Genomic DNA, 82978 nt, shown 5'->3' on the forward strand with positions numbered 1-82978 from the left:
GGTGGCATTTATGCCAAACTTTGGTCCCACCAAACAGGCGGCTTTATTGGCGTTGAGTAACACCGTTACAAAATAATGCCACCGCCTTTTCAACTAATATGTCAAGCTCTGCTTCAGGAAGTGGAGCTTGCCATTTAATCGCCCGCTCCCAGTACCCAAGCTTTTTGAGCGCTCCCCAGAAGTACGCGGCCGCAAGATCTGCATCAAAATCCCCTAAACAGCCTGCATTTGCTGCATCCTCAAACCACTGGATCATTTCAGCTTCACAATGGCTAAATTTGCCATTCAAATTCTGAGCTTGTTCAAAGCTGCGCATAGATTCAATCATCACTATCCGAGATAAGCGCATGTAATCTTCATCATTTAACAACGTCATCGCGCTTTTTGCGAGGTGCTGTAGTTGCACAGAAAAATCATAATTCGGAATAAACTGTATTGCCGTTATAGGTTTTATCCGTTCAATCAACAATTCGACAACAGCATCAAACAATTCATCTTTTGTTGAATAATGTTTATACAGTGTTCGTTTGGATACTTCAGCTGATTGGCTGATCGACTCCATCGTGGTTGCTTGTAAACCTTTTTGCGCAAATTCTTCAATCGCTGCGCATAAAATTGAATGCTGTTTTGGTGAAAGTTGCGTCATCTACTTATTCTGTCTTTAATTAATAGTGGGAAAAGCGAGCCATCTACATAACCTAACGTTTGGATAAGCAAAAGGTCATCACTTAGGATGCCAGTATCTCATGGTTTATTTTGTTAGCCTGTGCATTTTTGACTACTGAATTTTACGAATTATCAATACCAGATAAAACGTAAATGGTAACAGTTGACCTAAAAACTCGCTCAAGCACCGCCCACACCAATGGGCAAAGGTTATTTAGCTGCTAAATCACATGGTAAGTTGTATACCAAGTAAGGCTGATATGGAGATAAGCCCTCTTTGTAATAAATCAACATTCCCTTTATTTTAATCAAAAAATTCGTTAATAAAAAGTACACATGATCGTATACCTAAACAAAAGAAAAGTACACGGAGTCGTTTACCTTTTATTTCTTTAAGTATACACTAGCGTTTACTTGCTTAATTGTCGTTCAAAGTGCCTTAACTTTGGTGTGGTTGAGACATGGAATTGCGTCAGTTGCCTATGTGATTATAGGCAACTGTTTGTTATTAAAGGCAAATTGCAAGATATTCCCAGTAAACCCGCTGGGCAGCATAAAATGATAATATAGGAATTGGAGTGTTCATGTATCCAACATCAATACGTAGTCGTGCAAAACACCTATCTTTTTTAATGCTCACGCTTGGCGCTTTGTCCGCGTGTTCAGAAGCACCAAAACAAGGAGGTGGCCATGCAATGCCTCCTGCAAAAGTGAGCGTGCAGCAAGTTACCACCCAATCGGTTCCATTTGATATCGAGTTACCTGCAACGCTTGCCGGTGATAAGGAAGTAGAGATCCGTTCTCGTGTTTCAGGGATCATCGAGTCGAGAAATTTTGAAGAAGGCCAGTTTGTAAAATCTGGGCAATCGCTATTTACCATAGAGCTTAAGCCTTTTGAGTTAGCCGTAGAAAAATCAAAAGCAGCACTGCAAGCAGCAAAAGCAAACGTAGAGCAAACTAAACGCGAACGTGACAGACTTGAGCGACTAAAAAACGAGCGTTCAGTATCCAAACGCGATTTTGATAACTCTGTTTCAGCATATGATGTTGCGATTGCAAACCTTGAGTCTGCCAAAGTGGCATTAAGAGAAGCTGAGCTGGACTTAGAATACGCAAAAGTTGAGGCTCCGGTTTCGGGTATTGTTGGACGAGAGCTGATGTCTGAGGGCAGTTATGTTTCAGGACCTAGCGTATTGTTAACAGAGCTAACTGATACTAGCACTATCCGCGCTCGTTTTGGCTTTTCAGAGCGCGAGCAATTAGCGATACGAAAAGACGTGGAAAGTGGCTTATTGTCTTTACCAGAACACAATGAGTTTGATACCACAATTATTCTTCAAGATGGGTCGTTATACGCTCAAGTGGGTAAAGTAAACTTTAGCGATGTTCGCGTAAATCGTTTTACTGGCACCAGTGAACTGCAAGCTCGCATCCCAAACGAAAACGGTGAACTAAGACCGGGGCAATTTGTACGAGTCAAGTTATCTGGAGCCGTACGAAACAATGCGATTGTGTTGCCACAACGTGCTGTATTGGATAACGGCACAGGTAAGTTTGTATACATTGCAACTAAGAACGAACAAGGTACGACCGTTGCCCTACCCGCACCAGTTAAAGTTGGTGAATGGGTTAAACTTAACAACGAAAATATGTGGGTGATCCGTGAGGGCCTGCAAACAGGTCAACCTGTGATTGTCGAGGGAATGGCTAGAATTTTCTTCCCCGGTATGCCGGTATCTGTGAGCGAGCAAGGAGAATAACCTGATGTTCTCCAAATATTTCATAAATAGGCCTATTTTTGCCTTTGTTATTTCAATTGTGATAGTACTAGCAGGTCTGGCAGCAATGCGCAGCTTACCAGTCGCTCAGTACCCTGAAATTGCCCCACCTCAAGTCGAGGTTCGAGCAGTGTACCCTGGAGCCTCCGCTGATGTGTTAGAGCAAACTGTCGCGACCCCTATCGAAAATGCCATAACGGGTGTCGAGGGCATGATGTATATGACATCGACAAGCACCAACTCTGGCGTCACAACAATTGCGGTGACATTCGAGATTGGCACAGATGTCGACCAGGCTGCGGTAGACGTAAACAATCGTGTAAAGCAGGTTGAAGCTCGACTACCTGAAGAAACGAGACGTCAAGGCGTGGTTGTTCAGAAAACCTCTTCTAACTTCTTACAAGTTCATGCGTTTTATTCGCCAGATGGAACTCGAGATAGTCTTTGGACGTCAAACTACGTCACGATGAATATCCTCGACCGTGTTAAGCGAATTCCTGGAACGACCAACGTACAGATCTTTGGTGCTAAAGATTATGCCATGCGTATTTGGTTGCGCCCAGATATTATGAGTCAGCTTGAAGTTACAGCGGATGAAGTTGCCAGTGCAATTAGAGAGCAAAACTCTCAGTACGCGGCAGGTAGTATTGGTGCAACTCCAACCTCTCAAGACGCGCAGTCTTTGGTATACAGTGTTACCGCAAAAGGTCGATTATCTACCGCAGAAGAGTTCGAGAATATCATTGTTCGTGCAAATCCTGACGGCTCAACACTTCGCCTTAAAGATGTTGCACGCGTGGCACTAGGCTCAAAAGACTATAACTTCCAAGGTACTATCAACGCTAAAGAGGCTGTATTACTCGGTGTGTTCTTACAACCAGGTGCAAACGCACTAGATGTAGCAAAGGCTGTAGAAGCGGAAATTGAACAGATCAAACCTCAATTCCCTACCGGTCTTGCTCACGTTAACTCTTATGACACCACAAGATTTGTAGAAGTTTCAATTCGAGAGGTGTTAAAAACATTAGGTGAAGCAATGATCTTGGTATTCTTAGTGGTCTACCTATTCTTGCAAAACTGGCGTGCAACGCTAATTCCAACACTTGCGGTACCAGTATCTTTACTTGGCACATTTGCAGGGCTCTATATGCTCGGTTATTCAATTAACACATTAACCCTGTTTGGCATGGTACTGTCTATTGGTATCGTGGTAGACGATGCCATCGTAGTACTTGAAAACGTTGAGCGTATTATGCACGAGCAGGGCTTACAGGCTAAAGAGGCTGCGGTTAAAGCCATGCAGGAAGTAAGTGGCCCTGTCGTTGCGATTGTGCTGGTGCTATGTTCAGTGTTTGTACCTATCGCCTTTTTAGGTGGCTTAACAGGTGAACTATTCCGCCAATTTGCGATCACTATTTCGATCTCGGTTAGCTTGTCTGGTGTGGTTGCACTGACGATGACGCCTGCGCTTTGTGTGTTGCTGCTTAAGCACGAGCACAAACAAGATGCCAAGTTCTTCCTGTGGTTCAATGACTGGTTCCATCGTGTAACCGGACGCTATGTTGGTGCGGTTAGCTTTATGGTTCGCCGTGGTTTTGTTGGCCTAACATTGATGGCAGCCATGATTGGTGCAACGGTATTTTTGTGGCAAAAAACACCAAGCTCTTTAGTACCTGACGAAGATCAAGGTTACTACATGATTGCTGTATTTTTACCTGATGGCTCTTCACTAGAGCGCACCGCTAAAGTAGCCAATGAAGTCATCGCAGCTGCGAAATCAAACCCAGCTAACGAAAACGTTGTGGCGTTTACGGGAATGGACTTCATCGGCGGAGGTTTCAAAAATAGCGCCGCGACGATGTTTGTGACACAAACACATTGGGATGAGCGAGACGTGTCAGCGAAAGAACTTGTTGGTGAGCTATTTATGAAGACCGCACACATCAACGAAGCATTGGTACTTGCTTTTAATCCACCTCCTATCTTTGGATTGGGTACTACAGGTGGGTTTGAAGTCTTCTTGCAAAATAAAGGCGGCTCTGATCCTGCTAAATTAAAGCAAGGCATGCAGATGATCATGGCTGAAGCCCAGAAGAGTCCAATCCTTACAGGTATTCAAACGCTATGGCGTCCTGATGCGCCGCAGTTGAAAGTGCATATGGATCGTGAACAAGCCCGTGCCATGGGAGTTAATATCAATTCAGCGTTTAACGCTCTGGCAGCTAATTTGGGTAATTACTACGTTAACGATTTCAATAAATTTGGTCGTGCATGGCAAGTTATTATGTCTGCAGAAGCCGAGTTTAGAATGACACCGGAAGATGTTGGACGCATATATGTGAAAAACAATCGTGGCGAAATGGTTCCTATCTCTGCCTTTACAGATATTGAATACAGCCGAGGTCCTGAAACCATGAACCGTTATAATAATTTATCAGCGGTGAAGTTAATGGGTGAAGCCGCGCCAGGTTACAGTTCAGGACAAGCTATTGCTGAATTTGAGCGTATCGCTAATGCAGTACTCCCCCCAGATATGACTTACGAATGGACAGGCTCTGCGTTCCAAGAGAAGCAAAACTCTGGTACCACTGGTATTGCCCTAGGTATGGCTGTGATCATGGTATTTTTGATCCTCGCGGCACTTTATGAGCGTTGGTCATTACCGGTCTCTGTGATGCTAGCACTACCATTTGGCACCTTTGGCGCACTAGTATCGATTTGGATTGCAGGACTCACCAACGATGTCTACTTCCAAATTGGTTTAGTGACGCTACTTGGCCTTGCCAGTAAAAATGCTATCTTGATCGTTGAATACGCATTGATGAAATACCAAGAAGGATGGAGTCCTGCCACTGCAGCACTAGAAGCCGCTAGACTACGCTTTAGACCCATCATTATGACTTCACTTGCTTTCATCCTTGGTGTTGTTCCTTTGGTGATGAGCTCAGGCGCAGGTGCAGGAGCAAGACACAGTGTTGGTACAGGGGTTATGGGTGGGATGCTCTCTGCGACTTTCCTCGCGGTATTTTTCTTACCATTATTCTTCTATTGGCTAATGGCAAGGCGACTATCAGAAAAACGCTCCAAACAAGCGCTTTCAGATGAGATTGCCAAACACCACAAAGAAGAGCATGTAGAAACAGATGAAGGGCTGGTGTAACCCGCCTTAATCGCAAGCCAAAGTAAAACGCCTGAATTTCTCAGGCGTTTTTTATCCTAAGCAATCTGAGCTTCGGATAATTATACCAATCTGCTTAATTAAATGGTCTATTTTGGGGCGAGAAAATCTTGTCGATAACTCCGCTAACGCGTCCTGCTATCGCTAAGGTACCTACATCCATATAGGCAAGGCAAAAATTTTGCTATTTAGTTGTTCTAAATGAGAAATTTTTAACGCTGTTAGCGTCAGATTTACTCCTTCAAATTGAGCAAGCATTAAGTCAAATTGGTATTAATACCAATTATCTTAATCAAGTGGTCTATTTTGAGGCGAGAAAATCTTGTCGATAACCCCGCTACCGCGTGCTGCTATCCCCAAATCTCTCGGACTAGACAAGGAAAACTAAGTTGCGCTTTAGCAACAATGAGTTGGAATATTCCTTATCCAAACCTCTGGTTAAATAACAAGCTTATTATTATTCTACTCCCATGCTTTATTACTATCCATTAGTCTTAAATTCATGCTTTTCATCCAATTAAACTTGATTTTGTCGACAATTACGTTATCACTGAATGTACATAACGATAATAATACCAATTTGCTTAGCTAAGCGGTCTATTTTGAGTCGAGAAAATCTTGTCGATAACTCCGCTACCGCGTCCTGCTATCGCCAAGGTACCTACATCCGTGTAGGCAAGGCAAAAATTTTGCTATTTAGTTGTTCTAAATGAGAAATTTTTAACGCTGTTAGCGTCAGATTTATTCCTTCAAATTGAGCAAGTATTAAGTCAAATTGGTATAATTACCGATCAACAGCAAGGACATGTCATGACTACAGAGAGCAAAGAATTAAATAACTACAAGCTTACAAAAAGTTACTTTACAGGATCTCAAACAACACCATTAACTAATCTGACAATAGGAGAGTACTTCGACAACATTGTCGACAATCATTCACAAAGAGAAGCGATTGTTGTTTCTCATCAATCAATTCGTCTGACTTATCGGCAGTATCTCGATAAGATCAATCAACTGGCCGCTAGCCTATTGGCAGTTGGCATACAACCTGGGGATAGAGTTGGTATTTGGTCTCCCAATAACCTTGAATGGAGCTTGGTACAATTTGCAACAGCCAAAATTGGTGCCATTATGGTTTGCATAAACCCCGCCTATCGACCAAGCGAGCTTGAGTATGTACTCAATAATGTAGAATGCAAGATGCTAGTGATGGCAAAATCGTTTAAGCATAGCCATTATGTAGATATGATAAGAGAGCTAGCACCAGAATCTTATGACTGTATGTTTGGTGAGCTAACCTCCAAACGTCTTCCATCTTTGAAACAAATTGTACTGATTGATGAGGATAGTGAACCTGGGTTCATGAATTTCTCAGCTCTGCTAGAGATGGCAAATGACGCCCACTATTTAGAAGCAAGCGCAATCGCAGCTAACTTAAATGCAGATCAGGCAATCAATATTCAGTTTACTTCTGGCACCACAGGAAACCCAAAAGGCGCCACACTGACACATCGAAACATTCTCAATAATGGACTACTGGTTGCCAATGCCATGAAACTCACAGAGCAAGATAAGCTTTGCATTCCTGTCCCACTTTATCATTGCTTTGGCATGGTACTTGGCAACTTAGTATGTTTAAGTAAAGGCGCTTGCGCTGTATTTCCAAACGATAGCTTCGACCCGTTAAAAACACTTCAGGTTGTCGAGCAGGAGCAGTGTACTGCGCTTCATGGTGTACCAACGATGTTTATTGCTCAATTAGAGCATCCTAATTTTAGCGAATTCAATTTGTCCTCCCTGCGCACAGGCGTGATGGCAGGCTCAACTTGCCCTGAAAAAGTAATGCGCCAAGTACAAATACAAATGCACATGACTGATGTGCTAATTGGCTATGGCCAAACTGAGTGCAGCCCCATTAATAACATTACCGAGATTGACTCTCCCATCGACAAGCGCGTCCAAACTGTCGGTCGGGCCATGCCGCACACCGAAGTTAAAATTATTGATGAACTTGGACATATCGCCCCCATTGGGACGCCCGGAGAAGTATGTGCGAGAGGTTACTGTGTAATGCAAGAATATTGGCAAGACCCTGAAAAAACAGCTGCGACCATTGATGCTGATGGCTGGCTACATTCCGGCGATTTAGCGGTAATGGATGAGCAAGGGTTTGTGAGTATTGTCGGCCGTATTAAAGATATGATTATTCGCGGCGGCGAAAATATCTACCCTCGCGAAATTGAAGAGGTAATGTATCACCACCCAGACATTCAGGATGCCGCAGTATTTGGTATTCAAGATGACAGGTATGGTGAAGAGGTATGCGCCTGGGTGCAACTCAAGCCCGGCCACTACATTTCTGAAGATAATATTCGTGAATTTTTAAAAGAAAAGCTCGCTTACTTTAAAATACCAAAACATATTAGATTGGTAGATGCTTATCCCATGACTGTAACAGGGAAGCTACAGAAATTTAAAATGCGAGATCAGATGGAGCAAGAGCTACACCAAACCGCATAGTCAAAGCGTGAAATAATCAACACCGCTGAGCTATCAATCCTCATGCTAACTGCGCTGTGCTTTTAAATAACCACCTTTAGCGCAGCTAGCCTTCAAATCACTGTTATACCAATAGCCGCTGTTGGAAGTGAATTCAACGCAGTTAGTGCTAAAACTGGCAGCTAGAAAGGCATTAATTATCCGTTGGCTCAGGTTACTTAATTAAGCTTTCTGTGCTGAGGCAAGACAAGCTTTTCGATAACTCCCCCTGCTATCGCCAAGATACCGATATTCGTATAGGCAACAAGGCGGAAAATTTAGCTTATCGCCACCTAGCACTTTTAGGCTGAGTAAGGAAATCATTTAGCCTAATATTTAAAACCATGGGTTAGCTAATTTCTTTTCTGTACAGCAAGTTACTTGATACGTAGCGAGCCAATCCCCCTACCAAGGAACCATTGCGTTATTGCATCAAATTTCAGCTAAAAAGCGAACAATCAGAAATAACACCTAATACCAAACAGTAAAAACCATAAATTATTATCATTTTATTTAAACTGTATCGACATTTGTACCCAAAAGATATAAAACAGTCTTGTTAATACATACAGGAAAATAACAATATGTTTAAATTATCAACAGTAGCCAGCGTTTTGGCATTGAGCTTTACATCGGGTGCAATAGCACAAATTTCTTACCTTGAAGACACGCGTAACCAGATCAGCGTTCAAGATTATAGTTATGAGCAAAAAGCATTAGTCGCTGAGCAAGCAAAACTGCTACTTGACGGTTTATACGTAAATAAATATGCCAAGAACCTGTACTATGGTCTCTCTCCAGCAGGCCACTTAGATCCTGTGGTCGCAATTGATGAGTTAATTAACAACATGGGGAACTTGAGCTCTACTCAATTCCACCAGCAGCTGCAACAAATCTTCTTGTCACAACGAGATTTTCATTTGGACTATAACTACCCAGCGCCAATGAAAAACTTTATTTCGTTTGTACCGGTTCACTTTGCCCAAACAGTCAGCGCAGAAGGTAGTAAAGAAGTACGCGTAAACCGAATTTGGCAAAATTACACCGTACTTGCGCCAGAAATTGCCTCTGTATCTTTAGGTGATAAGGTTGTCGCTTACAATGGCCAGCCGATTATTGAAGCGGTAAACAATAATTTATTTAAAGGTGGCGGTGCCAACCCTGACGGCGGATTTGTTGGGGCTGTCAATACGTTAACTATCAAATCACATAACAAACACTTCCCACCACAACAAGATGCGTTAACGATTACACTTGAGTCCTATGAAACAGGTGAAACATACTCCATTAACGTGCCTTGGTTAGTATTTAATTCAAAACCCAACGCGCCTGCCACAGCACAGGATGAAACGGCACAATTTACTCAAAGTATTAACTATGAGTTTGCGACATTTAAAGAATTGGAAGCGGCAGCGCAAGATGATACCTTTATGTTAGCTGCAAATGGTACCGCAGAGCCGACCGTGACGTGGAATAAAGTACAGGTTGACGGAGAGTCAGTAGGCTACATAAAACTCGCATCATTCTCACCTACAAACGGTGTTAACACTGCGCTCGTCGCTATTATTGATCTTTTAGATAATAAACTTAACGATACCAAAGCGCTTATCATTGATGTTCGAGGTAACCCAGGTGGTAACATTGTATACAACGACTACTTGTTGCAGTTGTTTACACCAAAACGCGTAACGCCTTCACACGTACGTTTTATTAATACAGATGAGAATCACCATATTCTGAATAACTCGCAATTTGGCACCTTTCTTAGCGACAATTGGCGTCAAGTGTTAGCTGATGTTAAAGGTACGACTGAGCAGTATTCAGCTGCCACTTCATTTATCACCAAAGATGCTGCCAACCAAATTGGCCAAGCATACTATGGTAATGTTGGCATTTGGGCCAATGCCAACACTTATTCAGCAGGTGATATGTTTACATGTGGTATGCAGGATAACGGCATCGCGACGGTATTTGGCCAACATGAACGCACAGGTGCTGGTGGCGCGAACGTGCTTGAACACAATGTATTTGTACAATACGTTGGTGCGCCATACCAAGCACTTCCTTATGAGCAAAGTATGCGCGTCTCATGGCGTCAATCTGTACGTCAAGGTCATCATATTAATGCACTCATTGAAGACTATGGCTGTGTCGCAGATGAACTCGTTAGCTATAACGTTGAAGACATCTTTGACGGCGACACGCAAGACTTCAACACTATCGCCCGCAAGTTGCTTGCAAAACCAACCGCTCAGGCAACAGTCGTATTTGAGTCCGATAGATTCGCACCAATTGCGCAGACGAATGGCCTGTATAGTTTTGACGTAACAAATACTGAATATGTAGATGTGTATATTGACGGCACAAAAGTAAAACGTATTCCTGCATTTGCTTATGGCGCACAAGCTAAAACACTGAGTTACACATTACCAGCTGATGTAACCAGCGGCACTGTGCAGTTTGTTGGATTAGATAGTGGTAAAACACGTCTATGGAATTCAACAAGGTTTTTCTAAGCTTTTATACCAATTTGCTTAACTAAGTGGTCTATTTTGAGGCAAGAAAATCTTGTCGATAACGAGGCAAAAATTTTGCTATTTAGTTGTTCTAAATGAGAAATTTTTAACGCTGTTAGCGTCAGATTTACTCCTTCAAATTGAGCAAGTATTAAGTCAAATTGGTATTAGTTAACATTCATTCCTAAACTCGCAGCGGGTAAACCGCTGCATTTCAGACAACTATACAGTATCTTACCCGTATGCAAATCCTACTTCCCTTAACTGGGAAAATAACTTTCACTATGAAAATTTTTCTCTGTAAATTCCTCCATAACGATTAAATTAGAAATATAAGCCAATGATAAGTATGAATTTTTAACCTGGCTTAGTTTTTGCTCCCTTCAGCGCTATATTTTACATACAAGGAAACGAGCAATGACGAAATGTCCATTAACGACCACCGCAGGTAATCCAATCGCCTATAATCAAAATAGTTTGACCGCAGGCCCTCAAGGTCCACTGCTGGTTGAGGATTACCAGTTGATCGAAAAACTGGCGCATCAAAATAGAGAGCGGATTCCAGAGCGTACCGTTCACGCTAAGGGATGGGGTGCATTTGGAACATTTACAGTAACAAACAACATAAGCCAGTATACCAAGGCAAAACTGTTTGCTGAGGTTGGCAAGCAAACCGATATTCTGATGCGCTTTTCAACGGTAGCTGGCGAAAAAGGGGCTGCGGATGCTGAGCGTGACGTAAGAGGTTTCTCGATAAAGTTTTACACTGAAGAAGGTAATTGGGATTTAGTTGGCAATAATACCCCCGTCTTTTTTGTCCGTGATCCGTATAAATTCCCAGATTTTATTCACACCCAAAAGCGTCACCCAAAAACTCACCTGCGCTCTAACACCGCGCAATGGGACTTTTGGTCTCTGTCACCGGAAAGCCTGCATCAAGTATTAATTTTAATGTCTGATCGTGGCTTGCCAACGGATGTGAGACACATGAATGGCTATGGCTCTCACACCTTTAGTTTGATCAATGAAGAGAACCAAAGAGTTTGGGTAAAGTTCCATATGAAAACCCAGCAAGGCCACCAGTATCATACTGATGAAGAGTCTAAAGCGGTAATTGGCGAAAGCAGGGAGAGTTTTCAAGAGGACTTGCTAGCGGCGATAGAACGCGGAAATTATCCGAAATGGGATATGAAAATTCAGGTGATGACTGAAGCGCAAGCAAAACAGTTCCAACACAATCCGTTTGATCTAACCAAAGTATGGCCACATGGCGACTTTCCCCTCATCGATGTTGGTACACTCGAATTAAATCGCATACCAGACAATTATTTTGCTGATATAGAACAAGCCGCATTTAGTCCGTCTAATGTAGTATCTGGAATTGGATTTTCTCCGGATAAAATGTTGCAAGCACGCATTTTCTCTTATGCTGATGCGCACCGCTACCGACTCGGTACCCATTATGAGGCATTGCCTGTTAATCGCCCAAAATGCCCGGTGCATCATTACCACAAAGACGGTGCAATGCGGTTCTTTAACAATGAACCCGGTGGCAACGAAGATGCTTACTACGAGCCTAACTCAATGGGAGGCCCAAAAGAGATTCCAGAGTATAAACGCCCAGCTCTTGAACTTTAGGGAATGGCAGATAGATACGACCACCGCGAAGATAATGATGACTTTTCACAGCCTCGTGCTTTATATTGCCTATTTGATGATGCCCAAAAGCAGCGCTTGTACGGCAACATCGTGCGCGCGATGGCGGGTGTACCTGAACATATCATAGAACGCCAACTTGGGTTATTTAAATCTGTTCACGAAGAACTTGAAGCCGGTGTTAGAACAGCACTGGATCAATAAGGTTAGCTCCCCAATCTGAATAAAAGCTAGCACCTGAAGTGCTGGCTTTTAAAACGGCTAAATTTTTGACCAAGCTTTTTTGGTTCCAAGCGCAAAAGCGCCGCCTATGACCAAGCAAATGGAGGAGCTCACCCACCAAAATGTCATGCTGTTATCAGGGATAGTTGGCATGATAAAAACAAAGCCAACTCCTCTTATTAAGAAAATTAAACTTATTACACACAAAGCGGTTTTCATCAAAGGTAATTGCCGGACCAATTTTGCCCCTGAAAACGCATAGCATGACCAGAGCAGTAAAATTGTAGCGATAACGGCAGTGATAAGGTGAGGATAAATAAGCCCTTCCTCGGCCATAGTAGCCATTTCTTCGCCGGCACCAAAAAATCGATACCAAGATGCACCGAAGATAATGCAGCCAATGTGCGCCACTGCGGCAATCGCTGTACACACGCCGGCAAAGAGTAAAAAGTAGTTATTGGTTTGAGTTTGCGCGTTCAAGTTTATATCCCTATATGGTCAATTTGCTTGAGTATCGCTGCTCTGCCTTTGCCTGTCGATAGATATGCGCTCAACAGGAGTTATTTGTAGGTCGTGATTTACCACGACAAAGATTTCCGCCGCTTAGGGTGCGGCATTACAACCTAAAAGATCGCGGGGTGAACCCACTCCTACCAGATATGAGCTTAACAGAAAGTAAGGCCAGCAGGCTAAACCTGTGAAGCTTGTTATTTGTAGGTCTTGATTTATCCGAGCAAAAAGATTTCCGTGGCATAGGGTGCGGTATTACAACCTAAAAGATCGCGGGGTGAACCCGCTCCTACCAGATATGGGCTTAGCAAAAAATGAAGACAACAGGATAAACCTGTGAAACTTGTTATTTATAGGTCTTGATTTATCCGAGCAAAAAGATTTCCGCCGCTTAGGGTGCGGCATTACAACCTAAAAGATCGCGGGGTGAACCCGCTCCTACCAGATATGAGCTTAACAGAAAGTGAGGCCAGCAGGCTAAACCTGTGAAGCTTGTTATTTGTAGGTCTTGATTTATCCGAGCAAAAAGATTTCCGTGGCATAGGGTGCGGTATTACAACCTAAAAGATCGCGGGGTGAACCCGCTCCTACCAGATATGGGTAAGTGTCATTACAAAGCTATGCTTTTGGTGCGACGAGTGGTAAATCAAACTGCACCATTAAGCCACCTTTTTTGCGATTAAATAGCTTAAGTTGTCCACCGTGGGCAATGGCGACTTCATTACAAATACTCAGCCCTATACCTGTACCACTTGGTTTTGTGGAGAAAAATGGCAGTACTGCATTTGCAAGCTTTTCTTCTTCCATTCCCGCCCCTCTATCCACGACTACAACAATGAGTCGTTGATAATCAACCAGCAGCTTCACGCCTATTTCATCTATCTTAGACCCTGATTCATGCGCATTTTTAACTAAATTAATCAACACCTGCTCTACCTGTATAGGATCGAAAAAGGCACTTTCTACAGGGAGTGGAGCCAGCAAAGTAAAGTCATAAAGTTTGCTAACGGTATCAAGTAAAGGCTGCAAGGGTTGCTCTGTAATATTTGGCGCAGGTAATCTTGCAAATTCGCTATATTTAGCCACAAATTCACTGAGGTTTTCCGTGCGGCGGTTAATCGTCGAGAGCATGTCGGGCAATAGTTGAATAAGGGCGTGGTTTTGCTCTTTGGCGCTGCGCTCTACAATTGTATTTGCCGAGTTGGTCAACGAAGAAATGGGCGCTAATGAATTATTAAGCTCATGACTTATCAGCCGAATGGCGTTTTTCCATAGCCCCACTTCTTGACGGCTCATTTCGCTGGATAAGTTTTGACACATTAACAATACATGTGGCTGGTGGTTGAGCGTTATGCTCTGCCTTGAAAAGTAATAGCTTTGCTTTTCATCATTGGCTTGAAAAGTCACAAATCCGGATTCTTTTTGTAGCAAAATAGTTTGCAGCTTTGGGTCTGCATTTGCAATGGCATGATGAAGCACTAGGCCGCTTAACGACTTATTGTTATTAAGTAATTTTCCGGCTTTGTCGTTAGCGTATATGACTTGGTCAAATTGGTTGAGCAACAAAATAGATACCGGGGACACTTGTAAAATCGTATCGAGTAACAACTCTCGTTGGCTTGTGGCGTGGCGCTGCTTTTTTAGTGTTGTCGATAAACGATTATATTCTAGAATTAAGTCAGCCATTTCTATGCTGTCAAAATGGGTAATTTGAATTGAGAAATCTTGATCTTTAAAGCTACGAAGCCCATTTGTCAAACAATCGATTATTCGCTGCTGGCGTCCAATACAATATTGAACGCTTAATAGTCCCACAAGCGCTGCACTAAGGAGCCCAGCTGACAGCGATAATGTGATAGGCCACAATAAAGCCGAAGCAAAGCCAACAACACTTGCAAATACTAACAATGAGATAAAAACGCATGCAGACACTGCTGCTTGAAGAGATACCGTCATTTTAAACCAAACTTCTCCATTCTGCGGTATAGTGCCTGTCTGCTTAGCCCAAGCTTTCTTGCAGCTTTACTAACAACGCCATCCGCACTGTCTAACGCTGCTTGAATATCTGCTTGTGTGTACTCAAGTACAGTTCCATGCTGCGGCGTTTGAATCGCCAAATGCGCGCATTCAATTTCTTGTCCTGAGCTCAGCAGCACTGCGCGACCTATGGTGTTTTCTAGCTCTCGGACGTTACCCGGCCAAGAATGATGCTTTAACTGCTTCATTGCCGCGTTGCTTATTGTTTTACTGCTAGGTAAAAAGTGTTCTACCAACTCGGCTATATCTTCTTTACGTTCAGACAATGGCGGCAACTTCAGCTCTATCATGTTAATTCGGTAATACAAGTCTTCTCTAAAAGCACCTGCACGGATAGCTTCTGGTAAATTACTATTGGTAGCACTTATTACCCTTACATTGACCTTTTTTGTCACCGTACTGCCAACACGTTCAAACTCACCGCTTTGCAATACTCGCAGTAATTTTTGTTGACCAGCCAAAGACAAGTTACCTATCTCATCCAAAAATAGGGTTCCGCCATCAGCCGCTTCAAAGCGCCCAGCTCTGGCTTTTTGTGCGCCTGTATACGCACCACTTTCAACCCCAAATAATTCGGCCTCAATCAGGTCAGCTGGAATAGCTCCAGCATTTACCTTAATAAAGGGCTTATGTTTATAGCTGCTATTGGCTTGCACGATTTCTGCAATTTTTTCTTTACCTGCCCCGTTTGGTCCTGTGATCAATATTGGTGCATCAGAATGGGCAACCTGAGTTGCCATTTCGAGCAAGCTCAACATGGCAGGATCGGCAACCACCACACCACACAAATCATATTGTGCCTTTAATTTTTGCACTCGCGCATTACGCTGATTTGCCGCGCTACTCACCTGCTCTTGCAATTCACGCATTTCGAGCAAATTTTTCACTGAGGTGATCAACTTATGGTCTTTCCAAGGTTTAGCTAGGTAGTCTGCCGCACCATCTTTAATAAGCTCTACCGCCATTTCTAGGTTTGTCCACGCGGTAAGTAAGATGATAGGCAAGTCAGGCTCTATATCTCGAATCGCTTTATACAGCGCTTTGCCTTCGTCGCCACTTGTGGTATCCCGCGTAAAGTTCATGTCTTGAATGACCAAGTCGAATTGCTTACTGCGCACCATCTCTAACCCTTGCTGCGGAGAAGTGACACCTTCACACTGAATATCGTTGAGCAACAGAAGGACTTTAATGGCTTGAATTACATCTGGATTATCGTCAATTACCAATACACTCATGAACGCTTTTTGATCCTAATTTATAGATTTAGCCCCATACGGGGCTTTGTTGTTTTTATTATTAACTCGATTTGGTTACTTGAGCCGGTGACACTTTAGCCGCCTCTTTGGCTGGCACGTACACCGCAAGGGTGCTTACAAGCCAAGTGAAAATAGCAACCCCGACTAATAACGGGATCTCCACCACACTTTGCACGCGAACGTTGTGCATCAAAAAATAGTAAAGCAAAATCGAGAGGCCAAAGCCTAGCACTAAACCGATAAAGACTAAAATTGTATTTTCTTTTATTAAAGACCACATTACTTGACCTTTAGAAGCTCCCAGAGCACGCAGTATGCCGTGATCTTTTTTACGTAAGCTAACAGAAAAGCTAACGAGTGCAACGATGCCAAGTGCTGTTACCACACAAGCAATCAGGCTGATCCCTGCCATGGTGAGCGCAAAGGTGCTCCGGCCATCCCATAAACGTTTTTTAGCTCTGCCTACAAACTCGACTCGGTCAACCATTCGCCCATCTGTATGATAGAGTGCGGTTTCGACGTCTTCGAGCACCCGCTCAGACACTCCAGCTTCGACTCTGACTAAGTAATTTACCCGCTGACGATTGCCCCAAATAACTTCAGGAACAATTCCGGAATGATATGGCTGTTGGCTATACGTTGCACCTTCTCCCAGCATTTTGCCTTTATATACACCAATAACTTGATGCGCGATGCGCTGCCTTGAAATGTACACGAATTGACCGAGAGCAGAGCTATCACCAAATAACGACTTAGCTAGCTCTTCACTTATCATCATAACCCCTGCATTTTTGGTTGTTTCATCTCCTTTAATATATTCACTGGCATAAAATTTACGCCCCTCAACAAGCTCAAGTCCAAGTACATCTGCGCCTTTTTCATCAAGACCAAAATAACCAAATACACGGTAGTCAGTTTCTGGTTGGGTGTCTTTAAAAATAGTCCATCCTGGGCCTAAGCTATTCAATACCAACTCTCGACCAGCATAAGACGCTGCAATAACACCAGGCACTTTTTCAATCGCTTGAATGTCCTTTTCTATTAGGGCTGGGACATCGGTTGAGGTATCAAATACCCGCGTCGTGACATTGAGTATTTGACGCTCTTCAAGCTTTGATGGGATCAACCAATTTTGTAATGTTGCGTAGCTAATAAATGCGGTATTGCTGACAATCATCACTGTGATAGCTATTTGTAAAATAATTAATAACGCAATACTTTTTTGCTTTAGAATTAAGCTTAGAATGTGTTTAATCGCCATGTTTATCCCCTTAATTCCGATGCTGGTGATACGCGGCTACTGCGGTACACCGGATATAGTCCAGACAGTCCGACTGCCAAGAAAATACCTAGCGTTGTCACAAGCGCCAATTCACTATCGAACTGATAGATTTGCCTTACTTGCTCTGCTATGGCCATATAGTCAGTTTGGTACATGCGTAAATGGAACATCAATTCAAGACCTGCGAACGCCAATATAAACCCAAGGACAATGGCAGCTAGGGTTAACATTAAAATCTCTAAAAAGTGAATGATCATGATCACGCTTTGGTTGGCACCAAGTGCCCTATATAGGGAAATAAGTTTGCGATTAGCTTGAAATTTAGCCAGCAGAATACCAACGGTATTGACTAAACAAATACCAAATAATAAGTAAGAAAAAGTCAGGTAAATAGCTTCCCATGCCATAAAGCGCTGGATCAAAATATACAACTCGCCCATGCTATAAAAGTCGGTAAGGTTTTTATGTTGAAAACGACCAAGCGCTTGCTGCTGCTTAATATAATTATTCAACCATGTTTTTAATTCGGCCAACTGCACCAATTCTACGTCATTGTGGTACTGAAACCACACCGTCAAATAACCACATTCTGCACTTTTCAGCATATCGATACTGCCACTACGAGGACTGATTGTTGTGTATAAGTCGTCGGTTCTACACGTTACCTGTCCCGTTCTCGGAAAGTTTTGCGCATAAGCATAATTTAGAGGGATAAATACGTCGTGATTATAATTATTACTAAAACTTAAATCTTGAAAGCGACGTTTATAGCGCGTTAGGTCGACTACACCAGCAACTCGTATTTGCTCTCCCTGAACCTGAATAAACTGCCCTACAGAGTCTACTCCACCAAATAAGTGATCGTTGGCATGTTTGCTGATAACAGCGATTGCTTCGCCACTTTTCTCGCTTTGCGCATTCCACGCGGTACCATAGATAAACGGCACATCAAGCACATTAAACATCCCACTATCTGTACCTGACGCCTCAACACTTATTGGCCTAACTGAATTATCTGCAAGCCCCACGATAAATTCAGTGGTATAGTTAAACGATACATATTCATACGGTAAATTCGCTTGTTGAAGGGCCTGAGCATCTTGATACGTCCAACGAGGAAACTGCCTAAAGTCGTTCACGTCTTCATCGACGTCAAAATAGTTGAGGCCAGCTGTGTATAAGCTATCCCCCTTGTAGCCAATTACCTCACTACTGCTTTGTTTCACAATAGCTGACATCGTTAACATTAATGTGATCCCAACTGCTAGGTTGATCACCATCAGAGCACTGAGCTTGGGCTTTTGTTTTAACCCTTGCCAAGCTAAAATTACTAACTCTTTCATTGCCTGCTCCTACACTGCCAGATCAGTTAGCTGAGATTTAGTGATGTCAGTGAGTTCGCCATCAAGAATTTGAATGTTACGACCTGCTCGTCTTGCCAGCTCATTGTCATGCGTTACCATAATCAATGTAGTACCCGCTTGGTTTACTTCTTGTAACAAGTCCATCACTTGCCTTGCCATTAAGCTGTCTAAATTACCTGTTGGCTCATCTGCTAATAAGAACCGAGGTTTTCCAGCTAATGCTCTGGCAATGGCAACACGCTGCTGCTGTCCACCACTTAGCTGTGCCGGGTAGTGTTTCATGCGGCTTGCAAGCCCAACGAGCTCAAGTGCTTCTTCAATGCGTTTTTTGCGCTCACTGGCTTTTATTCCTCTGAAAATAAGGGGAACTTCAACGTTGTTATATAAAGATAAGTCGCTGATAAGATTAAAACCTTGAAAGATAAAACCAATTTTTTCATTTCTTAGCTGTGACAGCTTTTTATCGTTAAGATTGGCAACGTTTTCACCATCTAAATAGTAGTCTCCACGTTCAAAGCGCTCTAATAAACCGGCAATATTCAAAAAAGTCGTTTTGCCTGAACCTGATGGACCGGTAACGGCAATAAACTCCCCCTCATCTATGCTCAAATTCACATTGCTCAGCGCATGGGTCTCAATCAGATCAGTGCGGTAAATTTTGCTTACTTCATTCATTTTTAACATTACTTATTCCTTCTCATTCTTATTTGATGCGCGGCTGACTTACTTACCGAGTAACACTCGCGCTTTGTTATTGAACGGCTCTAAACTTGAGATCACGATTTCTTGCCCCTCACTCAAGCCATCGATAACCTCAACTTCAGAAATACTTTTTACACCAAGCTGAATGGATGTTTGATCTGCCTGCTCACCGACAACTGTGTATGTAAAACGCCCAGCGCCTGTTTCAACAAATGCACCTCTTTTTACTTTGAGTACGTCTTGCTTTTGCGACAGAATAATTCTGGTTGATACCTTTTGATTTTGACGAAGACCACTTGGCTGCTCGTCAAATCGCACCCGTGCACTCACGCGGCCAGCTTCAATTTCAGGGGAAATTGCAACTAGCTTAGCGCTGTATTGATATTGATTAATGAATACCTCAGCGGCCATGCCTGCACCTAGGTTTTCTGCATAAATTTCAGGAATTTGTGCTTCCACTTCAAGCTCTGAAAGGTCAACCAATGATATGAGCGCCGCATCTTGCTGCACGAACTGTTTTTGCTGCACATGTACCGTACCAACAATCCCCGACAGAGGCGAAACAATATTAAGTGCAGCAACCTGACGCTGCACTTCTTCTAGAATATGTTGTTGTCGAGTTAGACTGAGTTCGCTACTTTTGAGCTCAAACGCGAGCCGCTCTTGCTCCAGTTTTAAAGACTCAATGGCATGCTGCTCTTGCAATTGTGCGCGCTTTAGCTCGACCATGGACTGCTCAAGCTCTAGCTTTGAGATGATTTGCTTTTCGATACTTTGTTTTGATCGCGCCATTTCCCGCTCAGCGGCTTCCAGTTCTACTTTCGCCATTTCCATGCGTTGTTTGGTATCGAGTAGCTGCTGCTTGATTGAGATCCGCTGGCGCTCAACTTCTGTTTGAAGCCGTTCAAACGTCGCTTCCTCTTGAAGTAGACGATTATCCAACTCAGGACTGTCAATGCTGAGTAAAATTTGTCCTGCAACTATGGTATCACCTGGTTTAACGTTGAGTGTTACCGTGCCTGATGCAATAGCGTATAAATCAGGGTTATTCGCAGCGAGCGTACGCCCCTCAACACGAATATCTTCGCTGATATCACCTCTTACGACTGTGGCAAGACGTATTTGCTCCCGCGACACCGCCTGCTCGGCAGATAAAATCGTGTTAATGCTTGGCCAAGCACTGGTTAATCCACCTAAGGTGATCCCAAGGGTAAGTAAAGCGATAACAGGCTTTTTTATGGTTCTTTTTTTGGCGACTTGTTTGTCTTGCGCACTTGTATCTTTAATCATGCTACCTCCATGCGGACAAGTTGGTGTCCGCTAATATGATGAGTAATTAATAACAAGTAACGTGCCAGAACTTATATTATTGTTTTATATAGATTTTATTAATTTTAACGATGTAAATTAGAGAAGTTGGACGGACACCGGACAGTTTTCGGACAGCGGTTGGTTGTGTTGGGTTGTTGTGATGATGGATTTTTGAGAGAGCTGTATTAAAGATCTCGGGATAAACCCGCTCCTACTCAACGTCGGTAACCCTTTAGCACAAAGTTCACTCTGTTAGCTCAGCAGCATAGGTAGCCATGACTTAACGTGATATTAGGTTAAAACGATAACCGTACTCAAAAGATCGCGGGGTGAACCCGCTCCTACCTGAGGTATATTTTATCGCGGGATAAACCAGCCACATTAAATATTGAATGTTTGGCATTGGAGTAACCCGCTGACATACAAAACTATTGGTACTGACCCTCACCCCACAGCTGTTTTAATTCTTCAATAATGACTGGGTCATCAATGGTAGACGGTACGATAATATCTTCTCCATCCACCAGCTGGCGTAAGTTCTTTCTAAGTATTTTACCCGAACGGGTTTTGGGTAAACGCTCAACGACTCTAATAGTTTTAAGACAGGCAATCGCGCCGATTTTTTCTCGGATCAAGACTCTTATTTCCTCTGTAATGGCCGCTTCAGTGGTGTTTACACCATCTTTTAATACCACCATAGCAATAGGCACTTGGCCTTTTAACTCATCTTTACCGGCAAATACGGCGCATTCTGCAATAGCATTATGGCCTGCAACAATTTCTTCCATTTCACCAGTTGACAGTCTATGTCCGGCTACGTTTATTACGTCATCGGTACGGCCCATAATAAACAGATAGCCGCCTTCATCAAAATAGCCGCCGTCACCAGAGAGATAATAACCGGGGTATTGAGACAAATAACTGCCTTTAAAGCGCGTCGTATTATTCCAAATAGTGGTTAAACAACCTGGGGGAAGGGGCAATTTAACTGCAACAACGCCTTGTTGATTGGCCTCACATGTACTGCCGTCGACATCGAGGATCTCAACTTGATAGCCAGGTATGGGAACCGTGGCACTGCCCGCTTTTGTGGGCATCAGCTCAATTCCAACGGGATTAGATGCGATAGCCCAACCCGTTTCTGTTTGCCACCAGTGGTCAATTACCGGCAGCTTTGTGGTGGACTGTAACCAGTCGTAGGTGGCAGGGTCAAGTCGCTCACCTGCCAAAAATAAAGTTTTTAAACTGCTGGTGTTGTAGTTAGCCAATAGCGCCGCGCTCGGATCTTCTTTTTTAATGGCACGAAATGCCGTGGGCGCACTAAAGAGCGCTGCCACTTGATATTCTTCAACCACTCGCCAAAACGCCCCAGCATCCGGGGTTTTAATCGGTTTACCTTCGTATAACACGCTGGTGCAACCATAAATCAGTGGGCCATAGACAATATAAGAATGCCCCACAACCCAGCCAATGTCGGATGCTGCCCAAAATACTTCACCGGGCTCCATGCCGTAAACGGTTTTCATACTGTAGTTTAATGCCACAGCGTGACCCCCCTGCTCTCGCACTACTCCTTTGGGTGTGCCTGTGGTGCCAGAGGTATATAAAATATAAAGCGGATGCGTGCTTGGTAAAGGCACAGCATCAAAAGATTCTGGTGTATTTGCCACCACCGTCCAATCTAGATCTCTTGGCGATGACATCTGTGCTTGGTATGCTTCACGCTGTAGCACAATGCAATGTTCCACTTGATGCTTTGCCAACGATAAAGCTTCATCCAGCATAGGTTTGTATTCAATAGTGCGACCTATTTCAATTCCACAAGAAGCACTGATCACTAGCTTTGGTTTAGCATCATCTATTCTCACCGCAAGCTCATGGGGCGCAAAACCGCCAAACACCACAGAATGAATAGCACCCACGCGCGCGCAGGCAAGCATAGCAACAACCGCCTCAGGCACCATGGGCATATAAATTACCACCCTATCACCTACGCTAACACCAAGTTGATTTAAGCCAGCCGCAAAATGGCTCACTTGAGAGAGCAATTCTCGATAGCTAATTTTGCGTTTGGTATTCGTCACCGGCGAGTCATAAATTAATGCGGTTTGCTCGCCTCGGCCTTGATGTACATGATGGTCAAGTGTCAAATAACTGGTATTCATCAAACCATCACTAAACCAATGACTTAGCCCCTCTTGGTCTTGGTTATGTCCGATTTTTGGTGGCGTATGCCAATCAAGCCGTGCCGCTTCGTTGAGCCAAAATGCCTCTGGGTCTTGGGAAAATGTGTGGTATGCCTGCTGATAGGTTGTTGTTGTCATAATAGGTTACTCAGTTTTGCTAGAACAGAGTAAAGATAGATAAAAAGCCGCCAAGTTTTGATGAGACTTTAGTCTTGCGAGGATGATGTGGATCAATGTTGGGGGCGTTAAATATGATTATGTCCGTGCAATACATGTAATCACAGCATCCTGAACAACAGTCATGGTAGTAAATATGACTACGGTTCAGAAATCCACTGAGATTTATACAACCAAATTTACCTATTGCTCGCTTTCAAGCTTTAGCAGCAGCGCTTTAATATCATCTTTTGCGCCAGTGATATGCTTTTTCAAAAAGTCACAGGCCCCTTTGGTATTTTTATCGCGGCACAGCTCTAATAGCTGGCGATGTTCCTCGGGCGCAGTTTTAATGCCACCGGCAAGAAGGATGTGCATGCGCACGTAGCGCTCAGAGTTTTTGCTGTACACATCCACCAACTCGCGAGTTTGTGGGCGCTGTGCTTTGCTGTAGAGTTTACTGTGAAATTCGGCGTTGAGTTTGCCCGTTGCCAGCTGTGTATCACCAGCGGCAGTGGCTTCTTCAAGTTCAGCTAAGATGGCTTCGGCTTCTAATAGGTCGCGCGCGGTTAACTTTTCGATTGAGTGACGTAATAGCTCGGCTTCTAACAATGCGCGTAAGTCAAATATTTCATCAATTTGTTCGGCACTTAAACGCGTGACTGTCGCACCTTTGTGCGCTTCAAAGTTAACTAAGCCTTCAGCTTCTAGTTGCAGAAGGGCTTCTCTAACTGGGATACGACTGACATTTAACTCATCCGCCAGTGCGGCTTGCCTTAGCGGCTCGCCCGCTTTGATTTCGCCAGTGAGGATTTTTTCACGAATTGCTTCAGCAACTAATTGAGTTCGAGTTTTATGTACAATCGCCATAATCTTTAGTAATTATTGTTTTATGAACCCATTATAAACGTATCTGAATGCAAATTGCATGTTTGTCTTAATTAATTACAGGGTCATGTATTGAGTTATCAGTGTCTGCGCAAAATTAGGTTTATGTTTATTGTACCGAGTTTCGCTTTATGGGTTATCTGTAAACGAACAAATATATTTGCTCTTCGTCATTAAGTCGAACCCAGCAATATCGCATTAGGAACGACCCGTATAACGATGACTTTATTAGTGAACACAAGTCTCTAGTGCGTAGTCGAAGCTTCCCCCAGCGTCTAAGCAGTTGTCAACCGCAATAAAATTACTGGTCAGGACAAAAAATACAACAGTACCGACTAGCGCTATGACCCCTAAAACCAGCGCTAGCTTGAACTTGTGCTTATTTGAGTTGATTGGTGAATTAGGCTTTTTATCTGTGTCTTTACAAACCATGGATACTATGACTGTTCCGATTATTGTTATGAAAAGCGCTAACTTATCACTCTATACATATCCACTCAAGCAAAAAACTCTTAAGTACCAACCTACAGCTCAACCTCGCTATAAGCATGAACACCGCCTTAAGTACAATACAGTAAAAAGCCCATAGCGGTACTATGGGCTTGGTTTGCTTAACTTTGTATACAAATTGGTCTTACGAATCGTTTGAGCGCTTCTAACCCTACCGATGTTGAGCGTACATCGGTTGATGACGGAAACGGCCCACCATGGTTCATGGTGGCACACACTTCAACGCCTGTTGGCATTTGCCCATAAATCAGTCGACCTACACGGTATTGTAGCGCTTCCATGATGTCTTTAGCTTGATGTAGGTCAGACTCAGTGCCGTGAATGCTGGCGGTGAGCTGTCCATCTAAGTCTGCGATTAAGTCTTCAAGCTGCGCTAAGTTGTCATAGCTCACCACTAAAGCACTTGGCCCAAAGACTTCTTCTTTAAGCCTTGCATCGGTTGCAAAGCTTTCGCTATCCGTCAGGAACAAGTGAGCGCTGGCGTGAAACGGCTGTGCTTGCTCACCAGCGCTCAACAACGTTACTTGAGGGTGTGCTTTTAGCGCCGCGATGCTGTTTTGATAAGCTTTTAAAATGCCCGGAGTCAATAAGGTATCAGAAGGCGCTCCACTAACACTTTGCTTAGCCGTCTCGATAAATGCTTGCGAACTACTACTTGGCACCAACCAAATACCGGGGCTAGTACAAAATTGACCATTACCCATAAGTAAAGACTGGACAAATTGTGCACCAAGCTCTGCGCCTTGTGCCTGAACTTTTTCAGGTAAAACAATTTGCGGGTTCACGCTGCCAAGCTCAGCGTAAAGCGGAATAGGTTCATGGCGCTTCGCGATGGTGTCTTGCAATGCTTTTGCAACACCAAAGGAGCCTGTAAACCCAACCGCTTTGATAGGCTTAGCTTCCACCAACCAATGCGCGACATCATACACTTTGGCTTGCAGCATTGAAAACACCCTGCTTGGCATATCACACTTACTTATTGCTGTGGCGATGGCCTTAGTCATTAGCTCACACGTTGCCGGATGTGCTGGGTGACCTTTATATACCACAGGGCAGCCAGCGGCTAACGCAGCTGCGGTATCGCCTCCGAGCGTAGAAAAGGCATACGGGAAGTTTGACGCACCAAACACCGCAACAGTGCCAATTGGAATATGCTTAAGCTGTGTTTTTGGCTTAGGCAGCGGAGTGCGATTTGGGTCCGCTTGCTCTTCTTTATCTAAACTGAGCTCTGCTAGGTTATCTCTCAGCGCTGCGGCAAATGCGTTTAATTGGTTGACCGTGCGGCCACGCTCGCCCTCAAGCCTTGCTCGTGGCAGGTTAGTTTCAGCCATCGTGGTAGTTATTAGTTCATCACCTAAGGCGAGAATTTCTTGTGCTATGGTCTCTAGAAACTCTGCACGAGCAGTCATCGACGTTTTACGATAAGCCTTAAAAGCCTGCTCTGCTGCATTAACGGCTTCCTCTACTTGTGCTTCACTGGCGTTAAAAAATGCTTGCGTTAACGATTCATTGGTTGCAGGACAAAACGCATAAAATGTTGTTGCATTTTGCGCAGCTTGCCACGCACCGTTAATGTAGCTCTTTCCTGATAAATTCATTGTTAGCTCCTGTTTTCTTTCAGTCTTAATGGCTAGAGCACCTGAAAACCAAATGCGTAAGGATCTTCGTCATCTACTGTAATGCAGTTACTCCCCGTTTGACGTGCCCAACCTTGAATACTTGGTTGAATAGCCACTTTTCCCGCGACCTCAGTTGTGCCTTCGACCTTACCGATAAATTGACTGCCTATGATGCTCTCGTGAACAAAGGTATCACCCTCTTTTAGCAGCCCCTTTGCATATAGCTGCGCCATTCTTGCACTTGTGCCTGTGCCACAAGGTGACCTATCAAGTGCTTTATCGCCATAAAATACCGCGTTTGCTGCATGACTATCTGAATGCTGTGGCTTGCCTGTCCATAACACATGGGAGGCACCGCACACGGTAGAGTCTTCAGGGTGGATAGGGTTTATTTGCGCATTAACTGCCGCGCGCACTTTAGGGCTCCATGCCAGTAATTCAGCGGCGCAACTTTGATCCACGCCAGCAAATAGACTTTGAGGCTCAACAATTATGTAAAAGTTACCGCCGTAAGCGATATCAACAGTAAGCTCTCCTAGCCCATCAACGTGGACAGGCACCGCTTGATACGCCAAAAATGCCGGTACATTATAGAGCCTTACCCAAGTCACTTTACCTGCATTCATTTCATAATAGGCATTCACGCGCCCCGCTGGAGTATCAAGTTTGAGTACACCCTGTTCTTTTGGAGTAATAAGGCCGCTTTCAAGGCCAAAAGTGACTGTCCCGATAGTGCCATGTCCGCACATCGGCAGACACCCAGAGGTTTCGATAAATAGGATTGCCACATCCCCATCAGCAGTGGTCGGTGGATATAAAAAGGCACCCGACATCATGTCATGGCCTCTGGGCTCAAACATCAGTGCGCGCCTTATCCAATCGTAGTCACGTAAAAAATGTTGGCGCTTTTCACTCATGCTCTCACCCAAAAGCGTTGGATGACCGCTTGTGACCAAGCGCACAGGGTTGCCACAGGTATGGCCATCAATACAATAATAGGTGCCCAAAATCATACGCTTAGTCCAAGTTAAATTGGCTTAAGTCAATTCGATTTGCCATTGCTTCATCGAACAAGCGACTTACATAGGCTTTTTCTTCTTGAGTGAGAGGTAATCTTGGCGAGCGAGTTACTTCACTACCTCGTCCAGCTAGCTGCTCGGCATATTTAATGCACTGCACCAGTGTTGGGATTGTATCTAAGCGTAACAAAGGTAAAAACCAACGCCACAGAGCGCGCGCTTCCTCAAAACGACCTTGCTCAGCAAGCCTATAAATAGCCACTGACTCGCGTGGGAATACATTAGTCAATCCCGAGATCCAACCCGTTGCACCAAGCATCAGGCTTTCCAGTGCGATGTCATCAACACCACCAAATACCACGTAGCGATCGCCAAATGCGCTAAACAGCTCGCTAATACGACGGGTATCTTCCGTTGCTTCTTTTACAGAAACAATATTGGACTCTTCAGCTAAGGTTTTCATGCCTTCGATTGACACGTCGACACCATAGGTCACTGGATTGTTGTAAATCATAATAGGTAACGCGGTGCTGCGCGCCACCTGTTGGTAATGATGAATAGCTTCACGCTCGGTTGAACGGTAGACCATTCCCGGCAATACCATCAGCCCATCTATGCCAAGCGCTTCTGCATCCTTGGCAAACTCAATAGCCAGTGCTGTTGTGGTCTCAGCCACACCACTAAGTAGTGGCACTCTATCACCTACCACTTCTGTTGCAGCTTTTAAGACTTGGCGTTTCTCGTCAGCCGTGAGTGAGCAATTTTCACCTACGGTGCCTAATACTATGATGCCATGAACCCCTTCGTTAATCAGGTTATCTATCATCGCTTTTGTGGTATCAAAGTTGATGCTTTCATCATCATGGAATTGAGTGGTTACCGCTGGATATACACCCTGCCAATTTACCTTCATGGTTCTCGCCTTTCATTAAGTTGTTTAGTTATTGTGCTTGCTATCATAGGTATATTGTATACAATAATCAATATTCAACTTGAGATTTTTTAGCCATCCACTCAAATGATTGGCTTAACTCTCTGTAGTCTTATGATTTATATGTAATAAATTTTTCTTCTTGGTATTTAAACGAGGCCTGATTGATGGCTATGTGGAAATACAATTTAAGATGGTGAGGTAAATCGTGGAAAATAATAATAACATTGCAGTAATAGGTGCTGGGATTATTGGGATCACCACAGCGCTGCAATTAACTCGACGAGGCCACGCTGTTACCTTGATCGATAAAAATCAGCCCGCAGAGGGTTGCTCTATGGGCAACGCGGGGCATTTTGCCACAGAGCAAATATTTCCCATGGCAGATGCAGATATACTCACAAAGGTGCCTAGCATGTTAGTCAATCCGCTTGGGCCTTTGCGAATTGAGACTACTTCTTTACTCAAAAATATTCCTTGGTTTGTACGATTCTTAAAGCAAATGAAAAGTAGCTGCTTCCATAAAGGTACAATCGCACTTAGAAGTTTAAATGAACGCGCACTCCCCGCATATCAACGTTTGCTTGGTGATAAGTATCATACACTTATATCTAGCAACGGCAGTTTACTGGTATTTGAAGGCGCCGAAAGCGTAGCGCGTCAAAGCTATCACAAATACGCCGAGCAGGACGTTTCAGTGAGCTTACTAACAGGTGATCAAGCCCGAGAAATGGAGCCGAGCCTATCAAATACCATTACCTCAGCACTGTATTTTGATAAAGTCGCGCATAGCACAGATCCCTACGCCCTCTGTTTGACGTTATATGAGCAGTTTATGCAGCTAGGCGGTACTTTCAAGCAAGGCTCAATCGATAATATTACCCACACAGGGCATGGCTATACACTTCACTCCAAAAGCCACATGATGGCCTTTAACAAAGTAGTTGTGGCAACAGGTGCTGCAAGTAAAACGCTCTGTACGTCTTTAGGTTACTCACTGCCCATGATTGCCGAGCGTGGTTATCACAACATGTTGGCAGTGAATAATACGCTTACCAGACCCGTCGCATCAAGTGAACGAGGGTTCATTATGACGCCAATGACAACAGGGTTAAGACTTGCCGGTACAGTAGAATTTGCCACACTGGAGAGTAAACCCAACTACAGCCGTGCTCACGCGTTATTACATCATGCACGCATGCTGTTAAACTCATCGCTGCCACAGGAAAATGATAACTTGTGGGTTGGTTGCCGCCCTTCACTCCCAGATTATTTACCCGTCATCGGACAAGCGCCTAATCATCACAACCTTTATTTTGCACTAGGTCATCAACACCTAGGACTGACCCAAGCCGCAATTTCAAGTGAATGTATCGCAGATCTTATTGACAACAAGCCCAACGACATCGATCTTACTCCTTTTAGTATTGCTCGATTTAATTAAACAAGGAGCACAAAAATGAAAGGTATTGCATACCAAAGTGCGCAGCAAGCGCTAGATAACTTAGAAGATATGACCAAAGGCGTAGCACCGATTGGCGAAAGCGAGTATTTAGCAAGAATAGAAAAAGCTCAACACTATATGCAGCAAAACAACATTGATGCACTCTATTTAAATGCAGGTACAAATTTAAAGTACTTTACCGGTTTACAATGGTACGCCAGTGAACGTTTGGTCGGCGCTATTTTACCCGCCACCGGACAGGTCCAGTTTATCGTCCCATTTTTTGAAATTGGCTCTATTAAAGATTATTGGCTGATTGAAGGCCCTATCCATACTTGGCAAGAAGAAGAATCTCCTTACGAGCTTGTCGCAAACGTAGTTAACACACTCAATATTGATAGCACAGGTACACTCGCCATTGACGAAAGCACTGCGTTTTTTGTTGCTGATGGGATCAGACTCGCGGCACCAGAGCTTTCGCTTATTAATGCAAAGGCAGTAACCGCACATTGCAGAATGCATAAATCGGCAAATGAAATTGCCCTTATTCAACGCGCAATGGACATGACACTTGCCGTACATAAAGCGACGGCATCTATGCTGTATGAAGGGATCACCACAACCGAAGTGGAAGCCTTTATTAATGAAGCGCACAAAAAAGTGGGTGCGCCGGGCAATTATTTTTGTATTGTGTTATTCGGTGTCGCGTCCTCATTCCCACATGGCGTGAAAAATCCGCAAACGTTGAAAAAAGGCGATGTGGTTCTCGTCGACACAGGCTGTAAGTTACACGGCTATCTTAGTGATATCACCCGTACTTATGTTTTTGGCGACCCCAGTGAAAAGCAAAAATCCGTTTGGCAAATCGAGAAGCAAGCGCAACTTGCAGCATTTAACGCAGCCAAAGTTGGCGCGAGTTGCGGCGCTGTTGATAAAGCCGCGAGAGAATATATTGCCAGCAATGGGCTAGGTCCTGACTATCAACTACCAGGTTGCCCACATCGCACTGGACATGGTATCGGCTTAGATATCCACGAATGGCCTTATTTAGTCAAAGACAACCCAGAGCCGCTTGCCGCTGGAATGTGCTTTTCAAATGAGCCTATGCTGGTTATTCCTGACGAATTTGGCATTCGCTTGGAAGACCATTTCTATATGACCGACGATGGCCCACGTTGGTTTACTGAACCTGCCCACAGCATAGACAACCCTTTTGGGGTCGAATAGCATTAGCAATAAATGATGAGTTGTTCTGATGAGTAACTCATTATTTATCATGATTGATTTGAGCACAGCTTAATTGGTATAAACTTCACACCTACAATTTACTGCGCCACAACTTATGATAGCAACGACTCCACCGCCACCCTATTACGCCGTAATTTTTACCAATATAAAAAATGAAGACGACGAGGGCTACGCCCAAACCGCGTCGAGAATGGTCGAGCTTGCTATGCTTCAACGCGGATTTTTAGGATTAGAATCAGCGCGTGAAGAAATTGGGATCACGGTTTCTTATTGGCGAGACCTGGAGTCAATCAAAGCATGGAAAGCGAATGCTGAGCACATTGAAGCGCAAAAAAGCGGTAATAATAAATGGTATCAAAGCTATACCACCCGTATCGCTAAAGTGGAAAGAGAATACAGCTTGTAACGGCACAGTAACGATGAGCTTGATACATGCTCAATTTTAAGGCGTGAACCTGACGCAAACAGCGTTAAAAATTGCTTATTTACAGCAACCAAATAACCTCAGCTCCGGGTAATTAATACCTTGCCTACATGGAGTTCACTTAATTGAGCGAATTAGTAATATAAGCCATCATCGAGATCAAAAAAAGGCTCCATAAGGAGCCTTTTTAAAACGATGGTATTAACTTACCAACCCGCTTTCTCTTTTAGTGCAGAACCGATTTCTGCAAGAGAGCGAACGGTCTTAACACCCGCAGCTTCAAGTGCTGCGAATTTCTCGTCAGCTGTGCCTTTACCACCTGCGATAATTGCACCAGCGTGACCCATACGCTTACCTGGAGGCGCTGTAACACCAGCAATGTAAGAAACTACTGGCTTAGTTACGTTGTGCTTGATGTACTCAGCCGCTTCTTCTTCAGCTGTACCGCCGATCTCACCGATCATTACGATAGCTTCAGTTTGCGGATCGTTTTGGAACATCTCAAGTACGTCGATGAAGTTAGTACCTGGAATTGGGTCACCACCGATACCAACACAAGTAGATTGACCGAAGCCAGCGTCAGTAGTTTGCTTAACTGCTTCATAAGTCAAAGTACCAGAACGTGACACGATACCTACTTTACCAGGCATGTGGATGTGACCAGGCATGATACCAATCTTAGTTTCACCCGGAGTGATAACACCTGGGCAGTTAGGACCAATCATGCGAACGCCAGTTTCTTCTAGCTTCACTTTAACATCAACCATATCTAGCGTAGGGATGCCTTCAGTGATACATACGATTAGCTCGATACCTGCGTCAATCGCTTCAAGGATAGCGTCTTTACAAAAAGCAGCTGGTACGTAGATAACAGATGCAGTTGCACCAGTTGACTCTACCGCCTCACGTACTGTGTTAAATACAGGTAGACCTAGGTGAGTTGTACCGCCTTTACCAGGAGAAACACCACCAACCATTTGCGTACCGTATTGGATAGCTTGCTCAGAGTGGAAAGTACCCTGACCACCAGTGAAACCTTGACAGATTACTTTAGTATCTTTGTTAATTAGTACAGACATTATTTGCCCTCCGCAGCAGCAACTACTTTCTCAGCAGCGTCAGTTAATGACTCAGCTGCAATGATGTCAAGGCCTGAGTTAGCTAGTACTTCACGACCAGCTTCAGCGTTAGTACCTTCTAGACGTACAACTACTGGTACGTTTACGCCAACTTCTTTAACCGCACCAATGATACCTTCAGCGATCATGTCACAACGTACGATACCACCGAAGATGTTTACTAGTACTGCTTTAACATTGTCATCAGAAAGGATGATCTTAAACGCTTCAGATACACGCTCTTTAGTTGCGCCGCCACCAACATCTAGGAAGTTAGCTGGCTTACCGCCGTGTAGGTTTACGATGTCCATAGTACCCATTGCAAGGCCTGCACCGTTAACCATACAACCAACGTTACCGTCTAGTGCAACGTAGTTAAGCTCAAAGCTTGCTGCGTGTGCTTCACGTGCGTCTTCTTGTGAAGGATCGTGGAACTCACGGATTTTAGGCTGGCGGAATAACGCGTTACCGTCAACACCAATTTTGCCGTCTAGGCAGTGTAGGTTACCAGCGTCTGTGATTACTAGAGGGTTGATCTCTAGAAGTGCAAAGTCGTGGTTGATAAACATTTGCGCTAGACCCATAAAGATCTTAGTGAACTGCTTAACTTGAGTTGGGTTCAAACCTAGTTTGAACGCTAGCTCACGACCTTGATAAGCTTGAGGACCTACAAGTGGGTCAATCTCAGCTTTATGAATTAGTTCAGGCGTTTCTTCTGCAACTTGTTCAATTTCTACACCACCTTCAGTTGATGCCATGAACACGATCTTACGTGAACCACGGTCAACAACAGCACCTAGGTATAGTTCATTTGCAATATCAGTGCAGCTTTCTACTAAGATTTTAGCAACTGGCTGACCTTTCTCGTCTGTTTGGTAAGTAACTAGGTTTTTACCTAACCAGTTTTCAGCGAATGCGCGGATTTCGTCTTTGCTGTCTGCAAGTTTAACACCGCCAGCTTTACCACGGCCGCCTGCGTGTACTTGACACTTAACAACCCACTTGTCTCCACCGATTTTACCAGCAGCTTCTACTGCTTCTTGAGGTGTATCACAAGCAAAGCCTTCTGATACAGGTAAACCATATTCGGCAAAAAGTTGTTTTGCCTGATACTCATGCAAATTCATGATGCTTTATCCAATTTTTTATACTAAAAAAGCTGAATATTTATGCAAATAGTCAGCTATCCCAAATTGCGCACATAGTATAGATCCCAAGGCTTCTGATGAAAACCCCACTTAGACCAAAGGCGCAAAAAAAAAGCTGTATGCGAGCATACAGCTTATTCTTTAAACAAATATTATACGTCTAGCAGTAGACGTGTTGGATCTTCAAGCAACTCTTTAATTGTCACTAGGAAGCCAACTGACTCTTTACCATCGATTTGACGGTGGTCATAAGAAAGCGCTAGGTACATCATCGGTAAGATTTCAACCTTACCATTTACTGCCATAGGACGCTCTTGGATTTTGTGCATACCCAAGATTGAAGACTGTGGTAAGTTGATGATAGGTGTAGAAAGTAGTGAACCAAACACACCACCGTTGGTGATTGTGAAGTTACCGCCAGTCATATCATCAACTGTTAGTTTACCGTCACGACCTTTGATAGCCAGTTCGCGAATGTTCTTTTCGATTTCAGCAACTGATAGCTTATCGCAGTCACGTAGCACCGGTGTAACCAGACCACGAGGCGTAGATACCGCGATACTGATATCGAAGTAGTTGTGGTAAACGATATCATCACCGTCGATAGATGCGTTCACTTCAGGGAAACGTTTAAGTGCTTCAGTTACCGCTTTCACGTAGAAAGACATGAAACCTAAACGGATACCGTGACGCTTCTCAAACACTTCTTGGTATTGTTTACGAAGATCCATGATTGGCTTCATGTTTACTTCGTTAAACGTTGTCAACATTGCTGTTGAGTTTTTCGCTTCTAGTAGACGGTTAGCAATTGTCTTACGAAGACGTGTCATCGGTACACGTTTTTGTGTACGCTCGCCAACAGGGGCAGCAGGTGCTGATGCAGCTGGCTTAGACTCTGCTTTTGCTGGCGCTTTAAGGAAGGCGTCAACGTCTTCTTTTGTGATACGACCGCCTTTGCCAGAACCTTTGATCTTAGAAGCATCAAGGCCTTTTTCTGCGATAAGGCGACGAACAGATGGTGTTAGTACATCTGAGTTTTCGTCAGAAGATGCTGCTGGTGCTTCTTCTTTTTTCTCGCTAGATGCTGCCGCTGGTGCGCCACCGGCTACAATTTTACCGATCACTTGTTCAGCAAGTACGGTATCGCCTTCAGCGTGAATATGTTCACCCATCACACCGTCTTCAGGTGCAACAACTTCAAGAACCACTTTATCTGTTTCAATATCAACTAAGTTCTGGTCGCGGCTAACCGCTTCACCTGGTTGAACGTGCCAAGTTGCGATAGTAGCATCTGCTACTGACTCAGGAAGTACAGGTACTTTAATGTCCACTTCTTTACCTTCTGATGCTGGCGCCGACTGAGGCGCTGCTGTTTTTTCATTTGATTGTGCAGGCGCTGCTGCTTCATCAGCAGCACCTAATTGTGCAATAACCTGTTCGCCAAGAACGGTTGCGCCTTCTTCTTCTGAAATTGCAACGATAACACCATCTTCAGGTGCTACGACTTCTAAAACGACTTTATCTGTTTCGATGTCAACTAAGTTTTGATCACGAGTCACTTTATCGCCAACGCTTACATGCCATGTAGCAACCGTTGCATCAGCAACAGACTCAGGAAGAACAGGAACCTTAATTTCGGTTGTCATCTCTTATTCCTTATTTCTTGATTGTTAAAGCGTCAGCAATTAACGCGTTTTGTTCTTTAGTATGTGTAGACATGTATCCACATGCTGGAGCAGCTGAGGCCTTGCGACCTGCGTAAGTTAAATTAGCGCCAGATGGAATAGCTTCCCAGAAATGATGCTGTGAACAATACCACGCACCTTGGTTTTGTGGCTCTTCTTGACACCAAACAAAATCTTTCACGTGCTGGTAGCGAGCCATGATCTCGTCCATTTCTTTGTGAGGGAACGGATATAGCTGTTCAACACGAACAATAGCAACGTTGTTCAACTCTTGCTTACGACGTTCTTGTAAAAGTTCGTAGTACACTTTACCGCTACAGAATACGACACGCTCAACATTTTCTGGATTGATATCATCAATCTCGTCGATCATGTTGTTGAACACGCCTTCTGAAAGCTCTTCTAACGTAGACACAGCTAACGGATGGCGTAGTAGTGATTTAGGTGTCATCACAATCAAAGGACGACGCAATGGACGTACCGATTGACGGCGCAACATTGCATAAACTTGTGCTGGTGTTGACGGCACACATACTTGCATATTGTGGTCAGCACATAGCTGTAAATAACGCTCTAGACGTGATGAACTGTGCTCTGGGCCTTGACCTTCATAACCATGAGGTAGAAGTAGTGTTAGACCGCATAAACGTCCCCACTTTTGCTCACCTGAGCTTAAGAACTGGTCGAATACAACTTGAGCGCCATTTGCAAAGTCACCGAACTGTGCTTCCCACAGTACCAATGACGTAGGTTCTGCTGTGGCATAACCATATTCAAATGCAAGTACCGCTTCTTCAGAAAGCACCGAGTCATAAACCTCAAATACGCCCTGACCTTCACGTACGTTTTGTAGCGGAAGATAAGTAGCGGCATCTTGTTGGTTATGCACGACAGCATGACGGTGGAAAAATGTACCACGACCAGAGTCTTGACCCGTTAAACGAACATCAGTACCTTCGTCAACTAACGTTGCATAAGCTAACGTCTCTGCCATACCCCAATCTAATAGCTTTTCGCCCTTCGCCATTAATTTACGATCGTCGTATATCTTTTTCACACGCGATTGTGCTTTATGCGTTTCTGGGTAATTGGCAATCTTTTCGCCGAGCGCTTTGAGTTTTTCTAACTCAACTTTTGGCTCATATGGCGCGTCCCAGTCATGACCGACATATTTAGACCAATCCGAAGAATGCTTAGTTTCTTTTTGAATTTCTTCTACTACACACACGCCTTTATCTAAGCCGTTACGGTAGTCTTCAGAAATTTGTTTTGCATCTTCTTCAGAGAACACACCTTCACGTACAAGCTGCTCAGCATATAGCTGGCGAGGTACTGGGTGCTTTTTGATCTTTTGATACATCAGCGGCTGTGTTGCATTTGGCTCGTCCGCTTCATTGTGACCGTGACGACGGTAACATACTAAGTCAATCACTACGTCACGCTTGAACTTGTTACGGAAATCAAGTGCCACTTGTGTAACGAATGCAACCGCTTCTGGGTCGTCAGCGTTAACATGGAAGATAGGTGCTTGAACCATCTTCGCAATGTCAGTACAGTATTCTGTTGAACGTGTATCTTCACGCTTTGACGTCGTGAAGCCAACTTGGTTGTTCACAACAATACGAATTGAACCACCAACACCGTATGCACGCGTTTGCGACAAGTTGAAAGTTTCTTGAACAACACCTTGTCCAGCGATCGCTGAATCACCATGGATCGTAATAGGTAAAGCCTTTGATCCGCTTTGGCAATTTAATCGGTCAAGACGAGCTCGTACAGACCCCATAACAACAGGGTTCACAATCTCAAGGTGAGATGGGTTAAACGCCAATGCCATGTGGACATTGCCGCCTTTTGTACCAAAGTCTGACGAGAAGCCCATGTGGTATTTAACATCACCAGAACCTGCATGTTCACCGTATTTACCAGCAAACTCATCAAATAGTTCTTGTGGGTTTTTACCCAATACGTTAACCAATACGTTAAGACGACCACGGTGTGCCATACCAATAACAGCTTCTTGCTGACCGCTCTCACCTGCTCGGTGAATTAATTCTTTCAGCATAGGTACTAAAGAATCACCACCTTCTAACGAGAAACGTTTTGCACCTGGAAATTTTGCCCCTAAGTATTTCTCTAAACCATCAGCGGCAGTAAGGCCTTTGTAGATTCTTAATTTGGTTTCTTTGTCGAATTGTGGCTTAGCGAAGGTCGATTCTAAACGCTGCTGTAACCAACGTTTTTCTTCGGTAGACGTGATGTGCATGTACTCTGCACCGACAGAGCCACAGTATGTCGCTTTTAGTGCAGCGTACAAGTCTTTTAGCTTCATCGTCTCTTTGCCACATGCAAAAGAGCCGACGTTAAATTCTTTTTCTAGATCTGCGTCAGTTAAATCATGAAAAGCGGGGTCTAAATCGCGAACGCGTTCTCGCTCCCAAATCCCAAGTGGATCTAGGTTCGCGTTTTGGTGACCCCTAAAACGAAATGCATTTATTAACTGCAGAACTTTAACTTGCTTGGCGTCAGCAGAACCCTCTGTTGATACCACGACTTCTCTGTGTTTGTTTTTTGCAAGTTCCGCAAATTGCGCTCTTACTTCGGAATGTTTTGTATCAACATCCACACCATCAACTTTAGGTAGTTGATCAAACACCTCTCGCCATTCTTCTGGCACTGAAGCTGCATCATCTAGATACGCCTCATATAGATCTTCTACGTACGCAACGTTGCCGCCGTACAAATGCGAAGATTCTAGCCATGCCTTCATCACACCTTCGTGCATCTATTAGCCCTTTTATCTAGCGCAGAAACTCAAACGAAAACAAGATGGCAAGCGATTGCTTGCCATCTTAGCTAGTAGTATGTGTTATACCGAGCGGTTTAACAACATTGATTTAATTTGTCCAATTGCCTTAGTTGGATTAAGACCTTTAGGACATACGCTAACACAGTTCATAATACTGTGACAGCGGAATACGCTGAACGCGTCATCAAGATCTGCAAGGCGCTCTTCTGTTGCTGTATCACGGCTATCAGCCAAGAAACGATAAGCATGTAAAAGACCCGCAGGACCGATGAACTTGTCTGGGTTCCACCAGAAAGAAGGACAAGACGTTGAACAACATGCACAAAGAATACATTCATACAAGCCATCTAGTTTTTCGCGGTCTTCAATAGACTGAAGACGCTCTTCACCACCAGTTGGCTTGTCGTTGATCAAGAAAGGCTTAACCTTCTCGTATTGCGTATAGAACTGACTCATATCAATTACTAGGTCACGAATTACTGGTAACCCCGGTAATGGACGAATAACGATCTTACCCTTACCGCCTTTCTGCACTGCAGAAATTGGGGTAATACAGGCGAGGCCGTTCTTACCGTTCATGTTTACACCGTCAGAGCCACAAACGCCCTCACGACATGAACGACGGAAAGATAAAGTTGGATCTTGCTCTTTTAACTGCATCAGAGCATCCAACACCATCATGTCACGACCTTCCTCTACTTCTAGAGTGTAGTCTTGCATACGTGGTGCTGAATCTTCATCAGGGTTATAACGATAAACTGATAATTCTAAAGTAGCCATCGCTGAACTCCTAGTATGTACGTGCTTTTGGTGGGAACGCTTCACGAGTCGTAGGCGCAAAGTTAACCTTACGCTTAGTCATCGAATCAGATTCCGGATGATGAACTGAGTGGCACAACCAATTTTCATCATCACGCTCTGGGAAGTCAAAGCGAGAGTGAGCACCACGACTTTCAGTACGGAAATTAGCAGCTACTGCTGTTGAGTATGCTGTTTCCATCAAGTTATCAAGCTCTAAGCATTCGATACGCTGCGTGTTGAACTCTGATGACTTATCATCAAGGCGTGCAAACTTAAGACGCTCGCGGATTTCTTTAAGCTCTTTAAGTCCTTCTGCCATTGCGTCGCCTTCTCTGAATACTGAGAAGTTAAGCTGCATACACTCTTGCAAGTCTTTCTTAATTTGTACTGGGTCTTCACCTTTACCGACCTCAGACGACTCCCAGCGATTGAAACGTGCAAACGCATTATCAACGTCATCTTTAGACGCATCACCTGTAGACTCAAAGTCATTCAAGTAAGTACCTAAGAAATTACCAGCTGCGCGACCAAATACAACAAGGTCAAGTAGTGAGTTACCACCTAGGCGGTTTGCACCATGTACAGATACACATGCAATTTCACCTACTGCGAATAAACCTTCTACAATACGCTCATCGCCATTTTCACTTACGCTAAGCACCTGACCATTAACGTTTGTCGGTACACCACCCATCATATAGTGACAAGTTGGGATAACCGGAATAGGTTCTTTCGCTGGATCAACGTGTGCAAATGTCTTAGATAAGTCACAGACACCAGGAAGACGAAGGTTAAGCATTTCCTCACCTAGGTGATCAAGCTTAAGCTTAATGTGCGTACCCCATGGGCCTTCACAGCCACGGCCTTCACGAATTTCAGTCATCATTGCACGTGCAACAACGTCACGACCAGCAAGGTCTTTGGCGTTAGGCGCGTAACGCTCCATGAAGCGCTCACCGTCTTTATTCAGAAGGTAACCACCTTCACCACGACAACCTTCAGTCACTAGTGTACCAGCGCCAGCAATACCGGTCGGGTGGAACTGCCACATTTCCATGTCTTGCATTGAAATGCCAGCACGAACAGCCATACCTACGCCGTCGCCCGTGTTGATGTGTGCGTTAGTAGTCGATGCGTAGATACGACCTGCACCGCCCGTTGCCAACACAACCGCTTTAGACTTGAAATAAACGACTTCGCCGCTCTCAATGTCAATTGCGGTAACACCGACTACGTCGCCTTTATCATTTTTAACTAAATCAAGCGCGTACCACTCTGAGAACACGTTGGTTTTGTTTTTAACGTTTTGCTGATATAAGCAATGTAGCAGTGCGTGACCAGTACGGTCGGCCGCAGCCGCTGTACGTGCAGCCTGTTCACCACCGAAATTCTTAGACTGACCACCGAAAGGACGCTGATATACGCGACCATTTTCAAAACGAGAGAAAGGTAAACCCATATTCTCTAACTCAGTGATAGCTTCAGGACCCGTTTTAGTCATGTATTCGATGGCATCTTGGTCACCAATGTAGTCTGACCCTTTCACCGTATCGTACATGTGCCATTCCCAATTGTCCTCATGCGAGTTACCTAGCGCAACAGTGATACCACCTTGTGCAGACACTGTGTGAGAACGAGTTGGGAAAACTTTTGAAATAAGAGCACAAGTTTTACCTGATTCTGAAATAGCGAGTGCCGCGCGCATACCCGCGCCACCAGCACCAACTACAACTGCGTCAAATTCGCGTACGTTATATTTCACTTAAACACCCCACAGAACAAACAGGCCAATAGCTACGTAAGCTAGCGCCATAAGGTTTAATACAAAGCTAAGGATAGAGCGGGTTGTTGAGTTCTTAACATAGTCAGTTAGAACCTGCCATAAACCAATACGTGTATGTACCATCATACATACTAGCGTGATCATGGTTGCTGCTTTCACAGCCAAGTTTGAGAACAACCCTGACCATGCTTCATAAGTAAGTTCAGGTGTGATTAACAGATAGCCTACGATGAATACCGCATAAGCTAGGATAATTAACGCAGTCGCGCGCAATGATACGTAGTCTTGTACGCCATCACGCTTCAATGTCGCTTGATTTAAGACCATATCCATACTCCAGCTAAAATTGCTACGATAACCCAAAGTGCTAATGCAATCTTCGCGCTATTGTTGCCTGATTCTAATTCTTCCCAATGTCCCATATCCTGAATCATGTGACGGATACCACCGATAATGTGGTAAGACAATACAGTTAGGGTGCCCCATGCGATGAATTTCGCAATAAAGCCAGACATCAGTTCTTTTACAAACTCGAAGCCTTCAGGAGAAGAAAGAGATTCAGACCAAGCCCAAATCACAAAGGTTAAAGCGAAGAAAAACGCAACACCGGTTACACGATGAAGGATCGACGCTTTAGCCGTTGGTGGCATAGATATAGTCGTAAGATCTAGATTTACAGGTCTTTGCTTTTTCACAGTTACTTGCCCATCTTTGCCCACAAAGGAGCTCATCTACTTGTTTTTATGAAACCCACCTACATATTGCAAATGTAGATGGCACACTCTAGATAAACCAATTAGGACACCAAAAAGTTCACTGGAGTGTAAAAAATTGATGTAAAAATAGGTTTACCCACAGACGATACGGTATAAAACCGTTGACAGTATATAAGGCTACGCGGCCTTTTACAATTCTTGTTTAGATAGAGACGCTTGCGAATTAGCGAATGGTCTAATATTTAATCGCTATAGAATATTTATTATACATTTATGCATAAATCACATAAAAATTGACTTTTAGCCTAGGTTATAAGTTAGAATGATCTGAATTTGCTTAACATTAGTATCACAACATAACAATCAGAATATTGTTATTAAATAGGAGACAAATAGATGGCAGATAAAAAAGCCACAGTCCATATTGATGGTCACGATCCGATTGAGTTACCAATTTACGAAGGTACAGCTGGTCAAGACGTAGTTGACGTTCGTTCATTAGGCGCTCACGGGCTATTTACGTATGACCCAGGATTTATGTCGACTGCCTCTTGTGACTCGTCTATCACTTACATTGACGGTGCCAAAGGAGTACTGCTTCACCGCGGCTACCCTATTGAGCAACTTGCTGAAAATTCTAACTATATTGAACTTTGCTACTTACTACTTAACGGTGAGTTACCAAGCGAAGCACAACTAGCAGAGTTCTCAGATGAGATCACTCGCAACACCATGATGCACGAGAAAATTGCTGCGTTTTTCCAAGGCTTCCGTGTAGACGCTCACCCAATGGCTATGCTGTGTGGTGTTGTTGGTGCATTATCATCGTTTTATCATTCAGACCTTGATATTTCTGATGAAGATCAACGCATGCGTTGTGCGGTTAAGTTGGTTGCAAAACTGCCAACTATCGCTGCAATGGCATACAAATACAACGTTGGCCAGCCGTTCGTGTATCCGCGCAACGACTTAAGCTACGCTGAAAACTTCCTGCACATGATGTTCTCTGTGCCAGCGGAAGATTACAACGTAAGCCCGGTACTTGCTAAAGCAATGGACCGTATTTTCATGCTTCACGCGGATCATGAACAAAACGCGTCAACGTCGACAGTACGTTTAGCAGGTTCTTCAGGTGCAAACCCATACGCATGTATTGCAGCTGGTATTGCATCACTTTGGGGCCCTGCACACGGCGGCGCAAACGAAGCTTGCTTAACGATGCTTGAAGAAATCGGCTCTGTTGACCGTATTGACGAGTATGTTGCCAAAGCAAAAGACAAGAACGATCCGTTCCGTCTAATGGGCTTTGGTCACCGCGTTTATAAAAACTTTGACCCACGTGCAACAGTAATGCGTCAAACGTGTCATGAAGTGCTTAAAGAACTTAACATTCAAGATCCATTGCTTGACGTGGCAATGAAACTTGAACAAATTGCATTGGAAGACCCGTACTTCATCGAGAAGAAACTATACCCTAACGTAGACTTCTACTCAGGTATCATTCTTAAGGCAATTGGTATTCCAACAAGTATGTTCACTGTTATCTTCGCGATGTCTCGTACTGTCGGTTGGATTTCACATTGGAACGAAATGCTTTCTCAGCCAGGTCATAAGATTGGTCGTCCACGTCAGCTTTACAAAGGCTACACAGCACGCGACTATAAATCACAAAGCGACAGATAATACTGACGTTTTATTGCAAAAGGCCGCTTAACGCGGCCTTTTTTGTTTAACTATGAACAGTTATTAGCTAAAATCCCGCTGCCAAATTAACTCAGGTACGTTATGACTGATATACATTCTCTGCGCGACGACTTCCCTATTTTAGGCAAATCACTAAATGGGCAGCCGCTTTGCTACCTCGACTCAGCTGCAACTGCACAAAAACCGAACAAAGTTGTTGATGTCATCAAAACTTTTTATCAAGCTGAGAATTCAAATGTACACAGAGGTTTACATACACTGAGTGAAAACGCGACAAATCGATATGAAGCCGCACGTGAAACTATCGCCAAATTTTTAAATGTTTCTGCAAAAGAAATTGTCTGGACCAGTGGTGCCACAGAATCACTAAACTTTTTGGCTCATGGCCTCAGCCAAGCATTAAATGAAAACAGTAAAATAGCGATCAGCCCATTTGAGCATCATGCTAACATCGTGCCTTGGCAAGAAGCATGTAAGCGTACCGGCGCACAGTTGTTAGTGTTGCCAATGCTTGAAAATGGTGTGCTTGATGAAGCGGGTGCTATTTCGCTATTGCAAACACATAAACCAGATATCTTATCGATAGGACATGCTTCTAATGCGCTTGGTAATATACACCCCATCGAATCTCTTATAAAAGCTTGTAAAACGCTTGGTACGAAGACAGTCATAGATGGCGCACAGTCTTTTATGCACTTACGGCCTGATTTGGTAGCATTGGATTGCGACTTTTATGTTTTTTCTGCTCACAAGGCGTTGGGGCCTACAGGTGTTGGAGGATTATATGGTCGATATAATTTGCTCAATACCCTGCCCGTATATAAAACGGGAGGAGAAATGATCCAAGAGGTAACGTTTGCACACTCCACTTACCGTGATGCTCCTGGTAAATTTGAACCTGGCACGCCTAATATCTCTGGCGTCATAGGATTGGCCGCTGCGGTTGATTACTTGAACAACATTAGCCCGTCGGCACTTCAGCGCTACGAACGAGCCCTCTATCAGTCCCTTTTACAACAGTTAAACCAAATTAAAGGCGTAACCGTGTATGGTGACACGCAGAACAACGTGGGAATTGTCAGTTTTAATTACAAAAATGAGCATCACTATGACCTTGCTACACTACTCAACACCTATGGTGTCGCCGTCAGAAGCGGACATCATTGTGCTCAACCGTTGATGAACATGCTTAATGTCAATGGAACAGTGCGAGCAAGTTTAGCATTTTACAATAACGAAGCTGATGTCGAGCATTTTATTAATGCCTTAAAAGCCACAATTGAATTACTAGATTAAACGATGAATATTGAAAATATCACAAAAAAGTTATCAGAAAGTCATGGCTGGCAAGCCAAGTACCGAGAAATAATGCTTTTTGGTAAACAACTTCCTGAACTTCCAGAGGCACTAAAAGTTGGATCTGCATTAGTATCGGGCTGTGACAGTAAAGTGTGGTTATACGTCGACTTAGACGAAAGTGCACAACAGCTTGTGCTTATTGCAGATTCAGATACGCGGATCGTGAAAGGATTACTTGCAATTATCATCGCAGCATATGCAGGGAAAACACCGGAACAGGCAAGCCAATTTAGTGCTTATACGCTTTTTGAGTCCTTAGGATTAATCAGCCATTTAAGCCCTTCAAGAGGCAATGGTATACGGGCGATTGTCGACCAGATCCAGATGCAAGCGAATAGGTTAGCGTAATACTAACCTGAGCTGCGGACAGTTAACAACATAAGCGTTCAAGGTGCTCATATGAGCACACTTACTTGCTACTTCTGCTTTGCTTATCTAAATACTTTCGTATCGCTTTAGAGGCCGCAAAGAAACCGAAACTCCCCGTTACCATCGTGGCTGAGCCAAACCCTGTGGCACAGTCCATATTTTTTCCACCTTCAGCTTGCTGCTTGGCTTTACATACGGTGCCATCGCTACTTGGATAAACCAGCTGCTCAGTTGAATAGACACAATCTACGCCAAACTTGCGTTTTGGATTATCGCTAAAGTTATATTGCTTTCTGAGAATATAACGAACTTTTGCTAGTAATGGGTCATGCGTAGTCTTTGCAACGTCTGAGTATTGGATCTGACTTGGATCGGTCTGTCCACCTGCACCACCTGTGGTGATCACGGGTATTTTATTGCGTTTACAATGGGCGATTAACGCCGCCTTTTCTTTAACAGCATCAATACAGTCAATAACATAATCAAAATCTTGGATGTAGCTTCTAATATTATCTAACATCAGGAAGTCATCAATAAGGATGACCTCGCAAGCTGGATTAATCGCAATACAACGATCCCGCATCGCCTCAATTTTCTGCATCCCGATACTTTCACTATGAGCATGCAGCTGGCGATTAACATTAGTGATACAAATATCATCCATATCAATAAGCGTTATCTTGCCTACCCCAGTTCGAACTAGCGCTTCAACAGCCCAACTGCCAACACCACCAATACCAATAACACAAAAGTGTGCCTTGCTTAATGCTTCTAACTCTGCGTTACCGTATAGACGAGCAATACCGCCAAACCTAAGTTCTGTATTTGAATCAGTCATGTTACCACTCTAATTGACTTGGCTTTTGCCAAATTGCAAATATTTCATGTGTTAAAAGGTGAGTAAATGCGCCTTCTTCTGGAGGACAAGCTTGGTAGCTCACCAACTTATCATGCCACTCAAACTCCAAACAAAAGGCGTGTAAATATGTTCTGTCCGCAGGTTCCCCACCATACGCAAGATCGCCTAGGATCGGTGCACCAATACTTTTCAGTGCAACGCGGATCTGATGCGTTTTACCTGAAAATGGTTTAATAATACATCCACGCAAATTAACGCCAACGGAGTGAGAATAAAAGCGAGTTATAGCTGGGTTTAGCTTGGTTTTCATTAGCTTAAATGTACCACGCCGAGACTTGGCCATATCACCCTTTATCCAACCTTGCTTTTTTTTGGGTTTGGCTTTAATCATTGCAAGATAATATTTATCTATTTTCCGCGACGTGAACATCTCTGTAAACTGCTTTGCCGCTTGGCTCGATTTAGCCAGTAAAATAAGGCCTGATGTTACCTTATCTAAGCGGTGGACTGGAAATAGTTGATAGCCTAGTTGCGTATTTAGTAACGATACAAAGCCAGGGCCTTCTTCACTGTGGAAGTTAACCCCACACGGCTTATAGGCTACGATATAATCCGCCTCATCAGCAATCAGCTTAAGCTTATCCATTTAGTATCTCTTGGACACGCTGCAAATCTTCAGGCGTATCAACGCCGCTGTGCACAGGCTTTATCGCCTTAGCTACTTTGATTTTATAGCCATGATATAACACACGTAGCTGTTCTAGCGATTCTTGTAACTCTAGTGGTGAAACACTGAGCGACAAATAGGTTTTAATAAAGCCCGCGCGGTAGGCATATATCCCTACATGGCGATTAAAATGATTTACAGGGACATTATTTTTGTCGAGCTTTAACATGCTATCACGCTGAAATGGAATGGACGCGCGTGAAAAATATAGCGCGTTTTCATGAATATCAGACACCACTTTTACTGCATTTGGATTCAGCACTTCTTCTACATCATCAATATCAACACACAATGTCGCCATTGGTGCATCGGAATGATGTAATAAAGTAGCTACTTGCGCGATATTTTCAGGCTCTAGCAGCGGTTCGTCCCCTTGAACATTCACCACTAAAGTTTGCTCATCAAGTTCAAGCAGCTCTACAACTTCAGCTAATCGCTCAGTCCCAGATTGATGATCATCTTTAGTCATAAGTACGTTATCAGTAAATCCTTTTGCTGCATCAAACACCGCGCTGTGATCAGTTGCAATATAAACTGCTGTAGCACCGGATTGACACGCTTGCTCATACACGTGCTGGATCATGGGTTTGCCTGCTATATCAGCTAGGGGTTTACCTGGTAATCGACTAGACGCATATCGAGCAGGAATAATGACTATGAATTCCACTGTTCAACCTCATCACTGCTTAGCTCTCGCGCTTCATTTTCTAGCAACACCGGAATATCTTCTTTTATTGGATAAGCAAGTTTAGCCGCGGTGCTAATGAGCTCTTGGTTTTCTTTGTCATATCTTAATTTACCTTTACACACAGGACAGGCAATTATTTCTAGTAATTTGGTATCAAAGGCCATGATGGATCCCTTTATCTTTAAGTAATTCGAGTATTGCTTTTTCAAGCGCTTGTGTTGGTTTGGCATCCACTCTCAAGTAATACCAATTATCTTTTGCAAAGGTGCGACACTTTACCGCATCTTTCTCTGTCATAAAAATAGAATCACCACTAAACGGTGAAAAGTCCGACGGTTGATAAGGGTGATGATCAGCAAAATGTAGACAATGAGTTAGATCAATGCCCTTCTCTCGTAGTGTATGCTCAAACCTTTTTGGATTGCCGATAGCACATACAGATACACCTTCAGTGTGTACTTCATTTGCCAGCGAATTGTCTGTGACATGGAAAAACCCGGTACCCTCTAAAGCATATGAAAATGCTTCTGAGCCACCGTTATAAACTGTTAAGTCGACGGTTTTCGTTCTACTAGGTAGCTCCCTAAGTGGACCTGCTGGGATCCAATAACCGTTACCAAATTTACGTTCGGCATCTACAATACAAAACTCTATATCTCGCGCCAGTTTGTAGTGTTGTAATCCGTCATCACTGACAATAATATCAATATTATGGTGTTGTAGTAATGATTCAATACTCTTTTGTCGGTCAGCGCCTATCATCACTGGACAAGCTAATCTTTGAGCAAGCAAACAAGGCTCATCACCGCCTTGCTCTGTTGGCGTGTCTTTGGTCACCAAAAATGGCGTAGTCGGAGGATTTGCACCATACCCTCTGCTGATTATCCCCACTTTCAAACCAAGCCGCTCAAGAAAAGGAACCAACCAAAGTACAAACGGTGTTTTACCATTTCCTCCGACACTAATATTACCCACAATAATAACTGGCACTGACGCTTTGTATTGTTTAGTTACACCAAGTGTATAAAGCTTTTTTCGCACAACACTTATTAGGCCAAACAATAATGCCAGCGGCAGTAGTAATAAAGTCAGTAGCCCAGGCTTTTTATACCAGCTTTGTTCGATTCTTGACGCCATTTATTGTTCACCAAATTGCATCTTACAAAGTGCGTGATACATCCCCTGCTGGGCAACGAGCTGTTGGTGTTCTCCTTGCTCAATAACTTTACCTTTATCTAATACGTATATTTGGTCGCAATGCTCGATTGTCGACAGGCGATGGGCAATAACAATACTGGTCTTGTCGTGCATTAACTCTTCTAGGGCTTGCTGAATTAAGCGCTCTGATTCGGTGTCTAATGCTGATGTAGCTTCATCCAATATTAAAATCGGCGCGTCTTTTACAATTGCACGAGCAATTGCAATACGTTGACGCTGACCACCTGAAAGCATCACTCCGTTTTCTCCAACTAGAGTGTTCAAGCCTTCTGGTAAATCCTTAACAAACTCCCAAACATGGGCTTGCTTTGCCACACGCTCTAGCGCTTCATCCGATAACGGACGTTCGAGTGAATACATAATATTATTAGCGATAGTATCGTTAAATAGTACCACTTGCTGAGATACAATTGAGAATTGTGCACGTAAATCCGCCAGCTTGTAATCACTGATATCAACCCCATCAAGTTCAATACTCCCAGAGTCAATATCATAATAACGTGGCAATAAATTTGAAATTGTAGATTTGCCAGAACCACTTCGGCCAACAAAAGCAATGCTTTGCCCTGCCTTTATATCTAAGTTTAATGCGGTAATCACTGGATCATTTTTAGACGGATAAGTGAAAGTCAGATTCTGTATTTTAATATCACCGTTTGCACGCACCAAAGGCTGCGTGCCAGTGTCCTTTTCTTGCTCTAAATCAATCACGGCAAAAACACTTTTTGCTGCCGATATACCTCGTTGTAAATCGCTGTTGACATTAGCGAGCTGCTTGAGTGGGCGAAGCATCATCATCATTGAGGTAATGAGCGTTACAAAGGTGCCTGATGAAATCTTATCCACCATAGAAGGCATGGCGATAATAGCAAGAATAACGGCCATGGCACTTGCTGCAATGAGTTGGATAACCGACACACTCAATGCCTTGGTTGCATCCATTTTTACTCGTTGTTGGCGGTTATGATTATTCACTTTGGCAAAGTGCGAAATGGTTTTATCTTGGCCACCAAAACCATGGATCACCTTGTGACCAGACATCATTTGCTCTGAGCTCTTTGTCACTTCGCCCATAGCATCCTGTATATTCTTCGATATTTTTTTAAAACGTTTTGAAACAATGGTGACAATAACAGCAACGATTGGCACAACAACTAGAAAAATTAGCGACAACTGCCAGCTAGCATAAAACATAGTGATCAGCAGAAAAAAGACAAATGCCCCCTCTCTTATCAAGACTTGCAACGCCTTAGTCACGGCCTGCTGCACCTGCTCCGTATCAAAAGTGATCTTAGAAATCAGCTCACCATTAGAATGTTGATCATGAAAAGATACCGGTAAGTACAACATATGTTCAAACAATTGCTGTCGCAAGCTGCGTACGACTTGTGAACCAACATAAGACAAGCAATAAGAAGCCATATAATTAAATATGCCACGGCCTACCACCAGAGCAATCACAACAAACGGGGCGAGTTTAAGTACTTCTCGGTTTCCAGCAGTCAACCCCTCGTCTATAAATGGATCCATCAGTGCAACGAATGAGGCATCCATGGCTGCATACCCTATCATTCCAATGACAGAAAATATGGCTGCAAGTTTAAAGTCTTTTACGTAACTAAATAATCTAGTGTAGATTTGCTTATCGGTTGGTTGCATTGCCAGCCTCAATTTTTCTATATGGCATTATTGTAACTTTCAAATCACTAAAACTGAATGGATTATCTGAGAAACCAGTAATTTTCAACCAGTCGGCCTCGTTGAATTGCTATTTTTTGGTCAAAAATCAAAATTCTAATATGTCCATCCAACGCTGTATCTAAAAGTGTTGCGCCTATTCGCTTGTATCTATTAACCACCTGCTCATTTGGGATCTTCCATGGCGAATGAAACGCTCTTGAAAATACAGCAAACTTGGGCATAACAGCCTCTACAAATGCTTCGCTTGAGGAACTGGCACTACCGTGGTGTGGCACCAATAAAATATCCGCCTTTAATGACTCGCGCGCTTCATTAATTAATTTTGCTTCTATTCGTTTTTCAATATCTCCCGGTAACAGTACTGAGAACTGCCCGTCACTCACCCGAACCACACAAGAGTTGTTATTATCATTGCCAGACAATTCGCTTGGCCAAATTATTTGTACGTCAAGTCCTGCAAACTGATGCTTACCAAGGTTACAACCAAGCAGTTGCTCATTGTTATGAAATTGCAGTAACGACCGTCCACCATCATAAGCATACAGGTCATCAAGTCCGCCATTGTGGTCGCCATCATCGTGACTGACAATCGTGGCATCCAACTGAATACGTTTGTTGCTAAGGTAAGGCTTAATTACAAATTCAAATATTGAGAAATAACCAAAATATTTTGCACCTAAATCATATAGCAAACCTTTTCGGTTTTTAGATATTAACACGGCCGTTCCATGCCCAACATCAAACACATCAAGCTGCCAGTTTGGTTGTACTTTAGTCAAACTGCTCAGTAGATAAAAGAATAACGGTAGTACACTCAAGTAATGTCTGAAAATAACAAAGAGCAAGACGCTCAGGTAAGTACAAATTAGTAACTCTGCGGATACACTTGAAAGTGCTAACCAGTCAACAGGAAGGTGCTTGAAGCCTAAAAGTGCCATTGTCAACACAGTATCCACCAAATCCAAAGGTAGTTGCCAATCAACATAATCAAATACACAAAAATGAAGTATGAGTAGAGGAAAGACGATTATTGAAATAAAGGGAATGATAATAAGATTCGCGAAGGTTGAGACCACACTAACCCCTGCAAAAAAATACAGGTTAAGTGGCAGTAGGAAGACAAATAATGCTACTTGTAGTTTAACTAAGACAAGCAGTTTCCCAACCACCCCACGCCCTGACTTGGGCAGTAAAGTAAGGATAATGGCAACTGCAAAGAAAGAGTAATATAAACCGGGGTTGAGTAATGCAAATGGGTCGATTATCAGTACCACGACCAATGCCGTCGTAAGGATCTGCACGGCACTCACCCTAAGCGTAAACAGATAGCAAGCAGTCCATGCTGAAGCCATGACCAAAGCTCTTGTCGCTGAGACGCTATAGCCGCATACAAACACATATCCGGCGCATAATAACACCGCAAAAATTAAGCATATTTGATGCAGATTGATATGTTGTGGAATAGTTATGGGACTACAATAGAGCAGCATTTTTAGTGATAAAAACGCTAAGCCAAAGACAATACCAATGTGTAAACCTGAAATTGCCAGTAAATGACTCAGCCCTAGTTGCCTGAACTGCCGTTTGTTATCAAATGTCGCTTTACTAGTGTCACCAGTCAGTAGAATATAATAAAACCAACCATATTCTGTACCTTGTAATTCACTGGCGATATGTTGGCGATACAATGTTCGCCAATCTGGACGACTCTCTATTTGCTGTATACGTAAGATATTGCCTTTAAAATAATGATGCTTTCTGAAAGCATGGAGCTCAGCATTAAAAAGTCCGATATTAATTCGACTACGAAATCGTTTAAGCTTTCCTAATACCTCAACTTTATCACCGATACTAAATACAATGTTGGAGTCATTCTGATAAAGCTTAGCGCGAACACTTCGCCAGCTGTCAATGTCTTCAGAGGCAATTTTTTGCATATCAATTACAACAGCGCCACCACTGGGCGTATTTGAGACCTCAATCACCTCTCCAACAATTATAATGGGGCCGCTGAGCCATTGTTGTGGTATATGTAATTTATAAAAAACGACATAATGACAAAGAACTACAGAAATCCCTAAAATAAATCCTGCCAATATCTGAGAAAAAGGCTTAGAATAACGCCCCATGAAGTAGAGGAATAAGCTTGTTGCGGCAACACGCCAGTTACCAAGAAAAAATACTGCGCAGAAGCTCCCTAGGATTATTCCAAAACATATCAGAATCCAAGTAGACGGCAGCTGCAAATGGCGAAAAAAACGATCCAACGCTTTTTACCTGATCATAATAAAATCAAACAACAGAAATCATTAAAAATCTTCGGTAAATTATTACATGATGCTAACTTGTGGCACCTCAACCGGCGCTCGGCAAGAGGGGCTTTTTCAGTGGGGTTATTTTTCGCTTTCATCCCTGTTCCTTTTCAAATGGTGCTTGCTGCAGCCCTCGCGATCCCTTTTCGCGTTAACTTACCCTTATCTATTGCGTTAGTATGGATCACCAATCCATTAACCATGCCACCCATTTTTTACTGCTCATATCTGGTTGGTGTATTCGCACTCGGGCAAGAGCAGCAACCGTTTCATTTTGAAGCAAGTTGGGAGTGGCTTGCACAAAGCCTAACGACCATCGGCCCTGCTTTTATCGTTGGCTCGTTAATTTGTGCGAGTATCGCTGCAGTTATTGGCTTTTTTGGTATTGATTATTTATGGCGACGCTCAGTCAATAAAGCTTGGCAAAACCGTGGACAAGATTGATTAATCTCATACCACCAGATCTTAATACTAGCTGCGTTAAAAGTTTCTTATTTAGAATAACTACATAGAGTATAGACAAGATCTTCGCTACATTAGTGTTAAATATAAAAAAAAGCCCTTCAGGGCTTTTTTTTATTGGCTAGTACCAGCTTTATTTACGTCTTCTTCTCAGCGCAACCAAAGGTAGAGCTAGCAAACTAAGCCAAGACCAACTTGCTGACTGACGCTCATACGTTTCAGCTTCAGGTGGAGTACAAGTTTCAGGCTCACCAGAGATAGGAGTTAATACAACCGGTAAGGTGACTGACTCATATTCTATTTCACCCTTACTGTCTTTTTCTATCTCGCCTAATGTGTTACGTCTTTCAACGGTTTTCGTTGCAACAGCGTAGATTTTATTATCATCGGTGATTTTGACCGCTTCCGCTATAGTGTAAGGAAAATCATCGCTCTTACATGGAAGAAGAGAGTTTATATTCACCAACTTATCTGCACCAATTTCATATAAGAATGCTTCACGTCGTCGGCTAGAGCCTGACTTTTCAACAACCCCCTGACCAACAACAAAACCATTGTTATTAATATCATTAACTACGGTTACTGAGTTTTCAAAATATGCCGGCATTTCTTTAAATTCGGAGGTATTAGTATCGAAATAAAAACCCGTTGAGTCATTCTCTTTGGAGCCATTCGCTGTCCGACCAAAAGCACCAATAATGATGCCATTGTCATTTACATCAATCGCTTGGCTATATTCATAAAAGCTTTCAACTTCTTTAATACGCTTAATTTCGCCCTCTTTAAAATAAACCGCTTGATCATTCGGAAGCAAATCATCATTGCTTTGTCTTCGTGCACGTGAATCACCTACAGTCAGTCCATTTGCATTGGTCGCAATTGCAATACTTGAATAAGCAATCTCACTGTCTTCATCCGGTGTAAAAGCCAGTCCTAAATCAGTTGCACTGGTTAAATTAAAGTCATTATCGAACGTCCACTTGTATGCTCGAGTATGGTATGGATTAGAAAGCCTTTGAATACAGACCTCAACAGGTTCGTCCACGCCATCACAATTATCTTCAATGCTTTCTATCGTACGTTTTGATAACGATGTTGAACTTTGTCCAACTACCACATACCCACCATCATTGGTTTGCTTTATGTCGGTAGCTAAAGATAAGCCGCCATGCTCAGCAAATGCAGGTTCTAAAGCAATTTTTTCACCGGCTGGCGTAATTAGAACACCCTTATTACGCCAATCCCGAACAAAGTAGGTATCTACTTCTGTTTCACCTTCTTTGGTGAAGGTGATCTTTTTGTAAGGCGCAGAGCCCCACCCAACAATAGTGCCGTCATCTGCAATACCGGTTAAATAATTGCTTACAGAGCGAGTTAACCCTTGATAATCCGGTGATTGCTCATCAAATACAACAAACTCTTCTGCTGTATTATTGTTAAACATAAGCGAAATAGAGCGGTTAACCTGCTGATACTCCAATGATGCTGAACGACTCGCCGACGTGATGTAAGACAACATAAACGCATGCGCTTGTGCATTAGTGTTTGCGGCATTGTTATTTTGAATATCATCTAGTGTAAACGTGATGGGTTCATCAATTTTCTCGTACTGCAGCTTCGCGTTGTCGTAATAGTTTTTTAAATTTGAATCGTCAAAATCAATATAAGATACATCAATTTTTACACCAAATAAGTTTGATGCTTGACCAATAACTTCACCCGCCTCATTCGCGTCCGATACATTGGTATATTTACTGTTTGCGTGTCTTGGTAGTTCTGTTAACTGATATGTTGCAGCGACCGCTTGTTGTGAAATGGCAACAGCGATACTCGCGGCTAAAAGTTTAAATTTCATCTTAATCCTTACTGCTGATTCTGTAATGCTTCTAATTCTTCCCAGCGCTCAAACGCGGCTTCCAGCTTCGACTCTAGTTCAGTCAATTGGTTCAATGCCTCGTGGGTGGTTTGCTGATCTTGTTTAAAGAAGTCAGGATCACTGACCAGCGCTTGTTGTTTATTCACTGCCTCTTCAAGTTCCTCTACTTTACTGGGCAATGACTCTAATTCAAGTTTTAATTTGTAACTCAGCTTGTTTGCTCGAGTCGTAGCTGGCGCCTTTTTGAGCGGCGCGGTCTGTTGCTTTTCTTGGTCAACTTTTTGGGCATCTTTTCTTTGTTGGTCGCGCTTTTGCTGATACAGCTCAAAATCGCTGTAACCACCAACTATTTCAGTCACTTGACCTTCGCCTTCAAAAGCCCACACACTGCCACAAGTATTGTCAATAAACTCTCGGTCGTGACTTACCACCAAAACAGTACCTTGATATTGATTTAAAATTTCTTCGAGAAGTTCCAGTGTTTCAATATCCAAATCGTTGGTTGGTTCATCCAGCACTATGATGTTAGAAGGCTTTAAGAAAAGCTTCGCAAGCAATAAGCGGTTCTTTTCTCCGCCTGATAAAGCCTTTACTGGCGTTCTTGCTCGAGCTGGAGGAAACAAGAAGTCTTGAAGATAACCAAGTACATGGCGTGAGCGTCCTCCCATCATGACTTCTTGTTTGCCTTCGGCAACATTATCTTGAACAGTCGCTTCCTCGTCTAGCTTTTCGCGGTATTGATCAAAGTATGCAACTTCTAGGTTAACCCCTTGTTTTACTGAACCAGAATCTGATGAAATATCACCAAATAACATTTTCAATAACGTGGTTTTACCAGCACCATTAGGCCCAACCAATCCAATACGATCGCCACGCATAACCAAAGTAGAAAAGTCCTTTACAATGACTTTTTGTTGGAACGCTTTGTTCAGATGCTTAGCTTCAAACACCAACTTACCTGAGCGCTCAGCAGTCTCGATGTTAAAGTCTGTTTTACCTTGTTGCTCGATACGTTGCTTACGCTCCACACGTAATGCTTTGAGGGCTCGCACACGTCCTTCATTACGTGTACGTCGAGCTTTGATCCCTTGACGGATCCAAGCTTCTTCTTCCGCTAGCTTTTTATCAAATAGCGCATTTTGCTGTTCTTCAACTTTCAAATCATGGGCTTTTTGCTCTAGATACTGTGCGTAGTTTCCAGGGTATGAAACCAGCTGACCACGATCTAAATCTAGGATGCGAGTTGCCATAGAGCGAATGAAGGCACGGTCGTGTGAAATAAACACGATTCCGCCTTTAAATTCTTTTAAAAATTGCTCTAGCCAAATAACACTCTGCATATCGAGATGGTTCGTTGGCTCATCTAAGAGTAATAAATCAGGATCACTAACAAGTGCTTTTGCCAGTGCGACCTTGCGTAACCAGCCTCCTGACAACTCTTCAAGCCGCATATTAGCATCCAGCTGTAACTGACTCAGTACTTGCTTGATCCTTGACTCAAACCGCCAAGCATCCTCGCTTTCTAATCTTTGCGTTAGGCGCTCAAGCGTTGTCATTAATTTATCAGACTGGTTAGTTTGCAGCTTCTCACTAATTTCGTGAAATTCAATCAGCAATTCAGCGACATCGGGTAATCCATTAGCAACGTAGTCAAACACCGAGCCATTTGCCCCTTTTGGAGGGTCTTGCTCCAGCCTTGATACTTTCAGACCACCTACTCGGTTTATCTCACCATCATCAAGTTGAACTTGATCATCGAGTACTTTGAGTAAGGTAGACTTACCTGCACCGTTTCGTCCTACAATACAAACACGCTCCCCTGACTCAATCACTGCATCAGCCTGATCGAGTATAGGGTGCGAGCCAAAAGCCAGTTGTGCTTTAGCGATTCGAATAAGATCCATACTATGCTATAAATTCTTGTAATTGTTGTTGAGAAAAGGGCCAGCCAAGTTCGTGCCCTGTTTCGATTTTTTTGATAACGGGAATACGATATTGATATGTCGTCATCGTTTCTTCGTCATCAACGATATCTATTAATTCAATTTCTGCTTCAGGTAATAGCTGAATGAGCATTGCTAATGCTTCTTCACACAAATGACAACCTTCGGTGTGAAATAATGTGCACTTAATCATGGCGGATCAACCAACTGTTATGAATTTGTTTGTTGCGCTTAAAGTCTGGGGATAGGGTTTGCGTAGAATACTCTTCAGCACTTAACCCCAAGGCCGCGAGTCCAACCTCATCGATTTTAAAGCCACGCTTGTTATTAGAAAACAAGAGTACGCCATTAGGTGCCAAGATTTTTTTAACCCAGCCAAATAATTTTAGGTGATCTCTTTGTACATCAAAGGCATCTGACATTCGTTTTGAATTTGAAAATGTTGGAGGGTCTAAGAAAATAAGATCATATTGACCAACTGCTCGCTCGAGCCATTTTAAACAATCAGCTTGCTCAAATCTGAAACGAGGATTCTTCAAGCCATTAAGCTCAAAGTTCTCTTCCGCCCATTTCAAATAGGTTTTCGACATATCAACCGTAGTGACCGATTTAGCACCACCAACAGCTGCATGTACCGAGGCGCTTCCTGTGTATGCAAACAGGTTCAATACCCGCTTATCTTTTGCATGTTGTTGAATAAATTTACGTGCTAAGCGGTGATCTAGAAATAACCCCGTATCAAGGTAATCAAATAGATTGACTTTAAACTTTGCGCCATATTCTTCTACTATTTCAGTACGATTTTGCTTGTCTAATGCCTTGTATTGGTCTTGACCTTTTTGACGCTTTCTTACTTTTACCGCAATGTTAAGCGGATCAATATTAAGCTGTTCGGCAGTCAGTGTGATCACGTCCTGTAGACGTTTTTGCGCTACCGTATCGTCAATTTCTTTCGGCGCCTTATATTCAAAAATCACCGCACTATCGTTATAAACATCTACCGCAACGTTGTATTCTGGAATATCCGCATCGTAAACTCGATAAGCCTTTACGTTTTCTTTTTTTAACCACGACTTAAGGTTCTGCACATTTTTCTTGAGGCGGTTACCAAATGCGCTAGACCCTTCAAAGTTTAAACCACTACTTTGTTTATTTTGTTGTACCTGCGCATCGTTCATTTCATACAGGTTTAGCAGCACATCTAATGGGCCATTTTTAAACTTATATGATTTTTTACGTGCTAGCTTTAGTACTTTTAGCAAGCTCTCTTCACTGGCCAATAAAGCCAAATCCCAGCCTCTATAATGCTTTTTGAAAGCAATACCCATATTGCGGTAAAGCGTGATTATCTCCGCCATTCCACCTAAGCGCTCACCGTAAGGTAAGTTACTGAGTACTGTACCTGGACGCTTGGCGGCAAGGCTCAGCTGGTTGGCATCTTCAAACTTAAATTTGATATGTGACTCAAGTCCAGCTCGCTTGGCATTGCGCTCTGCTATGGCAAGTACACGTTCATCTATATCGCTACCTATTAACCATAGGTTTTTCTGTTCTGGGGCTACGTTAAGCTGCGCTTTTAACTCGCTAAACTTGCTTTCACGAAAGCTTGGCAAACGTTTAAAAGCAAAATCCTTGTTTGGATTGGCTGGTAATCCAAGCGCCATTGATGCCGCTTCAATCAACAACGTACCCGAGCCGCAACAGGGGTCAAATAGTGGTTTATTGGTATCTTGCAACCAACCACTGCGCTTCACAAGCGCTGCGGCTAAGTGCTCACGGATAGGTGCTTTACCTTGTTTATCACGATAGCCTCTGTCAGACAAACGCGGGCCAGAAAAGTCAATATAAAGCGCACAACCTTGTTTGGTCAGTTTCGCAATTATGCGAATATCTGGTGTTTGCTTATCCACATCGGGGCGCTGTTCGAACAGGTCATTAAAGTAATCAACAATACCGTCTTTTACAACTAAACCAGAGAATTGAGTATTTTTTAGCGCATTGTTGGTGCCATTAAACTCAACAGCAAACGTTTGCTTAGGACTAAACCAGTCTTGCCAAGCTTGAAAACGCACAAATTTATACAGCGAGTCTTTATCGTTTACTTCTGGCTTGTCATCAATCAGCAACATTACGCGTGTTGCAAATCGAGTCATCATACAAAACTTTTGTACGTCTAAATTAGTGCCAGTGAACTTTACAGACCCAACCGTTTGCTTGTTAATTTCAAAACCGAACTCGGTTAATTCTTCTACCAGTAGCTGCTCTACACCAATAGATGTCAATGCGATAAATTGCAATTTGAATACCCTTAAATTTCAACTGAGCGCAGTATAACACACAAGTTATGGTTAGTTATTAGTTGACTTTGATTGAAGACGATAAATAGCAGGAGCACTGTTATTATATGCAAATTAACTTTAGACAAAGCCAATCCGTCTGTTTTTATTGCCAATTTCAAACTCGTTAAGACAATATGTTAAACAAATTAAAAATATCTAGCTTGTCTAAGATACTCGTGTTGCTATTAACGCGTTGGTAATTTTGCAACAGTGCCTGTAACTCCCCTGCTTCAAACCAAATACTGGCACAACACGGACATTCACTAAACGACGCATTATTGAGCTGATACGCAACAAGCTTATGGCCATCATCCGGACATGATTGTACAGCGTTCTGTTTGAGTGGTGTTCGGGTCGCAAGAAAGTCTGCGTATGTAAAATGGTAGGTATGTTTAATCGCTTCTACAAATTTACGAGGAAGCCAAACTGCATCACAAGATGGGCATTGATAACCGCAATAGCCTTCAATGTCGGTGTAGATCAGCTTTAAAGTTTTGTCGCAAAGACAGTTCATAGTTATTCCCTTAATTCATTGCTACAATGATTTAACACCAATTATCTTAATTAAGTGCTCTATGTTGAGGCGAGAAAATCTTGTCGATAACTCAGCCACCGTCTCCTGCTATCGCTAAGGTACCTACGCCCTGTAGGCAAGGAAAAAATTTTGCTATTTAGCTGTTCTAAATAAGAAATTTTTAACGGGTTAGCGTCAGATTTACTCCTTCAAATTGAGCAAGTATTAAGTCTAATTGGTATAAGGTACAAGTTAATACAACCTAACGGCTCGGGTCAATTAGACTTTATAAAAGCTAATAGCTACCTTGTGGAGAAGTGCTTTGATTGGGAGCTAGAGTATGGTTATGGGCGAGACATTACGTTGTGTTATTCCTTAACTCAATATCGCTACGCGCTTCGGTGTACTAGGTTCGATAAAACTAGGGGAGATAATCTATCATTCAGTACCTTAATTGCTTGAAATTGCTCAAGTTCAATTCCTTCATCTAAGATAAATTGTTGACTTAGACTTAGACATAGGCTTGCTTGGCCGTCATGCTCTATTATCAAAAACTCGCCTTGGCTTTGTTTTGAACGCAAACAAACCACAGCTTCACTAACGGGCTCGCACCCATTGTACGGTTTGAAAAACCAGCTTTTAGCTTGCATTGGCTGAAGATGGAATTTAGCAGCGGTTGCATTCAAAGCAATTTGACAGCATTGTGGTTCACTCCAGACAGAAAAACCACAAAGGTAATCGAATACGTTTTGATAAAATTCGGCCTCGTTTAGGCTAAAGGTCGGGCTTGATGCAGAGTCGTCGGTCAGGTGTCGAATTCGAAAAGGCGTACAAAGCTGAAGCTCTTCACCTAAGTCAATTAACAGCCTATTTCTTTTCTCGCAGCGTATCCATTGCCACTCTTTTGAAGCTTGCAAAACGACTCTCCCACAAACTAATTAACTATGACCAGTAAGTGGGAGTATAACGCGAAAAGCGCAATGATGAAATTTTTTATAATAACGTTTTGTTTTCGATCATTTTGTTATATGAGCGATCCTTATAAGGACGTAACGATCCTTTTGACCAATTCTGGTCCCTCGTAAATAAAGCCAGTATACACTTGAACAAGATCAGCTCCCGCTGCAAACTTCTCTTTAGCAGACTCAGCACTGTCGATCCCACCAACACCGATAATGGGTAGCTTACCTTCAGTAATACGCTTTAGTTCGCTAACAACGTGCGTTGATTTCTCACGAACCGGTCGACCAGACAGGCCTCCAGCTTCATTTCCATGCTCTAAGTTTTCTACGGCATCACGAGCTAATGTTGTATTTGTTGCAATAACACCATCGATACGATTGTTCACAAGAGACTCAGCAATTTGAGCTAGCTGAATACCATCAACATCAGGGGCGATCTTAACCAGCATAGGCACCGACTTGTTGTGCTTAGCTACCAGATCCATTTGTTCATTTTTCAAGCTTTGTAACAGATCATCTAGTGCTTCACCATATTGCAAATCTCTAAGGCCCGGTGTATTAGGTGAAGAGATATTGACAGTAATATAAGACGCATGCTCAAACACTTTTCTCATACAGTGAATGTAGTCATCTTTACCTTGCTCGTTCGGTGTATCTTTATTTTTACCGATGTTGATCCCAAGGATCCCATCGTATTTTGCCGCTTTAACATTGTTAACTAAGTAATCAACACCCTTGTTATTAAATCCCATGCGATTGATAATCGCATTTGCTTCAGGTAGACGAAAGATCCTAGGTTTATCGTTGCCAGCTTGTGGTCTTGGCGTAACAGTGCCTACCTCGATAAAACCAAAGCCCATTTGTGCGAATGCTTCGATACACTCAGCATTTTTGTCAAGACCCGCAGCGAGCCCTACTGGGTTTTTAAATTCTAATCCCAAAAAGTTAACTGGTTTGTCTTGAACTGATTGAGACCATGCAAGGCTCATTGGCGTATTTGCAAAGCGACGAAGGTTGCCTAGGGCAAAATCGTGTGCCCACTCCGCATCTTTGTTGAACATAAAACGACGCGCAAGATCGTAAAACATGGTAGCTCCTCAGTATTGGTACGTAATCGATTTAGCTAAAACCACCTTTTTGTGATTTTAGCTAAATGGATTATGGCAATGACATTAGACAAAAAAATACCCCAGTCAAAGCTGGGGTATTGTAGCGATTTCTAGATTATTTGGAAGTATCACAGTTATGGCTTAATAACATTAGCTCACGCAGTGCAACCGAGAACTTAGCAAAGTCATGGCTTTGCGACGTTTTAAACTCAGTTAGCATTTGCTGCCAACGGTGTAATAAACCAGCTTGTTTATCCATCCACTGCTCAATCTGTTCATTGATGTCACTATCATCACCGGCAAAGCTATTTAGCACTACCTCAGATAGTGAGCGTTGCTGCCAATCAAGTTCTTCACGATAAGATGCACGAGCAAGTGCTTGCCAGTGGTTTGCCACAGGCTGCGCTGTAATTTGGTCAAGGAACCAATGTAGACCCATGTTTGCACCCAGTGTGAAGTAAGTGTTTGACACAACGCCAATCTTACGACCCGCACTATGAGCTACTTCTGCTAAGTCCATTACCGAGAACAAGCTTGAAAGCGATACGATGCGCAGTGCAATCTCAGCTGGTACACCTTGAGATTCAAGGTCGCGCGCTTTATCTACAATTTGCTCGCTTTCGTTTGCAACCATGTAGTTGTGTAAGTTTGCACTTAAATCTTTGAATGTAGGAGCAAAGAACGCGATAGTTTGCTCGATTGTTTCAGACTTATCACGATGACGTAAGAACCAACGCGTTGCACGACGAACCGTACGACGTAATTGATACAACATTTCCGTTTGGACTGCTGCCGGGATCTTATTATCCAGTGAAGAAATAGCTGACCACGTTTCTTTCATTTCAAAGATAGCGCTTGCAATAGAGTAACAAATCGCAATCTCTGCATCTGTTGCTCCTGTTTCTTCGTGCATACGAACCATAAAGTTAAGACCCATGTCATTAACGATATTGTTCGCAAGTTTAGTTGCAATGATCTCTTTACGTAGCGGGTGGTTATCCATTGCAGCATTAAAACGCTCACGTAGTGGTAACGGGAACGAGTTAACTAAAAGCTGACGGTAATATGGGTTTTCTGAGATCTCATCAACCACTAACGTTTCTTTTAGTACCATCTTGGAGTAAGAGACTAACACTGAAAGCTCTGGACGAGTTAGGTCTTTACCTGCCGCTGCGCGCTCTGCTAGCTCTTCATCTGTTGGTAAGAATTCGATTGCACGATTTAGCTTGCCATCTTTTTCAAGTGCATGGATAAAGCGTACTTTCTCTTTTAGCGTAGCTGGACCTTTAGACTTCGTGATCGAAAGTGTATGCGTCTGACGGTAACAGTCTTTTAATACCAACTCTGATACTTCATCAGTCATCGAGTAAAGTAATTCATCTCGCTGTTTCTTCGTCAAATCGCCTTCAGCGACTAAGCCATTCAGTAGGATCTTAATATTAACTTCATTATCCGAGCACGCTACGCCACCAACATTGTCGATAAAGTCAGTGTTGATACGCCCACCGTTTGAAGCAAACTCTATACGTCCTAACTGAGTAGCACCTAAGTTACCGCCTTCACCAAATATCTTCGCACCAAGTTCACCGCCGTTGATACGCAGTGCATCGTTTGCACGATCCCCAACTTCAGCGTCAGTTTCAGATTTAGACTTGATGTAAGTACCGATACCACCATTCCACAGTAAATCAACTGGCATCTTCAACAATGCTTTGATCAACTCGTTTGGTGTCATGCTAGATTTTTTGGTGCCTATCATCTTCTTCATTTCAGCGCTTAGCGTAATTGCTTTGGCTGCACGAGAGAAGATACCACCGCCTTCAGAAATCAGATCCTTATTATAATCTTCCCAGCTTGAGCGTGGCAGATTAAATAGACGTTCACGCTCTACATATGAGCTTGCTGCATCTGGGTTTGGATCGATAAAGATGTGCATGTGGTTAAACGCAGCTTGCAAACGAATGTGCTTAGAAAGCAGCATCCCATTACCAAATACGTCACCACCCATGTCACCAATACCAACCGCTGTAAAGTCAGTTGTTTGACAATCAATGTCCATCTCACGGAAATGACGCTTAACCGATTCCCACGCACCTTTTGCAGTAATGCCCATCTTCTTATGGTCATAACCGATCGAGCCACCAGAAGCAAACGCATCTCCCAACCAGAAGTTGTAAGACTCTGCGATACCGTTTGCGATATCAGAGAAGGTAGCTGTCCCCTTATCTGCTGCAACAACTAGGTATGGATCGTCTTCATCATGACGAACAACATCGATTGGTGGAACGATGTCACCATGTACAATGTTATCTGTGATGTCGAGTAGACCACGGATAAAGATCTTGTAACACTCTTGGCCTTCTTTGAAGAAAGCTTCACGCTCTGTTGGCAGTTGTTTGCAAACAAAACCACCTTTAGATCCCACAGGCACGATAACCGTATTTTTAACCTGCTGCGCTTTAACTAAACCAAGTACCTCTGTGCGGAAATCTTCGCGACGGTCTGACCAACGTAGGCCACCACGAGCTACTTTTCCACCACGCAGGTGCACACCCTCTACACGTGGTGAATAAACGAAGATTTCAAACGCTGGTAGTGGCAATGGCATATCTGGCACTGCACTTGGCTGGATCTTAAATGACGTGTATGACTTATTCGTACCATCTGCTTCTTTTTGATAGAAGTTAGTACGTAGCGTTGCATTAATCATGTCGACGTATAGACGAATAATACGGTCATCATCAAGATTCGCAACGTTCTCTAGTTCCTGGTAAATAGCATCAATGACTTTAGTCAGTGTTTTTTCTGATGCCGTTTTCTTCGGAGAGAACTTCTTGACGAACAGATCAACGATCATCGCCGCAATGTGCGGGTAGCGGTCGAACGTGTTTTCAATGTAGGATTGCGAGAAAGTCACGCCAATTTGACGCATGTATTTCGCGTACGCTCGTAAAATAGACGCTTCGCGTCCAGTTAAGCCCCCTAACAAAACTAAGCGGTTGAAGCCATCGTTCTCAAGACGATTATTCCAAACATTCGTCAATGCAGCACGGAAACGTGCAGATACTTTGTCAAAGTCGGTGATCCCCTTGCTGTCGATAAGCATAGAGAAGTCCATGATCCAGTTTACTTGACCATCAGTAGTCTTCACTGCATAAGGTGTCTCACCAATAACGCGCAGACCAAAGTTTTCAAGCATTGGCATCACGTCTGATAAGTGAATTGGCTCAGCTTTATGGAATAAACTTAAACGTACTAATTGAGAGGTCGCTTCTTCTTGAGGTCTATAAAACAGCATCTCCAGTTTATTGTCTTCGTTGAGCTGTTCAAGTTTCTCGATATCTACTACCGCAGCACTTGGTAATACTTGGTCTTTATAAGCAGACTGGAACGCATTGGTGTATTTACGGTTTAACTCGTTACCACGAGACTCACCCGCTCTTTCAAGCAATGCACCTTGTAGCTTGTCTTCCCAAGTACGAGCGGCTTCAACCAAGTTATTTTCAATTTCTTTCACGTTATAATCTATATTGTTGTCATCGACACGTACAATGTAATGTGTACGCGCTAGCGTTGATTCTGAGAAGAAAGTAGTGAATTCTACTTTATCACTCGATTTAAATGCACGCGCCAGCAGTTGCTGTGTTTCACGTCTTAATGCAGTGTTGTAACGCTCTCTTGGTACATAGACCATACAAGAGAAGAAACGACCGTAGACATCTTTGCGTACAAAAAATCTACACATGTCGCGTTCTTGTGTTTGTAGTACGCCCATGGCCACTTCTAGTAACTCACTTTCACGTGCTTGTACTAACTCATCACGCGGATAGGTTTCTAGAATATTTAACACGGCTTTGTAAGCATGAGTGCCTTTTGCAAAGTCACACTGCTCCATGATACGGTTAATCTTACTCTTAAGTACCGGAACGTCGGCTGCACTATTGTTGTAGAAGCTCGAAGAGAATAACCCGATAAAACGGTCTTCACCAATCACGTTGCCTTTGGTATCAAATCGCTTGATACCAACATAATCTATGTACGCAGGACGGTGTACACGCGACAGCGAGTTAGTTTTTGTTAAGATTAACAAGTTACTACTGCGAGCTTCTTTTCTAGCTACCTCAGGTAACTCTGAAAGTAAGCGGCTATGATCATCTCCCGAGTTTTTCATCAAACCAAGACTTGTGCCTTCGACTGGTTTTAACTCGTAGTCACCTTGAACTGGTGTAAGGTCATACTGACGATAGCCCATGAAGGTAAAATTATCGCTCACCAGCCAGTCCAAAAACTCAACAGCTTCTGCAACTTCTTCTTTTGAACAACTATAATGACGAGTTGGCAGCTCTTGGCTGACACTCACCAGTTTGTCACGAATGGGCTTCCAATCAGCAACCGCAACAGACACATCATTTAAAACAGATTCAAGCTCAGCTTTAAATTCAGCGATAGCTGAATTATCTGTCTGCCTATCAATTTCAATGAAAAATACGGTTTTAGTAGAGGTTGATTCTTGCTCTGCTTTTAAGTTAGAAAGCGCTGTGATTGCACTATCGTCGTTTCTTTGTATCTTAAGTGGAGCGTGAAGTAATAGGTGAGAGACAATATTTTTGCGATTCATTGCCATACGCACTGAATCAACTAAAAACGGCATATCTTTAGCAATTATCTCAACAATAGTATGCGAAGATTGCCATCCATCTTTTGCCACCTCAGGATTAAAAACGCGAATGACGGCTTCGTCAGACTTATTTTTATCTAGGGCGTTCCAAAGGCTCAATGCTGCGCCGTATAAGTCACTGTCGTTACGATGTGCCAAATCCTCTTTAGACATATTGCTGTACAAGGTTTTGGCAAACGTTTCGACAAGTGACACTTTGTCAGCATGGACTTTTTTGTGGATTAGCTTGCATACGTTATCTAGGATAACAGAAGCCGTGCCTTCATTTTGTGTCATTATGTGTTCCTTAATCTATACCACCTTTGAACGGTAGATTATTTGTACAGCCATTTATTAGCGTGGAGTCAGGTAAATTCTAACCTTTCTTACGCTAATAAACAGCCTTTTTGACGAAAACATTTCAAGCTTTTCAGCTGTTTGCTCAACTATTCACAAAAAATAGATATAAATCGCCAATACCAAATAAAAAGGAGCACAATTATTCACATTATTTTTTCTGGTCAGACCAGAGAAGCGTTCCAATTGCCGGTAAAAGCAACACAGCACCCAGCATATTAACCAAGAACATAAAGGTTAATAAGATACCCATATCAACCTGAAACTTAAGCGCAGAGAAGATCCATGTACTTACTCCGATAGCAAGTGTTATACCCGTAAACAGTACAGCACTACCGCGCTCGGCTAACGCATTACGATAAGCCGCTGACAACGGCATACCTTGCTTAAGCTGTCCCATCATAGAGGATAGAATATAAATGCCGTAATCGACACCTATTCCAACACCAAGAGCAATCACAGGTAGCGTTGACACCGTTAGTCCTATCTCTAATTGCACCATCAGCGCTTGCGCAAGTGTTGATACAATGTACAGTGGCAGCACAACCGCGATGGTCGCTCGCACGCTTCTAAAGCTTACCAAGCACAATAAGATCACAGCACCATAAACATAGATCATCATAGGTACCTGTGCTTGTGACACTGACTCGTTCGTCGCGGCCATCACCCCGATGGGGCCTGATGCTAATCTAAACGCAACATCATCCGTGCCCTCTTCTTGAGCAAAAGCTTTGATCTGAGTAATAACGTGATCTATCGACTCGGCCTTGTGGTCTTCCATAAAAATAATTATAGGCATCACTGAGCAATCGCCGTTTAAAAGCCCTGAGCTAGTCTCAACTCGAGAAGTGGCCTGTACTAAAGAAGCACTATTTCTTGGTAGTGCCTGCCACTTCAAATTACCCTCGTTGTACCCTGCATTCACAGCTTGAGCTACAGAGCTCAAAGAGACCGCTGATTGCACACTAGGGAGGTTTTCGATGCGCCATTGAAAACGGCTAATACGTGCCATCGTATCGTGATCAGTACATGCTGCGGGGAATGCTTCGACTATCACTTTAAGGATGTCTGACGAAATTGCATAGCGGTCTGAAATTAAGAAGGTGTCTTGGTTGTATCTGGCATCTTCGTGTAAAGCAGGTGCGCCAGCATGTAAATCCCCAATGCGCATTTTATCTGATTGCCAGTATCCAAACGCAAAAAGTAATACACTGATGAATAAAATCACACGAGCTACTTTTTTGTCCGTTGTCTTAACAAGTGTCTCTCGTATTGACTCGAACACATCGTGACTCGTACTCTTACCGTCTCCAATTCGTTTGATATTCGCTGATTCGAAAAAAGACGCCATAACTGGCAGTAATACTAAGTTAGTAAAGATAATAACTGCTACACCTAAGCTTGCTGTAATGGCTAGCTCACGAATAATACCTATATCTATCGCAAGTAAGGTTAAAAAGCCCACCGTATCTGATAACAGCGCAATACCACCTGGGATCAACAACGCTTTAAAGCTTGCTTCTGCTGCAACTTTGCTTGATACGCCTTCAGCCACCTTTTTACCAATTGCATTGATCATTTGCACGCCATGGCTTACACCGATTGCAAATACCAAAAATGGTACCAAAATAGACATGGGGTCAACACCAAAGCCTAGTGTGCTTAATAAACCCATCTGCCAAATAACCGCGATAAATGAACACGCTATCGGCAATAAAGTTAGCTTAAAGCTTTTACAAAACATCCAAACCATGATGAACGTAAATGCGATGGCAAGTGCAAAAAATAACACCACACCTTTTGCGCCATCGGCAATATCACCGGCCATTTTCGCAAAGCCAATAATGTGAATGCTAACTTTATCAGTACTCAGTGGTGCTCTGATTTCTGACTCTAGTTTTTGTGCAAATGCCAACGTATCTAGCTTTTCTTGTGTTTGTGGATCAATTTCCATTAACTGTGCTGTGACCATGGCACATGAATAGTCGCTGGCAACCATGCGGCCAACTACTTTAGCTTTTTCAATATTTTGCTTTACAACACTAAGGCCTTTTTCATTTGGTTGAAAATTGGCCGGAATGATAGGTCCGCCTGCAAAGCCATCTTCAACAACTTCAACAAAGCGCGCGCTGGGTGCAAAGATAGAATTTACTAACGGGCGGTTTACCCCAGGAATAAAGTAGAGTTGGTCATGAACCGCTTTTAGCTGGGTAAAAAACGGTTCATTAAAAATATCGCCGTCTCTATCACACACCGAAATCAGAATACTATTTGCACCACCAAATTGCTTCTCGTGCTCTAGGTAGACTTTCATATAGTCATGATTCAATGGAATATTTTTATTAAATGACGCATCTAACTGAATTTGGGTTGCCTTATACCCCAAAAATAACGTGGTCAAAATAAAAAATGTGACAACGGTAATGCGATGCCTAAAGATGACATAAACTAACTGATTTAAAAATGATTGCATTAGTTACCCACCTCTATTTCAGCAATCCCCTGTTCAGTCGCAAGGACTAAGCTCTTGTTTTTAAGCACGCCAGATAAAATTGAGTGGCCATTTTTTAATTGCTTTGAAGTAACTTCACCATTTTTAATACTAAAAATGACACCGCTGTTGGCGAGCATGTAAGTCGTTGAATCATCGACAATAATATTGTTAATTGTGGCAGTTTTATCTGTTTTTAATTGTTGAACTTGCTGCCCACTACCGATAAACGCGTTGCCACGAAGCCCCGCTACGACGAAGTGATTATCTTTGGTTTCGTTGATAGAAAAAAAAGAACCTCGATAAAATGAGTCAAACTTTTGCCATGTTTTGCCCAGATCTTCACTTTGAGCAACCAAGCCCATTTCTCCTGCAAGGTACATGTTATCGTCCGTGATAAGTAAGCGATTAAAGTGCGGTAGAATAAATGCAGTTTCTTGTTCATAACCAGCCGGATCTTGTTCTTTTAAGTCATTTAGGTATTCAACATCATCGGGATGAACAAACTCGCTAATAAACCGCTTATTCCAAGACTCTCCACCATCAAACGTTTCAAAAAACATCCCATAAGCACCTACTGCAAAACCGTGCTGCTGGTTAACAAATTCAATGTCTAGACAAGGCTTTTCGAGCTGTGGCAAATACTGCTTCACTGTCCACGTTTTGCCGCCGTCTGTGGTTTTTAAAATACTGGCATCATGGCCACAGGCCCAACCTATATCATTACCTTTAAATGTCACTGCAGTTAGTAAGGATTGAACTGGCACTGATGCCTGTGTCCATTTTTGCTCTGCCTTTTTATATATAATTGTGCCATGTTTACCCACTGCGACTAATGCTTTACCTGTGTCGGTAATATCTGTAAATAGTGTCTGTTCTGGGTGTGCGACCATTAAGGCTGACTGCGGAGCAATCTGATCGCTGCTTTCGGCCACAGCTAAATGCGCCATAGTTAATATCGAGGCTGCTACTACTTTCTTAATCATGAGAAAACACTCGAGTTGTGAGAGGAAAGGAGGAAGAAGGCTGAAGCGAGATAGCTCCAGCCTGATGTTTCACTAATTAACGACGACCCTCACGGCGCAAAGCACCCTGAGTAAATTCGTTATCATTGAAAGATTGACTGAAGTCATACATGTCTTCTTCATTATCTAAACCAATCGCAAGATAACGACGAGAGTTCAGATCGTAATAAACATCTAACGTACTCCAGTGTGTAGGCACTTCATAATAGTTCAGACCATGTGCCATCGCTACTCGATACATCTGATCACGATTATCGTATATATCAGCTACGTGGATTTGCCAGCTATCCTCATCAATATAAAACACGCGTTTTTTGTAAATATGACGAGTGCCTTCTTTTAGGTTAGCTTCAACTACCCACACGCGATGCTTTTCATAACGAACATGTTCTGGGTTAATATGACCTGCCATCAGAATGTCTTCGTACTTCAATTTATCGCTATGTAGCTTGTAACTGTTATACGGAATATACATTTCTTTTTTGCCTACTAGCTTCCAATCATAGCGATTTGGTGAGCCGTTAAACATGTCAAAATCATCTGTTGTACGTAAGCTGTCTGACGCTGTTCCAGGTGCGTCATAGGCAACGTTTGGCGCGCGTCTAACACGACGCTGGCCGGTGTTGTATGTCCAGGCCTGACGAGGAGTCAAAATTTGGTCCATGGTTTCATGCACCAATAAAGCCGTACCAGCTAGACGCGCAGGTTCGGTTACACGCTGCTTGAACTTAAATAGAATATTTGACTCTTGCAACGCTTCAGGTGTTGCATCCGTCGCTGAATACTTCACCAATAACTGTTCATCGAAACCAATAATATTGTAATCGCCAGACTCTGTTGGCATTGCCTGACCACCATAACGGGCAATAGACAAACCACGGAAGCGCAATAGGTGGTTCCAAATTGCTTCTAAGCCGTTTTTAGGAACAGGAAATGGGATACCAACAGCGGTATTCTTGATCCCGTTACCCCCTTCAATTAGTTCAGCTGTTGTCGCATACTTTTTCGTTGCATCGTAAACAAACTGAGGATAAGACGCGCTTCGTCTCGTCGGGTAGATATTCATTTTGAACGTATCTGGGTACGTTTCAAATAGAGCAATCTGACCTGGACTCAATAACGATTTGTATTTATCGAGGTTCGATTTGTCGATTGTAAATAGCACCTTGTCATCGGCAAATGGATCTGGGTGGTGCATTCCCACCTCATAACCTGCTGGTGGCGCAGTAATACCACCATTCCACGCTGGAATGCTACCATCAGCATTACCTGCCTTCTCAGCACCGATTGGTGTTAAATCTTTTCCTAAACGTGCAACTTCATCTGGGCTCATTTTAGCCATTGCACTACTTGCAGACATCATTGTAATTATTGTTGCTGCGATAAATGTAGGTTTTCTAAACATAACGAAAGCCCTTAAATTGAATACTTAATATTGAATGAGACAAAGTCACGATCTGCGAAGGTATTTGTTTTACCACCACCCCAGAAGGTGTTGTAGCCAAAATCAAATGACCAAGTGTTCAGGTAGTTAAAGTTTAGGTTAATCCCAAGTGATTTACGATCTTCAACAAATAAGAACATTGGATCTGGTGTTATACCATTCACATCATGCGAAAACACAACCTTTGGTGAGAAGTTAACGCCACTAAATAAGTTGTTGTATTCCCCTTTAGCAATCAGTCGATAGCCCCATGCTGATGCAGATGGGAATGGATTTGTTTCAGGTCCATTAGAAACCGCCTGATGTATTAACCCATACTCTCGACCCGATACACCTTCAATTACTCCGCTTCGACCAGTACCGGCCACGTTCAAACGAAGTTCATCATACTCTGGCATATCTTTGATTGTTACGGCACCGACTTCACCGACAACAGCCCAGCTGTCAGCCCCCAAAGATGGGCCAAATAGATGTGTTGCTGTCAACTGTGCTTGGATGGTGTCTCGTAATATATAACCTTGCGCAATTTCTCCAGGGTTTACGAAGGCAATATCATCACCTTGGCTTAACTGTGAGAAACCTTCAAAATCTTCTCTTATCCCTGCAGCTGCAAGTTGTTCAACCATACCTGCATACAATAACTCAACATCATCAATTTGGAGAGGCTCATCTTCTCGGTATGCAATTTCACCAGATAGCGCAGTTTCACCAAGCGCCGTATTAAAGCTCAAACCATAAAGTTTGATGTCTTCAGGGTATGTGATCTTTGCCTGCGTGAACGCATTTAGATTTGTGATGTTGTCTTCTGTAATAGGATTATTTCTAATGTAATCCAGATCAGCAGCTAGCGCGGCACCAGTAAAGTTAGATGCCTTACCTGAAATAAGCGGTCTACGGCTATGGTAGTTAATGTAATATAGCGCAAATTCAGTATCATTAAGCTCAGGCGAGAATATGCCTAAACGTAGTCCATATTGACCACCATCATCAGGCTCGCTGATACCACTTGCACCCTTTCCTTTAAGCGCTACTCTCGTTGGATATGCCATGTACATCGCAGCGGCAGTCTGACCTATTGTTTCGGCAGTTGGCACAACCCCTTGTGCAACAAGTGAAGCTGTTGCGTCGGCGTATAAGCTATTAAGTGCATCGGTCAAGTGATATAAATCAATATCAGGGTTTGAAGTAAAACCAAGCTGAACGTTTTGCATGTAGCCGTTTTCAGAAGCAAAGTCATTAGTTGAGAAGTAGCTGCCGGTAGCTGGTAGTCTTGTTTCGTGCCATTGATACTGATAGAAGCCTTCAAGGTTTACGTTTTCAGATAAGCCAATTGACGCCCAAAGCATGCCAACAGGGATAAAAGCTTCTTTGACTTCTGAACCTGGTGCTTTGAGTCTATCGATATCCACCGGGTTAACATTGATACCATGTGATATCAGTGTACTCTCACCCCAGTTTACTACCTGCTGACCTAAACGTACCGATAGTGGGTTTTTACCGTCATTCAGGTCAAAATCAGCCCAGATAAAGGCATCAAGTAAACGAAAGTCTGAACAAACTTGTTCTCTTGTATTATCATCTTCACACGGATCTACTTTCTTACCAGACACTGGATTGGCATATGCAAAGTCTCCGTCTTCCATCGCAAAATCATAGAAGTACATAAAGCGTGTAAATAAACCAAAGTTGTCTTTGGTTATTGCGAGATCGTGCGTCCCTTTCAATAATTGTGAGAAGGTATCGCCTGAATCAAAATTCAGATTACCAGCATCACCATTATTTGAATAGGCGCCCTGTTGCGACCATATTTGAGACGAAGAGTAGATCGTATTGCCAGTCGTTGCTTTATAACCATCCCAATTAAACTGAGGATGATTACTCTTACCGATGAAGTCAAAATTACGGTCTTCTACACGAATACTTTGACCATAAGAGAACGTTGAGTCGAAAGTGATATCAAACTCACCAACTTCAAAACTAGCAGCTTGTACTGATGTCGCGGCAGCTCCCATGATTGCCGCACTAAGACCGAGCATGATTTTGTTTTTCACAAAGAGCGATCTTTTTATCATTATTTCTCCCCCTTTTGGCGGGTCTTGTCTAGAGCTTAAGCTCTTAGAGTTATTGTTTTTTGTTGTCTAAACGATAGAAGCGAAAGCGAGAAAATACAAATACTACGCCATTAAATCAACGCTTTTTCGCCTCTAGGGGCGCATTTTACTCTTGGTAAGACGTCCTACCAGATAATTTATAACACGTATTTCAAGCTTATAACAAACTCATTTAACAAAAATAAAATATGTTTTTCAGTTTGGCTGATACTAAGTAACTTTTTCTAACGACAGAAACTTGTTGCTATCATCCAAAATTAAGCGGAATCTGCCTCTGATCCCAATCGATGAAATAAATGGACGAATACGCTCAGCGGGAAAGCGTATCGTCTTCCCGCCATCTTCGATCACTTGTACTGAAGTATAGTGCCCATGGTAATAACCAAGGCACTTGTCATAACTCAATTCCATGTAAAAGAAGTACTCTTTCATTTACTGCGCCAACGCCTTTTCTACTTTTTCATATAAATCATCACTCAGCCCTTCTAGGCTCGCCAAACGTTCCAACTGTGTTCTCATCAGCTTCTGACGCGTCTCATCATAGCGTCGCCAAGACATAAACGGCGTGATCATGCGGGAAGCATTTTGTGGGTTGATGCCATTTAGCTCGATTAGAAGGTCGCCAAGTAGCTCGTAACCTTTGCCGTCAATTCGATGAAATTGAGCCGGGTTACTGCGGGTGAAGCTACCAATGAGTGCTCGTACTCGATTTGGATTGCCTTTTTCAAAACATGGGTGGTCATAAAGTGTATTTATTTTCGTTATCACTTCATCATTTGGCAAGCTTGCGTGTAGTGCCAGCCATTTATCCATTACCAACGCGTCGTGACGCCACTGACTGTCGAACTCGCTGAATAAGGCTTCCATCTTCTCGTGCTCAGCTGATACCACAGCTTTGAGAGATGCAAGTTTAGTGGTCATATTATCTGACGCAAATTGTGTCCTCAGCGCATCTTCAACGAGTGTCGAATCAGTTCTAACCAAGTAGTATAAGGCTTTATTTTTAAATGCCCGAACGGCCACATCCTGCGCATCTAAAGAACCTGACTCGGTTGATGAAGTATAAGCGAGTTCCAAGTCTTGCTGTAGTGCCTGAGCAATCTGTAACTCAAATGCCTTAGATACATTCACTAACGCGTCTACTGGAATTGTCTTAAACTGACTCGCAAGCGTATCAAAAGTAGGTAAACTTAATAACTCTGCAAGCAGTGCAAGATCTCCTTCTAGGTGCTGAACCAATGAAGATAAGGCACCGAGTACCTTACTGTCTAAGCTATAATCACCAGAATCAATCGCAGCTTTGACGGCGATCATAAATATCTGCTGCATCGCTTCCCAGCGAGCATAGTCGCTTCGTGCAAAACGCAAAATATGTAGCAATTCATCAGTGGAATAATTGTATTCCATAATTACCGGTGCAGAGAAATCTTCTAATAGTACAGGTACAGGTTTTGTTGCCACTTGCTCAAATTCAAAGCGTTGTTCAAACTCAGTAATATCGAGTGCTCTTTGAATTTCACCCTTTTGCGTCAATAACGGGATGCTCAGCCCTTGCTCATCAAGCAATTCCAATTTGAATGGAATATGTAACGGCGCTTTTATCGGATCGCTATCTGCATGCTGCTGTGTAACTGTCATTGTATAGCGCTGTGCAGCACTATCGTATTCTGTCACTACATTTAGTCTAGGCGTTCCATGTTGTTCATACCACAGCTTGAACTGCGTTAAATTAACGCCAGAGGCATCCATCATAGCATTGACAAAATCATCACAGGTCACGGCTTGACCATCATGTCGGGTAATGTAAAGCTGCATCCCTTTTTGGAAGCTCTCTTCACCGAGCAAAGTATGCATCATGCGGATCACCTCGGCCCCTTTATTGTATACAGTCACTGTATAGAAATTATTCATTTCTATTACTTTTTCAGGCCTGATTGGATGGGCCATTGGGCCAGAGTCTTCAGCAAATTGATGAGTTCTCATCGCCATTACCGCGTCTATCCGATTTAACCCTCGAGACCCCAGATCGCTACTAAATTCTTGATCTCTAAATACAGTAAGCCCCTCTTTTAAGCTCAACTGAAACCAGTCTCGGCAGGTAATGCGATTACCAGTCCAGTTATGGAAGTACTCATGGCCAACGATTGATTCAATAGTGTGAAAATCTCGGTCTGTTGCAGTTTCTTGGCTTGCAAGTACACAAGCACTATTGAAAACATTGAGGCCTTTGTTTTCCATTGCCCCCATGTTGAAGAAATCTACTGCCACTATCATATAAATATCTAGGTCATATTCTAACCCAAAACGCAGCTCATCCCATGCCATTGCTTTTTTCAATGAAGTCATAGCATGTGGTGCTTTGTGTAAATTACCCTTATCTACAAATAGCGCTAATTTAACTTTCCGCCCAGACTTGGTTTGATAAGTATCTTCTAAAATATCAAAGCTGCCTGCAACCAAAGCAAATAGATAGCTGGGTTTTTTATATGGGTCATGCCACTTGGCAAAATGTCTGCCATCTTCAAGTGTGCCCTCTTCCACTTTATTGCCATTCGACAACAAAAATGGATACTTAGTTTCTGCGATAATAGTCACAGTGTAAGTGGTAAGTACGTCGGGTCTGTCCATAAAGTAGGTGATCTTACGAAAGCCCTCAGCTTCACATTGTGTGCAATAAGCACCATCAGATAAATATAACCCCTCAAGAGAAGTATTAGTCTGTGGAGATATGTGAGTCACAATGGTGAGTTCAAATTCAGCTGGCAGCTCATTCAATATAAGCTTAGCCTCTGTTTGCTCACGAGTGTGCCACTCTTTACCGTTTACTTGACAGGATTGCAGTTCTAAATCAACCCCATCCAATACTAGCTGTGATGCGCCAGCAGCTGCACGAAATTTACTAACAGCAGTCACTATGGTATTTCGTGGACTTAACTCAAAGGTCAAAGACAACTCATCGACTTGATGGCTAGGTGCAATATAGTCCTTACGATATTTAGCTTGTGGTTTTTGAGTCATAGATATTCCTTACAAAAACGCCCCAAATTGGGGCGTGTGATTAAATAAATTCATTTACGCCCATCTTCAATCGTTGTAGGCGATTTTCGCTTTTGGATCTGAGCTACCGTCGATTGTCATCAGTAACCTTGTAGCTTCTTTTCAAATCTCAGCACTTACTTTGATCCTTCAACCTTCATCTCTGGTGGCGTAATTTTCAAAATTTTAATACCAAGATACGCATAGATAACCGCTAATAATGGGTTAATCAAATTAAAAAACGCATACATGGCATAATCAAATGGATTGATCAGAAGTACGCTCTGCATGTAGGCACCACAGGTATTCCATGGAATAAGTGGACTGGTAATAGTACCGCCATCCTCTAACGTACGAGAAAGATTGACACTTTTTAAGCCTCGCTTTTTATATTCTTCTTTGAACATTCGTCCTGGAACAACTATCGCTATGTATTGATCGGCAGCAACCAAGTTTGTGCCAACACAGGTAGCTATTGTTGACGCAATAAGTGAGCCCGTACTCTTCGCTATTTTTAAAATACTGCGTACAAATACATCTAAAAGACCCGTTTTTTCCATTATCGCGCCAAACATCAGTGCAGTCATCACTAACCAAGTTGTGGTAAGCATTGAGGACATTCCACCACCGCTGAGCAAATCATCCATTTTTGCATCGCCAGTTTGTAGGGCAAAACCATCAAAAAAGGTTGCCCATACGAGTTTAATATAGCCAACTAATTCACCTTGGCTGCGATCAATTTGACTCGCAATTAACTCTCCTTGAAACAAAACAGCCCAAACAGCACCGATCACAGCGCCAATCGAAATAGCGGGAAAGGCGGGCATTTTTCTAATCGCAAGTCCCAGAAGCACTAATAGTGGAACTAGCATGAAAATATTTATATTAAAGTTGCTTTGTAATATAGAAACGATCTCATCTATGCGTCCGGCCTCGCTATTTACCTCAGCGTTGAAGCCCATAAAGATAAAAATAATAAGTGCGATGACAAAGCTTGGGACTGTCGTCCACAGCATATGTTGAATATGATCAAACAAATCGCTTCCAGCTACTGCTGGAGCGAGATTAGTCGTTTCAGATAACGGGCTAAGTTTGTCACCAAAGTATGCTCCGGATATAACAGCGCCCGCCGTGACCACCTGGTCTAGCCCTAAACCTGTCGCAACACCAAGCAGTGCAACACCAATAGTGGCAGCCGTTGTCCATGAGCTACCGATACTCATCGCGACCACACCACAGATCAAGCAGCTCGCGGCATAGAACCAGCTTGGATTAATAACCTGCAAACCGTAATAGATTAACGTCGGAACAGTTCCGGATAGTAACCACGTGCCGATTAAGGCACCAACCATCAACAGAATAATAATTGCACCAAGGGAAATCGTGATCCCCTTGATCATCGCTTCTTCCAAAGTTTTCCAAGTGTAGCCATTTTTCAAGCCAATTAATGCAGCTGTGAAAGTAGCAAATAACAATGCTATTTGGTTAGGACCCGACGAAGAACTATCACCATACAGATATACGGCGGCCCCCAGTAAAGTGACAAGCAGCGTAATCGGGATAAGCGCGTCGACAAATGACGGCTGTTTTTGTTGTTTCAAAAGGAATACTCCTATGCACGACGACTCATGCTTATAATTATTTTATTTGTAGTATACCGTTTTGAGCCGTTTTGAATATCCTTGTACGATGTGGACAAACCACATTTAACATTCAAAAAGCCTCAAAAAAGTATTAGCCCAAAAAATTTCGCAGATCATAGCAAAGATTGTAAAATAAAAGTAATACCAATTTCACTAATTAACCTGAGGTTTAGATAAGGAATATTCTAACTCATTGTTGCTAGGACACAACTTCGCTTTCTCCTTGTCTAGACAGAAAGTTTTAGGGGACCCCCTTCCACGTCCTGCTCTCGCTAAGGTAACTGCGCACCAATAGCTAGCATCAATTATCAGCAGCTAAGGTTAGATAGGATGATACAAAGATAAAAGGCGCTTGAAGCGCCTTTTATCAGTTACGAACCTTGTTTGGCTATTCGACCATACGATATGAGATCTTGTGTGATCAGTGCTGCCTCTTCTAGATAGGGATCTAGCTCAGATATGACTTCAGGTGCATCGTCTAAATCTTCGACGGGTTCCAAACCAAGTCGTTTCAAGCGCTCATTTGTACGTTTCAGTACGAGTGCATCTCGCTCTTCACGCTCTTTAATTCGCTCGGCTTCAACCAAAGATATAGATTTATCGTCTTTACGTGCCTTGTATTGTTCAATATCTTGATAGACATAAGTGAACTCAGGCTCTTTTTGAACTCGCTCGTCATGGCGCTTACTTAAATATTGGATCATAGAAGATAAATTATCCAAACTTGAGTATTTGGCCCTAACGATGCTATCCCAAGGTAATGCGTTATCTTCCTGACTTTCCCCCCAATCTTCAGGGTTGACAGCTGAAGGCAATAAAATGTCTGGAATCACGCCTTTGTGCTGCGTACTACCACCATCAATACGATAAAACTTAGCAATGGTATAAGTTACGCTTCCCAAAGGATTTTCAAATAAATCGTAATTCTTACCCAGCCCACGATGTTGCTGAACCGTACCCTTACCAAAGGTTTGCTCACCAATCACAACGGCACGGCCATAATCTTGCATCGCAGCGGCGAAAATTTCAGATGCTGATGCGCTATAACGATCAACAAGTACAGTTAAGGGACCATCGTAAAATGTAATGCCATCTCTATCTTGTTGGCTTTCAACTCGATTATATGCTGTGTGGATCTGAACAACAGGGCCTTGGTCGATAAAGAGACCTGATAGCTGTGTCGCCTCAAACAAAGAACCACCACCATTTTGTCGTAAATCGACGATCACACCGTCAACTTCTGCTTCTTTTAATTTGGCAAGTTCAGTTTTTACATCTTGAGAAAGGTTGTTGTAAAAACTTGGAATTTCAATAACTCCAATTTTGCTCTGCAGATCAGAGTACTTAGCTTCAAATACCTCTGACTTTACTGCGCGGTCTTCAAGTTTTACTTTGTCTCGGACAATCTCAACCACTTTTGGTGTACCGTGGCTATCAGCTCCTTTCAAGTACTGTAAACGTACTGTAGTGCCTTTTGGTCCTTTAATGAGATCGACAACGTCATCTAACCGCCAGCCAATCACATCTACAAATTCTTTTTCACCTTGCGCGACACCGATAATTTTATCTTCTGGTTTCAGCTTTTCAGTTTTATCTGCGGGCCCACCAGGCACTAAGCTACGGATAACTGTATAGTCTTCATCATAACTCAACACCGCCCCGATGCCTTCAAGCTCAAGATCCATGTCCATCTTAAATTGCTCGGCTCTTCGAGGGGACAGGTAAGAGGTATGTGCTTCGATGCTACGTGCAAAAGCGTTCATAATGACTTGAAACGCATCTTCACTGTTAGTTTGGGCCAAGCGCTTTTGTGCATTTTTGTATCGCTTGGTGAGTATTTCTTTAATTTCTTCCCAGTTTTTACCAGTCAGTTTCAATCTCAGCGCATCTGATTTAACACGCTGACGCCAATACTCATCAAGCTCAACCATTGAATTTGCGTAGTTATCGTCTTCTCTATCAAAGATGAACTCGTCTTTTTTCTCAAAGTCCATTTCTTTTTCGAGGAGACCTATTGCAAAATCATAACGTTCAAAACGTCGCTTCATACTCAAATTGAACATGTCATAGGCAAACTCGAGTTTGCCTGAAATCAATGCGTCGTCAAAGCGCTTTCTGTATTGCTGAAAGCTTTCGATATCCGACTGCAACAGCAAGGATTTATTAAAATCGATTGCTTCTACATAGCGGTCGAATATCTTATCAGACAACGCATCATTAAAGCTGAAGCGTTTATAGTGTTGTCGAGTAAATAAGTTGGTCACTCGCTTACTAGCCGTTGTATGCTGCGCTTCAGGTTTAAGAACCGGCAAGTCTTTAATGGTGACTGTGCTTGTCGAGGCTAAAGAAACACTCGATACGAACGCTGCGACTAGGGAAATGAGTGGTAACTTTTTACTCATATACAACTCCTTATTGGATAAATAGGCTGTCTGCTTTGGTCTTAACTTGCATTCCTGTTACAAGCTCTACGTGCACTTCGTCATTTTTAACTTCAGTGATAGTAGCATTAACAAGCGCTTGACCAAGCTTAACTTTTACTTTGTTATTAACCTTGACCTGTTCTGCTGGTAAAGGTTCAACTTTACCACTGCGCTTAGGTTTAACTTCAGCAGGTTTATTATTCATTTTAGGGCGTTTTTGGTCTTGACGATCCCTTCCATGTGGTTTCTTTTTGTAAGATTTTGTTTCGCCATCACGATTGTTTGGACGCTGTGGCTTTTTGCGTTTAGCCATTTTAGCGCGGCTCTCAGCAAGTGCCTTTTCCGCATGCTCCACATGTTCCTGCTCAACCTTTTCAGCTTGATTACCATCAAGGTCAATACGGAACTCATTTTTAGTGACAGCTTCTAAATAGCGCCAATTAGATGTGTATTTACGAAGCGCTTGACGTACCTGAGTTTTACTGACTTTGTCAGACCCTTCAATACGCTCTGCGATATCTTTAAAAATACCTACTTTAAGTGGTTTGATCCCTTCCTTTTGCTTAAAGCACTTAGGAAATTCGGAAAATAAGAAGTCTAATACTTCATTTATGTCTTTTAGCTTGTTTGTGGTTTCCATTTTTAAACCTATTAATTACATCTGCTCATCGAGCGACGAGTTTATATAGTGTGTTACCCAGTCAGTTAGCTCTTCTATATCTGCTTCAAGAAGTGCCAAATCACCGCGAAGATGTTCCCAAATGCCTTCGATGAGATTATCAATTGTATCGCAATCTAAATCTTCAGGGAGTAAATCCCAGGCGTGATGAATAAGCTCATTTAAGCGCTCTGCAACCACCTCTTCTTCGCCTTCCCAATCACCAACATCGGCATAGGAAAACAAATAATCTTGTACCTGAAGCATATCCTTCATTAAAGTGTTTCCTCAAAAACTTTAACAAATGCTTCTAAGCCTTTTTTGTCTTGCTCATCAAATCTTGCCAGACTAGGACTGTCGATGTCTAGCACAGCTATCACTTTATTATCTTTGAAGACAGGGATGACGATTTCTGAATTTGATGCCGCGTCGCATGCAATGTGACCCGAAAATGCGTGAACATCTTCAACCAGCTGCGTTTCGCAGCTTGCCGCAGCAGTTCCGCACACCCCTTTTCCTACGGGTATACGGATACAAGCTGGATTACCTTGAAATGGTCCAAGTACAAGTTCATCTGCACTGTCCATAAGATAAAACCCAGCCCAGTTGATATCCTCAAGGGTTGTAAATAAAAGCGCACTCAAGTTAGCCATATTGGCAACCATGTTATGCTCACCACTGATCAAGCCCTGAGCTTGTTTCACTAAAGTTTGATAAAAATCTTGCTTTTGCATTACCATCAAATTCACGAATTGAACGACAAAAGCTAAAGGTACTCTTTCGGAGAAATAATTAAAACCTTTTCGACTGAAAAAGTATTAATTATCTGTAAAAGCTACGCTACTCGGTCAATTATCACTCAGTTTTATGATTGCGTGCCCGCAAACCAAACAAGAAAAGCCCTGCTGCTAGCATTGACATTAAGGCGTTAACAATAAAACCCACTCCCGATTGTGTGGAAAAAAGATAGCTGAATAGCGCACCACCAAGTAAACCCAATGTTAGCAAACCGCTATATTGCACCTTGTTGTACTTAAACATGAGGATATATCCAGGGACAACGAATAGGCACATGGCAAGACCAACGATATAAGCATTCGAAATTGCACTAAGTAGTAAGTTAAAGAACATCTCACTGCGACCGAGTGTAAAGCTGTAGTAGATACCAAGTACACTGCCTACGATCAATGGGGACAATAAAGAAAACCCTACCCCTTTGCCAACTTGTTTCATATTCAACACTCTCTACACATATTATTTATTCAACATGATAGAGTATTGTGCAAGCCAAGACCCTGCACTAGCAGACTTTGGTCTAATAGGGATTTTAATCGAGTATATACGGCTGAAAATATAGCGCGGAAAAACTTGATACTAGGAACAAAAAAGCCCTCGAATTCGAGGGCTTGAAATGTGGCGGAGAGATAGGGATTTGAACCCTAGATACGCTATTAACGTATGCCGGTTTTCAAGACCGGTGCTTTCAACCA

At 43.0% G+C, this 82978-nt stretch carries 60 protein-coding genes and 1 pseudogene (1 of these 61 cut by a window edge); 13 read left to right on the forward strand and 48 right to left on the reverse strand.

The genetic code is table 11. The features are described from left to right. Positions 1-60 carry the 3' portion of an ABC transporter ATP-binding protein gene (locus HUZ36_RS00955; RefSeq protein WP_176031770.1) on the forward strand. It extends 1785 nt beyond the left edge of the window, so the window shows 60 of its 1845 coding nt (coding positions 1786-1845); its start codon lies off the left edge, out of view; its stop codon occupies positions 58-60. On the opposite strand, the gene HUZ36_RS00960 is transcribed toward HUZ36_RS00955, so the two are convergent. Then, positions 44-646, reverse strand: coding sequence for a TetR/AcrR family transcriptional regulator (locus tag HUZ36_RS00960; RefSeq protein ID WP_176031771.1), 603 nt, complete (start codon positions 644-646; stop codon positions 44-46). The two genes, HUZ36_RS00955 and HUZ36_RS00960, sit on opposite strands and share 17 nt — an antisense overlap. A 604-nt stretch (positions 647-1250) precedes the next feature. Between HUZ36_RS00960 and HUZ36_RS00965 the strand changes: the two genes are divergently transcribed. From HUZ36_RS00965 to HUZ36_RS00985, 5 genes and pseudogenes are all read left to right on the forward strand, one after another. Continuing rightward, complete coding sequence (locus tag HUZ36_RS00965) at positions 1251-2426, forward strand: efflux RND transporter periplasmic adaptor subunit (protein ID WP_176031772.1); 1176 nt, start codon at positions 1251-1253, stop codon at positions 2424-2426. A 4-nt stretch (positions 2427-2430) separates the two neighbouring features. Then, complete coding sequence (locus tag HUZ36_RS00970) at positions 2431-5604, forward strand: efflux RND transporter permease subunit (protein ID WP_176031773.1); 3174 nt, start codon at positions 2431-2433, stop codon at positions 5602-5604. Positions 5605-6432: 828 nt separating this feature from the next. Further along, a complete protein-coding gene (locus HUZ36_RS00975; RefSeq protein WP_176031774.1) occupies positions 6433-8142 on the forward strand; it encodes an AMP-binding protein in 1710 nt (569 codons plus the stop codon). Positions 8143-8744: 602 nt separating this feature from the next. Continuing rightward, positions 8745-10676 carry a S41 family peptidase gene (locus tag HUZ36_RS00980; protein WP_176031775.1) on the forward strand — a complete coding sequence of 644 codons (1932 nt, stop codon included), beginning with the start codon at positions 8745-8747 and terminating at the stop codon, positions 10674-10676. Between the two features lie 417 nt (positions 10677-11093). After that, positions 11094-12536: pseudogene (locus tag HUZ36_RS00985) on the forward strand (catalase). 57 nt (positions 12537-12593) lie between these two features. On the opposite strand, the gene HUZ36_RS00990 reads toward HUZ36_RS00985, so the two are convergent. The 12 genes from HUZ36_RS00990 to HUZ36_RS01045 all read right to left on the reverse strand — a co-directional run bounded on the left by HUZ36_RS00990 (position 12594) and on the right by HUZ36_RS01045 (position 28307). Next, a complete protein-coding gene (locus HUZ36_RS00990; protein WP_176031776.1) occupies positions 12594-13034 on the reverse strand; it encodes a hypothetical protein in 441 nt (146 codons plus the stop codon). Positions 13035-13682: 648 nt separating this feature from the next. Then, positions 13683-15020, reverse strand: a complete 1338-nt coding sequence (locus HUZ36_RS00995; protein WP_176031777.1) for a sensor histidine kinase — start codon at positions 15018-15020, stop codon at positions 13683-13685. After that, positions 15017-16336 carry a sigma-54-dependent transcriptional regulator gene (locus tag HUZ36_RS01000; RefSeq protein ID WP_176031778.1) on the reverse strand — a complete coding sequence of 440 codons (1320 nt, stop codon included), beginning with the start codon at positions 16334-16336 and terminating at the stop codon, positions 15017-15019. Before HUZ36_RS01000 ends, HUZ36_RS00995 begins: the two co-directional genes overlap by 4 nt. 61 nt (positions 16337-16397) lie before the next feature. Further along, complete coding sequence (locus HUZ36_RS01005) at positions 16398-17618, reverse strand: ABC transporter permease (protein ID WP_176031779.1); 1221 nt, start codon at positions 17616-17618, stop codon at positions 16398-16400. A 2-nt stretch (positions 17619-17620) separates the two neighbouring features. Continuing rightward, positions 17621-18982 (reverse strand): ABC transporter permease, encoded by a 1362-nt coding sequence (locus HUZ36_RS01010; protein WP_176031780.1) that lies wholly within the window; start codon positions 18980-18982, stop codon positions 17621-17623. Between the two features lie 9 nt (positions 18983-18991). Beyond that, positions 18992-19687, reverse strand: coding sequence for an ABC transporter ATP-binding protein (locus HUZ36_RS01015; protein WP_176031781.1), 696 nt, complete (start codon positions 19685-19687; stop codon positions 18992-18994). A 39-nt stretch (positions 19688-19726) separates the two neighbouring features. Next, a complete protein-coding gene (locus tag HUZ36_RS01020) occupies positions 19727-20995 on the reverse strand; it encodes an efflux RND transporter periplasmic adaptor subunit (protein ID WP_128731360.1) in 1269 nt (422 codons plus the stop codon). Between the two features lie 449 nt (positions 20996-21444). Next, a complete protein-coding gene (locus HUZ36_RS01025; protein WP_176031782.1) occupies positions 21445-23340 on the reverse strand; it encodes a propionyl-CoA synthetase in 1896 nt (631 codons plus the stop codon). Between the two features lie 222 nt (positions 23341-23562). Further along, positions 23563-24228 (reverse strand): GntR family transcriptional regulator, encoded by a 666-nt coding sequence (locus HUZ36_RS01030; protein ID WP_128731358.1) that lies wholly within the window; start codon positions 24226-24228, stop codon positions 23563-23565. 629 nt (positions 24229-24857) lie between these two features. After that, the gene (locus HUZ36_RS01035) at positions 24858-26354 is read right to left on the reverse strand and encodes an aldehyde dehydrogenase (NADP(+)) (protein ID WP_147389634.1); all 1497 of its coding nucleotides are present in this window, start codon (positions 26352-26354) and stop codon (positions 24858-24860) included. Positions 26355-26386: 32 nt separating this feature from the next. Further along, positions 26387-27388: a 4-hydroxyproline epimerase gene (locus tag HUZ36_RS01040; protein WP_125252754.1), complete on the reverse strand. Its 1002-nt coding sequence runs from the start codon at positions 27386-27388 to the stop codon at positions 26387-26389. A gap of 4 nt (positions 27389-27392) precedes the next feature. Further along, positions 27393-28307 carry a dihydrodipicolinate synthase family protein gene (locus HUZ36_RS01045; protein WP_147389635.1) on the reverse strand — a complete coding sequence of 305 codons (915 nt, stop codon included), beginning with the start codon at positions 28305-28307 and terminating at the stop codon, positions 27393-27395. Between the two features lie 226 nt (positions 28308-28533). Here HUZ36_RS01045 and HUZ36_RS01050 point away from each other — a divergent pair, with 226 nt between their 5' ends. The 3 genes from HUZ36_RS01050 to HUZ36_RS01060 all read left to right on the forward strand — a co-directional run bounded on the left by HUZ36_RS01050 (position 28534) and on the right by HUZ36_RS01060 (position 31423). Then, positions 28534-29769 (forward strand): NAD(P)/FAD-dependent oxidoreductase, encoded by a 1236-nt coding sequence (locus HUZ36_RS01050; RefSeq protein WP_176031783.1) that lies wholly within the window; start codon positions 28534-28536, stop codon positions 29767-29769. A 15-nt stretch (positions 29770-29784) separates the two neighbouring features. Then, positions 29785-30996, forward strand: coding sequence for a M24 family metallopeptidase (locus HUZ36_RS01055; RefSeq protein WP_176031784.1), 1212 nt, complete (start codon positions 29785-29787; stop codon positions 30994-30996). Positions 30997-31111: 115 nt separating this feature from the next. Then, positions 31112-31423: an antibiotic biosynthesis monooxygenase family protein gene (locus HUZ36_RS01060; protein WP_125252750.1), complete on the forward strand. Its 312-nt coding sequence runs from the start codon at positions 31112-31114 to the stop codon at positions 31421-31423. Positions 31424-31647: 224 nt separating this feature from the next. Here the strand turns inward: HUZ36_RS01060 and sucD are convergent, their stop codons facing one another. The 8 genes from sucD to sdhC form a co-directional block, all read right to left on the reverse strand. Continuing rightward, positions 31648-32520, reverse strand: a complete 873-nt coding sequence (gene sucD, locus HUZ36_RS01065) for a succinate--CoA ligase subunit alpha (protein ID WP_099641555.1) — start codon at positions 32518-32520, stop codon at positions 31648-31650. Beyond that, positions 32520-33686 carry an ADP-forming succinate--CoA ligase subunit beta gene (sucC, locus tag HUZ36_RS01070; protein WP_010371452.1) on the reverse strand — a complete coding sequence of 389 codons (1167 nt, stop codon included), beginning with the start codon at positions 33684-33686 and terminating at the stop codon, positions 32520-32522. The genes sucD and sucC overlap by 1 nt, the downstream gene beginning before the upstream one ends. A 173-nt stretch (positions 33687-33859) precedes the next feature. Further along, complete coding sequence (odhB, locus tag HUZ36_RS01075; protein ID WP_128731350.1) at positions 33860-35353, reverse strand: 2-oxoglutarate dehydrogenase complex dihydrolipoyllysine-residue succinyltransferase; 1494 nt, start codon at positions 35351-35353, stop codon at positions 33860-33862. A 10-nt stretch (positions 35354-35363) separates the two neighbouring features. Then, entirely contained in the window at positions 35364-38177 is a 2814-nt protein-coding gene (sucA, locus tag HUZ36_RS01080; RefSeq protein ID WP_147389638.1) for a 2-oxoglutarate dehydrogenase E1 component, read from the reverse strand. 84 nt (positions 38178-38261) lie between these two features. After that, positions 38262-38981, reverse strand: coding sequence for a succinate dehydrogenase iron-sulfur subunit (locus tag HUZ36_RS01085; RefSeq protein WP_125252747.1), 720 nt, complete (start codon positions 38979-38981; stop codon positions 38262-38264). Positions 38982-38991: 10 nt separating this feature from the next. Beyond that, positions 38992-40764 carry a succinate dehydrogenase flavoprotein subunit gene (sdhA, locus tag HUZ36_RS01090; RefSeq protein WP_125252746.1) on the reverse strand — a complete coding sequence of 591 codons (1773 nt, stop codon included), beginning with the start codon at positions 40762-40764 and terminating at the stop codon, positions 38992-38994. Continuing rightward, the gene (sdhD, locus tag HUZ36_RS01095) at positions 40765-41112 is read right to left on the reverse strand and encodes a succinate dehydrogenase, hydrophobic membrane anchor protein (protein ID WP_128731348.1); all 348 of its coding nucleotides are present in this window, start codon (positions 41110-41112) and stop codon (positions 40765-40767) included. Continuing rightward, a complete protein-coding gene (sdhC, locus tag HUZ36_RS01100) occupies positions 41103-41480 on the reverse strand; it encodes a succinate dehydrogenase, cytochrome b556 subunit (RefSeq protein WP_125252744.1) in 378 nt (125 codons plus the stop codon). Before sdhC ends, sdhD begins: the two co-directional genes overlap by 10 nt. Before the next feature lie 417 nt (positions 41481-41897). On the opposite strand from sdhC, the gene HUZ36_RS01105 reads away from it, so the two are divergent. From HUZ36_RS01105 to HUZ36_RS01115, 3 genes are all read left to right on the forward strand, one after another. After that, positions 41898-43184 carry a citrate synthase gene (locus HUZ36_RS01105; protein ID WP_128731347.1) on the forward strand — a complete coding sequence of 429 codons (1287 nt, stop codon included), beginning with the start codon at positions 41898-41900 and terminating at the stop codon, positions 43182-43184. 102 nt (positions 43185-43286) lie between these two features. Continuing rightward, positions 43287-44501, forward strand: a complete 1215-nt coding sequence (locus tag HUZ36_RS01110) for an aminotransferase class V-fold PLP-dependent enzyme (protein WP_176031785.1) — start codon at positions 43287-43289, stop codon at positions 44499-44501. Positions 44502-44504: 3 nt separating this feature from the next. Then, positions 44505-44912 carry a SufE family protein gene (locus HUZ36_RS01115; protein WP_125252741.1) on the forward strand — a complete coding sequence of 136 codons (408 nt, stop codon included), beginning with the start codon at positions 44505-44507 and terminating at the stop codon, positions 44910-44912. A gap of 61 nt (positions 44913-44973) precedes the next feature. Here the strand turns inward: HUZ36_RS01115 and tcdA are convergent, their stop codons facing one another. From tcdA to HUZ36_RS01150, 7 genes are all read right to left on the reverse strand, one after another. Then, complete coding sequence (tcdA, locus tag HUZ36_RS01120; RefSeq protein ID WP_125252740.1) at positions 44974-45771, reverse strand: tRNA cyclic N6-threonylcarbamoyladenosine(37) synthase TcdA; 798 nt, start codon at positions 45769-45771, stop codon at positions 44974-44976. A gap of 1 nt (position 45772) precedes the next feature. Beyond that, complete coding sequence (locus HUZ36_RS01125) at positions 45773-46438, reverse strand: pseudouridine synthase (RefSeq protein WP_176031786.1); 666 nt, start codon at positions 46436-46438, stop codon at positions 45773-45775. After that, positions 46431-47186: a 3-deoxy-manno-octulosonate cytidylyltransferase gene (kdsB, locus tag HUZ36_RS01130; protein WP_176031787.1), complete on the reverse strand. Its 756-nt coding sequence runs from the start codon at positions 47184-47186 to the stop codon at positions 46431-46433. Before kdsB ends, HUZ36_RS01125 begins: the two co-directional genes overlap by 8 nt. After that, the gene (locus tag HUZ36_RS01135; RefSeq protein ID WP_125252737.1) at positions 47174-47371 is read right to left on the reverse strand and encodes a Trm112 family protein; all 198 of its coding nucleotides are present in this window, start codon (positions 47369-47371) and stop codon (positions 47174-47176) included. The genes kdsB and HUZ36_RS01135 overlap by 13 nt, the downstream gene beginning before the upstream one ends. After that, positions 47361-48344 (reverse strand): tetraacyldisaccharide 4'-kinase, encoded by a 984-nt coding sequence (lpxK, locus tag HUZ36_RS01140; RefSeq protein ID WP_176031788.1) that lies wholly within the window; start codon positions 48342-48344, stop codon positions 47361-47363. Before lpxK ends, HUZ36_RS01135 begins: the two co-directional genes overlap by 11 nt. Further along, on the reverse strand, positions 48345-50084 hold the full coding sequence (gene msbA / locus HUZ36_RS01145; RefSeq protein WP_176031789.1) for a lipid A export permease/ATP-binding protein MsbA: 1740 nt from the start codon (positions 50082-50084) through the stop codon (positions 48345-48347). Positions 50085-50146: 62 nt separating this feature from the next. Then, positions 50147-52393: a DNA internalization-related competence protein ComEC/Rec2 gene (locus tag HUZ36_RS01150; protein ID WP_353506997.1), complete on the reverse strand. Its 2247-nt coding sequence runs from the start codon at positions 52391-52393 to the stop codon at positions 50147-50149. On the opposite strand from HUZ36_RS01150, the gene HUZ36_RS01155 reads away from it, so the two are divergent. Beyond that, positions 52373-52882, forward strand: a complete 510-nt coding sequence (locus tag HUZ36_RS01155; protein ID WP_125252734.1) for a DUF2062 domain-containing protein — start codon at positions 52373-52375, stop codon at positions 52880-52882. The two genes, HUZ36_RS01150 and HUZ36_RS01155, sit on opposite strands and share 21 nt — an antisense overlap. 151 nt (positions 52883-53033) lie before the next feature. Here HUZ36_RS01155 and HUZ36_RS01160 read toward each other — a convergent pair whose 3' ends face one another. The 20 genes from HUZ36_RS01160 to HUZ36_RS01255 all read right to left on the reverse strand — a co-directional run bounded on the left by HUZ36_RS01160 (position 53034) and on the right by HUZ36_RS01255 (position 82721). Further along, entirely contained in the window at positions 53034-54755 is a 1722-nt protein-coding gene (locus HUZ36_RS01160) for a DUF3466 family protein (protein ID WP_176031790.1), read from the reverse strand. Between the two features lie 8 nt (positions 54756-54763). Beyond that, positions 54764-56680 (reverse strand): ATP-binding cassette ATPase Uup, encoded by a 1917-nt coding sequence (gene uup, locus HUZ36_RS01165; protein WP_125252732.1) that lies wholly within the window; start codon positions 56678-56680, stop codon positions 54764-54766. Between the two features lies 1 nt (position 56681). Further along, complete coding sequence (locus tag HUZ36_RS01170; RefSeq protein ID WP_128731339.1) at positions 56682-56912, reverse strand: glutaredoxin family protein; 231 nt, start codon at positions 56910-56912, stop codon at positions 56682-56684. After that, the gene (gene rlmKL, locus HUZ36_RS01175) at positions 56905-59016 is read right to left on the reverse strand and encodes a bifunctional 23S rRNA (guanine(2069)-N(7))-methyltransferase RlmK/23S rRNA (guanine(2445)-N(2))-methyltransferase RlmL (RefSeq protein ID WP_176031791.1); all 2112 of its coding nucleotides are present in this window, start codon (positions 59014-59016) and stop codon (positions 56905-56907) included. Before rlmKL ends, HUZ36_RS01170 begins: the two co-directional genes overlap by 8 nt. A gap of 166 nt (positions 59017-59182) precedes the next feature. Then, a complete protein-coding gene (locus HUZ36_RS01180) occupies positions 59183-59572 on the reverse strand; it encodes a TFIIB-type zinc ribbon-containing protein (protein ID WP_128731337.1) in 390 nt (129 codons plus the stop codon). A 389-nt stretch (positions 59573-59961) separates the two neighbouring features. Next, a complete protein-coding gene (locus HUZ36_RS01185; protein WP_176031792.1) occupies positions 59962-60489 on the reverse strand; it encodes a cell division protein ZapC domain-containing protein in 528 nt (175 codons plus the stop codon). A gap of 122 nt (positions 60490-60611) precedes the next feature. Next, a complete protein-coding gene (gene pyrD, locus HUZ36_RS01190) occupies positions 60612-61622 on the reverse strand; it encodes a quinone-dependent dihydroorotate dehydrogenase (protein ID WP_147390423.1) in 1011 nt (336 codons plus the stop codon). A 136-nt stretch (positions 61623-61758) separates the two neighbouring features. Beyond that, positions 61759-66597, reverse strand: a complete 4839-nt coding sequence (locus tag HUZ36_RS01195) for an NAD-glutamate dehydrogenase (RefSeq protein WP_176031793.1) — start codon at positions 66595-66597, stop codon at positions 61759-61761. A gap of 211 nt (positions 66598-66808) precedes the next feature. Beyond that, positions 66809-69130 (reverse strand): efflux RND transporter permease subunit, encoded by a 2322-nt coding sequence (locus HUZ36_RS01200; protein ID WP_176031794.1) that lies wholly within the window; start codon positions 69128-69130, stop codon positions 66809-66811. Next, complete coding sequence (locus HUZ36_RS01205) at positions 69130-70134, reverse strand: WD40/YVTN/BNR-like repeat-containing protein (RefSeq protein WP_252094543.1); 1005 nt, start codon at positions 70132-70134, stop codon at positions 69130-69132. Before HUZ36_RS01205 ends, HUZ36_RS01200 begins: the two co-directional genes overlap by 1 nt. 76 nt (positions 70135-70210) lie before the next feature. After that, positions 70211-71578, reverse strand: coding sequence for a DUF1329 domain-containing protein (locus tag HUZ36_RS01210; protein WP_125252724.1), 1368 nt, complete (start codon positions 71576-71578; stop codon positions 70211-70213). 11 nt (positions 71579-71589) lie between these two features. Then, positions 71590-73689 carry a DUF1302 domain-containing protein gene (locus HUZ36_RS01215; RefSeq protein ID WP_125252723.1) on the reverse strand — a complete coding sequence of 700 codons (2100 nt, stop codon included), beginning with the start codon at positions 73687-73689 and terminating at the stop codon, positions 71590-71592. Between the two features lie 249 nt (positions 73690-73938). After that, the gene (locus tag HUZ36_RS01220; RefSeq protein WP_125252722.1) at positions 73939-74160 is read right to left on the reverse strand and encodes a DUF2835 domain-containing protein; all 222 of its coding nucleotides are present in this window, start codon (positions 74158-74160) and stop codon (positions 73939-73941) included. Continuing rightward, on the reverse strand, positions 74161-76746 hold the full coding sequence (pepN, locus tag HUZ36_RS01225; protein ID WP_176031795.1) for an aminopeptidase N: 2586 nt from the start codon (positions 76744-76746) through the stop codon (positions 74161-74163). A 155-nt stretch (positions 76747-76901) separates the two neighbouring features. Beyond that, a complete protein-coding gene (nhaC, locus tag HUZ36_RS01230) occupies positions 76902-78365 on the reverse strand; it encodes a Na+/H+ antiporter NhaC (RefSeq protein ID WP_128731329.1) in 1464 nt (487 codons plus the stop codon). Positions 78366-78778: 413 nt separating this feature from the next. Further along, positions 78779-80809 (reverse strand): carboxy terminal-processing peptidase, encoded by a 2031-nt coding sequence (gene prc, locus HUZ36_RS01235; protein WP_176031796.1) that lies wholly within the window; start codon positions 80807-80809, stop codon positions 78779-78781. Positions 80810-80819: 10 nt separating this feature from the next. Next, entirely contained in the window at positions 80820-81470 is a 651-nt protein-coding gene (proQ, locus tag HUZ36_RS01240) for an RNA chaperone ProQ (RefSeq protein ID WP_128731327.1), read from the reverse strand. Positions 81471-81485: 15 nt separating this feature from the next. Beyond that, complete coding sequence (locus tag HUZ36_RS01245) at positions 81486-81764, reverse strand: hypothetical protein (RefSeq protein WP_125252717.1); 279 nt, start codon at positions 81762-81764, stop codon at positions 81486-81488. Beyond that, positions 81764-82222 carry a GAF domain-containing protein gene (locus tag HUZ36_RS01250; protein ID WP_125252716.1) on the reverse strand — a complete coding sequence of 153 codons (459 nt, stop codon included), beginning with the start codon at positions 82220-82222 and terminating at the stop codon, positions 81764-81766. Before HUZ36_RS01250 ends, HUZ36_RS01245 begins: the two co-directional genes overlap by 1 nt. 121 nt (positions 82223-82343) lie before the next feature. After that, complete coding sequence (locus HUZ36_RS01255; RefSeq protein WP_128731326.1) at positions 82344-82721, reverse strand: hypothetical protein; 378 nt, start codon at positions 82719-82721, stop codon at positions 82344-82346. Positions 82722-82978 lie beyond the last annotated feature (257 nt).

It is taken from the genome of Pseudoalteromonas sp. McH1-7 (assembly GCF_013366255.1).
Lineage (GTDB): Bacteria > Pseudomonadota > Gammaproteobacteria > Enterobacterales > Alteromonadaceae > Pseudoalteromonas > Pseudoalteromonas peptidolytica.

Excerpts from the sequence above, each read along its gene's own strand:
- HUZ36_RS00960 (WP_176031771.1), bottom strand. The coding sequence starts at position 646 with ATGACGCAACTTTCACCAAAACAGCATTCAATTTTATGCGCAGCGATT.
- HUZ36_RS00965 (WP_176031772.1), top strand. The coding sequence starts at position 1,251 with ATGTATCCAACATCAATACGTAGTCGTGCAAAACACCTATCTTTTTTA.
- HUZ36_RS00970 (WP_176031773.1), top strand. The coding sequence starts at position 2,431 with ATGTTCTCCAAATATTTCATAAATAGGCCTATTTTTGCCTTTGTTATT.
- HUZ36_RS00975 (WP_176031774.1), top strand. The coding sequence starts at position 6,433 with ATGACTACAGAGAGCAAAGAATTAAATAACTACAAGCTTACAAAAAGT.
- HUZ36_RS00980 (WP_176031775.1), top strand. The coding sequence starts at position 8,745 with ATGTTTAAATTATCAACAGTAGCCAGCGTTTTGGCATTGAGCTTTACA.
- HUZ36_RS00995 (WP_176031777.1), bottom strand. The coding sequence starts at position 15,020 with ATGACGGTATCTCTTCAAGCAGCAGTGTCTGCATGCGTTTTTATCTCA.
- HUZ36_RS01000 (WP_176031778.1), bottom strand. The coding sequence starts at position 16,336 with ATGAGTGTATTGGTAATTGACGATAATCCAGATGTAATTCAAGCCATT.
- HUZ36_RS01005 (WP_176031779.1), bottom strand. The coding sequence starts at position 17,618 with ATGGCGATTAAACACATTCTAAGCTTAATTCTAAAGCAAAAAAGTATT.
- HUZ36_RS01010 (WP_176031780.1), bottom strand. The coding sequence starts at position 18,982 with ATGAAAGAGTTAGTAATTTTAGCTTGGCAAGGGTTAAAACAAAAGCCC.
- HUZ36_RS01015 (WP_176031781.1), bottom strand. The coding sequence starts at position 19,687 with ATGTTAAAAATGAATGAAGTAAGCAAAATTTACCGCACTGATCTGATT.
- HUZ36_RS01020 (WP_128731360.1), bottom strand. The coding sequence starts at position 20,995 with ATGATTAAAGATACAAGTGCGCAAGACAAACAAGTCGCCAAAAAAAGA.
- HUZ36_RS01025 (WP_176031782.1), bottom strand. The coding sequence starts at position 23,340 with ATGACAACAACAACCTATCAGCAGGCATACCACACATTTTCCCAAGAC.
- HUZ36_RS01030 (WP_128731358.1), bottom strand. The coding sequence starts at position 24,228 with ATGGCGATTGTACATAAAACTCGAACTCAATTAGTTGCTGAAGCAATT.
- HUZ36_RS01035 (WP_147389634.1), bottom strand. The coding sequence starts at position 26,354 with ATGAATTTATCAGGAAAGAGCTACATTAACGGTGCGTGGCAAGCTGCG.
- HUZ36_RS01040 (WP_125252754.1), bottom strand. The coding sequence starts at position 27,388 with ATGATTTTGGGCACCTATTATTGTATTGATGGCCATACCTGTGGCAAC.
- HUZ36_RS01045 (WP_147389635.1), bottom strand. The coding sequence starts at position 28,307 with ATGAAGGTAAATTGGCAGGGTGTATATCCAGCGGTAACCACTCAATTC.
- HUZ36_RS01055 (WP_176031784.1), top strand. The coding sequence starts at position 29,785 with ATGAAAGGTATTGCATACCAAAGTGCGCAGCAAGCGCTAGATAACTTA.
- HUZ36_RS01060 (WP_125252750.1), top strand. The coding sequence starts at position 31,112 with ATGATAGCAACGACTCCACCGCCACCCTATTACGCCGTAATTTTTACC.
- sucD (WP_099641555.1), bottom strand. The coding sequence starts at position 32,520 with ATGTCTGTACTAATTAACAAAGATACTAAAGTAATCTGTCAAGGTTTC.
- sucC (WP_010371452.1), bottom strand. The coding sequence starts at position 33,686 with ATGAATTTGCATGAGTATCAGGCAAAACAACTTTTTGCCGAATATGGT.
- odhB (WP_128731350.1), bottom strand. The coding sequence starts at position 35,353 with ATGACAACCGAAATTAAGGTTCCTGTTCTTCCTGAGTCTGTTGCTGAT.
- sucA (WP_147389638.1), bottom strand. The coding sequence starts at position 38,177 with ATGCACGAAGGTGTGATGAAGGCATGGCTAGAATCTTCGCATTTGTAC.
- HUZ36_RS01085 (WP_125252747.1), bottom strand. The coding sequence starts at position 38,981 with ATGGCTACTTTAGAATTATCAGTTTATCGTTATAACCCTGATGAAGAT.
- sdhD (WP_128731348.1), bottom strand. The coding sequence starts at position 41,112 with ATGGTCTTAAATCAAGCGACATTGAAGCGTGATGGCGTACAAGACTAC.
- HUZ36_RS01105 (WP_128731347.1), top strand. The coding sequence starts at position 41,898 with ATGGCAGATAAAAAAGCCACAGTCCATATTGATGGTCACGATCCGATT.
- HUZ36_RS01110 (WP_176031785.1), top strand. The coding sequence starts at position 43,287 with ATGACTGATATACATTCTCTGCGCGACGACTTCCCTATTTTAGGCAAA.
- HUZ36_RS01115 (WP_125252741.1), top strand. The coding sequence starts at position 44,505 with ATGAATATTGAAAATATCACAAAAAAGTTATCAGAAAGTCATGGCTGG.
- tcdA (WP_125252740.1), bottom strand. The coding sequence starts at position 45,771 with ATGACTGATTCAAATACAGAACTTAGGTTTGGCGGTATTGCTCGTCTA.
- HUZ36_RS01125 (WP_176031786.1), bottom strand. The coding sequence starts at position 46,438 with ATGGATAAGCTTAAGCTGATTGCTGATGAGGCGGATTATATCGTAGCC.
- HUZ36_RS01135 (WP_125252737.1), bottom strand. The coding sequence starts at position 47,371 with ATGGCCTTTGATACCAAATTACTAGAAATAATTGCCTGTCCTGTGTGT.
- lpxK (WP_176031788.1), bottom strand. The coding sequence starts at position 48,344 with ATGGCGTCAAGAATCGAACAAAGCTGGTATAAAAAGCCTGGGCTACTG.
- msbA (WP_176031789.1), bottom strand. The coding sequence starts at position 50,084 with ATGCAACCAACCGATAAGCAAATCTACACTAGATTATTTAGTTACGTA.
- HUZ36_RS01155 (WP_125252734.1), top strand. The coding sequence starts at position 52,373 with ATGGCGAAAAAAACGATCCAACGCTTTTTACCTGATCATAATAAAATC.
- HUZ36_RS01160 (WP_176031790.1), bottom strand. The coding sequence starts at position 54,755 with ATGAAATTTAAACTTTTAGCCGCGAGTATCGCTGTTGCCATTTCACAA.
- uup (WP_125252732.1), bottom strand. The coding sequence starts at position 56,680 with ATGGATCTTATTCGAATCGCTAAAGCACAACTGGCTTTTGGCTCGCAC.
- HUZ36_RS01170 (WP_128731339.1), bottom strand. The coding sequence starts at position 56,912 with ATGATTAAGTGCACATTATTTCACACCGAAGGTTGTCATTTGTGTGAA.
- HUZ36_RS01180 (WP_128731337.1), bottom strand. The coding sequence starts at position 59,572 with ATGAACTGTCTTTGCGACAAAACTTTAAAGCTGATCTACACCGACATT.
- pyrD (WP_147390423.1), bottom strand. The coding sequence starts at position 61,622 with ATGTTTTACGATCTTGCGCGTCGTTTTATGTTCAACAAAGATGCGGAG.
- HUZ36_RS01195 (WP_176031793.1), bottom strand. The coding sequence starts at position 66,597 with ATGACACAAAATGAAGGCACGGCTTCTGTTATCCTAGATAACGTATGC.
- HUZ36_RS01200 (WP_176031794.1), bottom strand. The coding sequence starts at position 69,130 with ATGCAATCATTTTTAAATCAGTTAGTTTATGTCATCTTTAGGCATCGC.
- HUZ36_RS01205 (WP_252094543.1), bottom strand. The coding sequence starts at position 70,134 with ATGATTAAGAAAGTAGTAGCAGCCTCGATATTAACTATGGCGCATTTA.
- HUZ36_RS01210 (WP_125252724.1), bottom strand. The coding sequence starts at position 71,578 with ATGTTTAGAAAACCTACATTTATCGCAGCAACAATAATTACAATGATG.
- HUZ36_RS01215 (WP_125252723.1), bottom strand. The coding sequence starts at position 73,689 with ATGATAAAAAGATCGCTCTTTGTGAAAAACAAAATCATGCTCGGTCTT.
- HUZ36_RS01220 (WP_125252722.1), bottom strand. The coding sequence starts at position 74,160 with ATGAAAGAGTACTTCTTTTACATGGAATTGAGTTATGACAAGTGCCTT.
- pepN (WP_176031795.1), bottom strand. The coding sequence starts at position 76,746 with ATGACTCAAAAACCACAAGCTAAATATCGTAAGGACTATATTGCACCT.
- prc (WP_176031796.1), bottom strand. The coding sequence starts at position 80,809 with ATGAGTAAAAAGTTACCACTCATTTCCCTAGTCGCAGCGTTCGTATCG.
- proQ (WP_128731327.1), bottom strand. The coding sequence starts at position 81,470 with ATGGAAACCACAAACAAGCTAAAAGACATAAATGAAGTATTAGACTTC.
- HUZ36_RS01245 (WP_125252717.1), bottom strand. The coding sequence starts at position 81,764 with ATGAAGGATATGCTTCAGGTACAAGATTATTTGTTTTCCTATGCCGAT.
- HUZ36_RS01250 (WP_125252716.1), bottom strand. The coding sequence starts at position 82,222 with ATGCAAAAGCAAGATTTTTATCAAACTTTAGTGAAACAAGCTCAGGGC.
- HUZ36_RS01255 (WP_128731326.1), bottom strand. The coding sequence starts at position 82,721 with ATGAAACAAGTTGGCAAAGGGGTAGGGTTTTCTTTATTGTCCCCATTG.